The sequence below is a fragment of the Amycolatopsis sp. PS_44_ISF1 genome (genome assembly GCF_032335455.1).
In the GTDB taxonomy this organism is placed as follows: domain Bacteria; phylum Actinomycetota; class Actinomycetes; order Mycobacteriales; family Pseudonocardiaceae; genus Amycolatopsis.
In genome coordinates this window covers 168556-283898 of the sequence record NZ_JANUXO010000004.1, presented here as the reverse complement: position 1 = coordinate 283898, position 115343 = coordinate 168556, and the positions used below count along the sequence as shown (strand labels likewise).

93 protein-coding genes and 1 pseudogene (2 of these 94 only partly in view) are annotated in these 115343 nt (G+C 73.1%); 55 read left to right on the top strand and 39 right to left on the bottom strand.

Going from position 1 to position 115343, the window contains the following annotated elements:
* The 6 genes from NYF13_RS31180 to NYF13_RS31155 all read left to right on the top strand — a co-directional run.
* Window positions 1-204, top strand: partial view of a TlyA family RNA methyltransferase gene (locus NYF13_RS31180; RefSeq protein ID WP_315661519.1) — the 3' portion only. Its footprint begins 639 nt before the window's first position; the window shows 204 of its 843 coding nt (coding positions 640-843); its start codon lies off the left edge, out of view; it ends in the stop codon at window positions 202-204.
* Window positions 201-1151, top strand: coding sequence for an NAD kinase (locus tag NYF13_RS31175; protein WP_315661518.1), 951 nt, complete (start codon window positions 201-203; stop codon window positions 1149-1151). The genes NYF13_RS31180 and NYF13_RS31175 overlap by 4 nt, the downstream gene beginning before the upstream one ends.
* A 100-nt stretch (window positions 1152-1251) precedes the next feature.
* Window positions 1252-3033 (top strand): DNA repair protein RecN, encoded by a 1782-nt coding sequence (gene recN / locus NYF13_RS31170; RefSeq protein ID WP_315661517.1) that lies wholly within the window; start codon window positions 1252-1254, stop codon window positions 3031-3033.
* A 10-nt stretch (window positions 3034-3043) separates the two neighbouring features.
* The gene (locus tag NYF13_RS31165; protein ID WP_315661516.1) at window positions 3044-4198 is read left to right on the top strand and encodes a DUF1266 domain-containing protein; all 1155 of its coding nucleotides are present in this window, start codon (window positions 3044-3046) and stop codon (window positions 4196-4198) included.
* Window positions 4199-4294: 96 nt separating this feature from the next.
* Window positions 4295-5479, top strand: a complete 1185-nt coding sequence (gene steA, locus NYF13_RS31160; RefSeq protein WP_315661515.1) for a putative cytokinetic ring protein SteA — start codon at window positions 4295-4297, stop codon at window positions 5477-5479.
* Window positions 5476-6423, top strand: coding sequence for a copper transporter (locus NYF13_RS31155; RefSeq protein WP_315661514.1), 948 nt, complete (start codon window positions 5476-5478; stop codon window positions 6421-6423). The genes steA and NYF13_RS31155 overlap by 4 nt, the downstream gene beginning before the upstream one ends.
* A 137-nt stretch (window positions 6424-6560) precedes the next feature.
* On the opposite strand, the gene NYF13_RS31150 is transcribed toward NYF13_RS31155, so the two are convergent.
* Window positions 6561-8471 carry a glycosyl hydrolase family 18 protein gene (locus tag NYF13_RS31150; RefSeq protein WP_315661513.1) on the bottom strand — a complete coding sequence of 637 codons (1911 nt, stop codon included), beginning with the start codon at window positions 8469-8471 and terminating at the stop codon, window positions 6561-6563.
* A 495-nt stretch (window positions 8472-8966) separates the two neighbouring features.
* Here NYF13_RS31150 and NYF13_RS31145 point away from each other — a divergent pair, with 495 nt between their 5' ends.
* The gene (locus tag NYF13_RS31145; protein WP_315661512.1) at window positions 8967-10106 is read left to right on the top strand and encodes an acyltransferase; all 1140 of its coding nucleotides are present in this window, start codon (window positions 8967-8969) and stop codon (window positions 10104-10106) included.
* 76 nt (window positions 10107-10182) lie between these two features.
* Here NYF13_RS31145 and aroA read toward each other — a convergent pair whose 3' ends face one another.
* A complete protein-coding gene (gene aroA / locus NYF13_RS31140) occupies window positions 10183-11511 on the bottom strand; it encodes a 3-phosphoshikimate 1-carboxyvinyltransferase (RefSeq protein WP_315661511.1) in 1329 nt (442 codons plus the stop codon).
* A 122-nt stretch (window positions 11512-11633) separates the two neighbouring features.
* On the opposite strand from aroA, the gene NYF13_RS31135 reads away from it, so the two are divergent.
* The 9 genes from NYF13_RS31135 to NYF13_RS31095 all read left to right on the top strand — a co-directional run bounded on the left by NYF13_RS31135 (window position 11634) and on the right by NYF13_RS31095 (window position 21009).
* The gene (locus NYF13_RS31135) at window positions 11634-13334 is read left to right on the top strand and encodes a CTP synthase (RefSeq protein WP_315661510.1); all 1701 of its coding nucleotides are present in this window, start codon (window positions 11634-11636) and stop codon (window positions 13332-13334) included.
* Window positions 13331-13963: an NUDIX hydrolase gene (locus tag NYF13_RS31130; RefSeq protein WP_315661509.1), complete on the top strand. Its 633-nt coding sequence runs from the start codon at window positions 13331-13333 to the stop codon at window positions 13961-13963. The genes NYF13_RS31135 and NYF13_RS31130 overlap by 4 nt, the downstream gene beginning before the upstream one ends.
* 100 nt (window positions 13964-14063) lie before the next feature.
* Entirely contained in the window at window positions 14064-14966 is a 903-nt protein-coding gene (xerD, locus tag NYF13_RS31125) for a site-specific tyrosine recombinase XerD (protein ID WP_315661962.1), read from the top strand.
* A 161-nt stretch (window positions 14967-15127) separates the two neighbouring features.
* On the top strand, window positions 15128-16135 hold the full coding sequence (locus NYF13_RS31120) for an AAA family ATPase (protein WP_315661508.1): 1008 nt from the start codon (window positions 15128-15130) through the stop codon (window positions 16133-16135).
* Window positions 16132-16530 carry a cobyrinic acid a,c-diamide synthase gene (locus NYF13_RS31115; RefSeq protein WP_315661507.1) on the top strand — a complete coding sequence of 133 codons (399 nt, stop codon included), beginning with the start codon at window positions 16132-16134 and terminating at the stop codon, window positions 16528-16530. The genes NYF13_RS31120 and NYF13_RS31115 overlap by 4 nt, the downstream gene beginning before the upstream one ends.
* Window positions 16530-17552, top strand: coding sequence for a segregation/condensation protein A (locus NYF13_RS31110; protein ID WP_315661506.1), 1023 nt, complete (start codon window positions 16530-16532; stop codon window positions 17550-17552). Before NYF13_RS31115 ends, NYF13_RS31110 begins: the two co-directional genes overlap by 1 nt.
* Window positions 17549-18247 (top strand): SMC-Scp complex subunit ScpB, encoded by a 699-nt coding sequence (scpB, locus tag NYF13_RS31105; protein ID WP_315661505.1) that lies wholly within the window; start codon window positions 17549-17551, stop codon window positions 18245-18247. The genes NYF13_RS31110 and scpB overlap by 4 nt, the downstream gene beginning before the upstream one ends.
* Window positions 18237-18989: a pseudouridine synthase gene (locus tag NYF13_RS31100; protein WP_315661504.1), complete on the top strand. Its 753-nt coding sequence runs from the start codon at window positions 18237-18239 to the stop codon at window positions 18987-18989. Before scpB ends, NYF13_RS31100 begins: the two co-directional genes overlap by 11 nt.
* 127 nt (window positions 18990-19116) lie before the next feature.
* Complete coding sequence (locus NYF13_RS31095; protein ID WP_315661503.1) at window positions 19117-21009, top strand: Xaa-Pro dipeptidyl-peptidase; 1893 nt, start codon at window positions 19117-19119, stop codon at window positions 21007-21009.
* A 51-nt stretch (window positions 21010-21060) separates the two neighbouring features.
* Here the strand turns inward: NYF13_RS31095 and NYF13_RS31090 are convergent, their stop codons facing one another.
* Genes NYF13_RS31090 through NYF13_RS31080 form a run of 3 tightly spaced genes read right to left on the bottom strand, consistent with a single transcriptional unit; the run spans window position 21061 to window position 23146 of the window.
* Window positions 21061-22260 carry a cation:proton antiporter gene (locus tag NYF13_RS31090; protein ID WP_315661502.1) on the bottom strand — a complete coding sequence of 400 codons (1200 nt, stop codon included), beginning with the start codon at window positions 22258-22260 and terminating at the stop codon, window positions 21061-21063.
* A complete protein-coding gene (locus NYF13_RS31085; RefSeq protein ID WP_315661501.1) occupies window positions 22260-22742 on the bottom strand; it encodes a cation:proton antiporter regulatory subunit in 483 nt (160 codons plus the stop codon). Before NYF13_RS31085 ends, NYF13_RS31090 begins: the two co-directional genes overlap by 1 nt.
* Before the next feature lie 35 nt (window positions 22743-22777).
* Window positions 22778-23146, bottom strand: coding sequence for a DUF4267 domain-containing protein (locus NYF13_RS31080; RefSeq protein WP_315661500.1), 369 nt, complete (start codon window positions 23144-23146; stop codon window positions 22778-22780).
* Window positions 23147-23252: 106 nt separating this feature from the next.
* On the opposite strand from NYF13_RS31080, the gene NYF13_RS31075 reads away from it, so the two are divergent.
* From NYF13_RS31075 to NYF13_RS31050, 6 genes are all read left to right on the top strand, one after another.
* A complete protein-coding gene (locus NYF13_RS31075) occupies window positions 23253-23807 on the top strand; it encodes a TetR/AcrR family transcriptional regulator (protein WP_315661499.1) in 555 nt (184 codons plus the stop codon).
* Window positions 23808-23920: 113 nt separating this feature from the next.
* Window positions 23921-24652: a (d)CMP kinase gene (gene cmk, locus NYF13_RS31070; protein ID WP_315661961.1), complete on the top strand. Its 732-nt coding sequence runs from the start codon at window positions 23921-23923 to the stop codon at window positions 24650-24652.
* The gene (locus NYF13_RS31065) at window positions 24649-25308 is read left to right on the top strand and encodes a lysophospholipid acyltransferase family protein (RefSeq protein ID WP_315661498.1); all 660 of its coding nucleotides are present in this window, start codon (window positions 24649-24651) and stop codon (window positions 25306-25308) included. The genes cmk and NYF13_RS31065 overlap by 4 nt, the downstream gene beginning before the upstream one ends.
* 15 nt (window positions 25309-25323) lie before the next feature.
* The gene (gene der, locus NYF13_RS31060) at window positions 25324-26913 is read left to right on the top strand and encodes a ribosome biogenesis GTPase Der (protein WP_315661497.1); all 1590 of its coding nucleotides are present in this window, start codon (window positions 25324-25326) and stop codon (window positions 26911-26913) included.
* 325 nt (window positions 26914-27238) lie between these two features.
* Complete coding sequence (locus NYF13_RS31055) at window positions 27239-31090, top strand: Pls/PosA family non-ribosomal peptide synthetase (protein WP_396287806.1); 3852 nt, start codon at window positions 27239-27241, stop codon at window positions 31088-31090.
* Window positions 31091-31172: 82 nt separating this feature from the next.
* The gene (locus tag NYF13_RS31050; RefSeq protein WP_315661495.1) at window positions 31173-32576 is read left to right on the top strand and encodes a M1 family metallopeptidase; all 1404 of its coding nucleotides are present in this window, start codon (window positions 31173-31175) and stop codon (window positions 32574-32576) included.
* Window positions 32577-32709: 133 nt separating this feature from the next.
* On the opposite strand, the gene NYF13_RS31045 is transcribed toward NYF13_RS31050, so the two are convergent.
* The 3 genes from NYF13_RS31045 to NYF13_RS31035 form a co-directional block, all read right to left on the bottom strand.
* The gene (locus NYF13_RS31045) at window positions 32710-34620 is read right to left on the bottom strand and encodes a maleylacetate reductase and hydroxyquinol 1,2-dioxygenase domain-containing protein (RefSeq protein WP_315661494.1); all 1911 of its coding nucleotides are present in this window, start codon (window positions 34618-34620) and stop codon (window positions 32710-32712) included.
* Between the two features lie 107 nt (window positions 34621-34727).
* The gene (locus NYF13_RS31040) at window positions 34728-35552 is read right to left on the bottom strand and encodes an NAD(P)-dependent oxidoreductase (protein WP_315661493.1); all 825 of its coding nucleotides are present in this window, start codon (window positions 35550-35552) and stop codon (window positions 34728-34730) included.
* Between the two features lie 51 nt (window positions 35553-35603).
* A complete protein-coding gene (locus NYF13_RS31035; protein WP_315661492.1) occupies window positions 35604-36419 on the bottom strand; it encodes an IclR family transcriptional regulator in 816 nt (271 codons plus the stop codon).
* 213 nt (window positions 36420-36632) lie between these two features.
* Between NYF13_RS31035 and NYF13_RS31030 the strand changes: the two genes are divergently transcribed.
* Genes NYF13_RS31030 through NYF13_RS31015 form a run of 4 tightly spaced genes read left to right on the top strand, consistent with a single transcriptional unit; the run spans window position 36633 to window position 41478 of the window.
* A complete protein-coding gene (locus tag NYF13_RS31030; RefSeq protein WP_315661491.1) occupies window positions 36633-37574 on the top strand; it encodes a 5-dehydro-4-deoxyglucarate dehydratase in 942 nt (313 codons plus the stop codon).
* Window positions 37574-38830, top strand: coding sequence for a glucarate dehydratase family protein (locus tag NYF13_RS31025; protein WP_315661490.1), 1257 nt, complete (start codon window positions 37574-37576; stop codon window positions 38828-38830). The genes NYF13_RS31030 and NYF13_RS31025 overlap by 1 nt, the downstream gene beginning before the upstream one ends.
* Before the next feature lie 4 nt (window positions 38831-38834).
* A complete protein-coding gene (locus NYF13_RS31020) occupies window positions 38835-39992 on the top strand; it encodes a hypothetical protein (RefSeq protein ID WP_315661489.1) in 1158 nt (385 codons plus the stop codon).
* A gap of 25 nt (window positions 39993-40017) precedes the next feature.
* Entirely contained in the window at window positions 40018-41478 is a 1461-nt protein-coding gene (locus NYF13_RS31015) for an aldehyde dehydrogenase (NADP(+)) (protein WP_315661488.1), read from the top strand.
* A 280-nt stretch (window positions 41479-41758) separates the two neighbouring features.
* On the opposite strand, the gene rpmJ is transcribed toward NYF13_RS31015, so the two are convergent.
* The 7 genes from rpmJ to NYF13_RS30980 all read right to left on the bottom strand — a co-directional run bounded on the left by rpmJ (window position 41759) and on the right by NYF13_RS30980 (window position 51363).
* The gene (gene rpmJ / locus NYF13_RS31010; protein WP_315661487.1) at window positions 41759-41881 is read right to left on the bottom strand and encodes a 50S ribosomal protein L36; all 123 of its coding nucleotides are present in this window, start codon (window positions 41879-41881) and stop codon (window positions 41759-41761) included.
* Window positions 41882-41963: 82 nt separating this feature from the next.
* Entirely contained in the window at window positions 41964-43130 is a 1167-nt protein-coding gene (locus NYF13_RS31005) for a VWA domain-containing protein (RefSeq protein ID WP_315661486.1), read from the bottom strand.
* Window positions 43127-45310, bottom strand: coding sequence for a DUF5682 family protein (locus tag NYF13_RS31000; RefSeq protein ID WP_315661485.1), 2184 nt, complete (start codon window positions 45308-45310; stop codon window positions 43127-43129). Before NYF13_RS31000 ends, NYF13_RS31005 begins: the two co-directional genes overlap by 4 nt.
* The gene (locus NYF13_RS30995; protein ID WP_315661484.1) at window positions 45307-46392 is read right to left on the bottom strand and encodes an AAA family ATPase; all 1086 of its coding nucleotides are present in this window, start codon (window positions 46390-46392) and stop codon (window positions 45307-45309) included. The genes NYF13_RS31000 and NYF13_RS30995 overlap by 4 nt, the downstream gene beginning before the upstream one ends.
* The gene (locus NYF13_RS30990; RefSeq protein WP_315661483.1) at window positions 46389-47840 is read right to left on the bottom strand and encodes a DUF5691 domain-containing protein; all 1452 of its coding nucleotides are present in this window, start codon (window positions 47838-47840) and stop codon (window positions 46389-46391) included. The genes NYF13_RS30995 and NYF13_RS30990 overlap by 4 nt, the downstream gene beginning before the upstream one ends.
* Window positions 47841-48717: 877 nt before the next feature.
* Window positions 48718-50046 (bottom strand): SWIM zinc finger family protein, encoded by a 1329-nt coding sequence (locus NYF13_RS30985; protein ID WP_315661482.1) that lies wholly within the window; start codon window positions 50044-50046, stop codon window positions 48718-48720.
* Window positions 50047-50208: 162 nt separating this feature from the next.
* A complete protein-coding gene (locus NYF13_RS30980; RefSeq protein ID WP_315661481.1) occupies window positions 50209-51363 on the bottom strand; it encodes an NAD-dependent epimerase/dehydratase family protein in 1155 nt (384 codons plus the stop codon).
* A gap of 191 nt (window positions 51364-51554) precedes the next feature.
* Here NYF13_RS30980 and NYF13_RS30975 point away from each other — a divergent pair, with 191 nt between their 5' ends.
* Entirely contained in the window at window positions 51555-52061 is a 507-nt protein-coding gene (locus NYF13_RS30975) for a GtrA family protein (protein WP_315661480.1), read from the top strand.
* Here NYF13_RS30975 and NYF13_RS30970 read toward each other — a convergent pair.
* Genes NYF13_RS30970 through NYF13_RS30960 form a run of 3 tightly spaced genes read right to left on the bottom strand, consistent with a single transcriptional unit; the run spans window position 51991 to window position 55655 of the window.
* Complete coding sequence (locus NYF13_RS30970) at window positions 51991-54162, bottom strand: glycosyltransferase (RefSeq protein ID WP_315661479.1); 2172 nt, start codon at window positions 54160-54162, stop codon at window positions 51991-51993. The genes NYF13_RS30975 and NYF13_RS30970 overlap by 71 nt on opposite strands.
* Before the next feature lie 10 nt (window positions 54163-54172).
* Window positions 54173-55102, bottom strand: a complete 930-nt coding sequence (locus NYF13_RS30965) for an NAD-dependent epimerase/dehydratase family protein (RefSeq protein ID WP_315661478.1) — start codon at window positions 55100-55102, stop codon at window positions 54173-54175.
* Window positions 55103-55112: 10 nt separating this feature from the next.
* The gene (locus tag NYF13_RS30960; RefSeq protein WP_315661477.1) at window positions 55113-55655 is read right to left on the bottom strand and encodes a 2'-5' RNA ligase family protein; all 543 of its coding nucleotides are present in this window, start codon (window positions 55653-55655) and stop codon (window positions 55113-55115) included.
* A gap of 145 nt (window positions 55656-55800) precedes the next feature.
* Between NYF13_RS30960 and NYF13_RS30955 the strand changes: the two genes are divergently transcribed.
* From NYF13_RS30955 to NYF13_RS30945, 3 genes are all read left to right on the top strand, one after another.
* On the top strand, window positions 55801-55962 hold the full coding sequence (locus tag NYF13_RS30955) for a hypothetical protein (protein ID WP_315661476.1): 162 nt from the start codon (window positions 55801-55803) through the stop codon (window positions 55960-55962).
* Between the two features lie 175 nt (window positions 55963-56137).
* On the top strand, window positions 56138-57655 hold the full coding sequence (locus NYF13_RS30950) for a CehA/McbA family metallohydrolase (RefSeq protein ID WP_315661475.1): 1518 nt from the start codon (window positions 56138-56140) through the stop codon (window positions 57653-57655).
* Window positions 57656-57751: 96 nt separating this feature from the next.
* Complete coding sequence (locus NYF13_RS30945; protein ID WP_315661474.1) at window positions 57752-58591, top strand: hypothetical protein; 840 nt, start codon at window positions 57752-57754, stop codon at window positions 58589-58591.
* 139 nt (window positions 58592-58730) lie between these two features.
* On the opposite strand, the gene NYF13_RS30940 is transcribed toward NYF13_RS30945, so the two are convergent.
* The 3 genes from NYF13_RS30940 to NYF13_RS30930 all read right to left on the bottom strand — a co-directional run bounded on the left by NYF13_RS30940 (window position 58731) and on the right by NYF13_RS30930 (window position 62747).
* Entirely contained in the window at window positions 58731-59570 is an 840-nt protein-coding gene (locus NYF13_RS30940; protein ID WP_315661473.1) for a trypsin-like peptidase domain-containing protein, read from the bottom strand.
* Window positions 59571-59794: 224 nt separating this feature from the next.
* Entirely contained in the window at window positions 59795-60208 is a 414-nt protein-coding gene (locus NYF13_RS30935; protein ID WP_315661472.1) for a hypothetical protein, read from the bottom strand.
* Between the two features lie 226 nt (window positions 60209-60434).
* A complete protein-coding gene (locus NYF13_RS30930) occupies window positions 60435-62747 on the bottom strand; it encodes a transketolase-like TK C-terminal-containing protein (protein ID WP_315661471.1) in 2313 nt (770 codons plus the stop codon).
* A gap of 133 nt (window positions 62748-62880) precedes the next feature.
* Here NYF13_RS30930 and NYF13_RS30925 point away from each other — a divergent pair, with 133 nt between their 5' ends.
* A complete protein-coding gene (locus tag NYF13_RS30925) occupies window positions 62881-63357 on the top strand; it encodes an Lrp/AsnC family transcriptional regulator (RefSeq protein ID WP_315661470.1) in 477 nt (158 codons plus the stop codon).
* A 6-nt stretch (window positions 63358-63363) separates the two neighbouring features.
* Here NYF13_RS30925 and NYF13_RS30920 read toward each other — a convergent pair whose 3' ends face one another.
* The 3 genes from NYF13_RS30920 to NYF13_RS30910 form a co-directional block, all read right to left on the bottom strand.
* Window positions 63364-63657 carry a DUF3040 domain-containing protein gene (locus tag NYF13_RS30920; RefSeq protein WP_315661469.1) on the bottom strand — a complete coding sequence of 98 codons (294 nt, stop codon included), beginning with the start codon at window positions 63655-63657 and terminating at the stop codon, window positions 63364-63366.
* 389 nt (window positions 63658-64046) lie between these two features.
* Window positions 64047-65186, bottom strand: coding sequence for an FAD-dependent monooxygenase (locus tag NYF13_RS30915; RefSeq protein ID WP_315661468.1), 1140 nt, complete (start codon window positions 65184-65186; stop codon window positions 64047-64049).
* Between the two features lie 99 nt (window positions 65187-65285).
* The gene (locus tag NYF13_RS30910; protein ID WP_315661467.1) at window positions 65286-66260 is read right to left on the bottom strand and encodes a YncE family protein; all 975 of its coding nucleotides are present in this window, start codon (window positions 66258-66260) and stop codon (window positions 65286-65288) included.
* Between the two features lie 222 nt (window positions 66261-66482).
* Between NYF13_RS30910 and NYF13_RS30905 the strand changes: the two genes are divergently transcribed.
* From NYF13_RS30905 to NYF13_RS30855, 11 genes and pseudogenes are all read left to right on the top strand, one after another.
* A complete protein-coding gene (locus NYF13_RS30905; RefSeq protein WP_315661466.1) occupies window positions 66483-67376 on the top strand; it encodes a LysR family transcriptional regulator in 894 nt (297 codons plus the stop codon).
* A 442-nt stretch (window positions 67377-67818) separates the two neighbouring features.
* Window positions 67819-69798 carry a 4-alpha-glucanotransferase gene (gene malQ / locus NYF13_RS30900; protein ID WP_315661465.1) on the top strand — a complete coding sequence of 660 codons (1980 nt, stop codon included), beginning with the start codon at window positions 67819-67821 and terminating at the stop codon, window positions 69796-69798.
* 78 nt (window positions 69799-69876) lie between these two features.
* On the top strand, window positions 69877-72009 hold the full coding sequence (glgX, locus tag NYF13_RS30895; protein ID WP_315661464.1) for a glycogen debranching protein GlgX: 2133 nt from the start codon (window positions 69877-69879) through the stop codon (window positions 72007-72009).
* Window positions 72006-74288, top strand: a complete 2283-nt coding sequence (gene treY / locus NYF13_RS30890) for a malto-oligosyltrehalose synthase (protein WP_315661463.1) — start codon at window positions 72006-72008, stop codon at window positions 74286-74288. Before glgX (NYF13_RS30895) ends, treY begins: the two co-directional genes overlap by 4 nt.
* Window positions 74285-76015 (top strand): malto-oligosyltrehalose trehalohydrolase, encoded by a 1731-nt coding sequence (gene treZ / locus NYF13_RS30885; RefSeq protein WP_315661960.1) that lies wholly within the window; start codon window positions 74285-74287, stop codon window positions 76013-76015. The genes treY and treZ overlap by 4 nt, the downstream gene beginning before the upstream one ends.
* An 80-nt stretch (window positions 76016-76095) precedes the next feature.
* Window positions 76096-78243, top strand: a complete 2148-nt coding sequence (glgX, locus tag NYF13_RS30880; RefSeq protein ID WP_315661462.1) for a glycogen debranching protein GlgX — start codon at window positions 76096-76098, stop codon at window positions 78241-78243.
* A 225-nt stretch (window positions 78244-78468) separates the two neighbouring features.
* Window positions 78469-80448, top strand: coding sequence for a maltotransferase domain-containing protein (locus tag NYF13_RS30875; protein ID WP_315661461.1), 1980 nt, complete (start codon window positions 78469-78471; stop codon window positions 80446-80448).
* A 94-nt stretch (window positions 80449-80542) separates the two neighbouring features.
* On the top strand, window positions 80543-82351 hold the full coding sequence (gene treS / locus NYF13_RS30870; RefSeq protein ID WP_315661460.1) for a maltose alpha-D-glucosyltransferase: 1809 nt from the start codon (window positions 80543-80545) through the stop codon (window positions 82349-82351).
* Window positions 82348-83736 (top strand): maltokinase N-terminal cap-like domain-containing protein, encoded by a 1389-nt coding sequence (locus NYF13_RS30865; RefSeq protein WP_315661459.1) that lies wholly within the window; start codon window positions 82348-82350, stop codon window positions 83734-83736. The genes treS and NYF13_RS30865 overlap by 4 nt, the downstream gene beginning before the upstream one ends.
* A 3-nt stretch (window positions 83737-83739) precedes the next feature.
* Window positions 83740-85956 (top strand): 1,4-alpha-glucan branching protein GlgB, encoded by a 2217-nt coding sequence (gene glgB, locus NYF13_RS30860; protein WP_315661458.1) that lies wholly within the window; start codon window positions 83740-83742, stop codon window positions 85954-85956.
* Window positions 85957-86254: 298 nt separating this feature from the next.
* A pseudogene (locus tag NYF13_RS30855) lies at window positions 86255-87088 on the top strand (family 16 glycosylhydrolase); the annotation flags it as partial.
* Between the two features lie 318 nt (window positions 87089-87406).
* Here the strand turns inward: NYF13_RS30855 and NYF13_RS30850 are convergent.
* Window positions 87407-88120, bottom strand: a complete 714-nt coding sequence (locus tag NYF13_RS30850; RefSeq protein WP_315661457.1) for a M24 family metallopeptidase — start codon at window positions 88118-88120, stop codon at window positions 87407-87409.
* A gap of 125 nt (window positions 88121-88245) precedes the next feature.
* On the opposite strand from NYF13_RS30850, the gene NYF13_RS30845 reads away from it, so the two are divergent.
* From NYF13_RS30845 to NYF13_RS30825, 5 genes are all read left to right on the top strand, one after another.
* Window positions 88246-89928, top strand: coding sequence for a trypsin-like peptidase domain-containing protein (locus NYF13_RS30845; RefSeq protein ID WP_315661456.1), 1683 nt, complete (start codon window positions 88246-88248; stop codon window positions 89926-89928).
* A 106-nt stretch (window positions 89929-90034) separates the two neighbouring features.
* Entirely contained in the window at window positions 90035-90508 is a 474-nt protein-coding gene (locus NYF13_RS30840; RefSeq protein WP_315661455.1) for a carboxymuconolactone decarboxylase family protein, read from the top strand.
* Window positions 90509-90648: 140 nt separating this feature from the next.
* Complete coding sequence (locus tag NYF13_RS30835; RefSeq protein ID WP_315661454.1) at window positions 90649-91761, top strand: chitinase; 1113 nt, start codon at window positions 90649-90651, stop codon at window positions 91759-91761.
* 218 nt (window positions 91762-91979) lie between these two features.
* On the top strand, window positions 91980-92660 hold the full coding sequence (locus NYF13_RS30830; RefSeq protein WP_315661453.1) for an SDR family NAD(P)-dependent oxidoreductase: 681 nt from the start codon (window positions 91980-91982) through the stop codon (window positions 92658-92660).
* Window positions 92630-92743 carry an SDR family oxidoreductase gene (locus NYF13_RS30825; RefSeq protein ID WP_315661452.1) on the top strand — a complete coding sequence of 38 codons (114 nt, stop codon included), beginning with the start codon at window positions 92630-92632 and terminating at the stop codon, window positions 92741-92743. The genes NYF13_RS30830 and NYF13_RS30825 overlap by 31 nt, the downstream gene beginning before the upstream one ends.
* A gap of 67 nt (window positions 92744-92810) precedes the next feature.
* Here the strand turns inward: NYF13_RS30825 and NYF13_RS30820 are convergent, their stop codons facing one another.
* The 5 genes from NYF13_RS30820 to NYF13_RS30800 all read right to left on the bottom strand — a co-directional run bounded on the left by NYF13_RS30820 (window position 92811) and on the right by NYF13_RS30800 (window position 96482).
* Window positions 92811-93506 carry a hypothetical protein gene (locus NYF13_RS30820; protein WP_315661451.1) on the bottom strand — a complete coding sequence of 232 codons (696 nt, stop codon included), beginning with the start codon at window positions 93504-93506 and terminating at the stop codon, window positions 92811-92813.
* Window positions 93437-94561, bottom strand: a complete 1125-nt coding sequence (locus NYF13_RS30815; protein WP_315661450.1) for a hypothetical protein — start codon at window positions 94559-94561, stop codon at window positions 93437-93439. The genes NYF13_RS30820 and NYF13_RS30815 overlap by 70 nt, the downstream gene beginning before the upstream one ends.
* A complete protein-coding gene (locus NYF13_RS30810; RefSeq protein WP_315661449.1) occupies window positions 94558-94896 on the bottom strand; it encodes a hypothetical protein in 339 nt (112 codons plus the stop codon). Before NYF13_RS30810 ends, NYF13_RS30815 begins: the two co-directional genes overlap by 4 nt.
* A 42-nt stretch (window positions 94897-94938) precedes the next feature.
* Window positions 94939-95418: a YbaB/EbfC family nucleoid-associated protein gene (locus NYF13_RS30805; protein WP_315661448.1), complete on the bottom strand. Its 480-nt coding sequence runs from the start codon at window positions 95416-95418 to the stop codon at window positions 94939-94941.
* Between the two features lie 188 nt (window positions 95419-95606).
* Entirely contained in the window at window positions 95607-96482 is an 876-nt protein-coding gene (locus NYF13_RS30800) for an alpha/beta hydrolase (RefSeq protein WP_315661447.1), read from the bottom strand.
* A gap of 124 nt (window positions 96483-96606) precedes the next feature.
* Between NYF13_RS30800 and NYF13_RS30795 the strand changes: the two genes are divergently transcribed.
* Complete coding sequence (locus tag NYF13_RS30795; protein WP_315661446.1) at window positions 96607-97785, top strand: acyltransferase; 1179 nt, start codon at window positions 96607-96609, stop codon at window positions 97783-97785.
* A 57-nt stretch (window positions 97786-97842) separates the two neighbouring features.
* On the opposite strand, the gene NYF13_RS30790 is transcribed toward NYF13_RS30795, so the two are convergent.
* Window positions 97843-98118, bottom strand: coding sequence for a YggT family protein (locus NYF13_RS30790; RefSeq protein WP_315661445.1), 276 nt, complete (start codon window positions 98116-98118; stop codon window positions 97843-97845).
* Between the two features lie 869 nt (window positions 98119-98987).
* On the opposite strand from NYF13_RS30790, the gene crcB (NYF13_RS30785) reads away from it, so the two are divergent.
* Window positions 98988-99479 (top strand): fluoride efflux transporter CrcB, encoded by a 492-nt coding sequence (gene crcB / locus NYF13_RS30785; RefSeq protein WP_315661444.1) that lies wholly within the window; start codon window positions 98988-98990, stop codon window positions 99477-99479.
* A complete protein-coding gene (crcB, locus tag NYF13_RS30780; RefSeq protein WP_315661443.1) occupies window positions 99476-99847 on the top strand; it encodes a fluoride efflux transporter CrcB in 372 nt (123 codons plus the stop codon). Before crcB (NYF13_RS30785) ends, crcB (NYF13_RS30780) begins: the two co-directional genes overlap by 4 nt.
* 16 nt (window positions 99848-99863) lie before the next feature.
* Here crcB (NYF13_RS30780) and NYF13_RS30775 read toward each other — a convergent pair whose 3' ends face one another.
* Together NYF13_RS30775 and NYF13_RS30770 are read right to left on the bottom strand one after the other, a co-directional pair.
* The gene (locus NYF13_RS30775) at window positions 99864-100475 is read right to left on the bottom strand and encodes a dihydrofolate reductase family protein (RefSeq protein WP_315661442.1); all 612 of its coding nucleotides are present in this window, start codon (window positions 100473-100475) and stop codon (window positions 99864-99866) included.
* A gap of 67 nt (window positions 100476-100542) precedes the next feature.
* Window positions 100543-101382 (bottom strand): helix-turn-helix domain-containing protein, encoded by an 840-nt coding sequence (locus NYF13_RS30770; RefSeq protein WP_315661441.1) that lies wholly within the window; start codon window positions 101380-101382, stop codon window positions 100543-100545.
* 69 nt (window positions 101383-101451) lie between these two features.
* Here NYF13_RS30770 and NYF13_RS30765 point away from each other — a divergent pair, with 69 nt between their 5' ends.
* Entirely contained in the window at window positions 101452-103008 is a 1557-nt protein-coding gene (locus NYF13_RS30765) for a S53 family peptidase (RefSeq protein ID WP_315661440.1), read from the top strand.
* Between the two features lie 109 nt (window positions 103009-103117).
* On the opposite strand, the gene NYF13_RS30760 is transcribed toward NYF13_RS30765, so the two are convergent.
* The 5 genes from NYF13_RS30760 to NYF13_RS30740 all read right to left on the bottom strand — a co-directional run bounded on the left by NYF13_RS30760 (window position 103118) and on the right by NYF13_RS30740 (window position 107498).
* Window positions 103118-104350, bottom strand: coding sequence for an alpha/beta fold hydrolase (locus NYF13_RS30760; protein ID WP_315661439.1), 1233 nt, complete (start codon window positions 104348-104350; stop codon window positions 103118-103120).
* Between the two features lie 55 nt (window positions 104351-104405).
* Window positions 104406-104702, bottom strand: a complete 297-nt coding sequence (locus NYF13_RS30755) for a hypothetical protein (RefSeq protein WP_315661438.1) — start codon at window positions 104700-104702, stop codon at window positions 104406-104408.
* 43 nt (window positions 104703-104745) lie between these two features.
* Window positions 104746-105420 carry a Pr6Pr family membrane protein gene (locus tag NYF13_RS30750; RefSeq protein WP_315661437.1) on the bottom strand — a complete coding sequence of 225 codons (675 nt, stop codon included), beginning with the start codon at window positions 105418-105420 and terminating at the stop codon, window positions 104746-104748.
* 239 nt (window positions 105421-105659) lie between these two features.
* Window positions 105660-106283, bottom strand: a complete 624-nt coding sequence (locus tag NYF13_RS30745; protein WP_315661436.1) for an RraA family protein — start codon at window positions 106281-106283, stop codon at window positions 105660-105662.
* A 312-nt stretch (window positions 106284-106595) separates the two neighbouring features.
* Window positions 106596-107498, bottom strand: a complete 903-nt coding sequence (locus NYF13_RS30740) for an IniB N-terminal domain-containing protein (protein ID WP_315661435.1) — start codon at window positions 107496-107498, stop codon at window positions 106596-106598.
* A gap of 314 nt (window positions 107499-107812) precedes the next feature.
* On the opposite strand from NYF13_RS30740, the gene NYF13_RS30735 reads away from it, so the two are divergent.
* Window positions 107813-111058: a LuxR C-terminal-related transcriptional regulator gene (locus NYF13_RS30735; RefSeq protein WP_315661434.1), complete on the top strand. Its 3246-nt coding sequence runs from the start codon at window positions 107813-107815 to the stop codon at window positions 111056-111058.
* Between the two features lie 101 nt (window positions 111059-111159).
* Here NYF13_RS30735 and NYF13_RS30730 read toward each other — a convergent pair whose 3' ends face one another.
* On the bottom strand, window positions 111160-112107 hold the full coding sequence (locus NYF13_RS30730; protein ID WP_315661433.1) for a hypothetical protein: 948 nt from the start codon (window positions 112105-112107) through the stop codon (window positions 111160-111162).
* A 413-nt stretch (window positions 112108-112520) separates the two neighbouring features.
* Between NYF13_RS30730 and NYF13_RS30725 the strand changes: the two genes are divergently transcribed.
* The 3 genes in view from NYF13_RS30725 to NYF13_RS30715 are tightly spaced (at most 59 nt apart) and all read left to right on the top strand, a layout consistent with a single transcriptional unit that may run on beyond the window.
* Complete coding sequence (locus NYF13_RS30725) at window positions 112521-114755, top strand: helix-turn-helix transcriptional regulator (protein WP_315661432.1); 2235 nt, start codon at window positions 112521-112523, stop codon at window positions 114753-114755.
* 59 nt (window positions 114756-114814) lie between these two features.
* A complete protein-coding gene (locus NYF13_RS30720; RefSeq protein ID WP_315661431.1) occupies window positions 114815-114967 on the top strand; it encodes a hypothetical protein in 153 nt (50 codons plus the stop codon).
* A 51-nt stretch (window positions 114968-115018) separates the two neighbouring features.
* Window positions 115019-115343 carry the start of a threonine synthase gene (locus NYF13_RS30715; protein ID WP_315661430.1) on the top strand. The gene runs 893 nt beyond the window's last position, so the window shows 325 of its 1218 coding nt (coding positions 1-325); it begins with the start codon at window positions 115019-115021; its stop codon lies beyond the right edge, outside the window.

Here is a 115343-nt window from a genome sequence, read left to right as displayed (position 1 = left end):
GTGATCGAGGCGGCGGCGAAGCTCGGGCTCGCGTTGCGCGGGGTGGCGGCCAGCCCGCTGCCGGGGCCCTCGGGCAATGTCGAGTACTTCGTGTGGCTCCGGCGTCAAGACCCGGGCGCCGGAGCAGCCAGCGATGGCAGCGATGGCACTGTGGACAGTGCCGAGCGGCTCGTGTGGGCCGCCGTCGAGGAGGGACCGCAGTGACCACCAGCCACGAAGGTGCCGACGGCACCGGACGTGAAGTGCTCCTCGTGGTGCACCCGGACCGGGACACCACCCGCGAGGCGGCGCGGGAGGTGTCCGCGCGGTTCAGCAAGGCCGGGATCCGGCTGCGCGTGACCGACGAAGAGGTCCGGCAGCTGATCGACCCGGACGGCGGCATGGCGATGTCCTGCACGATCGTCGCGCCGCAGGACGACCCGGCGCGCGGGGCGGAGCTGGTGTTCGTCCTCGGCGGTGACGGCACGCTGCTGCGCGCGGCCGAGCTGGCGCGCCCGGCCGGCGTGCCGGTGCTGGGCGTGAACCTGGGCCGCGTCGGCTTCCTGGCCGAGGCCGACTCCGACGCGCTCGCCGACGCCGTGCAGCAGGTGGTCGACCGCGAGTACCAGGTCGAGGACCGGATGACGGTCGACGTCACGGTCACCTCCGGCGGTGAGGAGCTTTACCGCACCTGGGCGCTGAACGAGGCCAGCGTGGAGAAGTTCACCCGTGAGCGGGTGCTGGACGCGCTGATCGAGGTCGACGGCCGGCCGGTTTCGTCCTTCGGCTGCGACGGCGTGCTGTGCGCGACGCCGACCGGCTCCACCGCGTACGCCTTCTCCGCCGGCGGCCCGATCATGTGGCCGGACGTGGAGGCGCTGCTGGTGGTGCCGAGCAACGCGCACGCCATGTTCTCGCGCCCGCTCGTGGTCTCGCCGGATTCGGTGATCACCGTGGCGACCGACCCGACCGGGCCCGAGGCGGTGCTGACCTGCGACGGGCTGCGCAGCTTCGCCATGCCGCCGGGGTCGCTGGTGCGCGTGGTCTGCGGGCGTCGCCCGGTGCGGCTGGTGCGGCTGTGGGAGGGCGTGTTCACCGACCGGCTGGTGCACAAGTTCGGCCTGCCGGTGCGCGGCTGGCGCGAGCGCCGTACCGGCGGCCGCGCGGTCTGACCCGCCGCGACTCGCCCGCACAGGTGTTCGACCAGGCAAAAGAGTAGTTAACGGTGGTCGAGCGCACAGAACGTCGGTGGGGGCGGCTACCGTAGGCGTCGTGCTGGCCGAGATGCGCATCCAGGGCCTCGGAGTGATCGAGGAAGCCCTGCTGGAACTGCACCCGGGCTTCACCGTCGTGACCGGTGAGACGGGTGCCGGTAAGACCATGGTCGTGACCGGGCTGCACCTGCTCTCCGGCGGGCGGGCCGAAGCCTCCAAGGTCCGGACGGGAATGCTCAAGGCGTTCGTGGAAGGGCGGTTCACCCTCGGCAAGGCCGAGGCCGCGAGCCGGATCGTCACCGACGCGGGCGCCGACATCGACGAGGACGGTAGCGTGATCGCGCTGCGCACGATGGCCGTCGACGGGCGCTCGAGAGCGCACCTGGGCGGCCGGTCCGTGCCGGTCGGGGTGCTGGCCGAGCTGTCCGAGCAGGTGATCGCCGTGCACGGGCAGAACGACCAGCTGCGGCTGCTGCGCCCGGCCGAGCAGCGTGCGGTGATCGACCGGTTCGCCGGTGAGTCGGTGGGCGAACCGCTCACCGCCTACCGCGAGGTCCGGGCCGAGTGGCTGGCGGTGATCGCCGAGCTGAGCGAGCGCTCCAGCCGCTCGCGCGAGATGGCGCAGCAGGCCGACCTGCTCAAGCACGGGCTGAACGAGATCGACGCCGTCGCGCCCGAACCGGGCGAGGACGTCGAGCTCACCGAGCAGATCAAGCGGCTGGCCGCGGTCGACGAGCTGCGTGCGACCGCGACCGAGGCGCACGCCGCGGTGTCGGGCTCGCAGGACGGCGACCCGGACGCGCCGGGCGCGCTCGGGCTGGTCGGCGAGGCGGTGCGGCGGCTGGCTTCGGCCGAGGACCCGGTGCTGCGCGAGCTGGCCCCGCGCCTGGAAGAGGCGTCGATGCTGCTCGGCGACGTCGGCACCGAGCTGGGCAGCTACGTCGAGACGCTGGACGCCGATCCGGCGCTGCTGGAGAAGGTGCTGGCCCGCCAGGCCGACCTCAAGCGGCTCACCCGCAAGTACGCGGCCGACGTGGACGGGGTGCTGGCCTGGGCCGATGACGCCCGCCGCCGGCTGGAGTCGGTGGACACCTCCGACGAGGCGCTGGCCGAGCTGGCCGGCCGCCGCGACGAGCTGGCCGTGCGGCTGTCCGGGCACGCCGCCGAGGTGTCGGGCGCGCGGGCCAAAGCCGCCGCGGAGCTGGCCTCGGCCATCACCCAGGAGCTGTCCGGGCTGGCCATGGGCCAGGCCGAGCTGGAGATCACCGTCGAGCAGCGCCCGGCCGAGCACGGCGACCAGCAGGCGCTGGCCATCGACGGGCACGCGGTGCACGCCGGCCCCGAGGGCGTCGACGAGGTCGAGCTGCTGCTGCGCGCGCACAACGGCGCGCCGCCGCTGCCGGTGCACAAGGCGGCCTCCGGGGGTGAGCTCTCCCGCGTGATGCTGGCCATCGAGGTGGTGCTGGCCAACGTAGACACCGTGCAGACGCTGGTGTTCGACGAGGTCGACGCCGGGGTCGGCGGCCGGGCCGCGGTCGAGATCGGGCGGCGGCTGGCGCGGCTGGCCCGCACCCACCAGGTGCTGGTGGTGACCCACCTGCCGCAGGTCGCGGCGTTCGCCGACCAGCACCTCGTGGTCGACAAGGGCACCAGCGGCGGCGTCACGCGCAGCGGGGTGAAGCGGCTGGAGCAGGCCGACCGCGTGCAGGAGCTGGCCCGCATGCTGGCCGGCATGGACGGCACCGAGACCGGTCGCGCGCACGCCGAGGAGCTGCTGGCGGTGGCGGAGAAGGACAAGTCGGCGCCGGCGCCGAAGCGCAAACGCGCCAAGAAGAACTGAGCGGGAGCCGATGATCTGGGCCGCGGTGGCCGATGTGGAGGCCGAGCTCGCCGAGGCGCGGCGTGAGGCCGATCTGGACCGGTTCCTCGGGCTGCTCGGTGACGAGGAGCTGTTCGTGCCGATCCACCGGCCGGACGCCGAGAAGCTGGCCGGGCAGCGGTCCTGGTCGTCCGCCCAGGCCTGCTGCGAGCACGACGGCGAGCCGTCGCTGCAGGTGTTCACCCGGGGCGCGCTGCCCGACTTCGGCGCGGACGTGGTGTTCCTCAGCGGCGACCTCGACTGGGCGCTGCACGGGCTGGCCGGTGCGGACCCGGTGGTGTTCAACCGCGGCACCCCGGGCGAATGGCGGGTGACCGGCGCGGTCGTGCTGCCCTGGCTGGACGCGAACCCGGACCGGGTCACGGCGGTCGAGCAGCAGGTGGAGCGGCTCAACACCGCGCACTACGGCCGGTTCGACGGCCCGGTCGCCCGGGCGCTGGCCTGCGGGGCGCAGCAGGCCGCGCTCACCGCCGAGCCGTGGAACGTGCTCGACCCGCGTTACCACGACTACGTCGCCGAGGTCCGCGGCCTGCGCGACTGGTGGGGCGTCGGCGACGCGGCGGACTGGCGGCGGGCGGTGGCCCGGCTGCTCGGCGACCAGTACGTGCTGACCCCGGGCAACCTCGTGCTGGTGCTGCGGGCGCAGCACGACGAGGAACTGGACCCGGTGGGCTGGGCCGAGCTGGTCCGGTACTGGTGCGCGGAGAACGACGCCGGGCACCAGTCCGCGGAGCTGCTCGGCACGGTCGGCCGGATCGTGCGCTACGAGCAGCGGCTGCGGGCCGACGAGGTGCTGCCGCCGGACGGGGCCGTGGGCACGACCATCGGCTGGGACGTCGGCCGCGCGATCGGCCTGGCGCGCTGGGGACTGGCGGTCGGGCACTGCGACGCGCTGACGGCCGAGCTGATGGTGCTCGAGGCCGGCGCCGTGGCCCGCCGCTACCACCAGTCATGGGCCGAGCTGTCGGCGAGCTACCTGATGGGCCGGGTGCTCGCCCTGGACGGTGAGGAGTTCGGCGAAGCCTACGAGTCCGCCGTGCGGGTACACCACCTGCTGCTTCAGGACCCGGCCAGCCCCTGGGTGAACCTCGATTTCGCCCCGGCGGAACCCCCCATCCAATCCTGAACGGACGCGCTCGGCGACACGGCTCACCACAATGAGTCACGTGGGCTTCGGCGCGTCGTGCCTCGTCCCCCGCACAAATTTGTCACCATCAGCCACATGAAGCTCACCGGTCTGCTCGCGCGAAACCAGGAAGCCCTGCCCGGCATCACCGGCGTCGCGCGCGTCGACCGCCGGACCCCGGAGCTGCTGCGCCGGGTCAGCGCCGGCGACGTGGTGGTGCTCGACCAGCTCGACCTCGACCGCGCGACGGCCGACGCGCTGGTGGCGGCCGAGGTGGCGGCGGTGGTCAACGCCTCGCCGTCGATCTCCGGCCGGTTCCCCAACCTGGGCCCGGAGATCCTGCTCGCCGCGGGCATCCCGCTGGTCGACTCGGTCGGCGGCGAACTGCTGCGCACGGTCAAGGACGGCACCAAGCTGCGGGTGTTCGGGGGCGCGGTCTACCTGGGGGAGCGCCAGCTCGCCTCCGGCGACGAGCAGACCACCGAGAGCGTCGCGGACCAGATGATCGAGGCCAAGGCCGGGATGTCGACGCAGCTCGAGGCGTTCTCGGCCAACACCATCGAGTTCCTGCGCCGCGAGCGCACGCTGATCCTCGACGGCGTCGGCGTGCCCGAGCTGCGGATGCCGCTGCGCGACCGGCACGTGCTCGTGGTCGCGGCCGGCAACGGCCACGCCGAAGACCTCAAGCGGCTCAAGAAGTACATCGGCGAGCACCGGCCGGTGCTGGTCGGCGTGGACGCCGGCGCCGACTCGCTGCGCGCGCAGGGCTACACCCCGGACGTGATCGTGGGCGACCCGCACGGCATCGGCGCGGCGACGCTGCGCAGCGGGGCCGAAGTCGTCGTGCCCGCGCAGCCGGACGGCCACGCACCCGGGGTCGAGCGGATCCAGGACCTGGGCATCGGCGCGGTGACCTTCCCCGCGACCGGCAACGCCGAGGACCTCGCGCTGCTGCTGGCCGACGCGCACGGCGCGAGCCTGGTGGTCACCGTCGGGTTCCAGGCCACGCTGCGGGAGTTCCTGGACCACGGCCGGTCCGGCTCCAACCCCTCGACCTTCCTCACCCGGCTGAAGCTGGGCACGAAACTCGTGGACGGCAAGGCCGTCGCGACGCTGCACCGCAGCCGGGTGTCGCTCGGCGCGGTCGCGCTGCTCGTCCTCGCCGCCGTCGTGGTGGTGATCGCCGCGCTGCTGGTCTCCGACGTCGGCTCCGTCTACCTCGACTGGATCCAGCACACCTGGACCACGTTCACGAACTGGGTGAAGGGGCTTTTCCGGTGATTTCCCTGCGCTACCACATCGTTTCCATCACGGCGTGCTTCCTGGCGCTGGCCGTCGGCGTGGTACTCGGGTCCACCGCGCTCAACGGCTCGCTGCTCTCGGGGCTGTCGGACCAGAAGAAGGACCTCGGCACGCAGGTCGCCGATCTTGAGGCCCAGCGCAACGCACTGGGCGCCCGGCTGGCCGACGCCGACTCGTTCGCCGGTGCAATGGGTCCCAAGGTGGTGGCCGGGCAGCTCGACAAGCGCACGGTGGTGCTGGTGACCACCGCGGACGCGCGCCCGGCCGACCGCGACGCGCTCAAGCAGCTGGTCTCGCAGGCCGGTGGCTCGGTGACCGGCGAACTGCAGCTGACCGACGCGTTCACCGACCCGGACAAGGCCGACCAGCTGCGCGACGTGGTCACCCGGTTGCAGCCGGCCGGGTCTAAGTTCCCCACCGCGGGCGACTCCGGCACGCTGGCCGGCGCGCTGCTCGGCTCGGTGCTGCTGCTGGACAAGAGCTCCGCCAAACCGCAGTCCACCGGCGACGAGCTGGCCGCCGCGCTGGGCGGGCTGACCGACGGCGGGTTCGTGAAGCCCAGCCAGGGCGTGCAGCCCGCGCAACTGGCGATCGTGCTGACCGGCTCGCCGGCGACCGGGGACGGCGCGGGCGACCGGGCCTCGACCATCGCCCGGTTCGCCACCCAGCTCGACCGCGCCGGGGCGGGCACGGTGCTGGCCGGCGACCAGGGCTCGGCCGAGGGCTCCGGCGCGCTGGGCGTGGTCCGCGCCGACACCTCGGCGACCTCGATCCTGTCCACTGTGGACAACGTCGACTCGGCCGCCGGCCGGGTCGCCACCGTGATGGCCCTGCGCGAGCAGCTCGACGGCGGAGCCGGGCGGTACGGCATCGCCGGCAACGCCCAGGCGCCCGCCCCGGGCGTCAGCTCCGCCGGGAACTAGCGCTCGTGGGGGGCCGGCCCGGTCGCCACCGGCCGGCCGCTCACGCGCACTGAGCCCCGCACGCACGTCGGCGGCGGGACGTGGTCTCTTCGAGGGTGGGAGATCCGCGTTCCGCCGCCGACTCGTGCGTTCCGGCCTCAGCAGGCGCCGTTGTCGGTCCAGGCGTTCTGGCTGCCGCCGGGGGTGTCGCCCTGGGTCCACCACTTGGCCGTCCACTTGCGACCGCCGTAGGACACCACCGCGCCACCGCTGTAGGCCTGCGTGGCGCTCCAGGCCGCGGCCGAGCAGGTGCCCGGCGACCCGGTGGTCGGCGTGCTACCGCCCGAGCAGAGGCCGTTGTCGGTCCACACGTTCTGGCTGCCGCCGGGGGTGTCGCCCTGGGTCCACCACTTGGCCGTCCAGTTGTGGCCGCCGTAGGAGACCACCGCGCCGCCGCTGTAGGGCTGCGTGGCGCTCCACGCCGCGGCCGTGCACGAGCCGCCGCCCGGGGTGGTCGGGGTCGTGGGGCTGGACGGCGTGGTGGGGGTGGTGGGCGTGGTGGGGGTCGTCGGTGTGGTGGGGCTGGTCGGCGGGCTGGCGCAGCCCGAGGTCGGCGCCGCGAGCCCGTTGACCACGGCGTTGAACAGGGTCGAGCCCGGGTCGAGGTCGTAGAGGGAGAACATCATCGCCCCGGCCAGGCCGTTGCAGTGGATGTAGTCCGTGCGGGCCTTGATCGACTGCGGCGAGGAGCCGCCGAAGAAGTTCGTGCCGTCGTAGAACCAGGCCGACTGGGTGGTCGGGTCGTAGAAGGTGTCGGCCGGGTTGTCGACGATCCCGGACAGCTCCTTGTACATCGCGACGCCCGGCACGTTGCCGCTCAACGTCTTCCCGGCCGAGGGGCCGGAAGCGCTCTGGTACAGACCGTGGTTCGAGCCGGCGGGCACACCGGTCCAGCCGCGGTAGTAGAACGGGATGCCGAGCGTGAGCTTGCCGGCCGGGAACCCGCCGGGGATGCCGTACGGCGGATCGCCCTTGGTGTAGGCCTTGAGCACCGAATCGATGGTGTACTTCTCGGTGCCGGGCGGGATGGTGCCGGACGGGTCGTTCGGCGCGCCGTAGAGCGGGTCCTGGAAGTTGGTCGGTCCGGTCGCGTCCCAGGCGCCGTGCATGTCGTAGGTCATCGCGTCGCCGAAGTCGAGGTAGTTGCCGATCTTGTCGGTCTGCAGCTTCGCGATCTTGTCCTGCCCGCCGGGCAGCGCGGCCGAAAGCGCGTAGTGCTTGCCGCCCAGCGCGTCGAGCTCCGAGCGGAATTCGGCCAGCAGGGCGGTGTAGTTCGCGGTGTCGTTCGGGCTGACGTGGTTGCCGAGGTGGCCCGTGGTGGAGCCGGGGTACTCCCAGTCGATGTCGAAGCCGTCGAAGAGGCCGGCCGCGCTGCCCGGGCCGCCGTAACCGCCTTGGGCGGGCAGGTTGCCCTTGATGAACATGTCGATGCAGGAGCTGACGAACTTCTTGCGCGAGGCGTCGGTCGCCGCCACGTCGGAGAAGTACTTCGAGTAGCTCCAGCCGCCGAGCGAGAGCACCACCTTGAGGTTCGGGTGGCGGGCCTTCAGCTCCTGCAACTGGTGGAAGTTGCCGACGATCGGCATGCCGTAGGCGTCGGCCGTGCCGTCGACGCTGATGTCGGAGCCGAAGGACTTCTGGTAGTCGGCGAACGCGTCGCCCGCGCCGTCGCCGGCGTTCGGGTCGTTCTCCCCGGCCGGGTCCGGATCGCTGGCCTTGGTGTTCTCGAAGCAGGTGAGGTTCGCCGGGTCGACGTTCTCGAAGTCGTAGAGCAGGTAGTCGAGGTTGCCGGCGAGCGCGTCGACGTTCTTCGGGTAGTAGGCGTTCTGGTAGATGCTCCACTGGTCGTAGTAGGCGATGCGCGTGCCGCCGGACGCAGCGGGGGCCGCCGCGGGCGTCAGCGCCGCGCCCTGGGCGGCCGGCCCGCCGAGCGTCGTCAGCCCGGCCACGACGACCGCGGCGGCGGCCGCGGACAGCCAGGCCATCCGTCTGGATACCTTGTGCTGCATGGTTTCTCCCTCACGCAGGCGCGCACCCCGCCCCGCACCGGGGTGCGCGGCGGGGGTGCGCGAACTCATGGTCACAACGTGAGCGGTACCAGCCCGTCCTGAATGTGAACCCACGCTGGGGGAGAGTCAAGACTTTGGACTAGACCAATTCCGGGGCCTGGGGGCTTTCGGCTCCGTTGTCCGGAAATCCCTCCGATGGTCGGCCCGCGGGATCGCCAGGGTGCGAAGCGGGGCAGGCGCACCGGACCGCGGGAAAGGGCCGGGTGGCGGTGCGCCTGGGGGCGGCCGGGATTCCCCGGTCCGCCGCGCCCGGTACCCGGCCCGGAGGTGATCCGGGCCGCCGGATCCGGACGCCGGTCGGCGGTCCCCGTGCGGGCAATGACAAAGTGGGGTCTGATGGAACAGCCGACTCTCAGCGACGACACAGTCCATTCACAGCCGGGGTGGCGAGTCTGGCGCCCAGACCATCTCCGACCCCAGGAGCGTGCCCGAACCATGAGCACCACCCAGATCGCTCGCCCGGCAGCGCCTGTTTCGGTCCGCCCGTCCCACCTTTACCAGCTCGACCTGTTCCGCGTGATCACGTTCGCCTTCGTGATCTTCATGCACGTGCTGGGCGCGACCACGTTCCCGCAGGACGTGCCCGCCGACGCGATCGAGGGTCTGCTGCACTTCACCCGCCAGGCGTTCTTCGCGCTGAGCACCTTCGTGCTGGTGTTCCAGTACCGGGACCGGCCGCTGGCGGCGGGCCGGTTCTGGCGGCGGCGGGTGCCGCTGGTCGCCGTGCCCTACGTGCTCTGGTCGGTGATCTACTGGGCGTACTCGATGGTCACGGCCGACCAGCCCCCGGCCTCGGCCGGCGCGGCGCTGCGGGCCCTGGTGATCGAGATCGGCACCGGCACCGCCTGGTACCACCTGTACTTCCTGCTGGTCACGCTGCAGGTCTACCTGCTGTTCCCGCTGCTGATGAAGCTGGTCGGGGTGATCCGGCGCCACCCGTGGACGGTGCTGGCCGTCTCCGGCGCGGTGCAGGTCGCGGTCATCGCCTTCCTCAGCGACCCGCCGGCCGGGGTCGACTACACCACCACCACGCGGTTCTACACGACGCTGCTGCCCTACCAGTTCTATTCGGTGCTGGGCGCCGTCGCGGGGGTGCACCTGAAGACCGTGCACGACTGGCTGCTCCGGCACCGGTGGCTGGTGCTGGGCGGGCTGGTGGTCTCGCTCGGGGTGGCCGAGGCGGGCTACTTCTCGAACGTCCGCGAGGGGCTGTGGCCGGAGCTGGCCAGTGACGCGTTCCGGCTGTACCTGATCCCGTGGTTCGTGGCCGCCATCGCGACGATCTACCTGGCCGGCGCGCGCTGGAGCGAAGGCCGCCGCCGCGGTTCCCGGTTCGTCTCCTGGGCGGTGGACCGCTCGTTCGCCATCTTCCTCGCGCACCCCATCGCCCTGGCCCTGCTCGGCCCGCTGATCGCCCTGGTCGGCGACGGACCGGGCGCCCCGTGGACGACCATCGTGGTCTACCCGGCCACGGTCGCGCTGACCTTCGTGATCGTCGAGATCCTGCGGCGCCTCCCGGTCAGCCGGATGCTGACCGGCCGGCCCCCGCTGCGACCGGCGGCGCGGGTCGTCTGACCAGGAGGCCGGCCCGCGTTCCGAGGAGCACGGTGCAAGCGGGTGACGGAGCCACCGCGGGGCGAGAGTCGCCGAATCAGGCGGGCCGGTCCGGAGCGGGCTGATCCGATCGCCCGGCGTCCGGCGTGCCCACCAGGCCGGTCCAGGTCTCCACGAACCCCGGGAAGGTCTTGCCCACCGTGGCCGGGTTCTCCACGCGGACGCCCGCCACCCGCAGGCCCAGCACGGCCGCGGCCATGACCAGGCGGTGGTCGTGGTAGGTGTGGAAGACGCCGCCGTGCAGCGGGGCCGGGGTGATGCGCAGGCCGTCCTCGGTCTCGGTGACCGCGGCGCCCAGCGCGGAGAGCTCCGTGGCCAGCGCGGTGAGCCGGTCGGTCTCGTGACCGCGCAGGTGGGCGACGCCGGTGATCACCGACGGGCCCTCGGCCAGGCACAGCAGCGCGGCGATCACCGGGGTCAGCTCGCCGACCTCGTGCAGGTCCAGTTCGACGCCCGGGATCGACGAGCCGCCGGTGACGGTCAGCCCCGAAGCGTCCAGCTCCACCGTGGCCCCCAGCGCCGGCAGCAGCGAGCGCAGCCAGTCACCCGGCTGCGTCGTGTGCGCCGGCCAGCCCGGCACGTGCACGCGGCCCCCCGCGGCGACGGCGGCGGCCAGGAACGGCGCGGCCGTCGAGAGGTCCGGCTCGACCACGTACTCCGGGCAGGACAGCTTGGTCGGCTCGACGTGGAACTCCGCGCCCTCGCGTACCACCGTGGCGCCGAAGCGGCGGAGCATGTCCAGCGTCATCGCGATGTGCGGCTCGCTGGGCGGCGCGTCGCCCACCAGCCGCACGGTCACGCCCTGGTCGCAGGCCGGCCCGGCCAGCAGCAGCGCGGAGAGGAACTGGCTCGACGCCGACGAGTCGAGGTCCACCCGGCCGCCGCGCAGCCCGGCCTCGCCCTGGACGGTGAACGGCGGGGCGCCGCGGCCCTCGTCGTCGATCCGGGCGCCGAGCCGGCGCAGGGCGGTCAGCAGCGGGCCGATGGGGCGGCGGCGGATCGCCTCGTCGCCGTCGAACCGCACCGGCGCCTGGCCCAGCGTGGCCAGCGCGGGGGTGAAGCGCGCGACCGTGCCCGCGTTGCCGAGGCGGACCGTCGCCGGTTCGGCGTGGCTGCCCGAGAGCGGGTGCAGGAGGAACCCGTCGGTGGTCGCCTCCGAGCGGCCGCCCAGGGTGGCGAGCGCGCCGAGCATGAGCCGGGTGTCGCGCGAGTCCAGCGGCACGCGCACCCGGGTCGGGGCGGCGGCGAGCGCGGCCAGCACGTAGGCGCGGTTGGTGATCGACTTCGAGCCGGGGACGCGTACCCGGGCGTCCAGGGGAGCGGTCGAGACCGGCGCGATCCAGGGGTCTTCGTGCGCGTTCGTCACGCTCGGCAGCCTAGCGCCGTCCGCTCGCCCGCCCTCCGGCCACGGGTGCTTGCGCCTCCGCGAAACGCCGGGGGAACCCGCCACCGAGTGGGTTCGGCCCCCGTGGGATATGCTGGCGGCCCGTGGGACTTCAGTCGCGGGCTACCAAATTCGTCTTTGTCACCGGAGGCGTCGCCTCCTCTCTGGGTAAGGGTCTGACGGCGTCCAGCCTGGGACAACTCCTTACCGCACGTGGGCTCCGGGTCACGATGCAGAAACTTGATCCGTACCTCAACGTCGACCCCGGGACGATGAACCCGTTCCAGCACGGTGAGGTGTTCGTCACCGACGACGGGGCCGAGACCGACCTCGACATCGGGCACTACGAGCGCTTCCTCGACCGCGATCTCGACGGCAAGGCCAACGTCACCACCGGCCAGGTCTACTCCGAGGTGATCGCCAAGGAGCGGCGGGGTGAGTACCTCGGCGACACCGTGCAGGTGATCCCGCACATCACCGACGAGATCAAGGCGCGGATCACCGCCGCCGCGGTCCCGGACGAGGCGGGCAACGCCCCGGACGTGGTGATCACCGAGGTCGGCGGCACGGTGGGCGACATCGAGTCGCTGCCGTTCCTCGAGGCCTGCCGCCAGGTGCGCCACGACGTCGGGCGGGACCACTGCTTCTTCCTGCACGTGTCGCTGGTGCCCTACCTCGCCCCCTCGGGCGAGCTCAAGACCAAGCCGACCCAGCACTCGGTGGCGGCGCTGCGCAACATCGGCATCCAGCCCGACGCGCTGGTCTGCCGGGCCGACCGGGAGATCCCCGAGGACCTCAAGCGCAAGATCGGCCTGATGTGCGACGTCGACACCGAGGCGGTCATCGCCTGCCCGGACGCGCCGTCGATCTACGACATCCCGAAGGTGCTGCACCGCGAGGCGCTCGACGCCTACGTGGTGCGCCGCCTCGGCCTGCCCTTCCGCGACGTCGACTGGACGGTGTGGGGCGACCTGCTCGACCGGGTGCACAACCCGAGCGAAACCGTGCGGATCGCGGTGGTCGGCAAGTACATCGACCTGCCCGACGCCTACCTGTCGGTGACCGAGGCGCTGCGCGCGGGCGGGTTCGCCCACCGCGCCAAGGTCGAGATCGTCTGGGTGGCCTCCGACGACGCGCAGACCGCGTCCGGCGCGGCTTCGGTGCTGTCCGATGTGGACGGTGTGCTGATCCCGGGCGGGTTCGGCATCCGCGGCATCGAGGGCAAGGTCGGCGCGATCGAGTACGCCCGCACCCGCGGGCTGCCGGTGCTGGGCCTGTGCCTGGGCCTGCAGTGCATGGTGATCGAGGCGGCCCGGCACCTGGCCGGGATCACCGACGCCAACTCGGCCGAGTTCGACGAGGACACCGGGCACCCGGTCATCTCCACCATGGCCGACCAGCGCGACGTGGTCGCGGGCGAGCGCGACATGGGCGGCACCATGCGGCTCGGCGCCTACCCGGCGAAGCTCAAGGCGGGCTCGCAGGTCGCGAAGGCCTACGGCAGCACCGAGGTCTCCGAGCGCCACCGGCACCGCTACGAGGTCAACAACGCCTACCGCAAGCAGCTCGCCGACGCGGGACTGGTCTTCTCCGGCACCTCGCCCGACGACCGGCTGGTGGAGTTCGTGGAGCTGCCCGCGGACGTGCACCCGTTCTTCGTCGGCACCCAGGCCCACCCCGAGCTCAAGAGCCGCCCGACCCGGCCGCACCCGCTGTTCGGCGCGTTCGTCAAGGCCGTGGTGGACCGCAAGGTCGCCGAACGGCTGCCGGTCGAGCTGGCCGAAGCCCCCGTGGCGGCCCGGTGACCGGCCCGGGGCGGCACGAGTTCACCGTCGCCGGCAGCCGCGTCGTCCACATCGGACGGGTGGTCGGCCTGCGGGTCGACGAGGTGGTGATGCCGGGCGGCGGGACCGCGACCCGGGAGGTGGTGGAGCACCTGGGCGCGGTGGCGATCCTGGCGCTCGACGCCGACGGGGCGGTCACGCTGGTCCACCAGTACCGGCACCCGCTCGGGCACCGGCTGTGGGAGCTGCCCGCCGGGCTGATCGACCACGTGGGGGAGGAGCCGGTCGAGGCCGCCCGGCGCGAGCTGGTCGAAGAGGCCGGGCTGGCCGCGGCCGACTGGTCCACCCTGGTCGACGTCGCCGCCTCGCCCGGGTTCACCGACGAGGTGGTGCGGGTGTTCCTGGCCCGCGACCTGTCCGATGTGGATCGCGAGGTGCTCGGTGAGGAGGAGGCCGACCTGGTGATCCGGAAGTTCCCGCTGGCCGACGCCGTGGCGATGGCGCTGTCCGGTGAACTGGTCAACGGCGCGACCGTGTCCGGCGTGCTCGCCGCGCACGCGGTGGTCACCGGCGCCGCCCGGACCCGCCCGGCCGACGCGCCGTGGCGGGACCGGCCGACCCGGTTCGCCCGCCGTCGCGCCGAAGGCTGATCCGCACCCGTCCGGGGCTGCCGCGCGTCGGGGGCCCCGGACGGGGGTGCGGCCCTAGAGTGTCCGGGTGACGGGCGCGGGCAGGACCGGGGTGGACGAGGTGATCGCCGCCTACCTCGACCACCTGGTCGTCGAGCGCGGGACCGCCCGCAACACCCTGGACAGCTACGCCCGTGACCTGCGCCGGTACTCCGCGCACCTGGCCGCCTCCGGCGTCACCCGGTTCCCCGAGGTCACCTCCGTGCACGTCACGGCGTTCGGCGCGGGTCTGCGCGAAGGCGACGCCGAGCACCGGCCGCTCGCCGCTTCCTCCTCGGCGCGGGCCCTGGTCGCCGTGCGCGGGCTGCACAAGTTCGCCCACACCGACGGCCTCACCGAGCACGACCCGGCGCGGGAGGTCCGCCCGCCCGCGCCGGCCCGGCGGCTGCCCAAGGCGCTGCCGGTGAGCGACGTGCTCAAGCTGCTGGAGACCCCGCCGCCCGAGGGCGAGCGCGCGCTGCGCGACCGGGCGCTGCTGGAACTGCTGTACTCGACCGGGGCCCGGATCTCCGAGGCGGTCGGGCTCGACGTGGACGACGTGGACGACGGCGACCGCACCGTGCTGCTCGACGGCAAGGGCGGCAAGCAGCGGCTGGTGCCGATCGGCCGCCCCGCCCTCGAAGCCCTGCACACCTACCTCGTGCGCGCCCGCCCGGTGCTCGCGGCGCACGGGCGCGGCACGTCCGCGATCTTCCTCAACGCCCGCGGCAGCCGGCTCTCCCGGCAGAGCGCGTGGCAGGTGCTCAAGGACACCGCCGAGCGCGCGGGCATCACCGCGGGCGTCTCACCGCACACCCTGCGCCACTCGTTCGCCACGCACCTGCTCGAAGGCGGCGCGGACGTCCGGGTCGTGCAGGAACTCCTGGGCCACGCCTCGGTGACCACGACGCAGGTGTACACCCTCGTCACGGTCAACACCCTGCGCGAGGTCTACGCCACCGCGCATCCCCGTGCGCTGGGCTGAACGGCCGCGTGAGCTGCTCGATCCCGGCCGGTTCGGCCCCGGCCCGCGCGGTCACCGGCTGTGGTGACTTGGCGCTCCCGCCCCGGCGCGGCGCTTTGCCGGGGCTCCGACTCCGCGTTTAGGCTGCCGGGGACTTTGCCGAAACAAGGAGCTTTCCCGCCATGTCGACACCGAACCAGCCGAACCAGCCGGCCCGTCCGGCCGCGTCCGCCGGGTCGGCCGCGGCGAGCCTCAGCCAGGCGACCATCGCGACTCCGGCCGAGCACGACGGCGACGAGCCGTCCCGGCCGCTGAGCCGCGCGGAGCGGGCCCGGGCGCGGGCCCGGGAGCGCGAGGAGAGCGGGATCGGACCCACCGGCCGCCCGCTGCGGGAGATCCCCGAGCCGCAGCCGCTGGAGCGGCACGGCCCGGCCAAGGTGCTCGCCATGTGCAACCAGAAGGGCGGGGTCGGCAAGACCACCTCCACCATCAACCTGGGCGCGGCCCTGGCCGAGTACGGCCGCCGGGTGCTGCTGGTGGACTTCGACCCGCAGGGCGCCCTGTCGGTCGGTCTGGGCATCCAGCCGCACGAACTGGACCAGACCGTCTACAACGTCATCATGGAGCGCTCGGTCAAGGTCGAGGACGTGCTCCGCCAGACCCGCGTGGACGGCGTTGACCTGCTGCCGAGCAACATCGACCTGTCCGCGGCCGAGGTCCAGCTGGTCGCAGAGGTAGGGCGCGAGCACACGTTGTTACGGGTGCTGCGTCCGGTGATGAACGACTACGACTATGTTCTTGTCGACTGCCAGCCCTCGCTCGGCCTGCTGACGGTGAACGCACTGACCGCCGCGGACGGTGTGGTCATCCCGCTGGAGTGCGAGTTCTTCAGTCTGCGAGGCGTTGCGCTCCTGATCGACACGATCGAGAAGGTGCAGGAACGGCTCAACCCCAAACTGGACATAGTCGGGATTCTCGCCACCATGTACGACCCGAGAACCCTGCATTCGAAGGAGGTCATGGCGCGCGTGGTGGAGGCATTCGGCGACACCGTGTTCGACACGGTGATCAACCGCACGGTGCGGTTCCCCGAGACGACGGTCGCGGGTGAGCCGATCACGACCTGGGCACCCAAGTCCGCCGGTGCGGCGGCGTATCGCGCGCTGGCCCGCGAGGTGATCGCTCGGTGAGCAGGCGCGCTTCCCTGCCCGGAGCGTCGGAGCTCTTCCGTCTCACCTCCAGCCCGTCGACCCCGGCGCTCGACCGGCCGCCCGCGCCGCCGGAGCCGGCGACCGAGCCGGCCCCGGCGTCCGGCCAGCTCTCGCGCAGCGCCGCCCGCAGCGGTTCGGGCCGCACGAAGCACGACGCGAAGATCACCGTGTACGTCTCGGGCGAAGAGCTGCTGGCGATGGAGCAGACCCGGCTGAACCTGCGGGCCAAGCACAGCCTGATCGTCGACCGCGGCCGGCTGGTGCGCGAGGCCGTGGCCGTGCTGCTCGCGGACTTCGACCAGCACGGCGAGGAGTCGGTGCTGGTCCGGCGATTGCGCGCGGGCGAGGACGACGAAGGCGAAACCGAGGGCTGATGGACGAACCGGCATCGGCCCCGCAGCCGGAGCCGGACACGGCGGTCCCGGAAGCGCCGGTGGCCCCGGTGGGGGCGGCCGGCTCCGCGGAACCGGCCGGGCCCGGGGATCCGGTGCTCTCGGAGGCCGTCGCGGAGCTGGAAGCCGCGGTGGAGGCGCCGATCCAGCACGAGACCGTGCACGGCGGGACCCTGCCGCCCGGTGCGGCCGAGGAACTGAGCACGTCGAAGTTCCAGGTCCACCTGGCCAACTTCGAGGGTCCGTTCGACCTGCTGCTGCAACTGATCTCGCAGCACCAGCTGGACGTGACCGAGGTGGCGCTGCACCGCGTCACCGACGAATTCATCGCCTACACCCGCGCGCTCGGGGCGGACTGGAACCTCGACGAGACCACGGAGTTCCTGGTCATCGCCGCGACCCTGCTCGACCTCAAGGCCGCCCGGCTGCTGCCGGCGGCGGAGGTGGAGAGCGAGGACGACCTGGCGCTGCTGGAAGCGCGGGACCTGCTGTTCGCGCGCGTGCTGCAGTATCGCGCGTACAAGCAGGTGGCGGCGCTGTTCGGCGAGCTGGAACAGGGCGCGCTGCGGCGCTACCCGCGCTCGGTGGCGCTGGAGGAGCGGTACCTCGGCCTGCTGCCCGAGGTGATGCTGGGCGTGACCCCGGAGAAGTTCGCGGAGATCGCCGTGGCCGTCTTCCGGCCCAAGCCGCCGCCGACGGTGTCGCTCGCCCACCTGCACATGGGCCGCGTGTCCGTGCGCGAACACGCGGCCCTGCTGCGGATCCGGCTGGCGGAGGCCGGTGAGGCGACGTTCAAGGAACTGGTCGGGGACTGCGAGCACACGGTCGAGATCGTCGCGAGGTTCCTCGCGCTGCTGGAGCTGTACCGGGAGTCCTCGGTGCAGTTCGACCAGCTCGAGGCCCTGGCCGAACTGCACGTCCGCTGGACCGGCGGCACCATGGCGGAGGCCTCGGCCGCCGCGGACCAGGACCGCACCCTGGCTGAGGAAGAGGAGTACGGGTGAGCACCGAGAATCCCCCGCCCGGACCGGACGGGGAGGCCCCCGACCTCGACGCGCCGACCGGGCCGGCCGACGCCACGACCGAAAACCCCCTCCCCCCAGAGGATCCCGAGTCCGCTGCGGTCGCCGCCGCGGACGAAAGCGACCTCCCCGACCTGACCACCGACGAAGCCCTCGAAGCCGCGCTGGAAGCGCTCCTGCTGGTGGTCGACTCGCCGATCAGCGAGGAGTCGCTCGCCGGTACCTTCGGGGAGCCGGTGGCGCGGGTCACCGCCGGGCTGCGGGCCATGGCGCGGAAGCTGACCGAGCGGGCCAGCGGGATCGACCTGCGGCGAGTCGGCGAAGGGTGGCGGTTCTACACTAGGGACACCTACGCCCCGTTCGTGGAGAAGCTCCTGCTGGACGGCCAGCGGTCGAAACTGACCAGGGCCGCGCTGGAGAGCCTCGCCGTGATCGCGTACCGGCAGCCGGTGACCAGGGCCAGGGTCGCCGCGGTGCGGGGCGTGAACGTGGACGGCGTGATCCGGACGCTGCTCGCGCGCGGGCTCATCGAGGAGATGGGCACCGATCCCGAGACGACCGGAACGCTGTACGTGACGACCGAGCTGTTCCTGGAGCGACTGGGGCTGTCGTCACTGAACGACCTGCCCCCGATCGCTCCGCTGCTACCCGAAGTGGACACCATCGATGACATCTGAGGAACACCCCGACGGCGTCCGGCTGCAGAAGGTCCTGTCCCAGGCCGGCATCGCCTCCCGGCGCGCGGCTGAGGACCTGATCGTGGCCGGCCGGGTGGAGGTGAACGGCGAGGTCGTCACCGAGCTGGGCCGCCGCGTGGACCCGGTCGAGGCGGTGATCCACGTGGACGGCACGCGGGTGAACCTCCGCGAGGACCTGGTCTACCTGGCCTTCAACAAGCCCAAGGGCGTGCACTCCACGATGTCGGACGACCGCGGCCGCCCGTGCGTCGGCGACTACCTGCGCGGGCGCTGGGAGGAGACCCCCGGCGTGGTGCACGTGGGCCGGCTCGACGAGAACACCGAGGGCCTGCTGCTGCTGACCAACGACGGTGACCTCGGCCACCGGCTGATGCACCCGTCCTACCGGGTGCTCAAGACCTACCTGGTCGAGGTCGACGGTCTGGTGCCGCGCGGGCTGGGCAAGGAGCTGCGCAGCGGCTGGGAGCTGCCCGACGGACTGGTCAAGGTCGACCAGTTCCGGGTCAAGGACATGCACTCCGGCAAGACCATGGTGGAGCTGGTGATCCACGAGGGCCGCAAGCACATCGTGCGGCGGCTGATGGCTTCGGCCGGGCACCCGGTGCGCAAGCTCGTGCGCACGGCGGTCGGCGACGTGCAGCTCGGCAACCAGCGGCCCGGCACGATCCGGCGGCTGACCCGCGGCGAGGTCGGCTCGCTCTACCGCACGGTCGAGCTCTGAGACCGGGCCGCGGGCCGCGCCGGGCCGTTCGGCCGGCCGGAGGGGAAGGTCCCCACTTTCCGCTCTAACGCCCGGGCGCCCGCCCTCCTAGCTTGAGCGCATCCGAGATGGCTTGGAGGGCTGTTTCATGCGTGTGCTCAGAGGGTTCTGCGCCGCGGTGGTCGTCGCCGCGGGGCTCGTGGTCCCGGTCCAGGCCGCTTCGGCCGCCACCGGCACCGACCCCGTGTACGACTTCGCCGGCGCCGTCCGCGAGACGGTGTGGGTGGACATCGGGCGCGACGGGGACGGCGACGGCCGGTCCGACCGCGTCGCCGCCGACATCGTGCGCCCGAAGGAGCCGGCCGCCCAGGGCACCAAGATCCCCGTGATCATGGACGCGAGCCCGTACTACTCGTCGGTCGGGCGCGGCAACGAGAGCGAGTTCAAGACCTACGACCAGCAGGGCCGCCCGGTCGGGTTCCCGCTGTTCTACGACAACTACTTCGTGCCGCGCGGCTACGCGGTGGTGCTCGTGGACCTGGCCGGCACCAACCGGTCCACCGGCTGCGTGGACGTCGGCGGCACCTCCGACGTCCAGTCCGCGAAGAAGGTGATCGACTGGCTCAACGGCCGCGCCACCGGTTACAGCGCGAAGTCCGGCGGCAGCCAGGTCACCCCCGGCTGGGCCAACGGCAGCGTCGGCATGATCGGCAAGTCCTACGACGGCACGATCGCCAACGGCGTGGCCGCCACCGGCGTCGACGGGCTGAAGACGATCGTGCCGATCTCCGGGATCAGCTCCTGGTACGACTACTACCGCTCCGACGGCGCGTCGTTCGGCTTCGACCCGGACGGGCTCGCCGAGACCGTGGAAGCGCGCAACGGCGGGCAGGACTGCTCGGCCGAGAACGGCAAGCTCGCGCAGGGCGCCACCGCCAACGGCGACTACGGCCCGCTCTGGGCCGAACGCGATTACGTGAAGCAGGCGAAGAACGTGAAGGCCAGCGTCTTCCTCTCGCACGGCGTGAACGACCTGAACGTCAAAACCATCAACTTCGGCCAGTGGTGGGACGCGCTCGCGGCCAACGGGGTGCCGCGCAAGATCTGGCTGGCCCAGACCGGGCACGTCGACCCGTTCGACTACCGGCGCGCCCAGTGGGTGGACACGCTGCACCAGTGGTTCGACCACTACCTGATGGGGATCGACAACGGCATCGAGAAGCAGCCGATGGCCACCGTCGAACGCCAGCCGGACCAGTGGGCCGACCAGTCCTCGTACCCGGCGGCCGGGGTCTCGGCGACCACGCTGCGACCGCACGCCGGCGCTACGGCGGGGGTGGGCACGCTCAGCCCGTCCGCGGCCTCGGGCACGGCCTCGTTCACCGACAACCTCCGGGGCACCGAGAACGGCTGGGCGGCGAACCCGGCGGCCACGTCGGCGAACCGCGTGCTCTACAGCACCGGCACGCTGTCCTCGTCGCTGCAGGTCTCGGGCACCTCGTCGATCACGGTCACGGCCACGCCGAGCACGTCCTCGGCCCGTCTGTCCGCGATGCTCGTGGACTACGGCTCCGCCACCATCCGCAACTACGCGGGGCCGGGCGAAGGCATCAAGACCGGCACCAGCGAGACGTGCTGGGGTGAGAACGCGCCCGGGGACGACGCCTGCTATAAGGTGACCAGCGCCGACACCACGAAGGTCGGCTACACCGTGATCAGCCGCGGCTGGGCGGACCTGGCGAACTACCAGTCGCTCAGCCAGGAGCAGCCGCTCACCCCGGGCCGGCCGTACACGATGACGTTCCGGCTGGCCAGCACCGACCACGTGGTCCCGCCGGGGCACTCGCTGGCGCTGATCATCGGCGGCACCGACACCGACGTGATCACCGGTCCGTCGAAGGGGCCGAAGCTGACGCTCGACCTCGCCAAGACGTCCGTGCAGGTGCCGCTGGTGGGCACCGTGCCCGCAGCGCCGAGGACGTACGCGCCGTCCGGTCCGCTGGCCCACGTCGACGGCCGCGCGCCGCTCGACCTGCGTTAGGCCGGCCGTCCCGGGAGACCGCGGCGGGTCGGCCGCGGTCTCCCGGGCGCGTCAGCCCGACGCCGCCGGGGCGGTCTCGGCGGCGGGTTTCTTCTTGCGCTGCAACGCCTTGGCCACCGGCTCCACCACCCGGGCCGCGGTCGGGCCGAGGATCGCCATCAGCAGCACGTACGCGGTGGCCAGTGCGGCCAGCTCGCCGTCGACCGCGCCCGCGGTCACGGCCAGTCCGGCGATGACGATGGAGAACTCGCCCCGGGCTACCAGCGCGGCCCCGGCCCGGGACCGGCCGAGCTTCCCGATGCCCTGCCTGCGCGCGGCCCACCAGCCGGTGGCGACCTTGGTCAGTGTCGTGACCACGGCGAGCACCACGGCCCAGCCGAGCACCGGCGGGATGGAGGCCGGGTTGGTGTTCAGGCCGAACACCACGAAGAACACCGCGGCGAACAGGTCCCGCAGCGGTTCCAGCAGCCGGGTCGCGTTGTGCGCGGTCGAGCCGGAGACGGCGATGCCCAGCAGGAACGCGCCGACCGCGGCCGAGACCTGCATGGCCGAGGCGAGGCCGGCCACGAGCAGGGCCGCGCCGAGGATCTTGAGCAGGAACACCTCGCGGTCTTCGCTGTCCACCAGCGCCGAGACGTACCGGCCGAACTTCAGCGCGATCACCAGCACCACGGTGATCACCAGCAGCGAGATGCCGACCGCCTCGAGCCCGCCGAGGAAGCTCACCCCGCCCAGGATCGCGGTGAGGATCGGCAGGTAGAGCGCCATCACCAGGTCCTCGAAGACCAGGATGGACAGCACCACCGGCGTCTCGCGGTTGCCGAGCCGGCCGAGGTCGCCCAGCACCTTCGCGATGATCCCGGACGAGGAGATGTAGGTGACCCCGCCCATCACGATCGCGCCGATCGGGCCCCAGCCCAGCAGCAGGGCGACCGCCGCGCCGGGGGCGGCGTTGAGCACGATGTCCAGCAGCCCGGCCGTCCACGAGCTGCGCAGCCCGGTGAACAGCTCGGCCGCCGAGTACTCCAGCCCCAGCAGCAGGAGCAGCAGCACCACGCCGATCTCGCTGGCCAGGTGGGTGAAGTCGCCGATGTCGGTGAGCGGGATCAGCCCGCCCGAGCCGAAGCACAGGCCGCCGATCAGGTAGAGCGGGATGGGGGAGAGGCCGATCCGCCCGGCGAGCCGGCCGAGCGCGCCGAGGCCGAAGAAGACCGCTCCGAGTTCGATCAGGGACAGGGCGGTGTGGTCCATCAGCCGTGCTTGAGGATCTTGGCGGCGGCTTCCAGCCCCTCGGAAGTCCCGACCGCGACCAGCAGGTCGCCCGCGGTGAAGGTGAAGTCCGGCGTCGGCGACGGGTGCACCTGCCCCGCCCGCATCACCGCGACCACCGACACGCTGGTGCGCGTGCGCATCGCCGTGTCGCCCAGGGTCCGGCCGTCGAACGGGCCGGCCGAGGTGATCGGCAGCTGCCTGGTGTTGATCCCGGGCAGCTCGCGGTGCTCCTCGTTGAGCTGCGCGACCAGCTGCGGCGCGCCCAGCAGGTTGGCCAGCGCGCCCGCCTCGTCGGCGGTCAGCGGCAGTGAGGCCAGGCAGGCGTCCGGGTCGTCGGACTTCGACACGATCAGCTCGATCTGGCCGTCCCGCTGGGTCACGACGCCGATCCGGCGGCCGTTGCGGGTGGCGAAGTCCTTGCGGACCCCGATTCCGGGCAGGGGGGTGACTTCGACGTTCACCCGGCCACGGTAACCCATTGTCCGATTCGCCTGGCTCAGCCGAGCACCAGCAGCAGGGTGGCCACCACCAGCACCGCGCCGGTGAGCCCGTGCACGCCGAACGCCATCGCGCGGCTGCCCCGGTGGCGCAGGACGACCAGCAGGTCGCCGAACGGGATGAACGCCTCGGCGAGCAGCACCCAGCCGACCACGGACGGCCCGCCGGAGAGCACGGCCGCGCCCACCACGAGACCGGACCCGATGTCCCGGACGCCCTTGAGCTGGAAGAACGCCGGGGTGCCGGTGGGGATCGCCGGCAGGCCGAAGGTCTTCGCCGACTTCTCCGGCGCGAACAGGTAACCGAGGCCGACGTAGATGATCCCGGTGCCGGCCAGACCGGCGAGGAGGTAACCGACGAGCAGCATGAAAATCCTCCGGAAGAAGATCGAGCAGGAAATCTAGCGTTGCTAGAAACGCTGCCGACGCTAACTTAGCGCCGCTATTTTGTCTAGCGGTGCTAGAGTCCGGGGCGTGAACCAGCGATTGCGCCGGGAGCGCGACCGGGCGGAACGGGAACAGCGGATCGTCACCGCCGCGCGGGAACTGGCCGAGGCGGAGGGCTGGGCCGCGGTCACGACCCGGCGGCTCGCAGCCCTGATCGAGTACAGCCAGCCGGTGCTGTACAGCCATTTCGCGGGCAAGGACGCGATCATGGCGGCCGCGGTGCAAGAGGGTTGCGTCGAGTTCGCCGAGTGCGTGGGCCAAGCCGGTGACAGCGGCGTACGCGGGGTCGCCGAGGCGTACGTCCGTTTCGCCGACGAGAAGCCCGCTCTCTACGACGCGATGTTCACGCTCGCGTCCTCACTGCCCTTCGGCACCGAAGACTCGCCCCCGGCGCTGCGCACGGCGTTCGCCGCCCTGCTGGCGGTCATCGAGCCGGTCGCGGACGGTCAGGACCCGGCGACGTTGACCGAGACGTTCTGGGCCGCGCTGCACGGGCTGGTCACCCTCGACCGCGGCGCCCGGCTGAGCCCCGGGCACCGCGCCGAACGGCTGGCCCTGCTGGTGGCCCGCTTCGGCGGGTAGCGGCGCGGGAGAGCCGCCCGACCGGCCGGGACGGGCGGCGGGCAGAATGAGCGTCGATCGAGCAGAGTACGACGGACGCGAGGAGAGCATCGGTGACGGGAGCCCTACGTGGAGTGGTGGCGCTGGACGGCCCGTCGGGAACCGGTAAGACCACGGTCGCGCGCAAGCTCGCCGCCCGGCTCGGCGCGGGCTACCTCGACACCGGCGCGATGTACCGCATCGTGACGCTCGCGGTCCTGCGCGCCGGGGAGGACCCGGCCGATTCCGCCGCCGTCGGCCACCGCGCGCACGGCACCGAGTTCACCATCGGCACCAGCCCGGACCAGCCCGAGCTGCGGCTGGCCGGCGAAGACGTCGCCGCCGACATCCGCGGGCCCGAGGTCACGCGGGCGGTGTCCGCGGTCTCGGCGGTACCGCAGGTGCGGGAGCTGCTCGTGTCGCGCCAGCGCCGGATCATCGCCGACGTGCTGGCCGAGACCGGCGGCATCGTGGTGGAGGGCCGCGACATCGGCACGGTCGTCGCCCCCGAGTCGCCGCTGAAGGTCTACCTGACCGCTTCCGCCGACGTCCGCGCCGCGCGCCGCAGCGGCCAGGACAGCGCCGCCGGCCGCCCGTCCTCGGTCGAGGCCGCGCGCGAGTCCGTGGAGCGCCGCGACCACCTCGACTCGACGCGCGCGGCCTCGCCGCTGCGCGCGGCCGAGGACGCGGTGCCGGTCGACACCTCCGAGCTGAGCATCGACCAGGTGATCGTGGCGCTGTCCGAGCTCGCCTGCCGCCGCGGGCTGCTGGAGGGCTGCGACGCCGAGACGGGCGCCGGGTCCGGTCCCGCCGAGGTCGCGCGGTGACCGGAGGCGCCCTCCCCGAGGGCGCGATCGGCCTCCTGCACGACGCGGGCCGGATCTTCGCCCGGTACCATCTGCGGTCGGCGTTCCGGGTCCGCGTGCACGGCCGGGAGCGGATGCCCGCCACCGGTCCGGTGGTGGTGGTGGCCAACCACAGTTCGATGATCGAGCCGCAGCTGATCTTCGGAATGCTGCCGCGGCGCTCGGCGTTCCTGGTCAAGGCCGAGCTGTTCCGGGGCGCCGCCGGGCGGTTCCTGCGGGCGATCGGCCAGATCCCGGTCAAGCGCGGCGCGATCGACCGGCAGCCGCTGATGGCCGCGGTCGGGGTGCTGAAGGCGGGCGGGGTCGTCGGGATCTTCCCGGAGGGCACCCGCGGCTCCGGCGATGTGGGCGAGGCCGAGCGCGGCGCCGCGTGGCTGGTGCGCTCGGGAGGTGCGACCGTGCTGCCGGTCGCCACCCGCGGGACGCTGAAGCCCGCGGACGGCCGGCGGCGCTGGCGCCCGCGCGTGGACATCCTCGTGGGGGAGCCGTTCACCCCGCCGGTGGGGCCCGGCCGCACGGGGCTCGACCAGGGCACCGAAGCGCTCCGCGCGGCGCTCGCGGCCCTGGTGAAGACTTTGGACGATTGGCGGGCCGAGAACCGAATCGGCACGCCGTAGGTGAAGTGGGAAACGATGACAGAGTTTGATGCCGCCTCCGCGGGAGGAAAGACGTCGACGGGGTTTGATGCCGCCTCCGCGGGAGGAAAGACGTCGGCGGGGTTTGATGCCGCCTCGGCGGAAGCGGAACTCGACGGTCTCGGCGAGGTCGACGGAACCTGGTCCGACGAGACCGAGTTCGCCGCGCTCGACGCGCAGATCGAGGCGGACGAGGCGGCCGACGAGGCGAACCTCGCCCAGCCGGTGCTGGCCGTGGTGGGCCGCCCCAACGTGGGCAAGTCCACCCTGGTCAACCGGATCCTCGGCCGGCGTGAGGCCGTGGTGCAGGACGTGCCGGGGGTGACCCGCGACCGCGTCGCCTACGACGCGTTCTGGGGCGGGCGCCGCTTCACCCTGCTCGACACCGGCGGCTGGGAGCCCGACGCCACCGGTCTGCAGGCCGCCGTGGCCGCGCAGGCCGAGCTGGCGATGGCCGCCGCCGACGCGGTGCTGCTGGTGATCGACGCCTCGGTCGGCGCCACGACCACCGACGAGGCCGTCTCCCGGGTGCTGCGGCGCTCGAAGAAGCCGGTGCTGCTGGCCGCGAACAAGGTCGACGACGACCGGCTGCTGTCCGACACCGCGTCGCTGTGGTCGCTCGGCCTCGGCGAGCCGCACCCGGTCAGCGCGCTGCACGGGCGCAGCTCGGGCGACCTGCTCGACGCGATCGTGAAGGCCCTGCCCTCGGCTCCGCGCGAGGGGGAGCGGGCGGTGGCCGGGCCCCGGCGCGTGGCGCTGGTGGGCAAGCCCAACGTCGGCAAGTCCAGTCTGCTCAACAAGCTCTCCGGCGAGCAGCGCTCGGTGGTCGACTCGGTCGCCGGCACCACCGTCGACCCGGTCGACTCGCTGGTCGAGCTGGACGGCGAGGTCTGGCGGTTCGTGGACACGGCCGGCCTGCGCAAGCGGGTCAACTCGGCCAACGGCGCCGAGTACTACGCCTCGCTGCGGACCAAGACGGCCATCGACGCGGCCGAGGTCGCGGTGGTCATGCTCGACGCGGCCGAGCCACTGTCCGAACAGGACCTGCGGGTGCTCACCATGGTGGTCGAGGCCGGCCGCGCCTGCGTGCTGGCGTTCAACAAGTGGGACCTGGTCGACGAGGACCGCCGCCACGCCATGGTGCGCGAGCTCGACCGCGGGCTGGTCCGGGTGCCGTGGGCGGAGAAGGTGAACATCTCCGCGCTGACCGGCCGCTCGGTGCGCAAGCTCGCGCCGGCGCTGCGGACCTCGCTCAAGTCGTGGGACCAGCGGGTGCCCACCGGCCAGCTGAACGGCTGGCTGGCCGACCTGATCGCCGCCACCCCGCCGCCGGTGCGCAGCGGAAAGCAGCCGAAGGTGCTGTTCGCCACGCAGGCCGGCATCCGGCCGCCGACGCTGGTGCTGTTCACCACGGGCTTCCTCGAGGCCGGCTACCGCCGGTTCATCGAGCGCAAGTTCCGGGAGCGGTTCGGCTTCGAAGGCAGCCCCGTCCGGGTGAACGTGCGCGTGCGGGAGAAGAAGGCCCGCCCGAAGGCGGGCGGCAAAGCCGGTGGCCGGGCGAGCGGCAAGGCCGGCAAGACCCGCTGAGCCGGGGTGGCCCGCCGGGGCCCGAGCCCCCCGGCGGACCGCCTTTGCCTGGTCAGCGCGGTGGTGACGTCCGACACTCGTCCGTGACCCCACCGCTACCCGGGCTTGATTTTGACGTAGTGTGGACCTCCTGCCCGGGCGCCTCGTTCAGGAGAGCCAGCCCGAATGAAGCTCGCGGAAGGTGAGTGATGGGCTTGCGCGCCCCAGGTTCGATGCCGCACGTCTGCCGTTCGAAACAGGTATCCGCCCGTCCGGTCGAGGGCCCGCTGTGACTCTGACCGACGAGACCCAGACTGCCGGTCGTGCCCTCGCCGCGGTCGCGGACCTGCCCCTCGTTTCCGCCGCCCCGCCCGCGGTGTTCCGCTCCGGGCCCGCCGCCGCCGAGCGCACCCTGCTCGACGTGCTGGCCGCCACGGCCGCGGAGCACCCCAACGCTCCCGCCGTCGAAGACCCCACCGGCCCCCTGAGCTACCGCCGGCTGCTCGAAGAGATCGACACCTACGCCGCCCGCCTGCGCGGGCACGGAGTCGGCCGGGGTGACCGGGTGGGCATCCGCATCTCCTCGGGCACCGCCGAGCTGTACGTCGCGATCCTGGCCACCCTGACCGTCGGCGCGGCCTACGTGCCGGTCGACGCGGACGACCCCGAGGAGCGCGCCGAGCTGGTCTTCGGCGAAGCGGGGGTCGCCGCGGTCGCGACCGATGGCCTCATCACCGTGCCCGGCACCCCCGGTGGCCGCGAAGGCCGCCCCGGACCGGCCGACGACGCCTGGATCATCTTCACCTCCGGCTCCACCGGAAAACCCAAGGGGGTCGCGGTCACGCACGCCTCGGCCGCGGCCTTCGTCGACGCCGAGGCCCGGCTGTTCCTCGCCGACGAGCCGATCGGCCCCGGCGACCGCGTGCTCGCGGGCCTGAGCGTCGCGTTCGACGCCTCCTGCGAAGAGATGTGGCTGGCCTGGTGCCACGGCGCCTGCCTGGTGCCCGCCCCGCGCGCGCTCGTGCGCACCGGCGTGGACCTCGGCCCCTGGCTGGTGGCGCAGGGCATCACCGTGGTGTCCACCGTGCCGACGCTGGCCGCGCTGTGGCCGGTCGACGCGCTGGAAGACGTCCGCCTGCTCATCTTCGGCGGTGAGGCCTGCCCGCCGGAGCTGGCCGAGCGCGTGGCCGTCGAGGGCCGCGAGGTGTGGAACACCTACGGCCCGACCGAGGCCACCGTGGTCGCCTGCGCCGCTCAGCTGACCGGTGAGGGCCCGGTGCGCATCGGCCTGCCGCTGGCCGGCTGGCAGCTGGCCGTGGTCGACGAGCAGGGCCGGCCGGTCGCCATGGGCGAGACCGGCGAGCTGGTCATCGGCGGGGCCGGGCTGGCCCGCTACCTCGACGCGGCCAAGGACGCGGAGAAGTTCGCGCCGCTGCCGTCCCTGGGCTGGGAGCGGGCTTACCGCAGCGGTGACCTGGTCCGCGCCGAGTCCGAGGGGCTGCTGTTCCTGGGCCGGCTCGACGAGCAGGTCAAGCTCGGCGGCCGCCGGATCGAGCTGGGCGAGGTCGACTCCGCGTTGCAGTCGCTGGCCGGCGTGCAGGGCGCGGCCGCGGCGATCCGCCGGACCAAGGCGGGCAACCAGGTCCTGGTCGGCTACGTGGTTCCGGCCGCCGGCTCCGGGCTGGACCTCGACGAGGCCGCGACCCGGCTGCGCGGGCAGCTGCCCGCCGCGCTGGTCCCGCTGCTGGCCGTGGTCGGCGAGCTGCCGACCCGCACCTCGGGCAAGGTGGACCGGGCCGCGCTGCCCTGGCCGCTGTCCACTGTGGACGCCGGTGCGGCCGGTCTGTCGGCCACCGAGGCCTGGCTGGCCGAGGGCTGGGCCGAGATCCTCGGGGTCACCGTGACCGGTCCCAAGGCCGACTTCTTCACCCACGGCGGCGGCAGCCTGACCGCCGCGCAGCTCATCTCGCGCATCCGCACCCGCCACCCCGAGGTGTCGGTCAACGACATCTACCGGCACCCGAAGCTCGGCGCGCTGGCCACCCACCTCGACGCGCTGAGCGGACCGGAGACCGAGCGGCGCGAGATCGCCCCGGTCCCGCGCCGGGCCGGGGTGATCCAGACGCTGCTGATGGTCCCGCTGCTGGGGCTGGCCGGCCTGCGCTGGGCCACCTTGGCCGCCGCGGCGTCGAACGGGCTGGCGCTGCTGGGCTTCGGCTGGGCGCCGACGCTGAACTGGGCCTGGCTCGGGCTGGCCTGGCTGGTGCTGTTCAGCCCGGCCGGGCGCATCGCGATCGCCGCGGGCGGGGCCAGGGTGCTGCTCTCGGGCGTGCGCCCGGGCAGCTACCCGCGCGGTGGCAGTGTCCACTTGCGACTGTGGACGGCCGAGAAGCTGGCCGAGTTCAGCGGGGCGGACAGCGTGGCCGGCGCCTCGTGGATGACCACCTACGCCAAAGCGCTGGGCGCGCGCATCTCGCGCGAGGTCGACCTGCACTCGCCGCCGCCGGTCACCGGCTTCCTCAAGCTGGGCCGCGGCGCCGCGATCGAGCCCGAGGTCGACCTGACCGGCCACTGGGTCGACGGCGACCTGGTGCACATCGGCAAGATCCGGATCGGCGCGGAGGCGCGGATCGGCGCGCGCAGCACGCTGTTCCCGGGCGCCCGGGTGGGCAAGGGCGCGGAGATCGCCGCCGGTTCGACCGTCCGCGGGGCCGTGCCCGCGGGCCAGCGCTGGGCGGGTTCGCCCGCGGCGCGGGTCTCGAAGGACGCCAAGGACGCGCTGAAGTGGCCGTCGAGCCGCCCGCCGCGCTCCCGGTTCTGGTCGGCCGTGTACGGGGCCACCTCGTTCGTGCTCGGTGTGCTGCCGGGCATCGCCGGGCTGGCCGGGGTCGCGGTGCTCGGCTACGCCATCGCGGGCACGGCCACGCCGGGTGCGGCGCTGACGCGGGCGCTGCTGTTCGTGCCGCTCGCCACGATCGCCTACTTCCTCGCGTACGCGCTGCTGGTGCTGGCCGGGGTCCGCGCGCTCGGCGTCGGCCTGGTCGAGGGCTACCACCCGGTGCACGGGCGGGTGGCCTGGCGGGTCTGGGCCACCGAGCGGCTGATGGGCATGGCCCGCGAGGGGCTGTTCCCGTTGTACGCCAGCCTGTTCACCCCGGTCTGGCTGCGGCTGCTCGGTGCGAAGGTGGGCCGCAACGTCGAGGCGTCCACCGTGCTCGCGCTGCCGAAGATGACCCAGGTGGACAGCGGCGCCTTCCTGGCCGACGACACCATGGTCGCGACCTACGAGCTGGGCCACGGCTGGCTGCACGTGGCCCCGGCGCGGATCGGCAAGCAGGCCTTCCTGGGCAACTCCGGGATGACCGCGCCGGGCCGTTCGGTGCCCAAGCGCGGACTGGTGGGAGTGCTGTCCTCGACCCCGCTGAAGGCGAAGAAGGGCTCGTCCTACCTCGGTATGCCGCCGCTGCCCGTCCGCCGCGCGGTCGGGGACGCCGACACGAGCCGCACCTACACCCCGGCCCTGCACCTCAAGGCGGCGCGCGCGTTCGTGGAGCTGTGCCGGATCCTGCCGGTGATGTGCGCGGTCGCGCTGAGCGTGGGGGTCGCCGCCGGGCTGCTGGCGCTGGCTTCGACGCTGGGCTTCGCCGTGGCCGCGCTGCTCGCGGGCCCGGTGCTGCTGGTGGCCGGGATCGCCGCCGCGCTCACCGCGACGCTGGCCAAGTGGCTGCTGGTCGGGAAGTTCCGGGCGATCGAGCACCCGTTGTGGAGCTCGTTCGTCTGGCGCAACGAGCTGGCCGACACCTTCGTCGAGGCCCTCGCGGTGCCGTGGCTGATCGGCTCGGTCGGCGGCACCCCGCTGCTGCCCGCGTGGCTGCGCACGATGGGCGTGAAGATCGGCCGCGGGGTGTGGCTGGAGACGTACTGGCTGCCGGAATCGGACCTGGTCCGCCTCGGCGACGGCGCGACGATCAACCGCGGCTGCGTGGTGCAGACGCACCTGTTCCACGACCGGATCATGAGCATGTCGCCGGTGACCCTGGACGAGGGCGCCACCCTCGGCCCGCACGGGATCGTGCTGCCGGGCGCGAGCATCGGCGCGCGCACCACGGTCGGCCCGGGTTCGCTGGTCACCCGCGGCGACGCGGTGCCGGCCGACGGCCGCTGGCTCGGCAACCCGATCTCGGCCTGGCGACGGTGACGGTCCGACCATTGCGGCCGGGCCGGATCGAAGCGATGCTGAAGCCGGACGAGCACGTCCGGGAGAGCGGGGTAACGCGCGGGTGAGTTCGAAGCCAGCCACCCCCGCTCCCGGCGCCGAGACCTCCGGCGACTCCTACCTCCCGTCCCACGGCAACGGCGGGTACCGGGTCCGGCACTACGACCTGGACCTGGACTACCGCGTCGGGCCCAACCGGCTGAGCGGCACCGCGGTGCTGACCTGCGTCGCCACCCAGGCGCTCTCGCGGCTCTCGCTGGACTTCGGCGGATTTCGCGTTTCCCGGGTGCGGGTGGACGGCAAACCGGCCAAGTTCGCCCGGCGTGGGCTGAAGCTCCAGATCCGCCCGGTGAAGCCGGTGCCGCTCGACACGGAGTTCCAGGTCGAGGTGCGCTACGCGGGCAACCCGGTGCCGGTGGCCACCCGCTGGGGCGACATCGGCTGGGACGAGCTGACCGACGGCGCGCTGGTGGCCAGCCAGCCGGTGGGGGCGCCGTCGTGGTTCCCGTGCAACGACCACCCGTCGGACAAGGCTTCCTACCGCGTCGCGGTGAGCACGTCTTCGTCTCACCTGGTCGTGGTGACCGGTGAGCTGGTTTCGCGGCAGAACGCGGCGAGCACCACGAAATGGGTGTTCGAGCGCAAGGAGCCGACTTCCACGTACCTGATGAGCGTGCAGGTCGGCCGGTACGACGAGGTCGAGCTGGTTTCGGGCCCGGACACCGGCTGGCTCGCGCGCTCGCCGGTCCGGGCGTTCCTCGGCCTCGGCCGCCACCAGCCGCCGGTGCCGGTGGTGCCGCAGCGCGCCGCCGTGCCGCCCCGGCTGCGCTGGCAGTTCGCCCGCGACTTCGGCCGCCAGGACCGGATGATGGAGCTGCTGCAGCGGCTGTTCGGGCCCTACCCGTTCGGCGAGTACGTGGTCGTGGTCACCGACGACGCCCTGGACGACCCGATCGAGGCCCAGGGCATGGCCATCTTCGGCGCCAACCACGTCGACGGACGGCGCACGCACGAGCGGCTGGTGGTGCACGAACTGGCCCACCAGTGGTTCGGCAACAGCCTGACCGTGGCCGACTGGCGCCACATCTGGCTCAACGAGGGCTTCGCGACCTACGCCGAATGGCTGTGGTCGGAGGAGTCCGGCGGCGAGCCGGCCCGCGCGCTCGCCCGCACCTGGCACCACCGCCTGCGGGCCATACCGGCCGACGTGCGGATCAGCGACCCCGGTGCGGTGCGCCTGTTCGACGAGCGGGTGTACAAGCGCGGTGGGCTGACTTTGCACGCCCTGCGCGCGGAGATCGGTGACCCGGCGTTCTTCGCGCTGGTCAAGGCTTGGGCACAGGACAACGCGCACGGCACGGTGACGACGGAGGCGTTCGTGGCCCTGGCCGAAGCGCACGCCGGACGGTCGTTGTCCGGGTTCTTCACCACCTGGCTGGACACTCCGGCGCTGCCGCCGCTGCCCTGATCGGCCCGGAGCCCTGCCGGGTGAGGGCCGGTCCGGCCGGCGTCGCCGGGTTCGCGGTCGGGGGCTGTGCCGGTCCGCTACCGGTCGCGGGGGACGTCGGTGCCGAAGGGCGCCGTGGCGGCTCCCGGGGGGTTCAGCGGGTAGGGGAAATGCGGAAGGTGAAGTCGAGCCGGCGCCAGCGGCCGCCGGGATCGCGGCCGTCGGGCGCGGGGCCCCGCTGTTCGGCGAAGTCGACGATCAGGCCGTCCTTGACGCCGAACACCGTGTCCGAGCCGAGGTAGTCGCCGCCCCGCACGAACAGTTGCGTGACCAGCGTCCGGAAGCCCGGGTGGGCGATCATGAAGTGCACGTGCGGCGCCCGGTAGGGGTGCCGGCCCACGGCGTCGAGCATCCGGCCCACCGGCCCGTCGGCCGGGATCGGGTAGGCCGAGGGCACGATGGTCCAGAACCGCAGCCGGCCCTCCTCGTCGGTGCGGAAGCGGGCGCGCAGCACCGGGCCGCCGGCCTCGGGCCGCTGGACGTCGTAGAAACCGTCCTCATCGGACTGCCAGACGTCCACCACCGCGCCGGCCACCGGGGCGTCCTCGAGGTCGGTCACCCGCACATCGGTCCACAGTGGAGTGCCGGGAAGCCCCTCGGCCAGGTCGGCGCCCTGCTCGGTCTCCGGCGGGCCGGGCACGTAGAACGGCCCGAGCACGGCGGACGGGGTGGTGTCCGGGGTGCGGGAGTGGGTGAGCACGTCGACCACGCTGGACACCCCGAGGGTGTCCGAGAGCAGGATGAACTCCTGGCGGCGGTCGCCGGAGATCTGCCCGGTGCGGGTGAGGAACCCGATCGCGTGCTCCCACTCGTCCTGCGTGAGGTCGTTGCGCAGCACGTAGGAGTGCAGTGTGCGGACCAGGTCCGAGAGCAGTCCGCGCAGCCGGGGGTCCGGGGTGGCGGCGAAGCTCCCCACCACCTGGCCGGTCAGCTCCCGCACGTCCGGCCGGCTGCCGGGCGAGGCGGCGGGGCGGTCTCCGGCCCAGGCCCGGCGCAGCAGGGCCTCGATGCCTTCACGGGTGACCTCCCGCGGGTTGGCGTAAGGCGCGGCGGTGGCCAGCTCCGCGGCCTCGGCCAGGTCGCCTTCGGCCAGGCCCAGCTCGGCCAGTGAGCGCGGCGCGGGCAGGCCCGCGACGAGGTCGTGCACCCCGGTGGCCGCGTCCGGCGCGCCCAGCGCCCGGGCGATCCGCCGCATGGCCTCCGGCGCCGCGGAAGCGTTGTACGCCATGGCCTGCGGCAGCACGACGGTGTGCGTTTCCGCGTGGGGCAGGCCGAAGCTCCCGCCGAGGGTGTGGCACAGCTTGTGGTGCAGCGACATCCCGACCGAGCCGAGGCAGGAGCCGGCCAGCCAGGCCGCGCGCAGGGCGTCCGTGCGGGCGTCCACATCGGAGGGATCGGCGGCGATCCGCGGCAGCGCGGCGGCCAGCAGCCGGATCGCCTCCAGCGCGAATCCGTCGACGATCGGGTTGGCCTGCGGCGAGTAGAGCGCTTCGACCGCGTGGGCCAGGGCGTTGACCCCGCTGGTCACCGAGAGCCCGACCGGCAGGCCGAGGGTGAGGTCGACGTCGTAGAGCACGACTTCGGGCCGGACCTTCGGCGAGGACCGCGTGGTCTTGCGCCCGTCGGCGGTCTCACCCAGCACCGATGTCATCTCGGAGCCGGAGTAGGTGGTCGGCACGATGAGCTGCGGCAGGCCCGTGCGCAGCGCGATCGCCTTCGCCAGCCCCGTCGCGGAGCCGCCGCCGAGGGCGACCACGCCGTCGGCCTCGTGCTCGGCGGCGAGCTCGAGCGCTCGCCGGGTGACCTCGACCGGAGTGTGCGTCGCGGCGTCGTGGAACCGGGCGGCCAGCAGCGGGCCGAGCACCTCAGCGACCGGCTCCGCCCGTGCCGGGGAGGCCACCAGCAGGATCCGGTTCAGCCCGAGGCGGCGCACCTCCTCGGGCAGGGTGGCCAGGGCGCCACCGCCGAAGACGACCCGGGCCGGATTGGCGGTGTAGCTGAACATCGGTGGTCCTTCCCCGCGGATGGCGGGCGCCCGCCGAGGTCGGCGCTCGGCCCGGGGCCGGCCGGCCCGGTCGGTGTGCGGTCCAGTGTAGGGGGCCGGGCCCGGGGTCAGAGCGGGTTGTACACACCCAGGGGCGAGGTGCAGAACGGTCCGCCGACGAACTCCGCGGCCGCACCGGCCGGGCCGGGCCGGTCCGCGAGCTGGCCGGCGTACGCCTCGGCGTTGTCGAAGGATTTGTAGCCCAGCGCCTCGGCTTCGGCGAGCGAATAGATCCGCCGGGTGTTGTCCGACACACCCCAGATCAGCCGGTAGCCGGGCGAAGGCGCGCTCAGGCAGGCTTCGAACAGCCGCGCGCCGTCGTCCGGGGAGAGCCAGGTGGCCAGCCCGCGCGGGCCGAGCTGCAGCGGCGTCTCGAAGCAGGAGCCGATGCGGACCACGATCACGTCCATCCCGAACCGGGAGTGGTACAGGCTGCCGAGCGACTCGATCACCGCCTTGCTCACGCCGTAGTAGGTGTCCGGGCGGGGGCTGGAATCGGCGGGCAGGCCGTCCTCGCCCGCGTCGGCGGTGCGGCGGAAGCCCACCGCGTGGTTGCTCGACGCCAGCACGACCCGCCGGACCCCGGCCTGCCGCGCGGCCTCCAGCACGGTGTGGGTGCCGTCGACGTTGACCTCCAGGGTGGCTGCCCACGAGTTCTCCCGGCTGTGCCCGCCGAGGTGGATCAGAGCGTCCGCGCCTGTGCAGGCCCCGGTCATCACGTCCGGGTCGGTGACCGAGCCGGTCACGATCTCGACGGCTTCGCCGTCTTCGGCCGCCGGCTGCGGCGCTAGGTCGAGCAGCCGCAGCACCCGGCCGGGGCGGCGCAGCCGTGGCCGCATCAGGCGGCCGACGATGCCGGCCGATCCGGTGATCAGCACGCGCTGGTCTGCCATCGGGAAGTCCTTTCACACCAGGGGAACGGGGAACGCCTTCGCGCGCGGCGGTCAGCGGACGCCGGCCCGGCGCAACTGCTGCCCGAGCTCGGCGGTGGTCTCGGCCAGCAGCTCGCCCACGCGCTGGGCGTCCGCGTCGCCGGCCTGGCCGATCGGCATCGAGCAGCTCATCGCGTCGGTGCCGGGGATGCGGTAGGGGATCACCGCAGCCACGCAGCGGACGCCGAGGGTGCCTTCTTCGACCTCGGCCGCATACCCGCGCTCACGGGTGCGGGCGAGATCGGCGTGCAGCGCCTCCATGCCGGTGATCGTGTGCGGGGTGAGCGCCGGCAGCTCGGCCGGCATCAGCGCTTCGATCTCCTCGTGGGTCAGCTCGGCCAGCAGGGCCTTGCCCAGCGCCGTGGCGTGGGTGGGCAGCGTGCGCCCGACCCGCGAGACCAGGTGCGTCGAATGCTGCGACTCGCGCGTCTCCAGGTAGACGACCTCGGTCGCGTTGCGGCGGGCGAAGTGCGCGGTGAACCCGGTCTTCTCGCGGATGCGCTCCAGCGCCTCGGTGGCGAACGGGACGATCGCGTCGCGGTCGAGGTAGGCGGTGCCGCAGATCAGCGCGCGGACGCCGAGGCGGTACCGCGCGCTGTTCGCGTCCGCCTCCAGCCAGCCCGCCTCCAGCAGCGTGCGCAGCAGGCCGTGCAGGCTGGAGCGCGGGAAGCCGGTGCGCGCGTGCAGGTCCGACAGCGACAGCCAGACGTCGTTCGCGGCGAAGGTCTCGATCAGGTCGATCGCGCGGCGCGCGGACTTCACCCCGGCGGGCTCCGCACCGGGCGTGGTGCCGCTCGCCGCGACCGCGGTGTCGAGCTTCTGCGGCATGGTGCGTTCTCCTGCCGGTCGTTGACTTGTGACTCCGGCCATATTAGCGTCCCGAACAGTATTCTTATAGATGAATATGGTCACTATTGAAGACTGTATTCAAGAATGTGAACACCGATGGTGGGCCGAGCGCGTTCGGGCCACCGGTGGGATCGTCGAACCCGGGCCCGCGTCCCGGCCGTACCCGACGAGCACGGAAAAGAGCAGAAACTGATGGCACAGACCGAGATCGAGCTGGACGGCCTGCTGGCGTTCCCGCTGACCCCGTTCACCGGCGAGCTCGAGGTCGACCTCGACGGGCTCGCGGAGAACGTGGAGAGCCACGTGGCCGCCGGGGCCGGGGCGTTGTTCGTCGCCTGCGGGACCGGCGAGTTCAGCTCGCTCTCGGCCGATGAGGTCGCGGCCGTGCTGGCGAAGGCGCGGGCGGTGGCCGCCGGTCGGGTTCCTGTATGGGTCGGCGCCGGGGGCGGGGCCGCGGCCGCGCGCGCGGGTGTCGCGGCCGCACAGGCGGGAGGCGCCGACGGGGTGCTCCTGCTGCCGCCGTATCTCGTCACCGGTCCGCAGGCCGGGCTCGTCGGCTACGTCCGCCACGCCGTCGGCAAGACCTCGGTGTCGGTGATCGTGTACCACCGCGGCACCGGGGTGTTCTCCGCGCAGTCCGCCGTGAAGCTGCTGGAGATCCCTTCGGTTGTGGGTCTCAAGGACGGTTATGGCGACGTCGAGGTGATGACCCGCATCGTGACCACCATCCGTTCGCTGGGCACCGAGCGCTCCGAGGGGTTCCTGTTCTTCAACGGCCTGCCCACCGCCGAGGTCTCGGCGAAGGCGTACGCGGCCATCGGCGTCGCCCGCTACTCCTCGGCGGTGCACTGCTTCGCGCCCGAGATCGCGCACCGCTTCCACCGTGCGCTCGCCGAGGGCGACACCGCGGTGATGGACAGCCTGCTGGCCGGCTTCTACCTGCCGCTGGTCGCGCTGCGCGATGAGACGCCGGGCTTCGCCGTCTCGCTGGTGAAGGCGGCCGCACGGCTGCGCGGGGACAAGGCCGGCACGGTCCGGCCGCCGCTGGTCGAGCCGACCTCCGCGCAGCTCGACCGGCTGGGCCGCATCGTCGAGGGCGGTTTCGCGGTGCTGAAGCAGATCGAGGGCCGCTGATGAAGATCCTGGACGTGGTCCTGACCCCGGTCGCCTTCGCCGATCCGCCGCTGCTGAACGTGATGGGCGTGCACGAGCCGTTCGCGCTGCGCAGCGTGGTGCAGGTGCGCTGCGAGGACGGGGTCGTGGGCCTCGGCGAGTCCTACGGGGACGCGGCGTTCCTCGGCGAGGTGCGCAAGGTGCTCCCCGGTCTGGCCGGGCACGACGTGTTCGACCTGCCAGGGCTGAAGCGGGTCGTCGCGCGGGTGCTCGCGGGCACCGTGCTGACCGACGAGCACGGCCTGATCGGTGGCTTCTCGCTGCGCAAGACCGTCGCCAGCGTGTACGCGCTGTTCGAAGTCGCCTGCCTCGACGCCCAGGGCCACTGCCTCGGCCGCCCGGTCGTCGACCTGCTCGGCGGCAAGGCGCGCGACGTGGTCGACTTCTCCGCGTACTTGTTCTACAAGTACGGCGGCCACCTCGGGGCCCCGGAGGACGGCTGGGGCGAGGTCGTCACGCCGGAAGCGCTGGTCGGCGAAGCGAAGCGGATGGTCGAGGAGTACGGCTTCCGCTCGATCAAGCTCAAGGGCGGGGTGTTCGAACCGGTGCGGGAGGTCGAGGGCATCCGCGCGCTGGCCGAGGCGTTTCCCGGCCACCCGCTGCGGATCGACCCGAACGCCGCGTGGACGCCGGCCACGAGCATCCGCGTGGCCGGGGAGCTGGACGGGGTGCTGGAGTACCTCGAAGACCCGACCCCGGGCATCGAGGGCATGGCGAAGGTGGCCGAGCGCGCGAGCATGCCGTTGGCCACCAACATGTGCGTGGTGAACTTCGGCGACATCGAGCCGGCCTTCCGGGCCCGCGCCATCGGCGTGCTGCTGTCCGACCACCACTTCTGGGGCGGGCTGCGCGACACGCAAGCGCTTTCGGTGACCTGCGAGAGCTTCGGCGTGGGCCTGTCGATGCACTCCAACAGCCACCTCGGCATCAGCCTGGCCGCGATGGTGCACGTCGCCGCCGCGACCCCGCACCTGACCTACGCCTGCGACACGCACTGGCCGTGGAAGACCGCCGACGTGATCGCGCCCGGCGCGCTGGACTTCGCGGACGGCGCGGTGGCGGTGCCGGACCGGCCCGGGCTGGGCATCGAGATCGACCCGGACGCACTGGCCGTGGCGCACGAGGACTACCTCCGTTGCGGGCTCACCAAGCGGGACGACGTGAACTACATGCGCAGGTGGACCCCGGGCTTCGAGCCCAACACGGCGAGGTGGTGACCGGGTGGAGGTGACCGGCTACGCCTACCCCTGGGACGTGCTCGGCGATCCCGGCTTCGTCGAGCGGGCGCGCGGGCTCGGCGTGGACGAGGTCGCGGTGGCGCTGGCCTACCACAGCACCCGCGCGGCCACGCCGTGGTCGCCGGACCGCACGTCGGTGATCGCGCCGTCCGCGGCCAGCTACCGGCCGGTGCGCGAGCCGGCCTGGCAGCGCCACGAGCTGCGACCGTCCACTGCGGACTGGGTCACCCGGCCCGACAGCGGCGGCGACGCCGTGCGGCTGCTCAACTCCGCCGGCCTCCCGGCCGCCGCGTGGCTCGTGCTGACGCACAATTCGGCCCTGGGCCGTGCTTTCCCGCAGTACACCGTGCAGAACTGCTTCGGTGAGAGCTACCCGTGGGCGCTGTGCCCGGCGCAGCCCGCGGTCCGCGAGTACGCCGCGACGCTCGCGGCCGAGGCCGTCGCGGGACTGGAGCTGTCTTCGGTGGTCCTCGAAGCGTGCGGCCCGCTCGGCGCGATCCACCAGCACCAGCACGAGAAGACCGACGGGGTGTGGGCGCCGGCCGTGGCCCGGCTGCTGTCGATCTGCTGCTGCGCGGCCTGCGCCGACGGGTGGGATGGGCTGGACGCCGCCGAGGTGCGCGGGCAGGTGCGCGGCGAGGTCCAGCGGCTGCTGGCCACGGCCGAGCTGAACCTCACCGAGGACCGGCTCCCGGCGTCGCTGAAGGACGCGGTGCTGGCCGGGCGACGGCGGTCGACCGACGCGTTGCGGGCCGCGGTGCTGGCCGGGCTGGAACCGGGCCCGCGGATCGTGCTGCACGGCGCGCTCGACCCCTGGGCCACCGGCGCGTTGCCCGGGCTGACCCCGGCCGCGGCCGACGACGCCGCCGTGGTCGTGCTGCAGAACTGGGCGCCCGGCCCGGGCAGCGTCGACGCCGTGGCCGCGGCCCGCGCCGCGCTGCCCGCGGACGTCGCGATCGGCAGCTACATCACGGCCGTCGCGGCGGACCCGGTCCCCGACATCGGGGCGTATGTGACCGGCCTCGGCCGGGCCGGGGCCACCGAGCTGCACCTCTACCATCTGGGTCTGGCCGGTCCGGCCCGACAGCCGGACCTGCGCGCCGCCACCGCGGCGGCCCACCGCGGGCCCGAAACCGCCTGATCGACCCGAGGAGAACCGTTCCATCATGAGCCGAGAGACCTCCGCCCCGGAGCTCGAGCACATCCTCGTCGCGGCCGCGGCCGCGGCCGCCGCCCGGCCGTTCGCGGCCACCACCCCGGCCGAGCGGGCCGGCTGGCTGGACGCCGTCGCCGACGCGCTCGACGCCGAGGCCGAAGCGCTGATCGCCCTCGCCCACACCGAGACCCACCTGCCCGCCGCGCCGCGGCTCAAGGGCGAACTGGCCCGCACCACCTTCCAGCTACGGCTGTTCGGCCAGGTGCTGCGCGACGGCGCCTTCCTCGGCGCGACCGTCGACCACGCCGACGCCGACTGGCCGATGGGCCCGCGCCCGGACCTGCGGCGGGTGCTGGTGCCGATGGGGCCCACGCTGGTCTTCGCGGCCGGCAACTTCCCGTTCGCGTTCAGCGTGGCCGGCGGGGACACCGCGTCCGCGCTCGCCGCGGGCTGCCCGGTGGTGCTCAAGGCCCACCCCGGCCACGAGGAGCTGTCCACGCGCACCGGCGAGATCGTCGTCTCCGCGCTGGCCGCCGCCGGGGCCCCGGACGGTGGGTTCGCCGTCGTCCACGGCTTCGAGCAGGGCATCACCGCGCTGAAGGACCCGCGGATCTCCGCCGCTTCGTTCACCGGATCGGTGCCCGGCGGGCGGGCGCTGTTCGACATCGCCGTCTCCCGCCCGACGCCCATCCCGTTCTACGGCGAGCTGGGCAGCGTCAACCCGGTGGTGGTCACCCCGGGCGCGGTCGCCGCGCGCGGTGAGGCCGTGGCCAAGGCCTACAGCGGCTCGTTCAGTCTTGGCGCCGGCCAGTTCTGCACCAAGCCGGGCCTGCTGCTGCTGCCGGAGGGCCACGGCCTGGAGGGCACCCTGCGCGAGGCTGTGGGCGGGGTCGCCCGCCAGCGGATGCTCACCGAGCGCATCGCCTCCGGGTTCGCGCACAAGCTTTCCGAGCTGCGCGCGGCGCCGGGCGTCGAGACCCTCGTGGACGGCACGCACCAGGGCGAGGAGTTCACCCCGAGCCTGTTCACCACCACCGCGAAGGAGTTCCTGGCCGGCGGCGAGGCGGTGCGCGAGGAACACTTCGGCCCCGCGTCCCTCATCGTCACCTACCGCGACCAGGCGGAGCTGATCGAGGTGCTGGAGACGCTGGAGCCGGGCCTGACCGCCACCATCCAGGGCGAGCCGGACGAGGCCGAGTACGTCCGCCCGCTGCTGGCGCCGCTGACCCGGCTGGCCGGGCGGCTGCTGTGGAACGACTGGCCAACCGGCGTCACGGTGAGCTGGGCCCAGCAGCACGGCGGCCCGTACCCGGCCACCACCGCCCCGGCCACCACCTCGGTCGGCACCGCGGCGATCGAGCGGTTCCAGCGCCCGGTCGCCTGGCAGGGCTTCCCCGACGCCCTGCTGCCCGAGCCGCTACGCGAGGACAACCCGTGGCGCCTGCCACGCCGCACGGACGGCGCCCGCTGACCCCCTGACTCCCTGACTGGACACGCTGCCGCCCAGCTTCCCGTGGAGGGTGGCCGCGTCGGCGCCTCGATGCCTGGCGCTGCTTGAGTAGGTCGACGCCGCCCGGTTGAACAACCGGGCGGCGTCGTCGATCACCGGGGTCAGGGCACTCGTCGCCAGGCGAAGTGGCTGTGGGTGTCGGGCCGGGCTGGTGGGTGGGGTGGTCATGGTGCCGGATCAGGCTGGTTGCCGGGGTGGTTGTGGTGCTCGGTCAGCCTGGTGCCGGGATTCTCGGGATTGGTCAGCCCTGGCGGGCCTTGTTCCGCGGGGTGGCGCGGTTGATCACGAAGACCTGGCCGTGGCGGCGGATCACCTGGGCGCCCGGCCGGCGGGCCAGGGAGCGGATCGACGTGCGGACCTTCATGGTTACCGTCCTCTCGGAAAGCAGTGCACCGGCGTCAACCGCCTGACCGGTCGGTTTAGTCCCGGGTGGTGGCGGACCGCGGTCAGGTGGCGGTGGCGGTGGCGGACCAGCGGGTCAGGTCTTCGCGGCGGAGGGCGGCGGCCATCAGGTCCGGGAAGAGGTCCGGGGTGCAGGCGAAGGCCGGGACGCCCAGGTCGGCCAGGGCGGCGGCGTTTTCGTGGTCGTAGAACGGGGCGCCGGAGTCCGAGAGGGCCAGCAGGGCCACCACCTGGACGCCCGAGCCGACCAGTTCGCCGACGCGGCGCAGCAGGTCTTCGCGGACCCCGCCTTCGTACAGGTCGCTGATCAGCACCAGCAGGGTCTGCTCCGGGCGCTCGACCAGGCCCTGGCAGTAGGCCAGCGCGCGGTTGATGTCCGTGCCGCCGCCCAGCTGGGTGCCGAAGAGCAGCTCGACCGGGTCGGCCAGGTGCTCGCTCAGGTCCGCGACCGCGGTGTCGAACGCGACGAACTTCGTGCTCAGCGCCCGCATCGAGGCCAGCACCGCGCCGAACAGGCCCGAGTACACCACCGACTCGGCCATCGAGCCCGACTGGTCCACGGCCAGGATCACCTCGCGCTGCACGCTGTGCCGGCGCCGGCCGAAGCCGACCAGGCGCTCGGGCACGATGGTCTTCAGCTCGGGGGAGTAGTGCCGAAGGTTCCGGTGCACGGTCCGCGCCCAGTCGATGTCGGCCGCGTGCGGGCGCTGGGTGCGGGCCGCCCGGTCCAGCGCCCCGCGCACGGCCGCCCGGGTCCGCTCGGCCAGACGCTCCTCCAGCCGCGCGACCACGGTCCGCACCACGGTGCGCGCGGTCTCCTTGGTCTTCTCCGGCAGCACACCGTTGAGCGAGAGCAGCGTGCCGACCAGGTGGACGTCCGGCTCGACGGCGCCGAGCAGTTCCGGCTCCAGCAGCATCCGCGTGAGCCCGAGCCGGTCGACGGCGTCGCGCTGCATCACCTGGACGACCGAGCCCGGGAAGTACTGCCGGATGTCGCCCAGCCAGCGCGCGACGCGCGGCGCCGACGCCGCCAGGTTCGCCCCGCGCCGGTCACCGCCGCGGGTGGTCTCCTCGCGCTCGTCGTAAAGGGCCGAAAGCACCGCGTCGACACCTCTGTCCTGTTCGGACAGTGCGTGGCCGGTGCCGTCTTCGCCCCCGCCCAGCACCAGGCGCCAGCGGCGCAGCCGGTCGTGATCGGCCGGTTCGGTCATGACGTCACTCCCAGGAGGGTGGCCAGCACGGGCAGAGCGCTCTCGGCGCGCGACCGGTCGAGCTCGTCGATGGGCGCCTTCGTCTTCGGGGCACCGCCGGACAGGACGGCGGCCCGCTCGCCGATGGCCCGCTTCTCCGGACCGGCGAACGCGCCGAAAGTACGGCGCAGCAAGGGAAGCACTTCGGTGAACAAGTCCGGCGGGATACCGCCCAGCCAGGTGTCGATCACCCGCAGCATGCGCTGGTCGTGGACCAGTAGCAGCGCGCCGCCGGCGAAGAAGCCCTCGACGTAGGCCGCGCCGGCCGCCGGTTCGACGCCCGCAGTCAGCGCGCGGCCCAGCCGCAGCTCGACCTCCGCGCCCTCCAAAAGATCGGCGTCGTGCAGCAGCCGGACGACGCGCCCGGCCAGCAGCGGCGGCAGCGCGTCACGCCCGGCCAGCCCGGACAAGGCCGAGAGCCAGCGCTCCCGCGCCGCTTCGCCGAGCAGGGTCGTCGCCTCGTGCACGTCGTCGACGAGGCGGCAGAATCGCTCGGCCGCCTCTTCGTCGATGCCGTGGGTCGCGGGCGGCAAGCCGGCGCAGACCCGGGTGAGCATCCGGTCCGCGACCTCCCGGAGCCGCGCCGTGTCGGTGCCACGGACGTCGCCGTACCGCGTCGCGCGAGCCAGTGAAGGCAGTGCTGCCATCAGCCGGGCGACGTCCGCGTCGGCCGCCGCCCGGGTGTCCAGCGCGGCGAGCACCTCGGGCAGCGCCTGGCCCAGATCCGCGAGCAGGCAGTCCTCGACCGCCGTGGTGATGTCGGCCAGCGGCGGTTTGCCGGCCACGACCTCGCGGACCACCGTGGCCGCGGCCGACCCGACGGTGGTCCCGTGCACCGCCGCCGCGACCAGGTCCACCTCGTAACCGGGCTCCCAGCACAGCGTCCAGGTTTCGCGGAACGTGCCCTTGCTCCGCGTCGCCGAATTTTCCGGTGTGCCCCAAGGGATGCCGAGCACCCGCAGCCGGTGCAGCAACCGCGACCGGTCGAGCCCGCCGGGAGTGCGCAGGTCCAGGTCCAGCTCCCGGACCTGCGGCTCGCGTTTGAGCCGCAGGCGCCGCGCGGTGGCGATCAGGTCGGCCGCGAGCGGCGCCTGCGGGACGCTCTCGGGCACCTCGCCGATCCGCTCGCCCACCACCAGCCGCCGGGTGACCAGCTCGGCCTGCACGTCGTCGCCCCCGCACAGCACCGACCGGGTGGCGGCGTCGACTTCGGCGAGCCCGGCCGAAGAACGTCCCCGCAGGGTCGCCAGGGCGTCGGCCAGCCGCACCGCCTCGATCACGTGCGCGGTGGAGACCGGCAGGTCCTCCTCGCGCAGCACCCCGGCCACCCGGGTGAGCCAGCGGGTGGTTACGTCCTCGGCCGTGGTGAACAGGTGGTGGTACCAGCCGGGGGAGCGCACACCGGCGCCGTAGCCGGTGCCGGCCGCGAGCCGCCCGTGCGTCCACGGCACCCAGGTGCACACCACCTTGCGCTTCGGAAGTCCTTTGAGGACGGACTGATCGGCCGCCGCCGTGGGCAGCGGGTCGGCCAGCGCCGGGACGTGCCAGGCGCCGCAGACCACGGCGATCCGCTCGAAGCCCTCCTTGCGGGTCTTGCGCAGCACCGTGCGCATGTACGCCTCGCGGCGCCGCTCGTGGGGGTTCTCCGGCCGCTCGTCCTCGCGCAGCGCGGTCATCGCCTCGGCGATCACCTCGAACGGCGGCTCGGTGTCGCGCCGCGATTCGACCACGTCGTCCCACCAGCGCTCGGGGTCGTCGTAACCGCCGGCCGCGGCCAGCTCGGCCAGCGGGTCACCGGAACCACCGGCGGAATCCGCTTCGCCGAGCGCGAACTGATGGGCCGCGGGCAGATCGCAGAACCGCACCGGCACCCCGGCCGCGGCGGCGTACCGCAGGGCCTGCCACTCCGGGCTGAACACCGCGAACGGCCAGAACGCGGCGCTCGAGACGTCTTCGGCCACGTAGGCCAGCAGCGCCACGGGTGGGCGCAGACCCTCGTCCGCGACCAGCCCGGCCAGCGCGTCGGCCTCGGGCGGGCCCTCGACGAGCACCACGTCCGGCTCCAGCTCGGCCAGCCGCGCGGCCACCGCCCGCGCCGAGCCCGGACCGTGGTGGCGGATCCCGAGCAGATGGGTGCTCATCCGCTGATCTCCTGGCCCGCCCGGTAGAAGTCGGCCCAGCCTTCGCGCTCGCGCACCACGGTTTCCAGGTACTCGACCCAGATCGCGCGGTCGGCCACCGGGTCCTTCACCACCGCGCCGTGGATGCCCGCGGCCACGTCCTGGGCCCGCAGCACGCCGTCGCCGAAGTGGGCCGCCAGCGCCAGCCCGCCGGTGAGCACGCTTATGGCCTCGGCCGTGGACAGCGTGCCGGACGGGGTCTTCACCGCCGTCCGGCCGTCTTCGGTCCGGCCCGCGCGCAGCTCGCGGAACACCGTGACCACGCGGCGGATCTCGGTCAGCTCAGCCGCCTCCGCCGGCAGCGACAGCGCGGTCCCGAGCTGGGCGACGCGGCGGCTGACGATCTCCACCTCGGCCTCGGCGGTGTCCGGCAGCGGCAGCACCACGGTGTTGAACCGGCGCCGCAGGGCGCTGGAGAGCTCGTTCACCCCCTTGTCCCGGTTGTTCGCCGTGGCGATGAGGGTGAAGCCGGGCCGCGCCTGCACCTCATCGCCCAGCTCGGGGATCGGCAGCGTCTTCTCCGAGAGCACGGTGATCAGCGAGTCCTGCACGTCGGCCGGGATCCGGGTCAGCTCCTCCAGCCGCGCCACCTTGCCGTCCCGCATCGCGCGCAGGATCGGGCTCTCCACCAGCGCCCGCTCGCTCGGCCCCTCGGCGATCAGCCGGGCGTAGTTCCAGCCGTAGCGGATCGACTCCTCCGCGGTGCCCGCCGTGCCCTGCACCAGCAGGGTCGAGTCGCCGCTGATCGCGGCGGCCAGGTGCTCGGACACCCAGGTCTTGGCCGTGCCGGGCACCCCGAGCAGCAGCAGGGCCCGGTCGGTGGCCAGGGTCGCGACGGCCACCTCCACCAGCCGCCGCGGACCGACGTACTTGGGCGTGATCTCGGTGCCGTCTTCCAGCCGGCCGCCGAGCAGGTAGGTGACCACCGCCCAGGGCGAGAGCCGCCACGACGGCGGCCGGGTCCGGTCGTCGGCCGCGGCCAGCGCGGCCAGCTCGCCGGCGTATTCCTGCTCGGCGTGGGGCCGGAGAACTGCGGACGTCATGAGAGCTCCTCGTGCATTTCGCGGCGGAAGGTGAGGGTTTCGGCGACGGCGCGCCGCCACGGGGCGGCCTCGCCGGGCTGGGGGATCACGGCCAGCCGGTGGCCCAGGCAGGCGGGCGGCACCGCCTTGGCGATCAGGGTGGCCGCGTGCGCGACCAGCCGGTGGTCCTGCTGGGCGGCGACCCAGTCGAGCAGCACCCGGCCCAGCTCCTCGGGCCAGGGCTGGGGCAGGTCGAGGATCAGCCGGGTGAGGGCCTCGACCTTGAGGCCGCGCGCGAGCTTGGCGACGGTGGCGGCCTGCCGCTGCGGCGCGAGCACGCCGACCAGCGCCGCCGTGCTGCGCCCGCCGGGCTCGGCTTCGACGAGGGCCTGCGCCCACGCCTGGTCACGCTGCCGGATCGCGGCGGTGGCCCAGCTTTCGCGCAGCACCGGCAGCGGGCAGCCCTCCACGAGCATGCCGACCAGGTCGGCCGGTGCGGCGAACCGGGCCCAGAAATCCAGCGGGGTGGCGGAGATGATCGCCCGCAGCCGCCCGGTGCCCTGGTCCGGCCCGTGCGGGACGCGGACGCCGTCGCGCGGCAGGGTCTCGTCCGGCTCGGGCGGGGTGAACCGCAGGACATCGGCCCGCAGCACCCGGCTGTGCACGGTGACGTGCCGCTGCAGCCGCGCCGCCATCCGCCGGCCGAGGTCCGCCCCGGGCAGCCGGCCGAGCAGGTGCGTGGCGGTATCGCGCACCCCCGCCGCCCGATCGGCGAGCGCGGCGTCGAGGAACGGCTCGTCCCGGTCGGCCAGGTGCTCGCCGAGCAGCCCGAGGAACACCGCGCGCAGGTCGGCCGGCTCGCTGGACCAGGTGGCTTCGAGCGCGGCCCGCGCGGCGTCCGGGTCCTCGGCCAGCGCCCGCGCGAACCAGGCCTGGCGCCGCGCGGGGGTGCCGAACTGCCAGGCGTCGTCGGTGCCGTCGGTGCCGTTGATGACCGTGGCGACCAGGAACGCCCAGTCGGGGTTGCGTTCGCCGAGCCAGGTGCCCACCGCCCCGGCGACCGCCGCCAGCGGTGCCCGCAGCGACACCCGCGCCCGTGCGCTCTCCGCCAGCGGGGGCAACTGCTCGGGTGGCACCCGGAACCCGGCCGCGGCGACGGCACGCAGCCACTCTTCGAGCAGTTCGGGCCGGTTCGCCTGCCGCAGCCGGGCCAGCCGCTCCCGGGCGGGTGGCGGAACGAACGGACGCCCGTCCGGCTCCGCCGGCTCCACCCGCCGCGCCCCGGGAACCGGCCGCCGCCCGGCCCGGCGGTAGTTGGTGAGGAGCGCGGCCGCGGTCAGCACCCCGTCCGCCGGATCCTGCGCGCCTTCGGCCAGTTTCCGGATCGCCGGCGGCTGCCCGGCGGGATCGAGGGCGCGGCGTCGAGTGCCGAGCAGCGCGGTGCCGACGAGGTCGTCCCAGGCTTTCACCGGGACACCGCCGGGGTGGGTGCGGACGTGGGCAGGAGAGGGCTCCGTTCGGTGATCGGGGGAGTGACCGCGGGGTTCTTTCCGGTCGCCGCCGGTGTTGCCGCGAGAGCGAGATTCGGGATGCTGGTCGCCGGGGCGGCATTGTGGCTGCGGGCTGGTTGGGAGTGTGCGTTCATCGCTGGTGTCGCTTTGTTCGGGTGCAGGTCGGTGAGGGTGCCGGGCGGGGCTGGATGGTCGGCGGTGGGTACGGGGGATTCGCGGGGAGCGGCCGGTGAAGAAGTCGCTGCGGAGCCCAGGATGCTGGTCGCCGGGGCAGCATTGTGGCCTTGGGCCGTCCGAGAGCGCGTGTCCATCGTTGGCGTCGCTTCGTTCGGGTGTGCGCCGGTGCGGGTGGTTGGCGGGGCTGGGTGGCGGGTGGTGGGTGGCGTGGTCGGTGTGGTGGGTAGGCGGGATTCACGGGGAGCGGCCGGTGGCGAGGCCGCTGCGGAACCCAGAACCTTGCCGTGGTGGCGCTGCGGTGGCCGCAGGTGCGGATTTGTGGGTGTGCGGGCTGGTTGGGGTGCTGGTGGTGGGGTGGTGGGGCTGGGTGTCGGGCCATGGGGATGGAGTGGTGGACGGTGGGGGCTGAGGGTTGGGCGGTGGGGGCTGGGCGTTGGGCCGTGGGGGCAGGGAGTAGGGCCGTGGGAGCAGAAAATGGGGCTGCAGGGGCCGGGAGTTGGGCTGCAGGGGCTGGGAGTGGAGCTGTGGGGTGAGGGTGTTTTTCTTGGCACCGTTGGCACCGTTGGCACCGTTGGCACCGTTGCCGGGGTGGCGGTGGGGCGGAAGGTGTCGGCCGTTGTGATGGGGCCGCGGGTGTGACGGGGGCGGGCGGGTGGGTTCACAGCCGCACCGTTCCGTTCGGGTGCCAGCAGGTGAGGGGGTGGAGGCCGGTGGGGGTCCATTCGGCCGCCAGGGTGACCGGGTGTTCGGCGGCGAGGGCCAGCAGGCGCCACGGGTCGGTGGAGGGGGTTAGGGGCAGGGCGGATCCGTCTACATCGGACAGTGCCCAGCCGTCCGGGCCGGTGGCCGGGGTGAGGTCGGCCAGGAGGACGGGCCAGCGTTCGAGCCAGGGGTCCGCGGCCAGGGCTTCGGCGTACGCGGCCAGGGCTTCGGTCACGGTGTCGCCGCGGGGGACCGGCGAGGTCACCGGCTCGGTCGCGTCGGCGACCACCGCCCGCAACGGCACCGCACCCGGGTAGAAGGCCAGCTCGCCCGGCACCAGGTGGCCCGGCGGCAGCGAACTGTCCAGCGAACGGCCCGGCGAGGCGAAGGACAGCACCAGCGCGGGACGGCCGGAATGCCGGCCCCGCAGCCAGGTGCGGCGGATGCGCAGCGCGTCCTGCTCCTCGTCGGCCGCGCCGGTGACCAGCCACTGGTCGGCGACCCGCTCGCCGGACTCCAGCACCGAGGCGGTCCCGGCGGCGAAACCGAGCCGGGTGCGGACTGTCTCGGCCAGTTCGGGGGGCAGCTCGCCCAGCCGGGCCGCCGCGCCCGCGAGCAGGTACAGCAGCGACAGCTCGGCCAGCAGGTCACCCGGCCAGTCCCGGCCCCGGCCGACCAGGTCCGCGGCCCGGCGCAGGCCACCGGCCAGGCCGGTGGCCTGAGCGTCGATCATCCGCGCCGCCACCCCGCGCAGCTCCTCGGCCCCGCCGCGTTCGAAGCCCGCGAACCCGGCCCCGACGCGGTCGGTCAGCCAGCCGCGCAGCTCGGCCGCGCCCGCCGTGACCCGGGCCATCCGGTCCTGCGCGCGCTTCGCCGCGGCTTCGGGATCCTTCGGCCCGTCCGTCTTCTCGGCCCGGGCGGCGCGAGAAGCCCGGGAAGCTCGTTCCTCCAGCCATTCCCGCACCCAAGCGGCTTCCACCGGCTCCTCGGGCACCTGCCCCGAAGACCACAGCAGCAACAACCCCAGCGCGTGCTTGCACGGGAACTTCCGGCTCGGGCAGGTGCACCGGAACGCGGGCCCGGCCAGCTCGACCGCCGCCTGGTACGGCTTCTTCCCGCTGCCCTGGCACGCGCCCCAGACCGCCCGCGCCGACGCGCCGGTGCCGGACCACTTCGCCGGCGCCGCCTGCCCGCGCCCGGCCTTGGCCGAAGCCGGGTCCGGGGCGAGCCCGACGACCCGCTCCGCGCTCCAGCGCCGCGCCACCTGTTCCCCCAGCGTTGCCAAGACTCTGCTTCCCTTGCCGCTCAGTCGTTTCCACCCCGGGTGGGGCGGACCGCAGAAGCATCCCACCCGGCACCGACAATTTCCGGCACCCCCGGCGACCGCGGGCGAAAAAAGACGCCGGGCCACGGAAAACCCGTGGCCCGGCGCCCTCGGCGAAGGAAGTCAGCCCTTGATCGCCCCGCGCCAGCGGACCCGGGGGAGCATCCGGTCGAGGTCGACCCGGTGCTTGTTCGCGCCGACGATGTCGAACATCGACTCGATCAGCGTGTCCGAGAGCAGGTGCGGCTCCAGCCCGAGCCCGACCAGGCCGGTGTGCCGGACCCGGTAGTGGTGCTCCGGCTGCTCGACCCGCGGGTTCTCCAGGTGCTCGATCTGCACCGGCCCGGGGAAGGCCTCGGCCACCAGTTCGGCGATCTCGCGCACCGACATGGTCGCGGTCAGCTGGTTGAACACGCGGAACTCGCCGCGCTCGGCCGGGTTCTCCACGGCCAGCCGGATGCACTCCACGGTGTCGCGGATGTCGATCAGCCCGCGGGTCTGGCCGCCCTGGCCGTACACGGTCAGCGGCTGGCCCAGCACCGCCTGGATGACGAAGCGGTTCAGCACCGTGCCGAACACCCCGTCGTAGTCGAAGCGGGTGGCCAGGCGCGAGTCGAGCGCGGTCTGCGGCGTCTCCTGCCCGTAGACCACGCCCTGGTTGAGATCGGTGGCGCGCAGGTCCCAGACGCGGCAGGCGAACTCGATGTTGTGCGAGTCGTGCACCTTCGACAGGTGGTAGTACGAGCCCGGCTTCTTCGGGTAGAGCATCCGGTCCCTGCGGCCGTTGTGCTCGACGTCGAGCCAGCCCTCCTCGATGTCGATGTCGGGCGTGCCGTACTCGCCCATCGTGCCGAGCTTGACCAGGTGGATGTCCGGGTCGATCTCGGCGATCGCGTACAGCAGGTTCAGATTGCCGACCACGTTGTTGTGCTGCGTGTAGACGGCGTGCTCGCGGTCGATCATGGAATACGGCGCGGAACTCTGCTCCGCGTAGTGCACGATCGAATCGGGGGCGAATTCGCGCACCGCGCCGAACAGGAAGTCCGCGTCCAGCAGGTCGCCGACGTAGGAGGTGATCTCCCGGCCCGACACCTCCTGCCACGCCTCGATGCGGGTCGCCAGGTCCTCGATCGGGACGAGGCTCCCGGCCTGCAGCTCGACGTCGTACTCGCGCCGGGCGAAGTTGTCGAGAACGGCTACTTCGTGGCCTTTGTCCGACAGGTGCAGCGCCGTGGGCCAGCCCAGGTATCCGTCGCCACCGAGAACCAGCACTCGCATTGAGGGGCCTTTCCGTATCGTTTACGCGACAAGCACGCTGATTCCTCGTTGTACATGACGCCGTGACCGCGCTCGAACCTATCGACCAGGTACTGATGATGGCCTGGCAATGAGCTGTGAATCTCCTATGCGTCGGGGGCCGCGCGGTCCCCCGCCGCCATCGGATGGACACCGAGGGGGACACTGGGGGCATGACGACGGTAACCAACCCGGCGAACCCGCGCACGACCGAGCAATCGCCCCCATCCGGGCGTCGGGGCCCGATCCGGTTCTTCCGGGCGGCCACCAGCTCGGTCGGGGCGACGCTGCTGAGCCAGGCGGCGCTGCTGTCCGTGCTCGCGCTGGGCGGCGCGCCGTGGCTGGCCAGCGTCCTGGCCTTCGCCGCCGGGGCCGTGCTGAACTTCTTCCTGACCCGCCGCTGGGTGTGGGGCCGGCGCGGCCGTCCGCGGCTGGGGGCCGAGCTGCTGCCCTACGTCGTGGTGATCTCCTTCGGCGGGCTCGCCTCGGTCGGCCTGACCACGCTCACCGGCCACCTGCTCGCGCCGCTGGACCTGCCGCACGCCTGGTGGGTGGTGCTCATCGACGCCGCCTACGTGGCCAGCTACGCCCTGGTCTTCGTCGTGAAGTTCACGATGCTCGACCGCTTCGTGTTCGCCCGCGGCGCAGCACGTACCCCCGCCACCACGTCCCCGTCATGACCCGGGCGTAGTTCGCGCCGTAGACGAGGCTGCCGCCCTTCTTGCTCCGGCCCGCCCGGCGCAGCCGCATGCTCATCGGCCGCTCCAGCACGCGGGCGCCGCGCGCGGTGAGCCCCAGCAGCAGTTCCGACGACTGGTACTGCGGCTCGTTGAGCGGGACGGCGCAGGCCAGGTCCGCCCGCATCCCGCGGAACCCGAACGAGGTGTCGGTGAGCTTGCGCCAGGTCAGCGCCGAGGCCAGCCAGGCGAACACCCGCACGCCGAGCCAGCGCACCCGGCTGTCGGCCTCTTCGTAGCCCAATCGACGCGAGCCCGTGACGAAATCCGCGCTGCCGTCGAGCAGCGGGGCGACCAGCTGGGGCATTTCGCTGGTGTCGCACTGGTCGTCGCCGTCGGTGGTGACGATGTACTTCGCGCCCTTGTCCGCGGCCAGGTGGTACCCGATGCGCAGCGCGGCGCCCTGCCCGCGGTTGACCGGCGCGACGCAGACGTACGCGCCGTGCTCCCGCGCGATCCGCGCGGTGTCGTCGGTGCCGCCGTCGACCACCACCAGTACGTCGACGGGCAGGCCCAGGCACTCGTCCGGCATCTTCTCCAGCACCTGGCCGATGCCGCCGGCCTCGTTGTAGGCGGCGATCACCACGGTCAGCTCCGAAAGCCGGGCGTCCGGGTGGCGTCCTTCGAAGTCCGCGACCGCCCCCTCGTCCACGGCGTCCGGGTAGGCCCCGAGACGGCGGCGGCTGGCGGCGGTCAGCGTCGTGAAGCCGAGCGCGCCCGCCACCGGCAGCAGCACCAGCGCCGGCAACTGGTAGCGCCAGGAGAACTCGAAGACGGCCGAGGCGAACAGCAGCAGCAGCCCGGTGCCGGCGGCGAACAGCGCGCCGGCGCGGGCCTTGTCGTGGGGCTGCTTGCGCCGGAACAGGGTCAGCAGGCCGAGCAGGGCGAAGAAGCCGAGCACCGCGCCGGGCACGAACCCGCCGCCGAGCTGGTAGTTCCGCAGCACCACCGCGATCGGCTCGTCCACCTGCGGGTCGATGCCGTCGTAGTACCGCGTGACCGTGGCGACGCCGGACGGGTCGGCCCACAGCGGGTAGGTCTGCTGGAACTGCCAGCGCTCGAGCGGCACGTCGTTGATCGCGGTGGACCGGGTGAACCGGAAGCTCTTGGAGAAGTCGCCGATGATCGCCTTGGTCACGTCCCACCACTGCGCCTTCAGCACTTCCCGGGCGAACCGGCCGGCCAGCGCGGTGCGGTCGGCACCGGGCGGCAGCGGTCCCGGCCACAGCGGGTCGAGATCGGCGTGGGTGTAGTTGTCGACCAGCCGCTCCGGGATGGGCTGGGCCGGGCAGAACACCATCAGCGTGGGGTCCAGGTGCAGGTTCGCGCAGTCCGCGACGGCCGCCGCCCGCCCGTAGAGCATGCTGCCGGACGGTCCGCTGAGCCCCCACTTCCCGGTCTGCGCCTTGACTTCCGCCGCGTACGGCGCCACCACGACGACGATCGCGAGCAGCCCGACGCCGGCGTTGCGCCAGCCGCGCCAGTGTCGCCACGCGCGGCCGGACGCGAGCACGTAGAGGAGGAACGGCGCGGCGAGCGTGACCCCGATCAGCCGCACCAGCACGCCGAAGCCGATCAGCAGCCCGGCGAGCACGATCCGCCGCCCGTTCGGCCGCCCGCGGGCCGTCAGCAGCCACAGCAGGCCCAGCAGCAGGGCCTCGAACACCACTTCGGACATGATGTTCTGCTCGATCTGCACCTGGTAGCCGTCGAGCAGGATCGGCGCGGCCGCGAGGGCGCCGACCCAGGGGCGGGCACCGAGCCGCCGGACCAGCGCGTACACCCCGACCGCGATCGCCAGCCCGGCCACGTGCTGCACGGCCGCGACGAACGCCAGCCCGCCGATCGCCAGCAACGGCCGCAGCACCAGGTCGTAGCCGATCGGGTTCATCTGGTCGCCGCGCAGCGCGAGGTTGCCCAGGTAGCGGAACGAATCGATGTAGAGCAGGGCGGGCCGGTAGGCCACCCAGGCCAGCACCCGCAGCGCGGTCCCTGCGGCGAGCAGGGCCAGCAGCAGCGCGTGCCGGCGGAGGAACGGGGTCACGGGGTCGCTTTCAGTCCAGTTCCGAGAAGTACTTCCAGGCCGTGGCCAGCCCTTCGGTCAGCGAGATCGACGGGGCGTAGCCGATGGTCCGCTCGCTCGCCGAGACGTCGGCCAGCACTGCGGGCATCTCCCCGGCCGGCGCGGCGACGTGCTCCACCGGCAGTTCGGCACCGGTCACTTCGCGCACCGCCTGGACCATCTCGAGCACCGAAACCGAATGCCCGGCGCCGACGATCGCGCGGCCGCTGTAGCCGCTTTCGTGGGCCAGCAGGAGCGCGCGCACGACGTCGTCCACGTGCACGAGGTCCCGCCGCTGTTCGCCGGTGCCGTACACCCGCACCCCCTCGCCGGCCAGCGCGGCGCGCATCAGGCGCGGCACGAAGCTGTCCTTGTGGGACATGCCGGGCCCGTAGACGTTGGTGAACCGCAGGACGCAGGCGTTCAGGCCGTACGCGCCGGCGTACCCGGAGAGCAGCATCTCGCAGGCGGCCTTCGTGGCACCGTAGGGCGTGAGCGGGCGGGGCGGCAGGTCCACCGTGATCGTCGACGTGCCGACGTCGCCGATCACCGCGTTGGTCGAAGCCAGCACGAACCGCGGCACCCCCTGGAGGCGGGCCCGCTCCAGCAGCTCCTGGGTCACGACCACGTTCTCGCCGAACGTCTCGACCGGGCGTTCGACGGTCTTGAGCACCGACGTGAGCGCGGCGAGGTGGATGATGCCCGCGGTTTCGGCGGTGATCGCGGCTTCGCGGGTCGCGGCCTCGCGAAGGTCGCCGACGACCACGCGCACGCCTTCATCGGTGGTTTCGTACGGGACCCGGTCGACGACCGTCACCGGGATGCCGCGGGCGCGGAACCCGCGGACGGCCGCGCGGCCGATGAAACCGCTGCCGCCGGTGACCACGACGGAGGTCCGTTCCGGACCACTCGGGAGTGACATGGCGGACAACCTACCGGCGCCGGCTGTGCGTGGCCCCAGAGGAGTTGCCGAGCGGGGCGGTCAGCCGGAGCTGCCAGCCCGACTCGGTCAGGACCACCAGCCGCAGGGCCCCGGCCCGGCCGGTGACGGGCAGCAGCTCGGCCGCCGCCGTGGCCACCGCCCGGGTTTCGGCCTCCGTGGCGCCCATCGCGACGGTCAGGTGCGCCGGCGGCTGCGGGCCGAATCGGCCGCCGTAGGGCGCCACGTCCGGCCACCGCCCGCCGACGGCGTCGGCCAGGGGCTGCAACGCGGGCGCCGCGGCGGCGACGAACCCGGCCGAGACGACGAGTTCCGTGAGCCGCACGTCGACGGCACGATGCTCCGCGGCGAGCGCGGCGACGGCCGCGTCGACCTCCGGGGTGAGCTGCGCGGCCGGCAGGAACGGGTACAACGCCGTGACGTGCGGCGGCAGGCCGGGTCGGACGAGCGCGGGGTTCACCGTCCGGGCGGCGTCGAGCAGTCCTTCGGCAGCGGGCAGTTCGACCACGAGCGCGCTGGTTCCGGGGACGGGCACCGGATCATCCTGCCGCACCCGTGAGAACGGTGCTTGCCTGAACGGTGCTGGCCTGAACGGTGCAGAAGAATGCGGGCGAGAAGCGCAACCCTAAGTCTTCCCCAAATTTCCCGCCGCCCATTCGGGGCCGTCCTACACTCGGTTGATGAAGATCGTCCTGTGGACCGCATTGTGCGGATTGTGCGCCCTCACCGGCCACTTGCTCCTGGGCGTCGTGGCGGTTTGCCTGCTCCTGGCCTGTCTTCCGGTGCGCCGCCGGACCGAGCGCGGGACACCGGAAAGGGAATTGATCAGCACCCGCGGCTGAAATTCGCCGGGGTAAGCAATAGCGGGGATTCACCGGTAATAACCTTAGTCGCCGGAGAACTGCCGATGTCCTCGGGCCGGACCGGCCGGGTAGCCGAGTGTTCACCCGGCCGTCCTTGCCGGCGGCGGCCGGGGGCGCCTAGCGTCGGGCCGACTCGTCGGAGGCGGAGGTGTGCATGTCCACCGGGGATCTGAGCAGGCGGAACCTGCTGCGCGCGGGCGGGATGGCGGCGGCCGGAGCGGCGGCGGGCCTGCTGCCCGGCGTCGCGTTCGCGGCGCCCGCGCCCGGCGTGGCGCAGCAGACCAAGACCGTCACCGGCACGTTCCGGCCGGATGTGCCGGACTGGTACTACCTGCCGGTGGACGTGCCGCGCGGGGTCGAGCGGATCGATGTCGTCTACTCCTACGACCGGCCCGTGGTGCCGGCCGGCGTGCGCGGGAACGCCTGCGACATCGGGATGTTCGGCCCGGAGGGGCACGAGCTGGGTACCGCGCGCGGGTTCCGCGGCTGGTCCGGCGGGTTCCGCGACCGGTTCTCGATCAGCGCGACCGAGGCCACGCCCGGGTACCTGGCCGGTCCGATCCGCGCGGGCCGCTGGCACGTGGTCCTCGGCCCGTACACCGTGGCGCCGCAGGGACTCGACTACCGCGTGGACCTCACGCTGACCTTCGGCCCCGGAGGCCCGCCGTTCCGGCCGAACCCGGCCCCGGAATCCGCGCCCGCCCGCCAGCGCGGCCGGTCCTGGTACCGCGGCGACTGCCACCTGCACACCGTCCACTCCGACGGCCGGCGCACGCCGGAGCGGCTGGTGGCCGACGCGCGGGCGGCCGGGCTGGACTTCATCGTGTCCACCGAGCACAACACGCACAGCGCCCAGCTGGTGTGGGGCGACTACGCCACCGACGACCTGCTGATCCTCAACGGCGAGGAGGTCACCACGCGGTCCGGGCACTGGCCCGCGATCGGGCTGCCCGCCGGCACCTGGGTCGACTGGCGCTATCGCGCGGCCGACGCGGCCGACTTCCGCCGGTTCACCGCCCAGGTGCACCGCGCGGGCGGGCTGGTCACCGCCGCACACCCGTTCGCGAACTGCTTCGGCTGCACCTACGAGTTCGCCTACGAGATCGCCGACCTGGTCGAGGTGTGGAACGGCCCGTGGACGCCGGACGACGAGGCGAGCGTCACGCACTGGGACGGGCTGCTGCGCGGCGGCCACTGGATCCCGGCGATCGGCGACTCCGACGCGCACAACCCGGACCAGACCGTCGGCCTGCCGCACACCGTGGTGCGGGCCGGGAGCCTGCGCCGGGCCGAACTGCTCGCCGGGCTGAAGGCCGGGCACTCGTGGCTGGCCGAATCGCGGGCGGTGGAGCTGGAGTTCGGTGTCTCCGGCGGCGGGCGGGGCGCCGGCCTCGGCGAACGGCTCGGCGTGGGCACCGGCACGCCGGTCACGGTCAGCGCGACGGTGGGCGGGGTGCCGGGCACCACCCTCACTTTCCTCGACCAGCTGGGGCCGCAGCACACCGAGACGGTCCCGGACTCGGGCCGGGCCACGGTCACCTGGACCACGTACCCGCGCTACAGCCGGTGGGTGCGGGTGGAGGTGCGCCGGGCCTCGGGCGGCCCGAACACCACCACGCCGAACGCGATGGTGGCCATGGCGAACCCGATCTTCCTGGGCACCGGGTCCTGACCGGCGGGCCCCGGCGGCGGACCCACACGCTCGCCGTACCGGGGCTGCGGGCAGACTTGCCCCGGTCGGGTGTCGTCCAGGGTGCAGGAGTTCGGGGTGCGGGGGTTCGGGGTGCGCGGGTGCGGCGTGCGGGCGGCGATCGTGGCGGTCGTGCTGGTCCTCGCGGCCGTGGTCGTCGTGGTGGTGGTGCTGGACCGCAAGGACGTCACGACGCCGGGCTGCACGGTCGCGCTGCCGGAGGGCGCGCACTCGGCCGCGGCCACGCAGTTCACGCTGCAACCGGACCAGATGGGCAACGCGGCCACGATCGCGGCCGTCGCGATCCGCCGCGGCCTGCCCGGGCACGCCGTGACGATCGCGCTGGCCACGGCCCTGCAGGAGTCGAAGCTGCGCAACCTCAGCGGTGGTGACCGGGATTCGGTGGGCCTGTTCCAGCAGCGGCCGAGCCAGGGCTGGGGCACGCCCGCGCAACTGCAGGACCCGGTCTACGCGGCGACGGCGTTCTACGAAAAGCTCGTGGACCTCGACGCCTGGGACACCCTGCCGATCACCGAGGCCGCCCAGGCGGTGCAACGCTCCGGCGCCCCCGACGCCTACGCCAAGTGGGAGCCCGAGGCCCGCACCGCGGCGGCCGCTCTCACCGGCGAATTCCCGGCCGCGCTGACCTGCCGCAACCTGGCCGTCGGCCCGCCCACGGCGAACCTCGGGAGCACCGCCGAGGCCGAACTGGGCACGGCCAAGCTCAGCGGCCCCCACCCCGCCGCCCAGGGCTGGGCGCTCAGCAGCTGGCTGGTCGCCCGCGCGATCCCGCTGGGCGTGGACAAGGTCAGCTTCGCCGGCCGGACCTGGACCTCCGCCACCGGAGCCTGGAACGAAGACGCCGACGCCGGTCCCGACCTGTCGCTGCACCAGGTGACCACGCCACCGCCGAGCTGAGGCGTTCCCGCGCCACGGGGCCGGGGCCGGACGATGTGTCCGATGTGGACTCACGGCTCGGGGCGGCGGCCGGGTACCGGACACCTGGTGGTCACGGCCGGAGGCTGGAGCGCTCCGGACCGGATCCCAGCGGGTCCGCTCAGCCGGTGACGGAGGTGTAGAGCTTCTGGATGTCGTCGTCGAAGTAGGCGCTGTAGGACACGTCCGGGGTGTCGCCGCCCTGTTCGTAACCACCGATCACGCCGACGACGGTGCCGAGGCCGGTTTCCGGGTCGGGGGCGGTGATCCAGGGGCCGCCGCTGGTGCCGTCGGGGAAACCGGGGCAGGCGATGCGCTGCTGGTAGAGGTCGGCCTGCACGGTGGTGTTCGTGCACACCACCGGTTCCTCGGTGGTGTCGGGGTAGCCGGTGAGGGTGACCCGGTTGACGAAGCCCTGGCCGACGCCGAGGCGGTCCGCGCCGGTCAGGCTCTCCAGCGAAGCGGGGTTCCCGGATTGCGTCACGGTGAGGAAGGCGAAATCGAGGTCCTGGTCGGCCGAAGCGGTCCAGCCCGCGGGGATCGCCTCGGCGGTCACGGTCCAGCTCCCGAACGGGGCGGCGCCGTCGTGGTAGCCGGGCACGAAGGTCAAGCCCGCGGTGCCGCCGCCGAGGCAGTGCGCGGCGGTGAGGACGAGGTCGCCGGCGGGGCTGTGCACCACGCTGGCCGAGCAGAAGTGCTCGCCACCGGAGAACAACGCCCCCACCGCGGACGCTCCGGTGGCGGCGGGGGAAGCCGCCGAGGACCCCGCGGCGGTGGACCCGGCCGCGGATCCGGTCGGGGTGGACTGCGCGACGTCCTTGATCCCGGGCGTCGGCAGCGTGTTGCCGCCGGCGGCGAGCGCGGTCGCTTCGTCCGCCGGGCTGACCGTGGCCCCGCCGGTCAGCACGAGCATCGCCGCGGTCGAAGCCGCCAGCACCACGCGGGAAAGGTTGATCGTCACCGGTCCAGATCAGCACGCTTCGGCCCGCCGGGCACCATGGGGCGGCGGATGCACAGCAACCTCACAGTGCCCTGACAGCGGGCGGACAGCGGTGGAAGCGCCCATCGGGGTGAAAATCAGGCTGGCGGCGGCTGCTCGGGCTTCGGCCCGGCCGAACGGCCGAGGCCCCCTCACCCGCGTCGTACGCAGGTGAGGGGGCCGCGGCCGGACGCCTGCCCCGTGGGTCAGCCGACGCGGGTCACCAGCAGGGTCACACCGGCCTCGCCGCCGCAGTCGACCAGGACCGGGCCGACGCCGTTGCCGATCTGGGGGCCGACGTTCGCCTTGGCCAGGAAGCCGGCCGGGTTGCGGTCGAGGATGCGGATGTTCACCAGGGACGGGTGGTCCGGCGAGTTGCCGATCACGGTCTTGAGGCCGCGACCCCCGCCGCAGTTGCCGGTGATGGTGATCTCCTGGCCGCGCTCGGTGGTCGGGTTCGGGCTGACGTGGACGACGGCGCGGGCGCCCCGGGGCGGCTGCTGCTGCGCGCCCCCGGCGGGCTGGGCCGACGCCGCGGCGACGCCGATCGTGCCGGCGGTGAGCAGGACCGCCGCGGCCGCGCCGGTCAGCAGGACTCCGTGCTTGCGGTTCAGTGCCATGACTTCTCCCCTTGGTCAGCGTCCACTTCGGACACTCGCTCGGCTGCCCCCGGCGTTCGGAGGCTCATCCGGGTAGTCGCCGAGGCGGCGTGAGAGGTTCTCCGCCGACCGAATTGTGACCGGGGTCATACAAGAGGAATCGTCGTTCGATCCGTGCCGGGTGGTCGCTGTCCCGGGCCAGGGTCATGCGTGCGGCCCGGCCGCCGGTCGATCGCCCGCGGCCGGCTCAGTCGGCGACGTCCAGCGCGGCGCGGATCATGCTGTCCGCGTCGATGCCGTGGTGGCGGTAGACGCTTTCCAGGTCGCCGGACTGGCCGAACTGCGTGACGCCGAGGTGGGCGGCGCGGACCCGGTGCACGGTGGCCAGGAAGGCCAGCGTGTGCGGGTGCCCGTCGAGCACCGTCACCATCGGGGCGGAGCGCTCGGCCGGCAGGGCGGAGTCGAGGATCCAGTTCTCCGCGCTGCCCTGCCCGGCCCGCGCCTGCAGCGCGCGGAACAGCAGCCCGGGGCTGGTCACGCACACCACGTCGGCGTGCCGGCCCAGGGCGTCCAGCCGGTCCGCGGCGGTGAGCGCCTCGGTGACCAGCGCGCCCATCGTCACGATGGTGACGTCCGGGCGGGCCACCGCAGCGGTGCGCAGCGGGTACGCGCCGGCCACGACCTGACGCCGGCGGCGTTCGCGGGCCGCCGGGTCGGACGGCACCGCGGCGAGGCTCTGCTCCACCGGGCGGGTCGAGAGCCGCAGGTAGGCCGAGGTCCCGTCGGGGCGGCCAAGACGGGCCAGCGAGGCCAGCAGCGTCCACTCCACGTCGAGCGCGAAGGCCGGCTCGTAGGTGATGCAGCCCGGCTGCTCCAGGCCCACCGACGGGGTGGTCACCGACTGGTGCGCGCCGCCCTCCGGGGCCAGCGTGACGCCCGAGGGCGTGCCGACCAGGATCGACTGCCCGCCCGCGTAGATGCCGAACGACCACGGCTCCAGCGCGCGCTCCACGAAGGGGTCGTAGAGCACGCCGATCGGCAGCAGCGGCCGGCCGTAGCGTGACCAGGTCGCGCCCAGCTCGCCGAGCGCGCCGACCAGGTTGGTCTCGGCGATGCCCAGCTCCAGGTGCTGGCCGGTGGGCCGCTCGCGCCAGTGCAGGATGGTCTCGGGGTCGTCGGCGAACCAGTCGACCCGCTCCTGCGGCGACCACACGCCGACCTTGTTGACCCAGCCGCCGAGGTTGGTGCTCGAAGACACGTCCGGGCAGAGCGTGACGACCAGCTTGGCCGCCTCCGGTGCCTCACGGGTCAGGTCCAGCAGTGCGCGCCCGAGCGCGGCCTGCGTGGTGGCGCGCCCGGACGGCGTCCGGCCGATGTCCGCCGGGATCGGCGGAACCCGGTGCGGCACGACCGGTTCCCGTCGCAGCCGGGCTGCGGTGTCGGCGCACAGCCGGGCCGCGGCCGAACCCTCGTCGAACTTCCGCCACGGGTCTTCGGGCGAGGTGCCGACGCGGCCGGCCAGCTCGCCGAACTGCCCGGCGGTCAGCAGCGAGGAGTGGTTCTGCGGGTGGCCCTCGCTGGCCAGGCCGAACCCCTTGACGGTGTAGGCGAAGATCACCGTCGGACGGTGGTCTTCGATGGCGTCGAACGAGTCCAGCAGAGCCGGCAGGTCGTGGCCGCCGAGGTTGCGGATGGCCGCGTGCAGGGTGGGGTCGTCGATCGCGTCCAGCAGCGGCGCCAGCTCCGGCGACGCCAGCCGCTCGCGCACCTGCGCCGGGGTGCAGCGCAGCAGCCGCTGGTACTCGGGGTTGGCCATCTCGTCGATGCGGGCGCGCAGCGCCTCACCGCCCGGGCGCTCGAACAGGTCCTGCAGCAGGCGGCCGTACTTGACCGTGAGCACCTGCCAGCCGGCCGCTTCGAACATGCCCTGCAGCCGGGTCGCGCCGATGTTCGGCACCACGCGGTCGAGCGACTGGCGGTTGAGGTCGACGATCCAGACCACCTCGCCCAGCTCGGCGACGGTCGGGTCGAGCACCGCCTCCCACACCGCGCCCTCGTCCAGCTCGGCGTCGCCGACGAGCGAGTACTGGCGGCCGGTGCCCGCGCCGCCGGAGCTGGCTTCGACGTACCGGCGCGCCACCGCGCCCCACAGCGGCGCGGTGGCGCCGATGCCGACCGAGCCGGTGGAGTAGTCGACCTGGTCCGGGTCCTTCGAGCGCGAGGGGTAGCTCTGCAGCCCGCCGAACTCGCGCAGCGAGGTCAGGTACCGCTGGTCGAGGTCGCCGAGCAGGTAGTTGATCGCGTGCAGCACGGGGGAGGCGTGGGGTTTCACCGACACGCGGTCCTCGGCGCGCAGCCGGGCGAACCAGAGCGCGGTCATGATCGACACCATCGAGGCGCTGGACGCCTGGTGGCCGCCGACCTTGAGCCCGGTCGGGTTGGGGCGCACCCGGTTGGCGTGGTCGATGATCGCGGTGGAGAGCCAGAGCACGCGGTCCTGCACCTCGCGCAGGACATCGGTGCCGGTCTCACTGGTGCGCTCGGGGGCGGGGCTGCTCACGGCTTCGTGGACCTCTCTTGGGCGGAACGTCAACGCCAGTCCAACAGAGCTGGGTAGGCTGCACAACTGAAGCGTGGCTCGTTGAGCAGAACGCCCAGGACGGCGCCTCCGGGCGCGGAGAGGACTGCGCAGCATGCCCAGTGCCCAGCGGCTCGACGCCACCGACGCCCGCATCCTGCTCGCCCTGGGGCGCGCGCCCCGCGCCACCGCCGTTGCGCTCGCCGAGGAGCTGGGCCTTTCCCGCAACACCGTGCAGAGCCGCCTCGCCCGGCTGGAGCAGGGCGGGGGGCTGCGCTCGCCCGAGCACCGGATCGACCCCGCGGCGCTGGGCTACCCGCTCGCCGCGTTCGTCACCGTGCAGGTGGTGCAGCGCCTGCTCGACGAGGTCGGCCGGTCACTGGCCGCGGTCCCGGAGGTGCTGCAGGTGCACGGGCTCACCGGCGCGTCCGACCTGCTGGTGCACGTGGCCGCGACCGACGCCGACGACCTGTACCGGATCGCCGGGCAGATGCTCGAGATCCCGGGCGTCGAGCGGACGAACAACGCGCTCGTGATGCGCGAGATGGTGCCCTACCGGATCACCCCGCTGCTCGAGCGCGCGGCGCGCTGACCCGGGTCAGCCGGCCTCCCCGGCTTCGGGCTCGCGCTTGCCTTGGTGCAACCCGTGGTGCACCCAAGCCAGCGCCGGCAGCGCGGCGAAGCCCCACAGGAACAGCCCGGAGCCGCCGGTGAGCAGACCGAACACCACCATCAGCACCGCGGTGACGTCGGCCAGCACGAGGGTGATCAGCCAGAGCCGCGAGCGCGACGGGGGCACGCCCTGGCTCAGCGCGGCCACGAACGCGGGGTCGCTCGCGGCCAGTTCCTCTTCGATCTTGCGCAGTGCGCTGCGCTCTCGGTAGGGCAGCATGACCCCTCCTCGGGACGGACCGGGCCGATGATCGCCCCTACAGTTGAGTACCCGGCCCACCCCCACGTCAAGCACCGCTTTTCCGGGAATAATCGGCAAAGGAGGGCCGGGCCGGGTGCGCCGTTCGCCGCGCGCGGCGACCCGGGCCCGCCGGTGCGGGTGCGGCGGGGGACCGGCATCTCGCGCGGTAGCGGGGAAACCGGGCCCGGCCCGGGGCTTGGTCGCGGGGTTGGTTGCGGGGAACGCCGAGGCGGCCGGCGTGGCGCAGGAAGGGGCGAGCCGCGCGAACCCCGTGCGCGGGCCGTAATACTTCCGATAGAAGTGCTCTCCGGCGGTAACCGCCACCTGCAGGCGCTTGAAGCGGGGTGACTACAGGCGCAGGTCTTGCTTCAGACCGCCTGGTCCAGGTAGGCGCGGATCGACGCCATCTCCCGGGACAGCTCGGTGCCCGGCTCCGCCCGACCGGCGCGGTACCCGGTCATCTCCCGGACCAGCATGGCGGAGGAGAGGTGCTGCAGGTGCCGTGCGCGGTCGAATCGGCGCTTCATGAAGGCGGGCAACGCTTCGGCCGGCGGACGCCGGGTGAGCTCTTCGGCCAGTACCACCGCGTCTTCGAGCGCTTGGGCCCCGCCTTGGGAAAGATGGGGCACGAGGGCGTGGGCGGCGTCGCCGATCACGATCGCCCGGCCGGTGTGCCACGGGGCCGGGAGGCGCACCTCGAACAGCGGGCTGTAGACGATTTCCTCGGCCGGGGGCAGATTTTCGCGGACTTCGGCCACCAGCCCGGTGTAGCCCGCCAGCCGCTCCTCCAGCAGGTCCCGCCGGGCGGCGGGCTCGTGGCGGGGGTTGCCCGGCTCGGCGGTGAGGTGGAAGAGGTACATCTCGTCCTCGGTGATGGGCACCAGTCCCGCGTCGGTCGTGGCGCCCGCGAACTTCGTCATCGCGTCGACCCGGCGGGGCATCCCCGGCTTGGCGCGCCAGCACGAGTAGCCGGTGAACACCGGGCCGGCCGGGGCGCCGAACAGGCGCGTCCGCAACGGCGACCGCAGGCCTTCGCACCCCACGACCAGGTCGTACTCGCCCTCCCGGCCGTCGCTCAGCCGGACCTGGGCCGCCGGGGGGCCGTCGGTGAACTCCTCGATCCCGACCCCGGTCCGCAGCCGCGCGCCCGCGGAGACCACCGCGGTACGCAGGATCCCGGCGAGCCGGGCGCGGGCGATGCCCAGGTACCCCGGCACACCGTCCGAAAAGGACGGACAGGGGAGCGCGACCACCGGCGCGCCGGCGGCGTCGCACCGCACGTACTCGTCGAAGACGTACCCGGCGGCGACGGTTTCGTCGAGCACCCCGAGGGCCTTCAGCATCCGGAGGGCGTTGTTCGGCACGCTGATCTCGATCCCGGTCACCGCCGGATCGGCCCGCACCTCGGCCACGTCGACCTCCACCCCCCGGCGGGCCAGCGCCCCGGCCACCGCCAGTCCGCTGATGCCCCCGCCGGACACCAGGACCCGCCTTACGTTCTTGGTCACGATCGCTCCTTTTCTTCCGGTGACGGCCGGGCCCGGCCGCGGGTGCCTTCGCTGCCGCCGAGGTCGACTCCCGGGCGGCGGAGGCGGCGAGCTGCACGATCAGTCCCCGGCGGGTGCGTCGAGGTAGGCGAGGCCGTGCGGGCCTTCGCCGACGGGCCGGGTGTCCGTCACGGTCATCTCGTCGAGGTCGACGACCGAGACGGTGTCGTCCTTGTAGTTGGCCACGTATGCGGTCCCGCCCTCGGAGCTGGTCGTCACGTTGAGCGGGAAGCGGCCGACGGGGATCCGCGGCCCCAGCTCACGGCTCGGGAGCTCCAGCACCTGGACGAAGCCCCGGCGCAGGACCGGGTTCTCGTTCCAGACGTCGAAGTTGAAGCTGGTGAACACGACCCGGCGGCCGTCCGGCGTGACCGCGACCGCGCCCGGTCCCTCCTCCAGCGGGAGGGCCGCCGTCAGGCGGTCGGCGGCGACGTCCACGAGGTAGAGGTGCGGGGATCGCCGGCCGGCCACGAACACCTGGGCGCCATCCGGGGAGACGGCGATTCCCTCGGTCCCGCAAGGGGTTTCGATCCGGCCGGTGACCGTCATCGACGCGACGTCGACCACGGTGACGAACGGTTCCTCCTTGTTGGCGGTGAACACCTTGGTGCCGTCCGGGGTCAGCGTCAGCCAGTGCGGCCCCGGAGCACCGACCGGGACCGAACCGGTCACCTCATCGGTTTCGAGGTCGAGCGCGATCAGCTCGCCGCCGTGGGACTCGCAGGTGATCAGCAGGGTGCGCAGGTCGGGCGAAAGCTGCAATCCGTGCGGGCCCCAGTGCGGGGAGAGGTCGATGCTGCGCAGGGGCCGCAGCCCGTCGAGCGACACCACTTCCACGAAGTGCGAAGCCTTTTCGTAGTGGCCGTAGAAGCCGTCCTCGTAACTGATGCTGATGTAGCCGAGCCCCCGCTGCCGGTCCACGACGACCTCGTGGGGCATGGACCGCAACGACCGCACGGCGAGCCGCTCGAAGGTACCGGTGTCCCGCAATTCGACCGCGCCGGCCTCGGTGTCGACGATCAGCAGGCCGGCCATGATCTGCTCCCGGGGGTTTCGGTGCGGATGAGGGGGATCTGCGCGGAGTCCGGTCGCGGCCGGCGAGCGTGGCCGCGGAGGCGGCCGTCACCCGGACCACGGCTGTGTCCGTTCTGTCTGCGCTGTCTGTCGCGTGGAGTGTCGTCCATGCCGTTCATGATCGTCCGCCGCTACCATCCCTGGCAGAGCAGTCGCAGATCTCGGGTATCTCCCGGAGAGATGGTGGGCGTGGAAATCCGGCAGTTGCGGCACTTCCTGGCGCTGGTCGAAGAGGGCAGCTTCACCCAAGCCGCCCGCCGGGAGTTCATCGTGCAGTCCGGGCTGTCCTCGTCCATCCGGGCGCTGGAGCAGGACCTCGGCGTCGCCCTCTACGTGAAGGGCACCCGGCCACTGCGGCTGACCGCCGAAGGACGCGCCCTGATCCCGGCCGCCCGCGAGGCGCTGCGCGGTTTCGACTCCGTCCACGAAGCGGTGGGGCAGGTCAGCCGGCGGCTGACCGGGCGGTTGGGCATCGGCGTCTTCACCCACGTGGAGCACCTCGTCCCGCTGGCGGCGGTGCTCTCCCGCATGACGGTGCTGCACCCGGGGCTCGAACTGGGGCTGGCCCAGCTGCCGACCGAGGAGATGGTCCGCCTGATCACCGCCGGACGGCTGGACTGCGCCCTGCTCTCCGCCACCGGGGCCGCGCGGCGGGAGCTGGACCTCACCCGGCTCGCCGCCGAGCCGTTCGTGCTGGCCGGCTCCCGCGACCACCCGCTGGGCCACGCCCCCTCGATCGCCCTGGGCGACCTCGCGAACGAGCGGTTCGTCGACGTGCCCCGGTACTGGGCGGTGCGCACGCGGCTCGATCGGCTCTTCCGCGAAGCCGGGTTGCGCCGCCGGCAGGTCTGCGAGGTCGACGATTGGGGCCTGGCCCTCGACCTGGTCGCCGGTGGTGCGGGGCTCGCGTTCCTTCCCCGGGCCGTCGCCGAACAGGGCCGCGGCGGCGGGGTCTGGCACCAGACCCTGACCGACGTGGAGCTGGAGCGCCGAATCGATTTCGCCCTGCCTCGCGGCGACGCGGCGAGCCCGGCCGCCCGGCGGTTGCGGGTCGAGCTGGTGGCCGCGGTCTCCTGAGGCCGGGTGGCCGGAATCCGGGGCAGACTGAAACACGTTCTCATAACGCGCGTGCGGTGGGGGGGATCGTGCTGTTCTTCGGGCGGCCGGATCGGGCGCGCTCCCGGATGCGGTTTCCGTCACCGGACCGCCGCGCACCGCGACGGCGCCGCCTCGGGGTAACCGCTGCTCGCGGACGTTGCGGGGCGCAGTGACCGACGACACCCCGGCCGGAATTCCCCCGCTCCCGGACCGGACCGCGACGGACCGGCCTCGGCCACTCGAACGGGTGAGTTGCCGGACCAGGCGTCATTCCGGCCGGTCCCGGCCCTCTACGGGGGTGTGGCGGTGACCGGCCGGCACGCCCCCCGACCGGCCGGTCACCGCTTTCGCCCGCCCGGCATCCGGGTGCGGACCGGCGGGGCGAATGGCGCGGCGGGGCACCGCCCGTGAGACTGGTCCCGTGCACAGCCCCGCCGCCGACGAGGCATCCGAGAACGTCTTCCCGCCCGAGCTGGCCGAGCTGGCCGCCGCCTACGGCGTAGCCACCCATTACGAGAACTCCGAGCAGGTCGAAGTCCAGGTCGAGGCCGAGGTGGTGGTCGCGGTGCTGGCGCAGTTCGACGTCGACGCCGCCACCCCCGAGGCCATCGCCGCCGCGCTGGCCGTGGTCCGCGGGAACCGCCGGTCCACCGCCCTGCCGCCGACGCTGGTGGTGCCGCAGGGGCAGGAACGCGCACTGGGGCGCGGCGCCACGGTCGAGCTGGAGGACGGCACCACCCGCGAGGTCGGCGCCACGCTGCCGGCCGACCTGCCGCTGGGCTGGCACCACGTGGTCACCGCCGAGCAGCGCGTGACCCTCGCCGTGGTCCCGGCGAGGCTGCCCGACGTGCCGCCGGCCTGGGGCTGGATGCTCCAGCTCTACGCCCTGCACTCGGATGATTCGTGGGGGATGGGCGACTTCGGCGACCTGCGCACCGTCGCCGCGCGTTCGGCCGCGGAGCTGGACGCCGGGGTGCTGCTGGTGAACCCGGTGCAGGCGTTCAGCCCGGCGCACCCGGTGGAGCGCTCGCCGTACTCGCCCTCCAGCCGCCGGTTCGCCAACCCGATCTACCTGCGCGTCACCGACACCGAAGCGTTCGCGCGGGCCGACGAGGACACCCGCGCCCGGGTGCTCGCCCTCGCTCCCGCCGAGGGCGGCGAACTGATCGACTACGACGCCGTCTGGACCGCCAAGCGCGACGCCCTCGAACTGCTCCGCCCGCACCACCCGCACCCCGTCGAGCTGGACGACGACCTGCGGGACTTCGCCACCTTCGGCGCGCTCGCCGAGGTCCACGGCGCGGACTGGCGCGGCTGGCCGGAAGCGCTGCGCGACCCGTCGAGCTCCGAGGTCGCCCGAGCTCGTGAGGAGCTGGCCGCGCGCGTGGAGTTCCACGGCTGGCTGCAGCAGCTCTGCCACGAGCAGCTCGGCGACGTCCGCCGCGCCGCGCGCGAGGCCGGGATGCCGGTCGGCGTGGTGCACGACCTGCCCGTCGGGGTCCACCCCGGCGGCGCGGACACCTGGGCGCGACGGGACGTCTTCGCCGCGAACGTGCGGGTCGGCGCGCCACCGGACACGTTCAACCAGCTGGGCCAGGACTGGAACCTGCCGCCGTGGCGCCCCGACCGGCTGGCCGAGGCCGGCTACGCGCCGTTCCGCGACGTCGTGCGCGGGGTGCTCCAGTACGCCGACGGCATCCGCGTCGACCACATCGCCGGGCTCTGGCGGCTCTGGTGGATCCCGCCGGGCGAGCCCGCCGGGCGCGGCACCTACGTGCACTACGACGCCGAAGCGATGGTCGGCGTGCTCGCGCTGGAGGCGCACCGGGCCGGCGCCGTCGTGGTCGGCGAGGACCTGGGCACGGTCGAGGACACCGTCACCGAGACCATGCAGGCGCGCGGGATGCTCAGCTCCGCCGTGCTGTGGTTCCAGCGTGACTGGGACGCGCCCGGCCAGCCGTTCGTCCGCCCGGCGCGGTGGGCCCCCGAGGCGATGGCCAGCATCTCCACCCACGACCTGCCCACGGTCTCCGGCTGGCTGGAGGCCGAGCACGTGCGCGTGCGGGCCGGGCTGGGCCTGCTGGACCGGCCCGCGGCCGAGGAGTACGCCGACGCCGCGGCCGAGCGCGCCGCGCTGCTGGACCTGCTCGAGCGGGAAGGGATCCCCGGCGGCGACCTGGTCGTGGCGTTGCACACGCTGCTGGCCTCGGCCGCGTCGCGCCTGGTCCTGACCTCGCCGGCCGATGTGACCGGGCAGCGGCGGCAGCCGAACCTGCCCGGCACCACCGACCAGTACCCTAACTGGCGGATTCCCCTGCCCGTCACCGTCGACGGGCTCTTCGCCGATCCGCGGGTGCACGCGGCCGTCGCCCCGCTCAAGGCCGCCCGCCCGCTGCCGTAGCGGATCGCGGTTCGAGACCCGCCCCGGTGGGTAGACCAGTCCCCCCGTCGTAACCGAAACACCCCCAAGGAGAGCCCTGTGCGGCCCTGGCCCGGAACGTCCTACCCCCTAGGTGCCACCTACGACGGAGTGGGCACGAACTTCGCGTTGTTCTCCGAGGTGGCCGAACACGTCGACCTGTGCCTGTTCGACGAAGACGGCACCGAGACCCGCGCCCGTCTCGAAGAGGTGGACGGCTTCGTCCACCACGGCTACCTGCTCGGCATCGGCCCGGGCCAGCGCTACGGGTTCCGGGTGCACGGCCCGTACGAGCCGGAGCGCGGTCTGCGCTGCAACCCGAACAAGCTGCTGATCGACCCCTACGCCAAGGCGCTGTCCCACGGCGTCGACTGGAGCGAGGCGCTGTTCAGCTACCGCTTCGACGACCCCGAGCAGCGCAACGACGAGGACTCGGCCGGGCACGTGCCCTACTCGATGGTCGTCAGCCCGTTCTTCGACTGGTCCGACGACCGCGCGCCGCGCACCCCTTACCACGAGACCGTGATCTACGAGGCGCACGTCAAGGGCATGACGATGACGCACCCGTTCGTGCCGGAACAGCTGCGCGGCACCTACGCGGGGCTGGCGCACCCGGCGGTGGTGGAGCACCTGCAGAAGCTCGGCGTCACCGCGGTCGAGCTGATGCCGGTGCACCAGTTCGTCACCGACCACGGGCTGGACGAGAAGGGCCTGCGCAACTACTGGGGCTACAACACCATCGGCTTCTTCGCCCCGCACGACGGCTACGCGGCGATGCCCGGCCAGGGCGGCCAGGTGCAGGAGTTCAAGGGCATGGTCCGCGCCCTGCACGAGGCGGGCATCGAGGTGATCCTCGACGTGGTCTACAACCACACCGCCGAGGGCAACCACCTGGGCCCGACGCTGTCCATGCGCGGGATCGACAACGAGGCCTACTACCGGCTGGTCGAGGACGACCGGCAGTACTACATGGACTACACCGGCACCGGGAACTCGCTGAACGTGCGCAACCCGCACACCCTGCAGCTCATCATGGACTCGCTGCGCTACTGGGTGACCGAGATGCACGTGGACGGGTTCCGCTTCGACCTGGCCTCGGCGCTGGCGCGCGAGTTCTACGACGTCGACCGGCTGTCCACCTTCTTCGACCTGGTGCAGCAGGACCCGATCGTCAGCCAGGTCAAGCTGATCGCCGAGCCGTGGGACGTCGGCCCGGGTGGCTACCAGGTCGGCAACTTCCCGCCGCTGTGGACGGAGTGGAACGGGCAGTACCGCGACACCGTGCGCGACTTCTGGCGCGGGGAATCGGCCACGCTGGGCGAGTTCGCCTCCCGCATCACCGGCTCCTCGGACCTGTACCAGGACGACGGCCGCCGCCCGTTCGCGTCGATCAACTTCGTCACCGCGCACGACGGGTTCACGCTCAACGACCTGGTGTCCTACAACGAAAAGCACAACGAGGCCAACGGCGAGGACAACCGCGACGGCGCCGACGACAACCGCTCGTGGAACTGCGGGGTGGAGGGGCCGACCGACGACGCCGGGGTGCTGGAGCTGCGGGCCCGCCAGCGCCGCAACCTGCTCGCCACCAACCTGCTCTCCCAGGGCGTGCCGATGCTGCTGCACGGCGACGAGTTCGGCCGCACCCAGGACGGCAACAACAACGCCTACTGCCAGGACACCGAACTGTCCTGGATGGACTGGGAGCTGGCCTCGGCCAACCACGACCTGGTCGAGTTCACCGCCGGGCTGACCGCGTTCCGCCGCGCGCACCCGGTGTTCCGCCGCCGCCGGTTCTTCCAGGGCAAGCCGATCCGCAAGGGCGAGGAGCTGGGCGACATCGCCTGGTTCACCCCCTCGGGCGAGGAGATGACCGAGCAGAACTGGGACGACGGCTTCGGCAAGTCCGTGGTCATCTTCCTCAACGGCGAGGGCATCCCGGACCTCGACCCGCGCGGCATGCGCGTGGTCGACGACTCGTTCCTGATGGCGTTCAACGCGCACTACGAGGACCTCGCGATGACCCTGCCGGGCAACGGCTACGGCCAGGAGTGGACGGTGGTGGTGAACACCGCGACCGGCGAGGTCGGGCACGCCGACGGGGAGCCGGTGCCCGGCGGCGGCGAGCTGACCCTGGCCGCGCGCTCGCTGGTCGTGCTGCAGCGGACCGCGGGGGGGGACGACGAGGAATGAACCGGCCTTCATCGACCTACCGGGTGCAGCTGCACCCGGGGTTCACCTTCGGCGACGCCGCCGAGCTGACCGGCTACCTGCGCGAACTGGGGGTCGGCGCGCTGTACACCTCGCCGGTGCTCGACGCGACGCCCGGCTCCACCCACGGCTACGACGTGGTCGACCCGACGCGGGCCCGGCCCGAGCTGGGCGGCGAGACGGGCCGCAAGGCCCTGTCGGCGCGGCTGAAGGAGGCCGGGCTCGGGCTGGTGGTCGACATCGTGCCGAACCACATGGCGGTGGAGGTGCCCAAGACCGACGCGTGGTGGTGGGACGTGCTGCGCCTGGGCCGGGAGTCCGCCTACGCCGGGCACTTCGACATCGACTGGAGCCGCGGCCGCCTGCTGGTGCCGGTGCTCGGCGACGACGACGCGGTCGCCGAGCTGAGCGTCGAAGACGACGAGCTCGTCTACTACGACCACCGGTTCCCGATCGCGCCCGGCACCGGCGAGGGCAGCCCGCAGCAGGTGCACGACCGCCAGCACTACGAGCTGGTGGGCTGGCGCCGGGGCAACGCGGAGCTCAACTACCGGCGGTTCTTCGACATCACCACCCTCGCCGCGGTCACCGTCGAGAAGGCCGAGGTGTTCGCCGAGACCCACGGCGAGGTGCTGCGGTGGGTGGCCGAAGGCGAGGTCCAGGGCCTGCGCGTGGACCACCCGGACGGCCTGGCCGACCCCGGGGGCTACATGCGGCGGCTGCGCGAAGGCGCACCGGGCGCCTGGCTCGTGGTCGAGAAGATCCTGCACCCGGGCGAGGCGCTGCCGCAGAGCTGGCCGGTGGACGGCACCACCGGCTACGACGCGCTGCGGGAGATCGCGGGGGTGTTCGTCGACCCGTCCGCGGCGTCGGCGTTCACCCGGCTGGCCGGCGAGCTGGGCGGCCGGACCGACTACCACGCCGTGGAGGAGCAGGCCCGCCGCCTGGTCACCGACCGGATCCTGGTGGCCGAGGTGCGCCGGATCGCCGCGCTGCTGGCCGGGGTGGACCCCGAGGCGGCCCGGTCCGCGGTGGCCGAGGTGATGATCGCGTTCCCGGTCTACCGCTCGTACCTGCCCGAGGGCGGCGAGAACTGGACCGCGGCGGTGGAGCGGGCGCGGGCCCGGCGGCCGGACCTGGGCGCGGCGTTCGACGCGCTGGACGCGCAGGTGCGCGCCGAGCCCACGGGCGAGCTGGCCACCCGCCTGCAACAGACCTCGGGCATGGTCGTGGCCAAGGGCACCGAGGACACCACCTTCTACCGGTTCACCCGGTTCGCCGCGCTGAACGAGGTCGGCGGCAACCCGGACCGGTTCGGCCTGTCCGTCGCGGACTTCCACGCGCTGGCCGGGCAGCGCGCCGCCGCGTACCCGGCGACGATGACCACGCTGACCACCCACGACACCAAGCGCTCCGAGGACACCCGGGCCCGGCTGGCCGCGCTCTCCGAGCTGCCCGGGGAGTTCGCCGCCGCGGTCCGGAGCTGGACCGCGCGCCGGCCGATCGACGAGCCGGCGCTGAACCTGCTGGCCTGGCAGACGCTGGTCGGCGCGTGGCCGATCGGCGAGGACCGGCTGCGCGACTACCTGGACAAGGCGGCCAAGGAATCGAAGCTGCGCACCACCTGGACCGACCACGACGAGCCGTTCGAACGGGCCGTGGCGGCGTGGCCCGGTCAGGTGCTGGGCGACGCCGGGCTGGCCGCCGAGGTCGAGGCGTTCGTCGACCGGGTGCGCGGGCCGGGCTGGGTGAACTCGCTCGGGCAGAAGCTGCTGCAACTGGCCGGGCCCGGGATCCCGGACGTCTACCAGGGCACCGAGCTGTGGGACTTCTCGCTGGTGGACCCGGACAACCGGCGCGAGGTGGACTACGCCGCGCGCCGCGAGATCCTCGGCCGCGTGCGCGACGGCGATCGGCCCGAGGTGGACGAGACCGGCGCGGCCAAGCTGTTCCTGGTGCACCAGGTGCTGAACCTGCGCCGGGACCGGCCCGAGCTGTTCACCGGCTACCGGCCGTTGCACGCCGAAGGCGCCGCCGCGGACCACCTGCTGGCGTTCCAGCGCGGAGCCGATCTCGCGGTGGCGGTCACCCGGCTGCCGGTCGGGCTGGAGCGCGAAGGCGGCTGGCGCGACACCGTGCTGCCGCTGACCGAGGGCGTCTGGACCGATGCGCTGACCGGCCTCACGGTCGGCGACCGGCCGGTCGCGGCCGCGCTGTTCGGCCGCTACCCGGTGGCCCTGCTGGTACGGGAGGACTCCTGATGTTCACGGTGTGGGCGCCGGACGCCGATCGCGTCCGGGTGCGGGTCGACGGCACCGACCACGAGATGACCGCGGCCGGCGGCGGCTGGTGGCGTTCCGAGGCCGAGGGAACCGACTACGCGTTCCTGCTCGGTGAAGACGAGAAGCCGCTGCCGGACCCGCGCTCGCTGCGACAGCCCGAAGGCGTGCACGAAGCTTCGCGCGTGTACGACCATTCGGCCTTCGAGTGGACCGACAGCGGGTGGACCGGACGCCAGCTGCCCGGCGGTGTCGTCTACGAACTGCACTTGGGCACCTTCACCGAGGGCGGTACGTTCGACTCGGCCATCGATCGCCTCGGCCACCTCACCGACCTCGGCATCACCCACGTCGAACTGCTGCCGGTGAACTCCTTCGACGGCACCGCCGGCTGGGGTTACGACGGGGTGCTGTGGGGCGCGGTGCACGAGCCCTACGGCGGACCGGACGGGCTGAAGCGCTTCGTCGACGCCTGCCACGCGCGCGGGCTGGCCGTGGTGCTCGACGTCGTCTACAACCACCTCGGCCCGTCCGGCGCCTACCTCGACCGGTTCGGCCCGTACTTCGCCGGGGCCACCGACTGGGGCGCCGGGCTGAACCTCGACGGGCCGGGCTCCGACGAGGTGCGCCGCTACGTGATCGACAACGCGCTGGGCTGGCTGCGCGACTTCCACCTCGACGGGCTGCGGCTCGACGCCGTGCACGCGCTGGTCGACAAGCGCGCGGTGCACCTGCTGGAGGAGCTGGCGGCCGAAACCGACGAGCTGTCCGCGGCCCTGCGGCGGCCGCTCACGCTGATCGCCGAGTCCGACCAGAACGACCCGAAGCTGGTCACCGCCCGCGAAGGCGGCGGCTACGGACTGGGCGCGCAGTGGTCCGACGACCTGCACCACGCGCTGCACGTCCGGCTCACCGGCGAGACCGGCGGGTACTACGCCGATTTCGCCGCGCCGGGCGCGCTGGCCAAGACGCTGCGCGAGGTGTTCTTCCACGCCGGGACCTGGTCCTCCTTCCGCGGGCGGACCCACGGCCGCGCGGTCGACACGCGCAGAGTGCCGGGCCACCGGTTCCTCGGCTACCTGCAGGACCACGACCAGATCGGCAACCGGGCCACCGGTGACCGGCTCTCGGCCACCGTCTCGCCGGGCAAGCTGGCCTGCGGCGCGGCCGTGGTGTTCTGCTCGCCGTGCACGCCGATGGTGTTCATGGGCGAGGAGTGGGCGGCGAGCACGCCGTGGCAGTTCTTCGCCTCGTTCCCGGACCCGGAGCTGGCCGAGGCCGTGCGCACGGGACGCCGCCGCGAGTTCGGCCAGCACGGCTGGGGCGAGGCCGACGTGCCCGACCCGATGGACCCGGCCACCTTCCGGCGCTCCCGGCTCGACTGGGCCGAGCGCGGGCAGGACGGTCACCGCGAGATGTTCGAGCTGTACCGGACGCTGATCCGGGTGCGCCGCGAACACCCGGAGCTGGCCGACCCGCGGCTCGACCGGCTCGTGGTGCAGTCGGCACCGGACGACTCGTGGCTCGTGCTGCACCGCGGCGCGCTGCGGCTGGCCTGCAACTTCGGCGCCGAAGCGGTCACCGTCGGGCTGGGCGGCCCGGCCGGTGCGGTGCTGGCGAGCTGGGGCGCGCCCGGGCTCGACCCCGCGGGCGGGTCGGACGTGCACCTGCCGGGGGAGTCGTTCGCGCTGGTCACCACCGGTCCGTAGGGGCAGGCCGGGTCGCCGTGCGTCCCTGACCGCGGCCCGGACGGGTGCCGCCGGGGCGTGGTCTTTGCCAAGATCAGGGCATGGCCACGCGACCCGCATCCGACACCCAGGTCCTCGCCGGACGCCCGTTCCCGCTCGGGGCCCACCCCGAGGCCGGGGGCGTGCGCTTCGCCGTCACCTCCGCCGTGGCCGACGCGGTGGAGGTCGGCCTGATCGCCGAAGACGGCTCCGAGCGCCGCATCGAGCTCACCGAGCGCACCTTCGGCGTGTGGCACGGCCTCGTCCCCGGCGTCACCCCGGGCCAGCGGTACGGCTACCGCGTGCACGGCCCGTACGACCCTTCGCGCGGGCTGCGCTGCAATCCGGCCAAGCTGCTCGTGGACCCCTACGCCCACCGGATCAGCGGCCGGCTCACCAGCCTGACCGCCGCGCAGGGCTTCACCGGCGACCCGGACCGCGGTCTGGCGTCCACTGTGGACTCACTCGGCAGCGTGCCGCTCTCGGTGGTCACCTCGCCCGGCGGGCCGGACACCGGGCTGAAGCCGGAGGTGCCGTTCGAGGAGTCGGTGATCTACGAGGTGCACGTCAAGGGGTTCACCCAGCAGCACCCGTTCATCCCCGAAGCGCTGCGCGGCACCTACCTCGGCCTGGCGCACCCGGTCTCGATCGAGCACCTGGCCCGCCTCGGCGTCACCACGGTCGAGCTGCTGCCGGTGCACGCCTTCGCCGACGAGCCCTCGCTGATCCGCGCGGGCCGGCACAACTACTGGGGCTACTCGCCGCTCGGGTACTTCGCCCCGCACCCGCGCTACGCCAGCGAGCCGGGCCGGGAGGTCGAGGAGTTCCGCACCATGGTGGCGGCGCTGCACGCGGCCGGCATCGAAGTGATCGTCGACGTCGTGTTCAACCACACCTGCGAGGGCGGGCCGGACGGGCCGACGCTGTCGCTGCGCGGGCTGGACGCCCCGGCCTACTACCTGCACACCAAGCGCGGGCAGATGGCCGACATCACCGGCTGCGGCAACACCCTCGACGCCGGTTCGCCCACCGTGGTCCGGCTGGTCACCGACTCCCTGCGCTACTGGACGCAGGAGCTGGGCGTGGACGGTTTCCGCTTCGACCTGGCCAGCACGCTGGGCCGGCCGCGCGGCGGGATGTTCGACCGCGATTCCACCATGCTCACCGCGATCACCACCGACCCGGTGCTCTCGACCTGCAAGCTCATCGCCGAGCCGTGGGACGCGACCGGTGAGGGCTACCGCGTCGGCGACTTCGGCGCGCAGTGGGCCGAGTGGAACGGGCGCTACCGCGACACCCTGCGTGACTTCTGGCGCGGCGCCACCGGCGTCCGCGACCTCGCGTACCGGCTGTCGGGCTCTTCGGACCTCTACGACCACAACCTGCGCCGCCCTTGGCAGTCGATCAACTTCATCACCGCCCACGACGGCTTCACGCTGCGGGACCTGGTGTCCTACAACGACAAGCACAACGAGGGCAACGGCGAGGACAACCGCGACGGCACCGACGACAACCGTTCGTGGAACCACGGCGTGGAAGGGGAGACCGGCGACGCGGCCGTGCTCGCGCTGCGCACCCGCCAGGCCCGCAACCTGTTCGCCACCCTGCTGCTGTCCACCGGCACGCCGATGCTCACCGCCGGTGACGAGATGTGGCGCACCCAGGGCGGTAACAACAACGCCTACTGCCTCGACGACGAGACCTCCTGGCTCGACTGGACCCCTTCGGCGGAGTCGGAGCCGATGCTCGCCTTCGCCCGGCGGGTGGTGCGCATCCGCGCCGAGAGCCCGGCGCTGCGCCAGCCGGAGTTCTTCGAAGGCCGAACCACGCCCAGCGGCCAGCCCGACCTGGTCTGGTTCACCCCCGAGGGGCGGGAGTTCGCCGAGGGCGACTGGTTCGACGAGGACCGCCGCTCGCTCTGCCTGTGGATCGACGGCTCCAACAGCCAGGCCCGCAACCGCGAGGGTGCGCTGGTCACCGACCACTCGTGGCTGCTCGTGCTGCACGCCGGCGACGAGCCGCTGGAGGTGGTGCTGCCGGGCCGCGAGTACGGCGCGACCTACAAGCCCACCCTCGACACCAGCACCGCCGACGGCAGCCCGGCCGGTCCCGGGGTGCTCGAACCGGGCGGCCGCATCACCGTCGAGGCCCGCTCGCTGCTCCTGCTGCGCGCCCCGCGCGACGTCGTGGAGGGGCCGCAGGCCCTCTGACGGCACCCGCAGTTCGCGGGGAGTTCACCGGTCCACGGGGCAAGCTCCCGGGCCGGTCCCGGCGTCGGACGCGGGAAGAACTTCCGCCGGAGGACCCCGTTTCCCCTGGGCCGGTGGCGGGTACCTTCCGGAAAAGGCCCCGCTGTCAAGGGCTTTGGCGGAATCAGGCAGACTGACCGTGCTCGCGTCCACTCAGTACGATCTCGGGGAAAAAGGGGCGTAACCATGACCGGCCGGCTCGGTATCGACGAGGTCACGCCCACCGTGAGCTGTGGCCGTTACCCGGCCAAAGCCGTTGTGGGAGAACACGTCCCGGTGTCCGCGACGGTCTGGCGCGAGGGCCACGACGCGGTGTCGGCCACCGTGGCCTGGCGGGGCCCGGGCGACCGGGTCTCCCGGCAGACCCGGATGGCGGAGCAGGGCACCGGGCTCGACCGGTTCGCCGCCGTGGTGGTGCCCGACACCGAGGGCATGTGGACCTACCGCGTGGACGCGTGGAGCGATCCCTGGGCGACCTGGGAGCACGCGGTCGAGGTCAAGATCGCCGCCGGTCAGGGGCCCGGTGAGCTGGAGAACGACCTGGAGAACGGCGCGCGTCTGCTCGAACGCGTCTCGCGCCGCCCGGACCGCCGGGCCGAGCGCGGGCTGCTGGCCGGCGCCGCGGCCACGCTGCGCGAAGGCGGACGGGACCTGGCCGGGCGCGTCGGCCCCGCGCTCTCGCCGGAGGTCCGCCGGATCATGCACGAGTTCCCGGTGCGGGAGCTGGTCACCAAGGGCAAGCCGTTCAAGCTGTGGGTGGACCGCAAGCGGGCCGCGTTCGGCTCCTGGTACGAGCTGTTCCCGCGCTCCACCGGCGGCGTGGACGAGCAGGGCCGGGCCGTGCACGGCACCTTCGCCACCGCCGCCCGGGCCCTCGACCGGGTCGCGGGCATGGGGTTCGACGTGGTCTACCTGCCGCCGATCCACCCGATCGGCCGGGTGAACCGGAAGGGCCCCAACAACACCCTGGCCGCCGGTCCGCAGGACTGCGGCTCGCCGTGGGCGATCGGCGCCGACGAGGGCGGGCACGACGCGATCCACCCGGACCTCGGCCCGATCGAGGACTTCGACGAGTTCACCGCGCGGGCCGGCGAACTCGGCCTGGAGGTCGCGCTCGACCTCGCGCTGCAGGCCGCGCCGGATCACCCGTGGGTGCTCAAGCACCCCGAGTTCTTCACCACCCGGCCCGACGGCTCGATCGCCTACGCCGAGAACCCGCCCAAGAAGTACCAGGACATCTACCCGGTCAACTTCGACAACGACCCGCGCGGCATCTACGAAGAGGTGCTGCGCGTGGTGCTCCACTGGGTCTCGCACGGGGTGCGCATCTTCCGGGTCGACAACCCGCACACCAAGCCACCGGACTTCTGGGCCTGGCTGATCCAGTCGGTCAAGGACGCGCACCCGGACGTGCTGTTCCTGGCCGAGGCGTTCACCCGTCCGGCGCGGCTGTGGGGGCTGGCCCAGCTCGGCTTCACCCAGAGCTACACCTACTTCACCTGGCGCACGACCAAGGAGGAGCTGATCGAGTTCGGCGTCGACCTGGTCGAGCACTGGGACCAGGGCCGGCCCAACCTGTTCGTCAACACCCCGGACATCCTCCACGAATCGCTGCAGCACGGCGGTCCGGGCATGTTCGCCCTGCGCGCCGCGCTCGCCGCCACGCTGTCCCCGACCTGGGGGGTGTACTCCGGTTACGAGCTGTTCGAGCACGAGCCGGTGCGCCCGGGCAGCGAGGAGTACCTCGATTCGGAGAAGTACCAGCTACGCCCGCGCGACTTCGCCCGGGCGCTGGCCGAGGGCCGTTCGCTGGAACCGTGGATCACCAAGCTGAACGCCATCCGCCACGCCCACCCGGCGCTGCACGGGATGCGCTCGCTGCGGTTCCACCACGTGGACAACGGCGCGCTGCTGGCCTACTCCAAACAGGACCCGGCGACCGGGGACACCGTGGTGACGGTGGTCAACCTCGATCCGCACGGGGCCCAGGAGGGCACCCTCTGGCTCGACCTCGAGGCGCTCGGGTTCGACTGGTCGGAGCGCCTGATCGCGCACGACGAGGTGACCGGGGAGACCTGGGACTGGGGCCAGGCGAACTTCGTCCGGCTCGAACCGTGGCGTGCGGTGGCCCACGTGATCGCGGTCCGGCGCCGGCTCGCGAGCTAGAACACATCATCCGGTTTGACCAACCACCCTGCGGCAGGAGCCTGTGGCGGGGACGATCGAACGTACCCAGCGAACGCGGGACGAGGTGGAGTTCATGAACGAGGGTGACCGGCCCGACGCGGCCTTGGGACTCGACGGGGTACCCCACACCGGGGAAGCGGTGGACGCCGACGGCATGCTGGTCGAACCGCAGGCGGAGGACTTCACCTCCGCCGAGCAGGCGCCCAGCAACCCGCACTGGTTCAAGGGTGCGGTGTTCTACGAGGTGCTCGTCCGCGCGTTCAGCGACTCGAACGGCGACGGCACCGGCGACCTGAGGGGGCTGGCCGACCGGCTGGACTACCTCGAATGGCTCGGCGTGGACTGCCTGTGGCTGCCGCCGTTCTACGCCTCGCCGCTGCGCGACGGCGGGTACGACATCAGCGACTTCCGCGCCGTGCTGCCGGAGTTCGGCAGTGTGGACGACTTCGTGCACCTGCTCACCGAGGCGCACAAGCGCGGCATCCGGGTGATCACCGACCTGGTGCTGAACCACACCTCCGAGGCGCACCCGTGGTTCCAGCAGTCCCGGTCCGACCCGGACGGCCCCTACGGCGACTACTACGTGTGGAGCGACGACGACTCGCGCTACGCCGACGCGCGGATCATCTTCGTCGACACCGAGTCCTCGAACTGGACCTACGACCCGGTGCGCGGCCAGTTCTACTGGCACCGGTTCTTCTCCCACCAGCCGGACCTGAACTTCGAGAACACCGAGGTCCAGGAGGCCATGCTGGACGTGCTGCGGTTCTGGCTCGACCTCGGGATCGACGGGTTCCGCCTGGACGCGGTGCCGTACCTGTTCGAGCAGGAGGGCACCAACTGCGAGAACCTGCCGCGCACGCACGAGTTCCTCAAGCGCTGCCGCAAGGTGGTCGACGACGAGTACCCGGGCCGGATCCTGCTGGCCGAGGCCAACCAGTGGCCCTCGGACGTGGTCGAGTACTTCGGTGACGCCGAGGTCGGCGGGGACGAGTGCCACATGGCGTTCCACTTCCCGCTGATGCCGCGCATCTTCATGGCCGTGCGCCGCGAGTCTCGGTTCCCGATCTCGGAGATCCTGCTGCAGACCCCGGAGATCCCCAGCGGTACGCAGTGGGGCATCTTCCTGCGCAACCACGACGAGCTGACGCTCGAGATGGTCACCGACGAAGAGCGCGACTACATGTACTCCGAGTACGCCAAGGACCCGCGGATGAAGGCCAACATCGGCATCCGCCGGCGGCTGGCCCCGCTGCTGGACAACGACCGCAACCAGCAGGAGCTGTTCACCGCGATGCTGCTGTCGCTGCCCGGCTCGCCCGTGCTGTACTACGGCGACGAGATCGGCATGGGCGACAACATCTGGCTCGGCGACCGCGACGCGGTCCGCACCCCCATGCAGTGGACCCCGGACCGCAACGCCGGCTTCTCCGCCTGTGACCCCGGCCGCATCTACCTGCCGGTGATCATGGACCCGGTCTACGGCTACCAGGCGCTCAACGTCGAGGCGCAGTCGAACAACGCGTCCTCGCTGCTGAACTGGACCCGGCGGATGATCGAGGTGCGCAAGCAGCACCACGCCTTCGCCGAGGGCGACTTCGTGGACCTCGGCGGGTCGAACCCGAGCGTGCTCGCCTACCAGCGCCACTGGCGGCGCCCGGACGGGCGCGAGGACGTGGTGCTGTGCGTGAACAACCTTTCGCGCTTCCCGCAGCCGGTGGAGCTCGACCTGGCCGCCCACCGCGGGGGAGTGCCGGTGGAGCTGACCGGCGGGGTCCGGTTCCCGGAGATCGGTGAGCTGCCGTACCTGCTCACGCTGCCCGGGCACGGGTTCTACTGGTTCGAGCTGCTGGACCCGGACGACGAAGGTGAGATGAGATGAGCCCCTTCACCGATCCCGGTCGCCTGGTCGGCGAGCTGGTCGCCGAGCTCCCGCAGTGGCTGCCCACCCAGCGCTGGTTCGCGGGCAAGGACCGGCCGGTGACGGCCGTGCGCCCGCTCGAGGTCACCCACCTGCTCGACGGCGACCCGCTGCTGCTGCACGTGATCGTGGAGGTGGTTCAGGGGGATCGGCGGGAGCCCTACCAGCTTCTGGTGGGACAGCGTTCGCACCCGCCGGAGATCGCGTCGTCCTCGTGGATCGGCACCGACTTCTACGAAGCGAGCGGCGACGCCGACCTCACCGCCCTGCTGCTGGACAAGATCGTGGCCGAGGAGGTCACCGGCGCGCTGAGCTTCGCGCACGAGCCGGGCGTCCGGCTCTCCGGCGGACTGCGGGCCCGGCCGATCACCTCCGAGCAGAGCAACACCTCGCTGGTCTACGGCGGGCAGTACATCCTCAAGCTGTTCCGCAAGCTCAGCCCCGGCACCAACAAGGACCTGCTGCTGCACCGCGCGCTGCAGGCCGCGGGCTGCGAGCACATCGCCCGGGTGGTCGGCTCGATCACCGGCGAGCTGGCCGGGGAGCCGGCCACCATCGGCATGATGCAGGTGTTCCTGTCCGACGCCGTGGACGGCTGGGCGATGGCCACCACCAGCGTCCGCGATCTGATGGCCGATCCGGAGATGCACCCGGACGAGGTCGGCGGCGATTTCGCCGGCGAGGCCGAGCGGCTGGGCCTCGCCGTGGCGAAGGTGCACGCGGACCTGGCCTCGGCGCTCAGCACCGAGCCGGTGGACGAAGGCGAGCTGGACCGCACCGCGCAGGCGATGGCCGACCGGCTGGAGCAGGTGGCCGCGGTGGTGCCGGAGCTGGCCGCCCACCGGCCCGAGCTGCGCGCGGCGTTCGAGGCCGTGCGGGAGCGCCCGGCCGGTTCGCCGCCGATCTCGATGCAGTACGTCCACGGCGACCTGCACCTGGGGCAGGTGCTGCGCACCGTCGGCGGCTGGCTGCTGCTCGACTTCGAGGGTGAGCCGGCCGCGCCGGTGGAGGAACGGCACGCGCTGCGCTCGCCGTTGCGCGACGTCGCGGGCATGCTGCGCTCCTTCGACTACGCGGCCCAGCAGCTGCTGATCGGCCAGCCGGAGGACCCGGTGCTGACCGCTCGCGCACTGGAGTGGGCCCGGCGCAACCGCGCCGCCTTCTGCGAGGGGTACGCCCGGGGCGCGGCCGCGTCGATCGGCGACCCCCGCGAGCACGGGGCGCTGCTCCGTGCCTTCGAACTCGACAAAGCGGTGTACGAGGTCGCCTACGAGCACGCGAACCGGCCGGACTGGCTGGCCGTGCCGCTCGCGGCGATCGCCCGCATCACGCACGGAGGTGAGTGACCAGTGACCACGGCTCCCCGGGACCTGCCCGGTGCCGCCCCGTCGCCGCAGGACATCGACGACCTGCTGGCGGGTACCCACCACGACCCGCACTCGGTGCTCGGTGTGCACTCCGACGGCAAGCACTTCCACGCCCGGGCCCTGCGCCCCGGCGCGAAGGCCGTCACGGTGGTGGCCGGGAAGACCCGGTTCCCGCTGGAGCGGGTGGCCGACGCGCTGTTCGCCGGTCCGCTGCCCGAGCACCCCGGCGACTACCGGCTCGAGGTGGACTACGACGGCACCACCGTGACCGCCGACGACCCGTACCGCTGGCTGCCCACCGTCGGCGAGCTGGACCAGTACCTGATCGGCGAGGGCCGGCACGAGCGGCTGTGGGACGTGCTGGGCGCGCACCTGCGCAGCTACGACACCCCGGGCGGCACCGTCGAGGGCGTGTCCTTCGCGGTGTGGGCGCCGACCGCCCGCGGGGTGCGGGTGATCGGCGATTTCAACGGCTGGGAGGGCCGCGGGCACCCGATGCGCTCGCTCGGCTCCTCGGGCGTGTGGGAGCTGTTCATCCCCGGGGTGGCCGACGGGAGCTGCTACAAGTTCCGGATCCTCGGCGCGGACGGGAACTGGCTCGAAAAGGCCGACCCGATGGCCTTCGCCACCGAGGTCCCGCCCGCCACCGCTTCGAAGGTCACGCAGTCGCACCACACCTGGGCCGACCAGGAGTGGGCCGCGCGCCGTGAGGCGACCAACTGGGCCGACGCCCCGATGAGCGTGTACGAGGTGCACCTCGGCTCGTGGCGGCCCGGGCTCGACTACCGCGAGCTGGCCGAGCAGCTGGCCGAGTACGTCGAGGAGACCGGCTTCACGCACGTGGAGCTGCTGCCGGTGGCCGAGCACCCGTTCGGCGGCTCGTGGGGCTACCAGGTCACCTCCTACTACGCGCCGACCTCGCGCTTCGGCCACCCGGACGACTTCCGCCACCTGGTGGACCACCTGCACCAGCGCGGGATCGGCGTGCTGGTGGACTGGGTGCCGGCGCACTTCCCGCGGGACGCCTGGGCGCTGGCCCGGTTCGACGGCAGCCCGCTCTACGAGCACGAGGACCCGCGCCGCGGCGAGCAGCCGGACTGGGGCACGCTCGTGTTCAACTTCGGCCGCAACGAGGTGCGCAACTTCCTGGTGGCCAACGCGCTGTACTGGCTGGAGGAGTTCCACCTCGACGGGCTGCGCGTGGACGCCGTGGCCTCGATGCTCTACCTGGACTACTCGCGCAAGGAGGGGGAGTGGCTGCCGAACGAGTTCGGCGGCCGCGAGAACCTCGACGCGGTGCGGTTCCTGCAGGAGCTCAACGCCACTGTCTACAAGCGACACCCGGGCGTGGTCATGGTGGCCGAGGAGTCGACCGCGTGGCCCGGCGTCACGCGCCCGACGCACCTGGGCGGGCTCGGCTTCGGCTTCAAGTGGAACATGGGCTGGATGCACGACACGCTGCGCTACGTCGGGCACGAGCCGGTGCACCGCGCGTTCCACCACAACGAGATGACCTTCTCGCTCGTCTACGCCTGGAGCGAGAACTTCGTGCTGCCCCTTTCGCACGACGAAGTGGTGCACGGCAAGGGATCGCTGTGGGAGCGGATGCCGGGCGACGACTGGAACAAGGCGGCCGGGCTGCGCTCGCTGCTGGCCTTCATGTGGGCCCACCCGGGTAAGCAGCTGCTGTTCATGGGGGGCGAGTTCGGCCAGCCGCGGGAGTGGTCGGAGTCGCGCTCGCTGGACTGGCACCTGCTCGACGAACCGCTGCACCGCGGGATCCAGGACCTGGTGCGCCGGCTGAACCTCGGCTACCGCGAAACCCCGGCGCTCTACAGCGGGGACGTGCGGCCCGAGGGCTTCCAGTGGATCGACGCGAACGACTCGGGCGGCAACGTGCTGAGCTTCCTGCGCATCGGCTCCGACGGCTCCCGCCTGGCCTGCGTCGCCAACTTCGCCGGGGTGCCGCACCACGACTACCGCGTCGGCCTGCCCGCCGCGGGCCGCTGGACCGAACTGCTGAACACCGACGCGGAAGCCTTCGGCGGCTCGGGCGTGGGCAACCTCGGCGCGGTGGAGGCGACCGAGCACCCGTGGCACGGGCAGCCCGCGTCGGCGGTGCTTCAGCTCCCGCCCAGCGGGGTGCTGTGGCTCACCGAAGACGCTTCGCCGGTGGTGATCGAGGAGCCGCGGGACTGACCCGATCGGCCGGGCGGCGCGGCCGGTGACCGAAGCTCGACTTCGGTGACCGGCCCGCCTCCGCCCTCGCTGCGTCACACACGCGGTTGGATCTCCCGCGCACCCCGGTCGCGGGGCGGCCGGTTCAGCGGGCGATCGTGCCCGGACGCCCCTGGGATCCGACCCGCTCGCGCCGATGTCGGAAAATATCTCACGTTCCCCCTTGCCCGTGAACGGGCCCGTCGGCATACTTTGTTGCCATCCACAACAAACCTGGGGTGGCGCCGCCAGGCCTCCCCGCGAGGGACGAGGGATGACAATGAAGTCTCTTAAGACCCCCACCCGGTGGCGGCTGCTGGTGCTCCCGGCAGCGCTCTCCGTCGCCGCCGCGGTCACGCTCACCCCGGCCGGCACGGCGGCTCCCGCGCCGTCGCCGTCGAAGGTGCTGGACTCGTTCACCGACGACTTCGACGGCCCCGCGGGCAGCCCGGCCGACGGCTCGAAGTGGACCTACGAGACCGGCGACAACAGCGGAAACAACCACGAGCGGCAGTGGTACACCTCGGGCGCGGCCAACGCGGCGCTCGACGGGCAGGGCCACCTGGTGATCACCGCCAAGAAGGAGAGCTCCGGCAACAACTGCTGGTACGGCGCGTGTGAGTACACCTCGGCGCGGCTGAACACCGCGGGCAAGTTCGCCACCGGCGGCGGCCACATCGAGGTGCGGATGAAGCTGCCGCGCGGGCAGGGCGTGTGGCCGGCGTTCTGGATGCTCGGCGGCGGCAACTGGCCGACCGATGGCGAGATCGACGTGATGGAGAACATCGGCAAGGAGCCGAACACCGTGCACGGCACGATCCACGGCCCGGGCTACTCCGGCGCCAACGGCATCGGCGCCGCCTACAACGGCCCGGACTTCTCCGACGACTTCCACACCTACGCGGTCGACTGGACCGGCGAGAAGATCGTCTGGTCGGTGGACGGCAACGCCTACGAAACCCGCACCCCGGCCGACCTCAACGGCAACCGGTGGGTGTACGACCACCCGTTCTTCCTGATCCTGAACCTCGCCGTGGGCGGCGACTGGCCGGGCGACCCGGACGGCAGCACGCAGTTCCCGCAGCAGCTCGTCGTGGACTACGTGCACGTGAGCTGAGCCCCCTCGACCGGCATCGGAGCGGCCGCGCGCGGCGGGCGGGCCCACCCCGGCCGCCGCCGCATCCCGGACGTCCCCGCGGGCCACGAGCTTCGCGGGGGCGGGCGGAGATCACCTCGGCGCGGATCTCCGCGGAGTCGCCCGGACCGGTTCGTCCGGTCCGGGCGATTCCCCGTTCCGGTGCTGCCGGAAACCCTTTACCGCCGGCCCTTCCGCGCGAGCCGGAGCCGGCCCCGTGTTCGGCCCGGTCGCCGGCGGCCGGACCCGGCGCTGCGTGGTGCCCGCGGGCTCCGGCCCGGAGCCGGAGGTCGCGGGTCAGGCGGGTTCGTGGCCGAGGTCGAGCAGTTCCTCGAAGAACCCGCCGAACCGGCCCTCCCGGTCGACCAGGTGGACTTCGAGGATCCAGTGCAGGACCTGGCCGTTGCGATCGTGCCCGCGCATCGGCCGATCGCTGCCCGGGGCGATGTAGGAGTCGATCCGGTCGCCGTCGATCTTCTCGTGCGGGAACTGGCCGACCAGGTGCCCGGAGTGCGGTCCGCCGAAGGCCCAGCCCGCCTCCTCGGCCAGCCGGGTGACGTGGGCGTACAGCTCGGCGCCGGTGATGTCCGGGTGCGTCTCGAAGTGTTCGCGGCCCGCGTCGAACACCACCGGCAGGTTGTCGCGCAGCCGGTGCTTGGCCGGGTCGTCGCCGAGCACGAAGGTGCGGCCGAAGTCGGCTTCGAACTCCTCGAAGATCGGGCCGAAGTCGACGAACACGATGTCGTCCTCGCCGATCGCCCGGTCCGGCGGGTTCTCGCGGTACGGCTCGAGGGTGTTGACCCCGGCGCGCACGATCCGCTTGTGCCAGTAGCGCTTCACGCCGAACAGCTCCCCGGCGAGGTCGCGGACGGCATCGCTCGCTTCGGCCTCGCGCACGCCCGGCGCGAGCAGCCCGCGCGCCTGCACCTGCGCGAACAGCTCGACCGCCTTGGCCTGCGCGTCCAGCAGCCGCTCGGCGCGGACCGCCTCGTCCTCGATCAGCTCGCTCATGCCTTCGACGGTAGCAAGAGCGCGGGCCTGCCCGATTCGGCGGATATGGGGGCGGTGCACCGGCCGGCCGGCGCACTCCACAGGTTCCGCACGGAACACGACCAGGAAAATCTCAGGTACGGGGTGTGTCCTGGACCGTGGCGGTAGCCGGACACACGACGCTGGAGCGGGACATGAACGAGCAGGAGCCGGGAGCGACCGGCGGGCAGTGGGGACCGCAGGACCACCGGAACCAGGCCGGGCACCCCGGTCAGGAGTGGTCGGCCCAGGGCGCGGCCGGGCTGGGCGGGCAGGGCCCGGGCGGCGAGGCGTACCCGGGCGCGGCCCCGCAGTCCGGCCACCCGTACCAGGCCGGGTACGCGGGGTACCCGGGTGAACCGCAGACCGGCGCCCACTACGCCCATCCGGGGGCGCAGTACCCGGCGTACGGCGCATACCCCGGCACGCAGCAGTTCCCGCAGACGCCGTACCACCGTCCGCAGCGGGCGAACCGGCCCGGGCGCGGAGCGGCGATCGCCGTGGGGGCGGTGGTGCTGGCCGTGGTGGCCGGTCTCGGGGTGGGGCACTTCGTCTGGACGCCGCGCGGGACCTCGGCTTCGGGCAACCAGGACTTCGGCGCGCCGAGCGCGCCGGGCGGGACTTCGAGCACGGCGATCGACCCTTCGGCGATCGCGGGCAAGGTCGACCCGGGCCTGGTGGACGTGAACACCGAGCTGGGCTACCAGGGCGCGGCCGCGGCGGGCACCGGCATCGTGCTGACCGCGGACGGCGAGATCCTGACCAACAACCACGTGGTCGAGGGCGCCACCAGCATCAAGGTGACCGACATCGGCAACGGCCGGACCTACACCGCCTCGGTGCTCGGCTACGACCGCAGCCACGACATCGCGGTGATCAAGCTGGCCGGCGCCTCCGGACTGACCACCGAGCCCCTCGGCGACTCGAACTCGGTGCAGGTCGGCGACGCGGTGGTCGGCATCGGCAACGCCGGTGGCACCGGCGGCACCCCGAGCGCCGCCGCGGGCAAGGTGACGGCGCTGAACCAGTCCATCACCGCCTCGGACGAGTCGAGCAGCTCCTCCGAACAGCTCACCGGCCTGATCCAGGTCGACGCCGACATCCAGTCCGGGGACTCCGGCGGGGCCCTGGTCAACGCGAACGGCCAGGTGATCGGGGTCGACACCGCCGCCTCGGCCGGTTACCGGTTCGACGGCGGCCAGGGCCGCGGCGGACGCGGCCGTCAGGGGCAGGGCGGTCTGGGGCAGGGCGGTCTCGGCCAGGGCCAAGGTGGTCTCGGCCAGGGCCAGGGTGGTCTGGGGCAGGGCGACGGCCAGCAGGGTTCCGGTCAGCAAGGTTCGGGCCAGCAGGGCACCGGCCACCAGGGTTTCGCGATCCCGATCGCCCAAGCGGTCACGCTGGCGCACCAGATCGTCGCGGGCACCGCTTCCGACACCGTCCACATCGGACAGAGCGCCTTCCTCGGCGTGTCGGTCAGCGACGCCGGCACCCAGGGCGGTGTCGGCCAGGGCGGTGTCGGGCAGGGGCAGGGCGGCCTGGGCCAAGGGCAGAGCGGCCAGGGCCAGGGCGCCCAGGTCCAGGACGTGGTGGCCGGCGGCCCCGCGGCCACGGCCGGCCTCACCGCCGGAGACGTGATCACCGCGCTGGACGGCCGGGCGGTGGACTCCGCGACCACGCTCACCACCCTGATGGACACCCACCACCCGGGCGACCGGCTCACGGTGACCGTCACCGGACAGTCCGGCCGGCACGACGTGACGGTGGTCCCGGCCAGCGGCCCGGTCGGCTGAGCGTCCACCCGCCGGCCGTGAGCGCGGTCACCGGTGACGCGGTCACATCCGGACCGGCCGGCTCGTCAATCCCGGGTAGGCGCCAGTTCGACCCAGGGAGTTCACCATGGATGCTCGGCTCAACCTGTTCGGCAACCCGGTCGCGGCCACGGTCGTGAAGGGGCTGATCTCCGCGTCGAAGGGGGTCGTGGACTCGTCCCTGCCCGCCTCGACCCGGGCGCTGGTGGAGATCCGCGCCAGCCAGATCAACGGCTGCGGTTTCTGCACCGACATGCACACCAAGGACGCGGCCCACGCCGGGGAGACCTCGACGCGGCTGAACCTGGTCGCGGCCTGGCGGGAGGCCACGGTGTTCACCGAGGCCGAGCGCGCCGCGCTGGAGCTGGCCGAGGAGGGCACCCGCCTGGCCGACGCGGCCGGCGGCGTCCCGGACCGGGTCTGGGCCGAGGCCGCCCGGCACCACGACGAGGAGCAGCTCGGCGCGCTGGTCTCGCTCATCGCGCTGATCAACGCGTTCAACCGGCTCAACGTCCTCGCGCGGCAGCCGGCGGGGGAGTACCGGGCCGGCCAGTTCGGCTGAGCCCGTGCGCCCGCGACGTCCCGGTGCCCCGGCCCCGGGACGTCGCGGGCCCGGCTGCTCTTCCGCTTCGGCGAATGGTCTGGACATTTGGGTGAATGGTCCAGACAATAGAGGGATCCCGCCGACACCGGAGGCACGCGATGAAGCGTTCCCGACTGTCCGTCCTGCTCGCCGCCCTCGCCGTGGCCCTGGCCGGGGTGGTGGCCGCGCCCGGGGCCGCCGGGGCGGCGGACCGGCCCAGGCACTCGTTGATCGGTTACCTGCACGCGAGCTTCGCCAACGGCTCGGGGTACGTCCGGCTGGCCGATGTGCCCGCGGCGTGGGACGTCATCGACCTGGCGTTCGGTGAGCCGACCTCGCCGACCTCCGGCGACATCCGGTTCACCCGGTGCCCCGCCTCGGAGTGCGCGGGGGTGGAGAGCGACGCCGACTTCATCGCGGCGATCCGCGCGAAGCAGGCACAGGGCAAGAAGGTGCTGATCTCCATCGGCGGCGCGAACGGCCAGGTGCAGCTCACCACCACGGCCGCGCGCGACGCGTTCGTCAGCTCCGTCTCGGCGATCATCGACCGGTACGGCCTCGACGGGCTGGACGTCGACTTCGAAGGCCACTCGCTCACCCTCGACGCCGGCGACACCGACTTCCAGCACCCGACCACCCCCGTGGTGGTCAACCTGATCTCCGCGCTGAAGACCCTGAAATCCCGCTACGGCGCCAAGTTCGTGCTCACCATGGCGCCCGAGACCTTCCTGGTCCAGACCGGGTACCAGTTCTACGGCGGTGGCGGCAACGGCGGCGACACCCGCCGCGGCGCGTTCCTGCCGGTGATCGACGCGCTGCGCGACGCGCTGACCGTGCTGCACGTCCAGGACTACAACTCCGGCCCGATCATGGGCCTGGACCACCAGTACCACACCATGGGCGGCGCCGACTTCCCGATCGCCATGGGGGACATGCTCAAAGCGGGCTTCCCGGTCGGCGACACCGGCAAGACCTTCGCCGGACTGCGCGACGACCAGCTCGCGGTCGGCCTGCCCGCCGCGGTCAGCGCGGGCAACGGCTTCCTCGCCCCGGCCGACGTCCACACCGCGCTGACCTGCCTGACCGGGAACTCCGGCTGCGGCGGCTACACCCTGCGCGGCGGCGCCCAGCCGGGCCTGCGCGGGCTGATGACCTGGTCGGTCAACTGGGACCACTACTACGGCTGGGCGTTCCAGGACGCGCACCGCCCGTTCCTCGACGCGCTGCCCTGAGCCCCGGCCGGGCGATCGCGGTTGGCTTCACTGTGACCTCCTGCGCCTGCCACGGCCTCGACTCGGGGACCTGGATCGGCATCGCCTGCGGTCCCTCGTGGACCGCGCTGCTCCCGCGGTGGCGGAACGCGGGCCGCACCCGTGGCGAACCGGAGCCGGGAGTCCGCGGCCGCGGCCGGGGGTGAGTAGCCTCGTCCCGGAGGCGGACGAGCCGGAACGTGAGGACCTTGATGGAGCTGAACCTCGAAGGCAAGCGGGCGCTGGTCACCGGCGCGTCGAAGGGCATCGGCGCCGCCGTGGCCGAGGTGCTCGCGGCGGAGGGCTGCCACCTGCGCCTCGCCGCGCGCAACGCGGACGCGCTGACCGCGCTGGCCCGCCGGCTCACCGCGGCCCACGGGACCGAAGTGGCCGTGCACGCCGTCGACCTGCGGGTGCCCGCCGACCTGGAACGGCTCGCCGAGGCCGCCGCGGACACCGACATCCTGGTCAACAACGCCGGCGACATCCCGGCGGGCACGCTCGACCAGGTCGGCCCGCAGGCGTGGCGGCACGGCTGGGACCTCAAGGTCTACGGCTACGTCGATCTCACCCGGCTCGTCTACGCGCGGATGCGCGAGCGCGGCCACGGCGTGATCATCAACGACATCGGTGCCTCGGGCGGGCACCCCACCGCCGGCTACATCGCGGGCAGCGCCGGCAACGCCGCGCTGATGGCGTTCACCAAGGCCCCGGGCCCCCCCCCCCCGCGGCGACACCCGCGGGGTGGCCGGCGTCAGCCGGGCCCCGGTTGGACCCCGACCGGATCGCCACGATGGCCGCGGCCAGCGCCGAGGTCGAGGCCCGGCTGGCCGCGCTGCCCTACGGCCGCATGGCCGAACCGCGTGAGGTGGCCGACCTGATCGCCTTCCTGGCCTCCGACCGCGCCGCTTACGTCAACGGCACCGTGGTCACCATCGACGGCGGGATGTTCGCCTCCGGCTGAGCGGCCGCGACCGCCCCGGGGCCGTCGCCGATCGGCTCGGCGAGGGCCCCCGGCCGCGGACCACTGTCTACTGTGGACCCGGATTGCCCGGGTGTTCCGGCCAGTGCACCAGGTTCGGGGGTTCGAGGTGGGCGCGCAGGTGCTTCTCCTCGTCCCGGTCGCGCAGCGGGAAGGCGAAGACCGAGCCGTCCGGCCAGGTCAGCTTGCGGCGGCGGAGGTCGACTTCCGGCGACCGCGGGTCGCTCGACTGCCAGCGGAGCTCGGGCGGAGCGGCCTGGGCCGGCTCGCGCTGGGTCGAACCGGTGTCCACCAGCGCTATCCGCGTGGGCGAGAACGCCAGCCACGGACCGTCCGCCGCGCGGATCCCGTCGAACAGGCCGAGCGCCAGCGCGCCTTCCGGCCCGGTGACGGTGATCCGCCGGCTGAGCGGGCTGCCCAGCTTCCCGCCGCCGCTGCCCGCGCCGTTCGCCAGGTAGAAGCCGTACGCGAAGGCCACGCCGAGGCCCCGCAGGATGTTCCAGAAGAACCGGCGCACGAGCCGCTTCCCCTTCACCGTCCCGTCCACGCGCCGTCCGGGCACCTGGCAGCCCAGGCCGTCCCCGTCCAGGAGCACCACGATGACCGGCTCGTGCCACCGGTCCCGCAGGAGCGCCTCGACCCGCTCCCGGAACCCGGGCCGGACCAGGATCCGGTTCAGCTGTCCAGATCCCGGCGCGTGTCCCGGGGGCTCCGGTCGCCGCCGATCTCGCTCTTGTCGAACCACGGCTCGTCTCCTTCGGGGGTGAGCGCTTCCCGGCCTTCGCCGGCCAGCGCCTTTCCGGCGCCGATCCCGGCCTTGACGCTCGCCCCGGCCACGAACGGGGCGGCCCCGACCGAGGAACCGAACATGGTGGAGAGCATCCGGTTGCTCGGCTGGAAGCCCTGCGCGGCGGCGCCGAGGCCGAACTTGGTCTCCCCGGGCAGCACCCCGACCCGCAGCTTCCGGGTGAACACCTCCACCTTCCCGGCGATCTTGCCCAGGAACTCGAGGAAGGTGTCGAGCAGCTTGCCGAACCGGCCGAGGTAGCGGGTGACCTTCTGGAACACGGCGGCGGCCTTGGCGATCGAAGCGGTCATCGCCGCGGCCACCGTGCCGCCGAAGCTGATCACCGAGGCGGCCAGCGCGGGCAGCCACAGGGTGATCAGCCAGGAGACCAGCTCGGTGATGATCGCCTTGATCACCTCCTCGATGACCACCATGACCATCGACCACATCTGCAGCACCTCGGCCACCGAGCCGGCGGCCGAGCCGACCCCGCGGATGCCCGAGGAGAAGTCGCCGAGGGCCTCCTTCGCCGCGTTCCCGGCTTCGTCGGCCCAGTCGGCCAGCGCGGTGTCGCCGGTCCGCTCGAAGTCCTCGGCCAGCGCGACGAAACTCTGGGCGATGGTGGTGAAGTTCTCCGAAGCCCGGCCGATCGCCGGGCCGTCGCCGCTCACCTGGTGCAGTGCGTCCTGCAGGGGCTGGACCAGTTCCAGCAGCAGGTTCAGCCCGTGGCCGACCAGCCAGCCGATCGGGTCCATGGCGAAGGTGACCATGTCACCGGCCGCGGCGCCGACGAACGACGCCCCGTCGCCGACCAGCGCGGCGCCCGCGGACGCCAGCTCACCCGGGCTGTCGGCTTCGGCGGCCTGCCGGGCGTGCCCGGCGACGGACTTGCCCGCGTCGTACGCGGTGCCGAACACCGGGGCGGCACTGGCCGCGCGGTCGAGGTCGGCGCCCAGGCCCTCGTCGTAGGCCGCCACGTCCAACGTCTCGGCGATGCTCTTCTTCTCGGTCATGCGCCCGGGCTCCCGGCTCCGTCGATCTCCGCCTCGTACCGGCCGAAGGTGATCTTCCCGGCGTCCTCCGCCCCCTGGTACATCCTCGCGGCGGTGGCGAGCTTGCCGGTCAGCGCGTCCACGCCGGTCTTCATCTCCTCCAGCAGCGAGCGCAGGTCGGCGAGATGATCGGTGTAACCCTGCTTGGCGAAGACGCCGACCACCCCCCAGGCCTGGTCGCCCACGTCGGCGTCGTCGATCCTGGCCCCGAACTTCCCGGCCTCCTGCTCGTAGTACGGCAGCTGGCGGGTGTACTCGGTGATCGCGTCGATGTTGGTCTGTATCCCGTCGGGCATCGTGGAACTCCCCCTGGTTCGGCTCGGTCGGCAGCGGCTCGGTCAGCGGCGGAGGAACGAGCCGGCGTCGAAGTAGTCGTCGTCCTCCGGGCGCGCGGCTGGCGGCGCGGCCGGTCCGCCCTGGGACGCGGGCGCTTCCGCGGTGGTTCCGAACGCTTCGGCCTGGGCTTCGCGGACCTGCTCGGAGACGTCGATGCCGAGGGTGTCGCCGAACGCCTCGTCCACGATCCCGGCCTGCTGCCGCACGGCGCCGGCCACGGCCTCGCGCAGGGTGCCCATGATCGTCGCGGACAGCCGCGCCGGGTCGAGGCGCAGGGCTTCCGGGGAGAGCTGGACGTCGGTCACGGTGCCCCCGGCCCCGGCGACCACCGTCACGGTGCCGTCCGGCGCGGTCACGCTGGTGCGGACCCGGGCGATCTGCTCCTGCAGGTCGCCGACCCCGGCCCAGCGGGTCTCGGCCTGGCGCGTCTTCTCCTGGAAGGCGCGGAACTGGGTGATCAGCTGGTCCATCTGAGCGGACATGCGGTCTCCGTTTGCGCGATTCGTGGCCGGGTGTCCAGATCATGGCATATACGCGGGTAGTCCCGTTCGGCTTTCCGCGAACCCGTCCGCCACCGCGCCCGGACCCGTGGATCCCCGCTCATCCCGGCGCCGGGATACCGATCGCCGCACTGCTCCGGTTCGTCACCCTGCCGCACCAGGGCCACGGATCAGTGGCCGAGCCGCCGGCGCAGGAACTCGATGCCCGCCGTGGTCATCGCCGCGCGGGTGCGGTGGCCGTAGCGGTGGCCGGTGTCCGGCAGCCAGGCGAACTCGGCGTCCGCGCCCACCTGCCAGCAGGCCGAGATCAGGGCCTCGCTCTGCGCGATCGGGATGCCGTTGTCGCCGGTGCCGTGCGCGATGAGCATCGGGGCGGCGGACGCGGTCACGTGGGTGAGCGGGCTGGCCGCGGCGGCGAGCGCCGGGTGCTCGGCGGGGGAGGCGCCCAGCAGCCAGGTGCGCGGGTCCTGCCCGGTGCGGTGCCACGGCGAGCCGGGCGTCGGGGGCGGCAGCCGGGCGAAGTCCGAAGGCGGGCTCCACGCCACCGCCGCCTGCACCGCGCTGCTCGGCCCGGTGACGCCGAGATCACCCTCCAGGTCGGGGCGGTCCCCGGTGACCGCGAGCATCACGGCCAGGTACCCGCCGGCGGCGTGGCCCCAGGCGCCGAACCGGCCCGGGTCCAGCGCCAGCGCGCCCGCGTGGTGGCGCAGCCAGCGCACCGCCGCCTTCACGTCGTGCAGCTGCGCCGGGTACACGGCCCCGCGACTGTGTCTGAAGTGGACGGTCGCGACCGCGAAACCGGCTTCCGGCAGGCGTTCACCCAGGTACCGGCCCAGCGGGGCGGGTTCGGCCGAGGCGAACGCACCGCCGGGCACGAACGCGACCACCGGCCAGCCCGGGTCCGGCGGCGCCCCGGCGGGCACGGCGAGGTCCAGCCGCAGCGGCCGGTACCCGGGCCGCGGGGCGACCTCGGCGTCGCGGTACAGCACGACGCCGTCCGCGGTCTCGGGCTCGGGCGGGGCGGTGGGGGGCAGGGCACGGGTCACCGGGTGACTGTCGGGGATCGGCCGCCCGGACCGGTAGCCGTACCAGGAAGCGGGACGGGCCAACGACTTCCCATCATCCGGACCGGGTCCCCGCTCCGGTGACCGACCGGATACGCTCGGCGGCGTGCCCGAGCTCCACTCCTTCGCCGCACCGCGCGCGGCGAACCGGAAGATCAGCTGGGACCTCGTCCGCGCCGGTTGTGTGACGCTGGTGCTGATCTACCACGCGACGTACATGAGCGTGGTCGTCCACCCCGAGCTGGGGCCCCGCGGTTTCACCTTCCCCTTCCAGGTGGGCGCCAGCCTGCTGCTGGTGATCTCCGCCTACTTCGCCTGCGTCACGATCGGGCGCGGGCCGCTGGGCCGGTACTGGTGGGGCCGGGTGGCCCGGCTGCTGCCCCCGTTCCTCGCCGCCGTGGTGGTGATCTACGCCGCGCTGCGGCTGCTCTCACCGGCCGGCTGGTTCCGCCCGGGGGGCCGGGATCTGGTCGGCAACCTGCTGATGCTGTGGAACTGGAAGCCCGCGGACTTCCCGTTCGTCGACGGTTCGCACTGGACGATTCCGTTGCAGCTCATGGCCTTCACCGTCGCGGCGCTGCTGTACCGGAGCCGGTGGGGACACGGCGCGCGGCTGCGCGTGCTGCTGTGGCTGGCGCTGCTGGTGCCGCTCGCGCAGTGGCCACTGCGGGCCGCCGGGCCGCCGGAGTGGTACCGCACCGTGGTCGACGGGCTCGGCTTCCACCGCTGGCACCTGTTCGTGGCCGGGGTCGCGATCCGGCTGTGGAGCACCAAGCGGATCTCCACGGCGCACTTCCTCGCGCTCGAGGTGCTCTGCCTGCTCGCGCACGCGCTGCACAACTCGGTCCGGACGCCGGGCGGGCTGGTGCTGGACCGGGGCTCGACCATCGGCGTCGGCGCCGGTCTCGCGGTGGTGGCACTGGTCGCGGCGGGGCCGGACTGGGACCGCGTGGTCCCGCGGTGGCTGCGGCGGCCGATCCAGTGGTTCGCCGGCATCTCCTACGGGGTGTTCCTGATGCACCAGGCGATCGGTTACCTGGTGCTGCACCGGCTCTCCGCGCTGGGCGCCGGCACCGCCGTGCAGACCGGCGCGATGATCGTCACCGGGGTGCTGCTCGGCTGGGCCCTCACCCGGCTGGTGGAGCGGCCCGCGCACCGTCTCCTGATGGCGGGCTACGACTCGGTGTCCGCCTTCCGCGCGCGGCGCCGCGAGGCCGCGGAGGCGGTCCGCACCGAGGAGCGGCCGAGCGTCGGTGCGTCGGCCGGGGGCCCGCACGGCCGGTAGCCGCGGTGGTCCCGGCCGGTGGGCGAAGACCGGCGGCACCGCCTCGAAGCCGGGCCGCTAGAGCGCGAAAGCGATCGACCGCAGGATCAGCGCCCCGAAGAACACCACGGTGAACGCGAGGTCGATCGCCATCCCGCCCGCCCGCACCGGCGGCAGCACCCGCCGCACCGGCGCGATCACCGGCTCGGTGGTGCGGTGGCTCAACCACCGCACCGGCCCGAGCCAGGCCGGGCCGGTGGTCACCAGCCGGGTCCAGTCCAGCACCATCCGCACCACGAGCACCAGGACGAACAGGGTCAGGACGTACCCGGCCAGCGTTCCGATCAGGCTCATCACCCACACTCCCTCGAAGTCCGTTCTCCCGGTCCAACGCGCGGGCCGTCCCGGAAGTGTCCCGTTTGCCCGGCTTCTCAGCGAGTTTTCAGCCGGTGCGGGCCGCCGCCACCGGCGTCGGTGATCCGCGGCCGGTGGATAACGACCTTCCCGGCCGGCCCGGTGGCGGTTCACCCGGACGGGAGCGCGGTGCACCCGCCGGTGGGCGGGATGGCGTGGAACCCTCTACGGGTCGACCGGAATGGCTCACCGACGAGTCGCACCCACGAAAGGAATCGCGCGCGTGATCAAGACCAGCCTGGGCCGGGACGGTACCGGGGCGAGGAAGGTCACCTTCGTCCTCCCGCAGGACGTCCCGGCCGGACCCGTCAGCGTCGTCGGCGACTTCAACGGCTGGACCCCGGCCGTCACCTGCTGCGCAAGCGCTCCAACGGCACCCGCTCGGCCGCGGTGGAGGTCCGCCCCGGCTCGACGCTGCTCTTCCGCTACCTGGCCGCCGACGGGCAGTGGCTGGACGACCCGGACGTGGCCGAGCGCCGGGGGGACAACTGCGTCTTCGTGGCGCAGTGACCCGGTCGTACTGAATCGGCCGCTGCGAATTGGACACAGTGAATCGGCCGCTGCGAATTGGACACTGTGACCCGGCCGCAGTGAACCGGCCGCAGTGATCCTGGTGGCCCCCGTTCCCGGCGGACGGGGGCCATCGCGGTGCCCCGCCCGGCGCGGACCCGGTTCGCCGGACCGGTAGACTTCCGGCCACGGCGGTGGGGCTCGCCGTTCCGGCTCGTTCCGGGCAACCGCGGGAACCACCGCCAACAGTCCCTACTCGGACCGGGGCTTGCTGTGCCCGAAACGGAGTAGGAGACCACGTGCTCGACCAGTCCGGCCCCGCCGACCCCATCGATCCCGATGTGGACCTGCGCGTCCGCTCCGATCGTCGTGAGCTGCTTTCCGGCCAGGCCCCCGTGCTCGCCGTGATCGCGGTCGGCGGCGGGTTGGGCTCGCTGGCCCGGTACGGCGTCGCCGCCGCCCTGCCGACGCTGCCGGGCCGGTTCCCCTGGGGCACTTTCCTGACCAACGTCTCCGGCTGCTTCCTCATCGGCGTGCTCATGGTCGTCATCACCGAGGTCCGGCCCGCGCACCGGCTGGTGCGGCCGTTCCTGGGCGTCGGCGTCCTCGGCGGCTTCACCACCTTCTCCACCTACGCGGTCGAAACGCGCGGGCTGCTGCAACCGGGGTCGGTCCCGCTGGCGTTCGGCTACCTCGGCGGAACGCTCGTGGCCGCGTTGCTGGCCGTGCTGGCGGGGATGGCGCTCACCCGGGTGGTCGCCGTCCGTCCGGAAAGGACGGTCGAACCGTGACGCCGCTGCTGGTCTTCGCGGGCGCCGTCCTCGGCGCCCCGCTGCGCTACCTCACCGACCGGGCCGTGCAGGCCCGCCACGAAACCGAATTCCCCTGGGGCACCTTCACCGTGAACCTGGTGGGCTGCCTCATCCTCGGCTCACTGGCCGGCGCGGGCTCGGCCCTGCCCTCGGCCGTGCTCACCTTCGCGGGCACCGGCTTCTGCGGCGCGCTGACCACCTACAGCACCTTCAGCTACGAGACCCTCCGCCTGGCCGAGCGCCGAGCCTACTTCGCCGCGGTGATGAACGTGGTGGTCAGCGTCGCCGCCGGCGTCGGCGGCGCGTTGTTCGCCTACACCGCGGTCCACGGACTGGTGGCCGGCTGAGACCGGGGCGCCGGGGCTACCGGCGCACGGCGTACTTCAGGTGTAGCACCCGCTCGCCCGGGATGACCAGGTGCGGACCGTCCAGCCGGTGCTGCCCGCCGATGCCGCCGAAGAACCGCCGCCCCGAGCCGAACACCACCGGCACCACGTCCATCGCCACCTCGTCGACCAGGCCGGCCTCGAGGATCTGGCCGCCCACGTCGCCGGCGTTCACCGCGATGGCCTGCGGCCCGGCCAGCTCCCGGGCCCGGGCGATCGCGGCCTCGACGCCGGTGGCGAAGTGGCAGGAAGCCTCCGGGTGCCAGCCCTCGGGCTTGGGCCGGTGCGAGACCACGACCAGCTGCTCGCCCGCGGGCGGGCGGCCCTCCCAGCCATTGACCTGGTCGAACAGCCGACGCCCCAGCACGATCACGCCGATCGACGCCCACATCGACCGCAGGTAGTCCGCCGAAGCCCGCGAGACCCGGAACGCGGACCCGGTCCCGGAGTGGTCGAAGTCCCCGTCCGCCGGCTCGGACACCGGGACGTCGCCGCTGAAGTACCACTCGTGCAGCGGGCCGACGTCGTCGTTCCGGTCGGCGATGAAGCCGTCCACCGACACCACGCTGTGCATGATCACCGTGCCCACAGGCCCTCCTCGTTGGGTTTCGCCCGCTGATCCTGGACGATCACGGCATCGCCGCGCTTGTACAAAATCACCCGGCGGGGATCGGCACGTCGTCCGGGAAGCCCGCGACGGTACCCGCCCGGCGCCGCAGGGCCAGGTAGCCCGTCGGGGTGTGGCCGGTGAAGTCCTTGAACTCCCGGCTGAAGTGGGCCAGGTCGAAGTAGCCCGTGGAGTGGGCGAGCTCCGACCAGTCGACCGGCTGCCGCGGGTCCACGGACAGGATCGCCTGCGCGAAGCGGTAGATCCGCGCGACCCGTTTCGGCGTGACGCCGACGTGGGCCTTGAACTGCGCGGCCAGGTGGTTGCCGGTCACCCCGGCGAGCTCGGCCAGCGCGGCGACCGGGACCGCGCCGTGGGCGAGCGCCAGCCGCCCGCCGAGGTGCTGGACCAGGTCGAGCCCGGGTGGGGGCGCCTCGGCCAGCCGCGACCGCAGCTCCGCTTCGAGCACCCGCAGCGCCTCGACCGGCGAGGCGGCTTCGCCGACCTGGTTGCGGAGCCGGTCCGCCGACCGTTTCCAGACCTCGTCGAGCGGCACCCACCGGTCGCGCAGCTCGGTCGCCGGCCGCCCGATGAACGGCGAGGTGCCCCAGGGCTTGAAGTGCACCCCGACCAGGTGCAGCCGCGCCGGGCACTCGATCAGGAACGGCCGGGTCCACAGCCCCGTGAACCAGCCGTCGGCGAGCACCTCCGAAGGCACCGAAAGGTCGGAGTCCCGCAAGCGCGCCGGATCGCCGAGCACGAGGAACAAGTGCGCCGAAGGCATCGGCGGCACGGTCAGCCGACGGGCGGACGGGGCTCCGCTCAGGCTGTAGATGTCGTCGATCAGCCGGTCGAGCGGTGGGGCGGGCGCCAGGCCGACGTACCTCATCGCCCCAGTGTGCCCGGGTCACCCGGATCGCGGATGGTGACCGCGAAGGGGTGGGGTGACGATGGAGGCATGAACGCCCCTTCGCCCGTCCGGCTCCCCGGCAGCACCCGCTCCCGGCCGGCCGGGGCCGAGGTGCTGGGCCCGGTCGGGGCGGCCGAACCGGTCACCGCGACGGTGGTGGTGCGGCGGCGGGCCGAGCTCGATCCGGAACTGGTGGCCGGCCCCGGCACGATCACGCCCGGGGAGCTGGCCGAGCGCTACGGCGCGGCCGAGGAGGACCTCCGGCACGTGCAGGCGGTGCTCACCGCCGCGGGGCTGCTGATCACGGCCACGCACGCCGGTTCCCGCCGGCTGTCGGTCAGCGGTTCGGCGCAGGCCATGGCCCAGGTGTTCGGGACCGAGCTGAACCTGGTGCGCTACCCGGGTTCCGGCGAGCACCGGGCCCGCTCCGGGGACCTGCACCTGCCCGCCGAGCTGGCCGGCGTGGTGGTCGGGGTGCTCGGGCTGGACGAGCGGCCGCAGGCCCGCGCCCAGTTCCGCGTGCACGCCGAGCCCGCCGGCTCGCCGGGCTTCACCCCGGACCAGCTGGGCCCGCTCTACGGGTTCCCGGACGGCACCGACGGCACGGGCCAGACCATCGCGATCATCGAGCTGAGCGGCGGGTTCAAGCCCGAGGACCTGACCGCTTTCTTCGGCGGCCTCGGGATTCCCGTGCCGCCGGTCACCGCGGTCGCGGTCGACGGGGCCGGGAACGCGCCCACCGGCGACCCCTCCTCGGCCGACGGTGAGGTGCTGCTCGACATCGAGGTCGCCGGCGCGCTCGCCCCGAAGGCCACCCAGCTCGTCTACTTCGCGCCGAACACCGACCAGGGCTTCCTCGACGCGGTCAGCACCGCGGTGCACGCCACCCCGACGCCGACCGTCGTGAGCATCAGCTGGGGCCAGTCGGAAGACCAGTGGACGCCCCAGGCCCGCACCGCGATGGACCAGGCCTTCGCCGACGCCGCCGCGCTCGGCGTGACGGTGTGCGTGGCCAGCGGGGACAACGGCAGCTCCGACGGCCAGTCCGACGGTGCGCAGCACGTCGACTTCCCGGCCTCCAGCCCGCACGCGCTGGCCTGCGGCGGCACCCGGCTCGAAGCCACCCCGCCCACCACCATCACGGCCGAGACGGTGTGGAACACCCCCGGTGGCGGCTCGACCGGTGGCGGCGTCAGCGAGGTCTTCCCGACGCCGGGCTTCCAGGCTTCGGCCGGGGTGCCGGCCCGCGCGGGCGGCGGTCCCGGCCGCGGCGTCCCCGACGTCGCGGGCAACGCCGACCCGGCCACCGGCTACCGGATCCTGGTCGACGGCCGGCCGTCGGTGATCGGCGGGACGAGCGCGGTGGCCCCGCTGTGGGCGGCGCTGCTCTGCCGGCTGGCCCAGTCGGCCGGCCGGCGGTTCGGCCTGGTCCAGACCCAGCTCTACAGCGGGATCACGGCGGGCGCCGGCCGGCCGGGGTTCCGCGACATCACCAGCGGGACCAACGGCGCCTACTCCGCCACCACCGGCTGGGACGCCTGCACCGGCCTCGGCACCCCGGACGGCGCCGCCCTGCTGGCGGTGCTCGGCGGCCCAGGGAAGTAGGGCGCCGACCCCGAGCTCGCCGCGCACCGGCTGCGCCGCAACGACTTCGACGGCCTCACCCCCGAGCGAGGCCGCCCATCCGCCACCGCTTCGGACCGGCGGGCCTGCCTCAGACCCGTCCCTTCACCATGTCGATCAGCCGCCCGAGCACTGCGGGACCCGCCGCGCGCAGCCCGTTGTGCTCGTGTTCGTTCGTCAGCCAGGGGCGCATGGTCGGGATGAGGCGGGCGACCTCCTCGGAGTACACGCGGTCCACGTAGGCGTCTTCGGCGTAGATCGCCGCGGCGCAAGGGACTTCGCAGCTTCGCAGCGCTTCCTCGTCGTACAGCGCCGGCCACTCGTGCTCGGCGAGGATGTCCGCCGCCTCGCGCAGGGGGGCCAAGCCGGGCAGATCCGTGAGCATCCACGGGTACACGTGCTCACCGGTGAACAGCGTCACGTCCTCGTCGAACACCGCGGGGCGGACGCGGTCGGCGGACCAGCGGGTGGCGACGCCGTCGGCGTAGCTGGACTCGTGCAGCACCACGTACAGCGGGTTCCTCGCGGAGAACGGCAGCGCAGCCGCCAGGTCGTGCGCGAAGGCGGGGGAGTCCGGGTCGCGTTCCAGCAGGTAATGGAGGTTTTCCGCGCCGTCGCTCATACCGAGTACGTTGCCGATGGTCCGGAACGCCCGCGAGGTGAGCGGAACGCCGCCGGGCAGCGAGATCTCGCCCGCGTCGAGCCGCCGGTGCAGGGCGCGCACGCGTTCGCGGTCGGCCGGGTAGCGCTCGTAGTAGCGGCGGTTGCGCTCGAGCACGGTGGCGAAGGTGCGGGTGTAGACCTCGTCCGGGTGCGTCCGCACCGGGGGCACACCGCCGGTGAACAGCGCCTCACGCAAGCCGCCGGGGGCGTGCGAAAGGTAGTTCAGCACGCAGAAGCCGCCGAACGACTGGCCCAGCACGCTCCACCGGTCCACCCCCAGCTGGGCCCGGATCAGCTCCGCGTCCCGCACGATCGAGTCGGCGCGGAAGTGGGTCAGGTACGCCGCCTGCTCGGCCGGGGCCAGCCCCGGCAGCGTGCCCACCGGGGTCGAGCGGCCGGTGCCGCGCTGGTCGAGCAGCAGCACGCGGTATTCACCCACGGCGCGGGCCAGCCAGGCCGGCGCCGATCCGGCGGGCCGCGGCGCCTCCTGGCCCGGACCGCCCTGCAGGAAGACCAGGAACGGGCGGTCGAGGCCGTCCGGGGCGGCGGCCTCGCGGGCGAACACGGTGATCTGCTCGCCCTCGGGCCGGCTGTGGTCGAGGGGCACCCGGAACTCGTGCTCGGTCAGCACCAGGCCCGGAATGCGCGTAATGGAAACCATGACCATGATCCAATCACGCGCGGCGGCGGGCCCGGTAGCGCGGAAAGTGGGGGCGCTACTCCCGGCCCATCGCGCGGCGGATCTCCGCCAGCTTGTCCTTGGCCGCCTGGTCGCGATCGGCGATCTTCTTGTCCAGTGACGCCAGGTCTTCCTCGCCGCCGATCCCGGCGATCTCCTGCGCGCCCACGGAGGTGGTGAAGCGCTTCTCGATCCGGTCGCGGACGGAGCCGAACGACGGGACGCCGCCTTCGCTGTAGTCCGGTTCCGGCACCGCCACCGGCGCGGGCGCGGCCGTCCCCTCGACGATTTCGGCGTCGAGGGGTTCCTGGTCTCCGGGTTGCTCGCTGCGCATCGTCTGCTCCGTCCTCGGCGGGCCGGGTGCCCCGAACCCGACCCTAGCCGGGTTCCCGCCTCAGCGCGGGCAGCTTCCGGTCGGCCAGCCGGACCAGCCCGGCGAAGACCAGCGCGACCACGACTACCAGCAGCGCGTTGCGCACAGCGGTGGCGAAGCCGATCTCGGTGACGTCCATGAACGGGTACGGGTACCAGTGCGTGAAAGCGCCCTGGACGAAGATGTAGACCAGCCACACCACCGGCCACCCGAACGCCGCCGCGACCGTGCCCCAGCCGCCGGTCCCGGGGCGCGGGCCGAACACCAGCCACGCGGCCACCGCGGCCCAGGGCGAGACGTAGTGGAAGCCGATGGTCGCGGCCAGCGGCCAGCCGGTGAGGTGGATCTGCGGGGCGAGCACGATCGCGTACACCAGCCCGGTGATCAGGATGCCCAGCAGCGCGTCGAGCCGCGCCACCCGCCAGATCCGCCCGCCGGACGCGGGCCGCGAAGCCTGCACGACCGCGACGGCCAGCAGGATCAGGTTGCTCTGGATGGTGAAGTAGCTGAACAGCCGCCACAACCGGACCCCGGCGCTCTGGCCGGTCTCGCCGGAGTTCGCGTCCGCCCCGCCCTGGAACACCAGCACGATCTGGATCACCAGCGCCACCGCGATCACCGCGGCGATCAGCCCGTAGCACCAGCGCGACACCGTGAGGACAGCGGGACGAGTGGTCACGGGGCTCCTTGCCAGGGGTGGGCGGGACCGGCTTCGGTCGCGGGGGAGCTTAGCCCGAACGGCCCAGCGCCGCCCGAGGTGTGGATCACCGCGGAGATCGCCCTTGCGGCGCGCGACGGACGCTGGTGACCTCGATCCGCCGGGACGTGAGCCGGAAACCAGGACGGCCCGAGGGCCCGGCCGCCGTGACCGGTGCCGGGAACGCCGCCGGACGTCGAAGCCCGGCGGGCTCCACCACCTCAGCCGGTGAACCCCTGCTCGCGCAGGATCTTCTCGACCTTGGCCCGGTGGTCCGCCGCCCAGTCGTCCAGGGTTTCGGCCGCTTCGCGGTCCTGCTTGGCCAAGGCGTCGGCCAGGACCTGCTCGGCGCGGGCGGCCGGGGTGACCACCACGCCCTCCTCGTCGGCGACCACGATGTCGCCGGGGTGCACGGTGACGCCCCCGCAGCGGGCGGGCTGGTTCAGCGGGGTGGCGGTGCCCTTCTTCCCGGGGATGGGGATCACGCCCCGGGCGAAGACGGGAAAGCCGGCCTCGCGGACTTCGGCGAGGTCACGGATCACGCCGTCGAGCACGAACGCGGCGATGCCACGGCGGTGGGCGGTGGCGCAGACGTTGCCGCCGGCCAGCGCGTGCTCCAGGTCGCCCGATTCCACGACGATGACCGAGCCCGGTTCGGCCCGGTGGATCGCCGCGTGCAGCATCAGGTTGTCACCCGGCGGGCAGCGCACCGGGTACGCCGGGCCCGCGACCCGGGGCACCGGTGACCACACGGGGCGGATGCCGATGTCCATCACCTGCCCGCGGCCGAGCACGTCGGCGAGTGAGGTGGGGGAGAGGGCCGGGAATCCACGGGCGTCGGTCATGCCCGGGATCCTAGGACGTCCGGGGTCTCCGCAGGTGGGGGCCGCGTTCGGCGCGGCCGACCGGTCGCCCTCGAGAGCGACCACGACCGTCCGCGCTGGAGTGAAACACACCGTTGCACGAACCGCGGTACCGACGGGCAATCTGAAACGCGCGCGTTTACCTCGCGCGGGGACGAGCTGGTCGTCGGCGCCACGAGCGGGAACGCCCGCGGCTCGGGGCGCCGGGGCCGGGATCCGGCCGGAACCCCGTCGCACGCGAACGAGCCCGGCCGGTCAAGCACCCCGGCCGGGCTCGTTCGCGTGCTGGGAGGATCAGTGGTGCAGGTCCACGTCGTTGCCCGAGAGCAGCGCGACGTCGTGCACCGCGTCGAGGTGGCCGAGCGCGCCGTTGCCGATGCCGCCGACCACGTCGTGCAGCTCGCCGCTGACGTCGCCGGAGTGGTTGCCGATGTCCGACAGGTGGCTGGTGACGTTGTCGATCGTGCCGTTGTGCGCGATGTCGCCCAGGTGACCGGTGACGCCGCCGAGGTGGCTGGCCACGTCGCCGAGGTGGCTGGTCACGTTGCCCGCGAGGTGCTCGACCCCGGTGGCGTTGTGCAGCGAACCGGTCAGGTCGGTCACGGTCGAGCCGACGCCCGAGACGCCGCCGATGCCCGAGGTCAGGTTGGCCACGTGGTCGACGGCGCCGGTCACGGCCCCGGTCGCGTCGCCGGTGCTGAGCGCGCCGGTCAGGTCGCCACCGGTGAGGTGGCTGGTCAGGTCGCCACCGGTCAGCTGGCCGGCCACGTGCCCGGCGTCCACGGCGTTGGTCACGGTGCCGACGAGGTTGGTGTCGCCCCCGGCCAGGCCGGTGTCGAGCGAGTGGCTCAGGTCCTGAGCGGAGGAGAGGCCGTTGGTCAGCGCGGTCATCCCGGACACGGCGCCGAACAGGTTGTTCTCCGAGCTGGTGTCACCGACGGTGAGGGTCTGGGTGAGGGCCTTGAGCTGCTCGGCGGCGCTGGACGGGCCGTCGCCGAGGGAGTCGAGGGAGAGGCCGTTGTGCATCGGCGCGAAGTCGAGCACCAGCGGCAGGATGTCGTGCAGGTCGGCGGTGCTGATGTCGCCGAGGCCGGCCTCGGACAGCGTGTGCTGCGGGTTTTCGCCGAACGCGCCGCGGGCCGACGGGTCGTTGAGCAGGTTCATCGTGAACTCGTACAGCGACTGAGCGGGGTTCATGGGGAGCGTTCTCCAGAGGTGATCGTCGATGAAGCCGGTTTGGTGATGCCGACGACGTTAGGGCGAACGGGTGAGCGCCCGCATCGGGGATCACGCCTAGTCGCACACCGGTCAACCCTCAGGGGGGCTCCTGCCCCATTAGGGGAATGTTTAGGTGATCGTTTTCCACTACGGGTGACTCCGGGGGAGCGAACGGTCTCACGAACGGGCAGTCTGGTGCGGTCGTGGTTCCGAACCCCCGGAGGCCGCGCCGGAACTGCCGTCACGGGGGCCCGCGTGGCCCGGCGGCACCGAGGACAGGAGGTGCTGGGCGCGTGCTGGTCAGACCCGAGGCGTCACAACTGCTCGACGTGGTCGCGGCGGACCCGCTCCGCCCGCTGCGGGTGGTGGTCACCGGGCTGCCGGGCCGGGGGAAGAGCGCGGTGCTCACCGCGGTCGCCCGCCAGTACGCGGGTGCGGGCGTCACGGTGCTCGGCCGGGAAGCGCTGACGTCCGGGCCGGGTGAGGACACCGTGCTGGTGCTCGACGACGCCGACCAGCTCGACGAACCGTCCCTGGCGGCAGTGCGAAAACTGCTGGCGCGCCGGGAAGCCCGGATGATCCTGGCCCGCCGCCCGGGGACCGCGGCGGATCTCGGTCCGGTGCGGGAGCTCGTGCTCGGGGCGCTGAACCCCGACCAGGTCGCCCTCCTGGCCCGCGAGCTGCTGGGCCGCGACGCCGGCCTGCCCGCTCTGCACGCGTCCACCGGCGGGATCCCCCGTTTCGTCGCGCGGCTGCTCGCGGCGGGCTCCGCGGTCAAGGCGGTGGAGTCCTTCCGGTCCGAACTGGCGGCGCTGAGCGCCGATCAGCAGGGCTACCTGGTCGCGGCCGAAGCCGGGGCCGCGCGGGACCTCGGCCTGCTGTGCGCGGTGCTGGACCGTGACCGTGAGGGCGTCTCCGCATTGATCGGCGAGGTCCGCGCGACCGGTCTGCTCGGCACCGACGACGGGCTGCCGCCCCTGGTCGCCTTGGCCGTGCGCACGCTGGTGGTGCCCGACCGCCGGCTGGGCGTGCTGACCCGGATGCTGGAGGTCCGGGCCGAGGACGGGGAGCCGGTGCTCGGGCTGGCCCGGTCGCTGCTGGACACCGGCGCGTCCGGCCGGGGAGTGACCGCCGCGTACGCCGCGGCCGCGAGCGAGGCCCTGCCGGACGACCCGGAACTGGCGGCGGCGCTGTTCGCTGCCGCGGCCGGCACCGGCCGTCCCCGTGCTGCGATCGCCCCCGGCTGGGCCCAGGCCGCGGCGCGCACCGACGACTTCGGCACCGCGCTGGTGCTGGGCGACGAACTGCTCGGCGCGGCCGACCCCGGCGACCGGGCCCGCGGCGCCGTGATCACCGGGACCGTGCTCGGCCGGCGGGGGGAGCTGGCGCGCAGCGCGGAACTGCTCCTCTGGTCGGGGGAGGAGTCCGTGACCGCACTCGCGGCGGTGGAGCTGCTCGCCGCGGGCCGTCGCGCGGAGGCGGACGAGGCGCTCGCATCGGTGCGCTCGCCCAGCGCGTTGCTCGGCGTGACCGCGAGGATGGCCGAAGGCGTCCGCGCTTCAATCGACGGCCACCCGAGCGACGCGCTGTCGACCTTGCTCACCGCCGCCGCGACCCTGGAAACGGCGCACGAAGACGTGCTGCTGCCCGTCTTCCCGGCCGAGCCGGCGGCACTGCTCGCGCTGCACACCGGCGAGCTGGCCCTGGCGGAGGACGTGCTCGGCCGGGCCCGGCCCACCGTCCGCACCCGTCTGCTGCTGGCCTGGACGGCGTTGTTGCGCGGCGATCTCCCGTACGCGGAAAGGCAGATCGCCGCCGTCGACGACCCGTCGTCACTGACCCCGCGCGACGAGCTGTACCTGACCACGGCGGAACTGGGGCTGGCCCGCCGCCAGGCCGACCTCCCCGGGATGCGCCACCACGGCGACCGCGCCTACGCCGCCCTCATGCGGCAGCCGGTGGACCTGTTCACGCTGATCCCCCTGAGCGAACTGGCCACCTCTGCGGCCCGGCTGCGGCGCCACGATCGCATCAGCGGGCCGCTCGACCGCGCGGACCGGCTGCTCGAACGCCTGGGAAACCCGCCGAACTGGACCGCGTGGCTGCACTGGGGCCGCCTGCACGCGGCGATCCTCGCCGCCGACCGGGACACGGCGGAACACCAGCTGAAGCAACTCGACCAGTGCGCCCCGGCCGGCCGCTTCGCCGCCGCCCTGGCCACAGCCGGCCGATGCTGGCTGGCGCTACTCGGCGGACCGGGCGACGGTCTCGCGGTGGCCGGCGCCGCGCCCGGGCCCGCTGGGGATGGCGGTACGGCTGGGGCGTTTGTGAGTGGCGATGCTGCTGGGTCGGCTGGGCTGGGTGGGAGTAGTGGTATAGCTGGGTCGGTTGCGAGCGACGATGCTGCCGATGCGGTTGGTGCGGCCGAGTCAGATGTGAATTTTGGTACGGCTGGGGTGAATGTGAATTTTGGTGCGGCCGAGGCGGATGTGAATGGTGATGCTTCTGGGGCGGATGTGAGTGCTGATACCGCTTCGGCAGAGGCGGCTGGGCTGGGTGTGGATGATGGTGCGGCTGGGGCAGGTGTGAGTGGTGATGTTGTTGCGGTAGAGGCGGCTGGGCCGAGGGTGAGTGGTGGTGTGACTGGAGCGGGTGTGCGTGGCGATGCTGCTGGGCTGGGTGGTGGTGACGCTCCTGGTGAGCCCGGGTCCGATAGACCAGCGGCTGGCGGTTCCGTAACCGGCAAGTCTGCAATCGGGGTGGCCGCAACTGGTGCGCCCACGACCGGTGCGCCCGCGAGCGGTGAGCCTGCAACTGATGCGCCCGCGACCGGTGTGGCGGCCAGCGGTGGGCCTGCGACTGGTGCGGCCGCGAGTGGTTCGCCTGCGACCGGCGTGCCTGCGCGCGGTGTGGCGGCGAGCGGCGTGCCTGCAACGGGTGCGCCCGCGACTGGTGCGCCCGCGACTGGTGTGGCCGCGACTGGTGTGGCCGCGCGCGGTGTGGCGGCGAGTGGTGGGTCCGCGACTGGTGTGGCGGCGACCGGCGTGCCTGCGAGCGGTGTGGCCGCGACTGGTGTGACCGCGAGCGGTGGGCCCGCAACCGGCGTGGCCGCGAGTGGTGGGCCCGCGACCGGTGGCCCCGGTGCCGGGGTCGAAGCGGTGCTGGCTGCGGCGGGGGAGTTGCACGAGCTGGGCTTCGGCTGGGATGCGGCGCGGCTGGCCGGGCAGGCTGCCGTCCGCACGGCCGATCGGGGGGCGATGGTGCGGCTGCTCAACGCGGCCAAGTCGTTCCAGCACCGCGGGCCGTCGGCCGCGCCGGTCGTGGCGGAGGCGGTTTCGCCGCCCGCGGCGTTGAGCGAGCGGGAGGAAGAGGTCGCGCGCCTGGTCGTGGACGGCTTCACCTACAAGCAGGCGGGGGAGAAGCTGTTCATCTCCAGCAAGACCGTCGAGCACCACATGGCCCGGGTCCGGGCGAAGCTCAAGGTGGGGGACCGGCGTGAGCTGCTGCAGGCGCTGCGCCGCCTGTTCCCCGAGTCCTGACCGGGAAGTGTCGTGGTTTTGTCCGGCCCGGCGGCCGGGCGATCCGTCAGACTCGAAGCAGGGGGCCGTCGAGTGGTGAAGGAGGTGCCGGGGATCCGGGGTCAGCTCCCCGGAGACCACCCGAACCCGTAGGAGCGGGCCGGTTGCAGTCCGCGGAACTTCGTGTGGACCTCGCCCGAGCTGTCCGGCCACAGGGGCTCGCGCGGCGCCAGCGGGTCTTCGGCGTCCTTGGAGAACTCGCCGTCGATGAGCCAGACCGCGGCCGGGAGCCGGTCGGCGTGGAAGCGCACGTTGAGGTCGAAGTCTTCGCACGGGTATTCGGGCGTGCAGCAGTAGAACGGTGAAGGGAACTCGTCGACCCGGATCCGGAAGAAGAATTCGTGCTGTTCCTCCGCGTCGAGGGGGCGCGGGGGCCGCAGCCGGAAGGCGACGCGGGTGGAGGAGATCATGCGGGTGGAGTGCACCTTGCCGCCGGAGACGACGTCGATGCCGAGCCCTTCGAGGGTGGGCAGCGGCTGGCCCGGTTGCAGCGGGCGGGCCAGCGAGACCGAGTGCTCGATCTCCTCCAGCCCGTCGACGTGGCTGACGATCCGCCGGGTTTCGAACACCTCCGCGCCGGTCTCGGCGAACGTCAGGCGCACGGCCAGCGCCGAGGTGTGCCACGGGCTCTTGCGGCTCGGCTGGACCGGGGCCGCGTAGGCGGTTTCGGCGAGGAGGTAGACGACGTCGTCGGCGCGCCGCTGAATGGTGCGCAGGTCCCGTTCCGCGTCGGTGGCCAGCTTGATCAGGCGTGCGGTGTAGCGCCAGCCGGCCGGGGCGTCGAAACCGAAGACCAGCCGGGCCGTGTCCTGCTGCGCTCTCGGGAGCCGGGTGATCAGGTCTCGCACGGTCTCCGCCACCTTGTCGCGGACCGTGCCGGGGCTGTCCTGGTCCTGGATTCCGCAGACTTGACGCAGCCGCGCGCCGACGTGGTCGGGCAGCGTCTTCGCCTGGATGCCCAGCCCCTTGCGAAGCAGCTTCAGCTCGGCCACGAGCTCTTCGGTGTTCACCTGGGCCTCGTTCACCTGATCCTGCGGCTGATGGGCCGCCTGATGGTCCTCCGACTGGGTCAAGCCGCCACCCCCGTTCGTTCGATGCCCGCTGAGTCTACGCAGACGGCTTCCCCGCCACGAGGCCGCGCAGGCCGTTTCCCGGCTGTTTCCTGGTTCAGGAAACAATGCAGGTCAACGACAGTAAGCGACGTTTCCTATTTTTGGTAAACGGGAAACCTCTGTTTTTCCGGCAATTCCCGAGTGAGGCTTCAGTGGTCGAACAAATTCGGCGAACCTCCTCGGGAAAGGAAAAGAACAATGCACACGCACTGCATCATCGCCCTCATGGCGCGGCTGTTCTCGCTGTTCGTCTGACCCCAGGCCCGGCCGGCGGCCCCAGGTCGCCGGCCGGCCTTCACTTCCAGTACGGAATGCGGGATGATTACCGGATGGCTGACTTTGGCACAGAATTGAGGCGCCGTCGTATGTCGGCTGGAATTTCACTCACTGCTTTCGCCGCCACCATTCATTTCACCAAGGGGTATTTGAGCAGGGTGGAGACGGGCCAGAAGCGCGCCTCCCACGATTTCGCCCGGGCCTGTGACCGCGTGCTGAAAGCCCGGGGCGAGCTGCTCGCCCTGGTCACCGAACGTTCGCTCGCCCGCCGCACCGGCGGCGGTCTGGTCGGGCTGCCGGACGGCGGGCGGCTGTTCCTGGGCCGCGAGGCCGAGCTGGCGGCGTTGACCACTTCGCTGCGCGATCCGCGGGACACGCGGGCCGGGGTGGTGCACGGCATGGCCGGCTCGGGCAAGACGGCGCTGGCCGTGGCCGCCGCGCACGCCGCGCTGCCCGCGTTCCCGGACGGCTGCCTCTTCTTCGACTACCGCGGGCACACCCCCGGCGCCGAAGCGCTGTCCCCGGTCGAAGGACTGCGCCGGCTGGTGAGCCTGCTCGACGTCACGCCCGGTCAGGTGCCCGCGGACCAGGACGGGCTGGCCAACCTGGTGCGCGCCCGGTTGCGGGACCGGCGGCTGCTGCTGGTGCTCGACAACGTGCGGACCGCGGACCAGGTCCGCCCCGTGCTCCCCGGCGCCGCCGCCTCGCGGGTGCTCGTGACCAGCCGTGGGCGGCTGCCCTCGCTGGACGGCTCCTGGCACCTCGCCGTCGGGGTGCTGCCGCGACGGGAGGCGATCGCGCTCTGGCGGTCGGCCGCCGGGGACGACGGTCCTGGTGACAGCGCCGGTGACGGTGCTGGTGACGGTGCTGGTGACGAGGAGGTCGTGGCCGAGATCGCCGAGCACTGTGGACGGCTGCCGCTCGCCGTCCGCATCGCCGCCGCGCGGTTCGTGGCGGGCGGCTGGTCCGCCGTCCGGCTGCGCGACCGCCTGGCCGACGAGGACACCCGGCTCGGCGCGCTGGACGACGGGGAGCGAAGCGTCGCGGCTGCCTTCGCGGTTTCCTGCGCGGCCCTGCCCGAGGACCAGCGGAACCTCTTCGGGCTCCTTGCGCTGCACCCGGCTGCGGCCGCGGAGAGCGCATCCGTCGAGGCGCTTTCCGGCCTCGGTGCGGGGGAGACGGACCGGCTGCTCGACCGGCTCCACGACGCCCACCTCGTGGTCCGCGACGAGCAGGGGTACGTCGAGCTGCACGATCTGATGCGGATGTTCGCCCTGCGCCGGGTGCTGCCGGAGATCGCTCCGGCCGCCCGCGAGGCGGCGGTGGCGCGCCTGGTCGGGCACGCCCTGGGCACCGCTCTGGCGGCGGACGAGCTGACCGAGCCCCACCGGTTCCGGCCCGGCGCCGGGGTGGCGCGGCCCCGGCGGCTGCCCTTCGCGGACGGGGACGGCGCGCTGGCCTGGCTCGACGCCCAGTGGCCGGTGCTGGCCGACCTGGTCGCGGTGGCCGCGGACCACGGGCTGGGCCGACCCTGCTGGCAGCTCGCGTTCGTGCTCCGCGCCTTCTTCTTCCGTGAGAAGCGGTTCGAGCCGTGGATCCGCACGCACCGGCGGGCACTGGAGGTCGCGGACGAACCCGGGGCGAGGGGGTTGATCCTCAACAGCCTCGGCATGGCCCACGTCGAATCCGGCGAGATCGCCGAAGCCGTCCGCTGTCACCGGCTGGCCCAGGAGTGCTTCGCCGAGGCCCACGACGAGCGCGGGCAGGTCGACGCGTTGTCCAGCCTGGCCTGGGCGCGGCTCTACGGCGGCGAGCCCGAAGCCGCGCTGGCCGATCTGGAGCGGGTGCTGGAGGTCTACCGCCGCACCGGGCGGATCCGCAACGTGGTGATCGCGCTGCGGGGAATCGCGTACGCGGGTTCGGCGCTGGGCCGGCACGAGGAAGCGATCGCCTCGGCGAAGGAGGCGAACGACCTCGCCCAGCTTCCGGTGGACCGCGCGATGTCGGCCAACTGCCGGGCTTGGACGTGGTTCCGCGCCGGGCACCTCGACGACGCCGGGCGTGGCTACACGACCGCGGCCGAGCTCGCCGAGCAGGCCGGCAGCGACCACGAGCGGGCCCGGGCCCTGCTGGGCCTCGGCAACGTCGCCGCATCCGGGGGCGATCGGGCGACGGCGGCCCGCCGATGGGCGGAGGCGGCGGAATACCGCGTACGGCTCGATCCGGTGGTGCTGGGCGAGGCGCGGGCGCGGCTCGAACTGCTCGGCTGAGCTTTCCCGCACCCCGATCCTTCCCGCACCCCGGAGAAGGTACAGAAAGGACACCAGTCATGAAGGTCGTGAGTTCAGTCGCTTCCCTGTTCCGGCTGACGCTGTGGGTGGGCGGTCTCGCGTTGCTGGCCGGAATGGCGCTCACCGCCGCGCCGTCCTCGACGACGGGGGCCGGGCCCTCGGCCGCCGACCACGCGGTGAGGTGCCGTTGACCTCGCCGGCCCTTTGAATCCAAACTGTCCTCCCGACGGTCTGGAGGCGGTATGGCGTTCTCGTTCCTCAGCCACCTGGAGTGCTCGCGGACCGGCGAGCGGTCCGAGGCCGACCGGGTGAACGGGACTTCCGCGGTGGGCGCGCCGCTGCTGGCGCGGTACGACCTGGAGCGGGTGCGCGAAACCGTCACCCCCGCGGAGATCGCCGCGCGGGAGCCGAACCTGTGGCGCTACCACGAGGTTCTGCCGGTGCGCGACCCCCGGCACGTCGTGACGCTCGGGGAGGGGATGACGCCGCTGCTGCCGCTGCCCGCCTACGGCCGGCAGGCCGGGGTGCCGCGGCTGCTGATGAAGGACGAGGGGCTGGTGCCGACCG

Coding starts and splice junctions, on each gene's coding strand:
- NYF13_RS31165 (WP_315661516.1), top strand. CDS start 3,044: ATGATCTGGGCCGCGGTGGCCGATGTGGAGGCCGAGCTCGCCGAGGCG.
- steA (WP_315661515.1), top strand. CDS start 4,295: ATGAAGCTCACCGGTCTGCTCGCGCGAAACCAGGAAGCCCTGCCCGGC.
- NYF13_RS31150 (WP_315661513.1), bottom strand. CDS start 8,471: ATGCAGCACAAGGTATCCAGACGGATGGCCTGGCTGTCCGCGGCCGCC.
- NYF13_RS31145 (WP_315661512.1), top strand. CDS start 8,967: ATGAGCACCACCCAGATCGCTCGCCCGGCAGCGCCTGTTTCGGTCCGC.
- NYF13_RS31120 (WP_315661508.1), top strand. CDS start 15,128: ATGTCGACACCGAACCAGCCGAACCAGCCGGCCCGTCCGGCCGCGTCC.
- NYF13_RS31110 (WP_315661506.1), top strand. CDS start 16,530: ATGGACGAACCGGCATCGGCCCCGCAGCCGGAGCCGGACACGGCGGTC.
- NYF13_RS31100 (WP_315661504.1), top strand. CDS start 18,237: ATGACATCTGAGGAACACCCCGACGGCGTCCGGCTGCAGAAGGTCCTG.
- NYF13_RS31095 (WP_315661503.1), top strand. CDS start 19,117: ATGCGTGTGCTCAGAGGGTTCTGCGCCGCGGTGGTCGTCGCCGCGGGG.
- NYF13_RS31090 (WP_315661502.1), bottom strand. CDS start 22,260: ATGGACCACACCGCCCTGTCCCTGATCGAACTCGGAGCGGTCTTCTTC.
- NYF13_RS31080 (WP_315661500.1), bottom strand. CDS start 23,146: ATGCTGCTCGTCGGTTACCTCCTCGCCGGTCTGGCCGGCACCGGGATC.
- der (WP_315661497.1), top strand. CDS start 25,324: ATGACAGAGTTTGATGCCGCCTCCGCGGGAGGAAAGACGTCGACGGGG.
- NYF13_RS31045 (WP_315661494.1), bottom strand. CDS start 34,620: ATGTTCAGCTACACCGCCAATCCGGCCCGGGTCGTCTTCGGCGGTGGC.
- NYF13_RS31040 (WP_315661493.1), bottom strand. CDS start 35,552: ATGGCAGACCAGCGCGTGCTGATCACCGGATCGGCCGGCATCGTCGGC.
- NYF13_RS31035 (WP_315661492.1), bottom strand. CDS start 36,419: ATGCCGCAGAAGCTCGACACCGCGGTCGCGGCGAGCGGCACCACGCCC.
- NYF13_RS31030 (WP_315661491.1), top strand. CDS start 36,633: ATGGCACAGACCGAGATCGAGCTGGACGGCCTGCTGGCGTTCCCGCTG.
- NYF13_RS31025 (WP_315661490.1), top strand. CDS start 37,574: ATGAAGATCCTGGACGTGGTCCTGACCCCGGTCGCCTTCGCCGATCCG.
- NYF13_RS31015 (WP_315661488.1), top strand. CDS start 40,018: ATGAGCCGAGAGACCTCCGCCCCGGAGCTCGAGCACATCCTCGTCGCG.
- rpmJ (WP_315661487.1), bottom strand. CDS start 41,881: ATGAAGGTCCGCACGTCGATCCGCTCCCTGGCCCGCCGGCCGGGCGCC.
- NYF13_RS31005 (WP_315661486.1), bottom strand. CDS start 43,130: ATGACCGAACCGGCCGATCACGACCGGCTGCGCCGCTGGCGCCTGGTG.
- NYF13_RS31000 (WP_315661485.1), bottom strand. CDS start 45,310: ATGAGCACCCATCTGCTCGGGATCCGCCACCACGGTCCGGGCTCGGCG.
- NYF13_RS30995 (WP_315661484.1), bottom strand. CDS start 46,392: ATGACGTCCGCAGTTCTCCGGCCCCACGCCGAGCAGGAATACGCCGGC.
- NYF13_RS30980 (WP_315661481.1), bottom strand. CDS start 51,363: ATGCGAGTGCTGGTTCTCGGTGGCGACGGATACCTGGGCTGGCCCACG.
- NYF13_RS30975 (WP_315661480.1), top strand. CDS start 51,555: ATGACGACGGTAACCAACCCGGCGAACCCGCGCACGACCGAGCAATCG.
- NYF13_RS30965 (WP_315661478.1), bottom strand. CDS start 55,102: ATGTCACTCCCGAGTGGTCCGGAACGGACCTCCGTCGTGGTCACCGGC.
- NYF13_RS30955 (WP_315661476.1), top strand. CDS start 55,801: ATGAAGATCGTCCTGTGGACCGCATTGTGCGGATTGTGCGCCCTCACC.
- NYF13_RS30950 (WP_315661475.1), top strand. CDS start 56,138: ATGTCCACCGGGGATCTGAGCAGGCGGAACCTGCTGCGCGCGGGCGGG.
- NYF13_RS30935 (WP_315661472.1), bottom strand. CDS start 60,208: ATGGCACTGAACCGCAAGCACGGAGTCCTGCTGACCGGCGCGGCCGCG.
- NYF13_RS30925 (WP_315661470.1), top strand. CDS start 62,881: ATGCCCAGTGCCCAGCGGCTCGACGCCACCGACGCCCGCATCCTGCTC.
- NYF13_RS30920 (WP_315661469.1), bottom strand. CDS start 63,657: ATGCTGCCCTACCGAGAGCGCAGCGCACTGCGCAAGATCGAAGAGGAA.
- NYF13_RS30910 (WP_315661467.1), bottom strand. CDS start 66,260: ATGGCCGGCCTGCTGATCGTCGACACCGAGGCCGGCGCGGTCGAATTG.
- treY (WP_315661463.1), top strand. CDS start 72,006: ATGAACCGGCCTTCATCGACCTACCGGGTGCAGCTGCACCCGGGGTTC.
- glgX (WP_315661462.1), top strand. CDS start 76,096: ATGGCCACGCGACCCGCATCCGACACCCAGGTCCTCGCCGGACGCCCG.
- NYF13_RS30875 (WP_315661461.1), top strand. CDS start 78,469: ATGACCGGCCGGCTCGGTATCGACGAGGTCACGCCCACCGTGAGCTGT.
- treS (WP_315661460.1), top strand. CDS start 80,543: ATGAACGAGGGTGACCGGCCCGACGCGGCCTTGGGACTCGACGGGGTA.
- NYF13_RS30865 (WP_315661459.1), top strand. CDS start 82,348: ATGAGCCCCTTCACCGATCCCGGTCGCCTGGTCGGCGAGCTGGTCGCC.
- NYF13_RS30850 (WP_315661457.1), bottom strand. CDS start 88,120: ATGAGCGAGCTGATCGAGGACGAGGCGGTCCGCGCCGAGCGGCTGCTG.
- NYF13_RS30840 (WP_315661455.1), top strand. CDS start 90,035: ATGGATGCTCGGCTCAACCTGTTCGGCAACCCGGTCGCGGCCACGGTC.
- NYF13_RS30835 (WP_315661454.1), top strand. CDS start 90,649: ATGAAGCGTTCCCGACTGTCCGTCCTGCTCGCCGCCCTCGCCGTGGCC.
- NYF13_RS30825 (WP_315661452.1), top strand. CDS start 92,630: ATGGCCGAACCGCGTGAGGTGGCCGACCTGATCGCCTTCCTGGCCTCC.
- NYF13_RS30815 (WP_315661450.1), bottom strand. CDS start 94,561: ATGACCGAGAAGAAGAGCATCGCCGAGACGTTGGACGTGGCGGCCTAC.
- NYF13_RS30810 (WP_315661449.1), bottom strand. CDS start 94,896: ATGCCCGACGGGATACAGACCAACATCGACGCGATCACCGAGTACACC.
- NYF13_RS30805 (WP_315661448.1), bottom strand. CDS start 95,418: ATGTCCGCTCAGATGGACCAGCTGATCACCCAGTTCCGCGCCTTCCAG.
- NYF13_RS30790 (WP_315661445.1), bottom strand. CDS start 98,118: ATGAGCCTGATCGGAACGCTGGCCGGGTACGTCCTGACCCTGTTCGTC.
- NYF13_RS30770 (WP_315661441.1), bottom strand. CDS start 101,382: ATGAGGTACGTCGGCCTGGCGCCCGCCCCACCGCTCGACCGGCTGATC.
- NYF13_RS30765 (WP_315661440.1), top strand. CDS start 101,452: ATGAACGCCCCTTCGCCCGTCCGGCTCCCCGGCAGCACCCGCTCCCGG.
- NYF13_RS30760 (WP_315661439.1), bottom strand. CDS start 104,350: ATGGTTTCCATTACGCGCATTCCGGGCCTGGTGCTGACCGAGCACGAG.
- NYF13_RS30755 (WP_315661438.1), bottom strand. CDS start 104,702: ATGCGCAGCGAGCAACCCGGAGACCAGGAACCCCTCGACGCCGAAATC.
- NYF13_RS30745 (WP_315661436.1), bottom strand. CDS start 106,283: ATGACCGACGCCCGTGGATTCCCGGCCCTCTCCCCCACCTCACTCGCC.
- NYF13_RS30740 (WP_315661435.1), bottom strand. CDS start 107,498: ATGAACCCCGCTCAGTCGCTGTACGAGTTCACGATGAACCTGCTCAAC.
- NYF13_RS30725 (WP_315661432.1), top strand. CDS start 112,521: ATGCGGGATGATTACCGGATGGCTGACTTTGGCACAGAATTGAGGCGC.
- NYF13_RS30720 (WP_315661431.1), top strand. CDS start 114,815: ATGAAGGTCGTGAGTTCAGTCGCTTCCCTGTTCCGGCTGACGCTGTGG.